Annotated in this window: 110 protein-coding genes, 1 rRNA gene, 4 pseudogenes and 1 riboswitch (1 of these 116 only partly in view); of the genes and pseudogenes, 54 read left to right on the top strand and 61 right to left on the bottom strand. The window is 72.9% G+C overall.

Annotated elements, in window-relative coordinates:
* Positions 1–820 carry the end of an ATP-binding protein gene (locus ACZ597_RS09265; RefSeq protein WP_471327092.1) on the top strand. 1,322 nt of this gene lie to the left of the window's left edge, so only the last 820 of its 2,142 coding nucleotides appear in the window; its start codon lies off the left edge, out of view; it ends in the stop codon at positions 818–820.
* A 145-nt stretch (positions 821–965) separates the two neighbouring features.
* Here the strand turns inward: ACZ597_RS09265 and ACZ597_RS09260 are convergent, their stop codons facing one another.
* Positions 966–1,151, bottom strand: a complete 186-nt coding sequence (locus ACZ597_RS09260) for a DUF5999 family protein (protein WP_125815414.1) — start codon at positions 1,149–1,151, stop codon at positions 966–968.
* A 155-nt stretch (positions 1,152–1,306) separates the two neighbouring features.
* Between ACZ597_RS09260 and ACZ597_RS09255 the strand changes: the two genes are divergently transcribed.
* Positions 1,307–1,726 (top strand): SRPBCC family protein, encoded by a 420-nt coding sequence (locus ACZ597_RS09255; protein ID WP_471327089.1) that lies wholly within the window; start codon positions 1,307–1,309, stop codon positions 1,724–1,726.
* Positions 1,727–1,755: 29 nt separating this feature from the next.
* Here the strand turns inward: ACZ597_RS09255 and ACZ597_RS09250 are convergent, their stop codons facing one another.
* Positions 1,756–2,985, bottom strand: a complete 1,230-nt coding sequence (locus ACZ597_RS09250; RefSeq protein ID WP_471327086.1) for an acyl-CoA dehydrogenase family protein — start codon at positions 2,983–2,985, stop codon at positions 1,756–1,758.
* 176 nt (positions 2,986–3,161) lie between these two features.
* Between ACZ597_RS09250 and ACZ597_RS09245 the strand changes: the two genes are divergently transcribed.
* Positions 3,162–3,806: a TetR/AcrR family transcriptional regulator gene (locus ACZ597_RS09245; protein WP_471327083.1), complete on the top strand. Its 645-nt coding sequence runs from the start codon at positions 3,162–3,164 to the stop codon at positions 3,804–3,806.
* Between the two features lie 13 nt (positions 3,807–3,819).
* Here ACZ597_RS09245 and def read toward each other — a convergent pair whose 3' ends face one another.
* Positions 3,820–4,368, bottom strand: a complete 549-nt coding sequence (gene def, locus ACZ597_RS09240; RefSeq protein WP_471327080.1) for a peptide deformylase — start codon at positions 4,366–4,368, stop codon at positions 3,820–3,822.
* A 121-nt stretch (positions 4,369–4,489) separates the two neighbouring features.
* On the opposite strand from def, the gene ACZ597_RS09235 reads away from it, so the two are divergent.
* The 6 genes from ACZ597_RS09235 to ACZ597_RS09210 all read left to right on the top strand — a co-directional run bounded on the left by ACZ597_RS09235 (position 4,490) and on the right by ACZ597_RS09210 (position 9,739).
* Entirely contained in the window at positions 4,490–5,728 is a 1,239-nt protein-coding gene (locus ACZ597_RS09235) for a Mur ligase family protein (protein WP_385762991.1), read from the top strand.
* A 26-nt stretch (positions 5,729–5,754) separates the two neighbouring features.
* The gene (locus ACZ597_RS09230; RefSeq protein WP_471327077.1) at positions 5,755–6,483 is read left to right on the top strand and encodes a type 1 glutamine amidotransferase; all 729 of its coding nucleotides are present in this window, start codon (positions 5,755–5,757) and stop codon (positions 6,481–6,483) included.
* A gap of 209 nt (positions 6,484–6,692) precedes the next feature.
* On the top strand, positions 6,693–7,718 hold the full coding sequence (locus ACZ597_RS09225) for a 6-phosphofructokinase (RefSeq protein ID WP_471327074.1): 1,026 nt from the start codon (positions 6,693–6,695) through the stop codon (positions 7,716–7,718).
* A gap of 91 nt (positions 7,719–7,809) precedes the next feature.
* Positions 7,810–8,766 (top strand): cytochrome c oxidase assembly protein, encoded by a 957-nt coding sequence (locus tag ACZ597_RS09220; protein WP_471327071.1) that lies wholly within the window; start codon positions 7,810–7,812, stop codon positions 8,764–8,766.
* Between the two features lie 32 nt (positions 8,767–8,798).
* Positions 8,799–8,957 carry a hypothetical protein gene (locus ACZ597_RS09215; RefSeq protein WP_471327068.1) on the top strand — a complete coding sequence of 53 codons (159 nt, stop codon included), beginning with the start codon at positions 8,799–8,801 and terminating at the stop codon, positions 8,955–8,957.
* Positions 8,958–9,025: 68 nt separating this feature from the next.
* Entirely contained in the window at positions 9,026–9,739 is a 714-nt protein-coding gene (locus tag ACZ597_RS09210) for a lysophospholipid acyltransferase family protein (RefSeq protein WP_471327065.1), read from the top strand.
* Between the two features lie 37 nt (positions 9,740–9,776).
* Here ACZ597_RS09210 and ACZ597_RS09205 read toward each other — a convergent pair whose 3' ends face one another.
* The 8 genes from ACZ597_RS09205 to ACZ597_RS09170 all read right to left on the bottom strand — a co-directional run bounded on the left by ACZ597_RS09205 (position 9,777) and on the right by ACZ597_RS09170 (position 16,906).
* Entirely contained in the window at positions 9,777–11,441 is a 1,665-nt protein-coding gene (locus ACZ597_RS09205) for an alpha/beta hydrolase (protein WP_471327062.1), read from the bottom strand.
* Positions 11,442–11,613: 172 nt separating this feature from the next.
* Complete coding sequence (locus ACZ597_RS09200) at positions 11,614–12,411, bottom strand: urease accessory protein UreD (RefSeq protein ID WP_471327059.1); 798 nt, start codon at positions 12,409–12,411, stop codon at positions 11,614–11,616.
* The gene (ureG, locus tag ACZ597_RS09195) at positions 12,396–13,091 is read right to left on the bottom strand and encodes an urease accessory protein UreG (RefSeq protein WP_471327056.1); all 696 of its coding nucleotides are present in this window, start codon (positions 13,089–13,091) and stop codon (positions 12,396–12,398) included. Before ureG ends, ACZ597_RS09200 begins: the two co-directional genes overlap by 16 nt.
* 33 nt (positions 13,092–13,124) lie before the next feature.
* A complete protein-coding gene (locus tag ACZ597_RS09190; protein WP_471327053.1) occupies positions 13,125–13,799 on the bottom strand; it encodes an urease accessory protein UreF in 675 nt (224 codons plus the stop codon).
* A 13-nt stretch (positions 13,800–13,812) separates the two neighbouring features.
* Positions 13,813–15,534, bottom strand: a complete 1,722-nt coding sequence (locus tag ACZ597_RS09185) for an urease subunit alpha (protein WP_471327051.1) — start codon at positions 15,532–15,534, stop codon at positions 13,813–13,815.
* The gene (locus ACZ597_RS09180) at positions 15,527–15,838 is read right to left on the bottom strand and encodes an urease subunit beta (RefSeq protein ID WP_471327049.1); all 312 of its coding nucleotides are present in this window, start codon (positions 15,836–15,838) and stop codon (positions 15,527–15,529) included. The genes ACZ597_RS09185 and ACZ597_RS09180 overlap by 8 nt, the downstream gene beginning before the upstream one ends.
* Before the next feature lie 14 nt (positions 15,839–15,852).
* Entirely contained in the window at positions 15,853–16,155 is a 303-nt protein-coding gene (locus ACZ597_RS09175; protein ID WP_471327046.1) for an urease subunit gamma, read from the bottom strand.
* Between the two features lie 301 nt (positions 16,156–16,456).
* The gene (locus ACZ597_RS09170) at positions 16,457–16,906 is read right to left on the bottom strand and encodes an ATP-binding protein (RefSeq protein WP_471281287.1); all 450 of its coding nucleotides are present in this window, start codon (positions 16,904–16,906) and stop codon (positions 16,457–16,459) included.
* Positions 16,907–17,103: 197 nt separating this feature from the next.
* On the opposite strand from ACZ597_RS09170, the gene ACZ597_RS09165 reads away from it, so the two are divergent.
* Positions 17,104–17,988: a helix-turn-helix domain-containing protein gene (locus tag ACZ597_RS09165; protein WP_471327043.1), complete on the top strand. Its 885-nt coding sequence runs from the start codon at positions 17,104–17,106 to the stop codon at positions 17,986–17,988.
* Between the two features lie 12 nt (positions 17,989–18,000).
* Positions 18,001–18,222: a DUF397 domain-containing protein gene (locus ACZ597_RS09160; protein WP_405981808.1), complete on the top strand. Its 222-nt coding sequence runs from the start codon at positions 18,001–18,003 to the stop codon at positions 18,220–18,222.
* Between the two features lie 8 nt (positions 18,223–18,230).
* On the opposite strand, the gene ACZ597_RS09155 is transcribed toward ACZ597_RS09160, so the two are convergent.
* Complete coding sequence (locus ACZ597_RS09155; RefSeq protein WP_471327040.1) at positions 18,231–19,403, bottom strand: 8-amino-7-oxononanoate synthase; 1,173 nt, start codon at positions 19,401–19,403, stop codon at positions 18,231–18,233.
* A 179-nt stretch (positions 19,404–19,582) separates the two neighbouring features.
* On the opposite strand from ACZ597_RS09155, the gene bioB reads away from it, so the two are divergent.
* The 3 genes from bioB to bioD are packed head-to-tail and all read left to right on the top strand — an operon-like array spanning position 19,583 to position 22,860.
* Entirely contained in the window at positions 19,583–20,815 is a 1,233-nt protein-coding gene (gene bioB, locus ACZ597_RS09150; protein WP_471327037.1) for a biotin synthase BioB, read from the top strand.
* Positions 20,808–22,142, top strand: a complete 1,335-nt coding sequence (locus ACZ597_RS09145; RefSeq protein WP_471327034.1) for an adenosylmethionine--8-amino-7-oxononanoate transaminase — start codon at positions 20,808–20,810, stop codon at positions 22,140–22,142. The genes bioB and ACZ597_RS09145 overlap by 8 nt, the downstream gene beginning before the upstream one ends.
* Before the next feature lies 1 nt (position 22,143).
* A complete protein-coding gene (gene bioD, locus ACZ597_RS09140; RefSeq protein WP_471327031.1) occupies positions 22,144–22,860 on the top strand; it encodes a dethiobiotin synthase in 717 nt (238 codons plus the stop codon).
* Positions 22,861–22,918: 58 nt separating this feature from the next.
* Here the strand turns inward: bioD and ACZ597_RS09135 are convergent, their stop codons facing one another.
* Positions 22,919–23,515, bottom strand: a complete 597-nt coding sequence (locus tag ACZ597_RS09135) for a hypothetical protein (protein ID WP_471327028.1) — start codon at positions 23,513–23,515, stop codon at positions 22,919–22,921.
* A gap of 309 nt (positions 23,516–23,824) precedes the next feature.
* On the opposite strand from ACZ597_RS09135, the gene ACZ597_RS09130 reads away from it, so the two are divergent.
* The 3 genes from ACZ597_RS09130 (at position 23,825) to ACZ597_RS09120 (ending at position 27,041) form a co-directional block, all read left to right on the top strand.
* A complete protein-coding gene (locus ACZ597_RS09130) occupies positions 23,825–24,484 on the top strand; it encodes a class I SAM-dependent methyltransferase (protein ID WP_471327025.1) in 660 nt (219 codons plus the stop codon).
* Between the two features lie 131 nt (positions 24,485–24,615).
* Positions 24,616–26,019 (top strand): serine/threonine-protein kinase, encoded by a 1,404-nt coding sequence (locus tag ACZ597_RS09125; RefSeq protein WP_471327022.1) that lies wholly within the window; start codon positions 24,616–24,618, stop codon positions 26,017–26,019.
* The gene (locus tag ACZ597_RS09120; protein WP_471327020.1) at positions 26,016–27,041 is read left to right on the top strand and encodes a protein kinase domain-containing protein; all 1,026 of its coding nucleotides are present in this window, start codon (positions 26,016–26,018) and stop codon (positions 27,039–27,041) included. The genes ACZ597_RS09125 and ACZ597_RS09120 overlap by 4 nt, the downstream gene beginning before the upstream one ends.
* Here the strand turns inward: ACZ597_RS09120 and ACZ597_RS09115 are convergent.
* The 3 genes and pseudogenes from ACZ597_RS09115 to ACZ597_RS09105 form a co-directional block, all read right to left on the bottom strand.
* On the bottom strand, positions 27,038–28,195 hold the full coding sequence (locus tag ACZ597_RS09115; RefSeq protein ID WP_471327017.1) for an NHL repeat-containing protein: 1,158 nt from the start codon (positions 28,193–28,195) through the stop codon (positions 27,038–27,040). The two genes, ACZ597_RS09120 and ACZ597_RS09115, sit on opposite strands and share 4 nt — an antisense overlap.
* A gap of 10 nt (positions 28,196–28,205) precedes the next feature.
* Positions 28,206–29,270, bottom strand: a complete 1,065-nt coding sequence (locus tag ACZ597_RS09110; RefSeq protein ID WP_471327014.1) for a gluconolaconase — start codon at positions 29,268–29,270, stop codon at positions 28,206–28,208.
* 438 nt (positions 29,271–29,708) lie between these two features.
* Positions 29,709–29,842: pseudogene (locus ACZ597_RS09105) on the bottom strand (GNAT family N-acetyltransferase); the annotation flags it as partial.
* 268 nt (positions 29,843–30,110) lie between these two features.
* Here ACZ597_RS09105 and ACZ597_RS09100 point away from each other — a divergent pair.
* From ACZ597_RS09100 to ACZ597_RS09075, 6 genes and pseudogenes are all read left to right on the top strand, one after another.
* Positions 30,111–31,451 carry a hemolysin family protein gene (locus tag ACZ597_RS09100; RefSeq protein ID WP_471327011.1) on the top strand — a complete coding sequence of 447 codons (1,341 nt, stop codon included), beginning with the start codon at positions 30,111–30,113 and terminating at the stop codon, positions 31,449–31,451.
* Positions 31,448–32,467 (top strand): hemolysin family protein, encoded by a 1,020-nt coding sequence (locus tag ACZ597_RS09095; RefSeq protein WP_471327009.1) that lies wholly within the window; start codon positions 31,448–31,450, stop codon positions 32,465–32,467. Before ACZ597_RS09100 ends, ACZ597_RS09095 begins: the two co-directional genes overlap by 4 nt.
* A 55-nt stretch (positions 32,468–32,522) precedes the next feature.
* On the top strand, positions 32,523–33,305 hold the full coding sequence (locus ACZ597_RS09090) for an SGNH/GDSL hydrolase family protein (protein ID WP_471327006.1): 783 nt from the start codon (positions 32,523–32,525) through the stop codon (positions 33,303–33,305).
* Between the two features lie 71 nt (positions 33,306–33,376).
* Positions 33,377–34,810: an adenylosuccinate lyase gene (gene purB / locus ACZ597_RS09085; protein ID WP_471327004.1), complete on the top strand. Its 1,434-nt coding sequence runs from the start codon at positions 33,377–33,379 to the stop codon at positions 34,808–34,810.
* A pseudogene (locus tag ACZ597_RS09080) lies at positions 34,807–34,971 on the top strand (uracil-DNA glycosylase family protein); the annotation flags it as partial. The gene purB and the pseudogene ACZ597_RS09080, both read left to right, overlap by 4 nt.
* A gap of 391 nt (positions 34,972–35,362) precedes the next feature.
* Entirely contained in the window at positions 35,363–35,923 is a 561-nt protein-coding gene (locus tag ACZ597_RS09075; RefSeq protein ID WP_471327001.1) for a barstar family protein, read from the top strand.
* Between the two features lie 369 nt (positions 35,924–36,292).
* On the opposite strand, the gene ACZ597_RS09070 is transcribed toward ACZ597_RS09075, so the two are convergent.
* Positions 36,293–37,390: a tyrosine-type recombinase/integrase gene (locus ACZ597_RS09070; RefSeq protein ID WP_471326998.1), complete on the bottom strand. Its 1,098-nt coding sequence runs from the start codon at positions 37,388–37,390 to the stop codon at positions 36,293–36,295.
* A gap of 151 nt (positions 37,391–37,541) precedes the next feature.
* Between ACZ597_RS09070 and ACZ597_RS09065 the strand changes: the two are divergent.
* Positions 37,542–37,793 (top strand): annotated as a pseudogene (locus tag ACZ597_RS09065) (mismatch-specific DNA-glycosylase); the annotation flags it as partial.
* A gap of 203 nt (positions 37,794–37,996) precedes the next feature.
* Here the strand turns inward: ACZ597_RS09065 and ACZ597_RS09060 are convergent.
* Positions 37,997–38,287 carry a hypothetical protein gene (locus ACZ597_RS09060; protein WP_471326995.1) on the bottom strand — a complete coding sequence of 97 codons (291 nt, stop codon included), beginning with the start codon at positions 38,285–38,287 and terminating at the stop codon, positions 37,997–37,999.
* Positions 38,288–38,403: 116 nt separating this feature from the next.
* On the opposite strand from ACZ597_RS09060, the pseudogene ACZ597_RS09055 reads away from it, so the two are divergent.
* Positions 38,404–38,562, top strand: a pseudogene (locus ACZ597_RS09055) (mismatch-specific DNA-glycosylase); the annotation flags it as partial.
* Here ACZ597_RS09055 and ACZ597_RS09050 read toward each other — a convergent pair.
* From ACZ597_RS09050 to ACZ597_RS09040, 3 genes are read right to left on the bottom strand one after another with little or no spacing between them, the layout of a single operon-like run.
* Positions 38,562–38,999, bottom strand: a complete 438-nt coding sequence (locus tag ACZ597_RS09050; RefSeq protein ID WP_471326992.1) for a hypothetical protein — start codon at positions 38,997–38,999, stop codon at positions 38,562–38,564. The pseudogene ACZ597_RS09055 and the gene ACZ597_RS09050 sit on opposite strands and share 1 nt — an antisense overlap.
* Before the next feature lie 40 nt (positions 39,000–39,039).
* A complete protein-coding gene (locus tag ACZ597_RS09045; RefSeq protein ID WP_471326990.1) occupies positions 39,040–39,807 on the bottom strand; it encodes an ABC transporter permease in 768 nt (255 codons plus the stop codon).
* A gap of 5 nt (positions 39,808–39,812) precedes the next feature.
* A complete protein-coding gene (locus tag ACZ597_RS09040) occupies positions 39,813–40,727 on the bottom strand; it encodes an ATP-binding cassette domain-containing protein (protein WP_471326987.1) in 915 nt (304 codons plus the stop codon).
* Between the two features lie 108 nt (positions 40,728–40,835).
* Here ACZ597_RS09040 and ACZ597_RS09035 point away from each other — a divergent pair, with 108 nt between their 5' ends.
* The 3 genes from ACZ597_RS09035 to ACZ597_RS09025 all read left to right on the top strand — a co-directional run bounded on the left by ACZ597_RS09035 (position 40,836) and on the right by ACZ597_RS09025 (position 43,921).
* Positions 40,836–42,011 carry a sensor histidine kinase gene (locus ACZ597_RS09035; protein WP_471326985.1) on the top strand — a complete coding sequence of 392 codons (1,176 nt, stop codon included), beginning with the start codon at positions 40,836–40,838 and terminating at the stop codon, positions 42,009–42,011.
* A 4-nt stretch (positions 42,012–42,015) separates the two neighbouring features.
* Positions 42,016–42,666, top strand: a complete 651-nt coding sequence (locus ACZ597_RS09030; protein WP_471326982.1) for a response regulator transcription factor — start codon at positions 42,016–42,018, stop codon at positions 42,664–42,666.
* Positions 42,667–42,766: 100 nt separating this feature from the next.
* Positions 42,767–43,921, top strand: coding sequence for an ROK family transcriptional regulator (locus ACZ597_RS09025; RefSeq protein ID WP_471326979.1), 1,155 nt, complete (start codon positions 42,767–42,769; stop codon positions 43,919–43,921).
* A 171-nt stretch (positions 43,922–44,092) separates the two neighbouring features.
* On the opposite strand, the gene ACZ597_RS09020 is transcribed toward ACZ597_RS09025, so the two are convergent.
* The gene (locus ACZ597_RS09020; protein ID WP_471326976.1) at positions 44,093–44,845 is read right to left on the bottom strand and encodes a GntR family transcriptional regulator; all 753 of its coding nucleotides are present in this window, start codon (positions 44,843–44,845) and stop codon (positions 44,093–44,095) included.
* Positions 44,846–45,178: 333 nt separating this feature from the next.
* Here ACZ597_RS09020 and ACZ597_RS09015 point away from each other — a divergent pair, with 333 nt between their 5' ends.
* The 4 genes from ACZ597_RS09015 (at position 45,179) to ACZ597_RS09000 (ending at position 51,176) form a co-directional block, all read left to right on the top strand.
* Positions 45,179–46,126 (top strand): alpha/beta fold hydrolase, encoded by a 948-nt coding sequence (locus ACZ597_RS09015; RefSeq protein ID WP_471326974.1) that lies wholly within the window; start codon positions 45,179–45,181, stop codon positions 46,124–46,126.
* Between the two features lie 107 nt (positions 46,127–46,233).
* Complete coding sequence (locus ACZ597_RS09010; protein ID WP_471327949.1) at positions 46,234–47,823, top strand: alkaline phosphatase D family protein; 1,590 nt, start codon at positions 46,234–46,236, stop codon at positions 47,821–47,823.
* Positions 47,824–47,938: 115 nt separating this feature from the next.
* Positions 47,939–49,369, top strand: a complete 1,431-nt coding sequence (locus tag ACZ597_RS09005; protein WP_471326973.1) for a GNAT family N-acetyltransferase — start codon at positions 47,939–47,941, stop codon at positions 49,367–49,369.
* A gap of 97 nt (positions 49,370–49,466) precedes the next feature.
* Entirely contained in the window at positions 49,467–51,176 is a 1,710-nt protein-coding gene (locus tag ACZ597_RS09000; protein WP_471326970.1) for a DUF885 domain-containing protein, read from the top strand.
* 73 nt (positions 51,177–51,249) lie between these two features.
* Here ACZ597_RS09000 and ACZ597_RS08995 read toward each other — a convergent pair whose 3' ends face one another.
* On the bottom strand, positions 51,250–51,765 hold the full coding sequence (locus tag ACZ597_RS08995; protein ID WP_471326968.1) for a rhodanese-like domain-containing protein: 516 nt from the start codon (positions 51,763–51,765) through the stop codon (positions 51,250–51,252).
* 94 nt (positions 51,766–51,859) lie between these two features.
* Here ACZ597_RS08995 and ACZ597_RS08990 point away from each other — a divergent pair, with 94 nt between their 5' ends.
* On the top strand, positions 51,860–52,306 hold the full coding sequence (locus ACZ597_RS08990; protein WP_471326965.1) for an Lrp/AsnC family transcriptional regulator: 447 nt from the start codon (positions 51,860–51,862) through the stop codon (positions 52,304–52,306).
* A gap of 29 nt (positions 52,307–52,335) precedes the next feature.
* On the opposite strand, the gene ACZ597_RS08985 is transcribed toward ACZ597_RS08990, so the two are convergent.
* From ACZ597_RS08985 to ACZ597_RS08975, 3 genes are all read right to left on the bottom strand, one after another.
* Positions 52,336–55,347: an AAA family ATPase gene (locus ACZ597_RS08985; protein ID WP_471326964.1), complete on the bottom strand. Its 3,012-nt coding sequence runs from the start codon at positions 55,345–55,347 to the stop codon at positions 52,336–52,338.
* Positions 55,344–56,510 (bottom strand): exonuclease SbcCD subunit D, encoded by a 1,167-nt coding sequence (locus ACZ597_RS08980; protein WP_471326961.1) that lies wholly within the window; start codon positions 56,508–56,510, stop codon positions 55,344–55,346. Before ACZ597_RS08980 ends, ACZ597_RS08985 begins: the two co-directional genes overlap by 4 nt.
* 141 nt (positions 56,511–56,651) lie before the next feature.
* Positions 56,652–57,281, bottom strand: coding sequence for a YigZ family protein (locus ACZ597_RS08975; protein ID WP_471326958.1), 630 nt, complete (start codon positions 57,279–57,281; stop codon positions 56,652–56,654).
* 266 nt (positions 57,282–57,547) lie between these two features.
* Here ACZ597_RS08975 and ACZ597_RS08970 point away from each other — a divergent pair, with 266 nt between their 5' ends.
* Complete coding sequence (locus tag ACZ597_RS08970; protein ID WP_471326955.1) at positions 57,548–57,952, top strand: CoA-binding protein; 405 nt, start codon at positions 57,548–57,550, stop codon at positions 57,950–57,952.
* Positions 57,953–57,956: 4 nt separating this feature from the next.
* On the opposite strand, the gene ACZ597_RS08965 is transcribed toward ACZ597_RS08970, so the two are convergent.
* Entirely contained in the window at positions 57,957–58,574 is a 618-nt protein-coding gene (locus ACZ597_RS08965; RefSeq protein ID WP_471327948.1) for a helix-turn-helix domain-containing protein, read from the bottom strand.
* A 109-nt stretch (positions 58,575–58,683) separates the two neighbouring features.
* Here ACZ597_RS08965 and ACZ597_RS08960 point away from each other — a divergent pair, with 109 nt between their 5' ends.
* Positions 58,684–59,550, top strand: coding sequence for an EamA family transporter (locus ACZ597_RS08960; protein WP_471326952.1), 867 nt, complete (start codon positions 58,684–58,686; stop codon positions 59,548–59,550).
* Between the two features lie 13 nt (positions 59,551–59,563).
* Here ACZ597_RS08960 and ACZ597_RS08955 read toward each other — a convergent pair whose 3' ends face one another.
* The gene (locus ACZ597_RS08955; protein WP_471326949.1) at positions 59,564–60,310 is read right to left on the bottom strand and encodes an acyltransferase; all 747 of its coding nucleotides are present in this window, start codon (positions 60,308–60,310) and stop codon (positions 59,564–59,566) included.
* Between the two features lie 145 nt (positions 60,311–60,455).
* Here ACZ597_RS08955 and ACZ597_RS08950 point away from each other — a divergent pair, with 145 nt between their 5' ends.
* Complete coding sequence (locus ACZ597_RS08950) at positions 60,456–61,013, top strand: gamma carbonic anhydrase family protein (RefSeq protein ID WP_471326947.1); 558 nt, start codon at positions 60,456–60,458, stop codon at positions 61,011–61,013.
* A 28-nt stretch (positions 61,014–61,041) separates the two neighbouring features.
* Here the strand turns inward: ACZ597_RS08950 and ACZ597_RS08945 are convergent, their stop codons facing one another.
* Together ACZ597_RS08945 and ACZ597_RS08940 are read right to left on the bottom strand one after the other, a co-directional pair.
* Positions 61,042–61,710 (bottom strand): DedA family protein, encoded by a 669-nt coding sequence (locus tag ACZ597_RS08945; protein ID WP_471326944.1) that lies wholly within the window; start codon positions 61,708–61,710, stop codon positions 61,042–61,044.
* A gap of 253 nt (positions 61,711–61,963) precedes the next feature.
* Positions 61,964–62,416 carry a DUF4442 domain-containing protein gene (locus tag ACZ597_RS08940; protein ID WP_267036011.1) on the bottom strand — a complete coding sequence of 151 codons (453 nt, stop codon included), beginning with the start codon at positions 62,414–62,416 and terminating at the stop codon, positions 61,964–61,966.
* Between the two features lie 96 nt (positions 62,417–62,512).
* Here ACZ597_RS08940 and ACZ597_RS08935 point away from each other — a divergent pair, with 96 nt between their 5' ends.
* Both ACZ597_RS08935 and ACZ597_RS08930 read left to right on the top strand, forming a co-directional pair.
* Positions 62,513–63,556, top strand: coding sequence for a DUF8017 domain-containing protein (locus tag ACZ597_RS08935; protein WP_471326940.1), 1,044 nt, complete (start codon positions 62,513–62,515; stop codon positions 63,554–63,556).
* A 129-nt stretch (positions 63,557–63,685) separates the two neighbouring features.
* Positions 63,686–64,987, top strand: coding sequence for an MFS transporter (locus ACZ597_RS08930; protein WP_471326937.1), 1,302 nt, complete (start codon positions 63,686–63,688; stop codon positions 64,985–64,987).
* On the opposite strand, the gene ACZ597_RS08925 is transcribed toward ACZ597_RS08930, so the two are convergent.
* From ACZ597_RS08925 to tuf, 3 genes are all read right to left on the bottom strand, one after another.
* Positions 64,974–65,765, bottom strand: coding sequence for a spermidine synthase (locus ACZ597_RS08925; RefSeq protein ID WP_471327947.1), 792 nt, complete (start codon positions 65,763–65,765; stop codon positions 64,974–64,976). The genes ACZ597_RS08930 and ACZ597_RS08925 overlap by 14 nt on opposite strands.
* 67 nt (positions 65,766–65,832) lie before the next feature.
* Positions 65,833–66,675, bottom strand: a complete 843-nt coding sequence (locus ACZ597_RS08920; RefSeq protein ID WP_471326935.1) for a patatin-like phospholipase family protein — start codon at positions 66,673–66,675, stop codon at positions 65,833–65,835.
* Between the two features lie 88 nt (positions 66,676–66,763).
* Positions 66,764–67,945: an elongation factor Tu gene (tuf, locus tag ACZ597_RS08915; protein WP_471326932.1), complete on the bottom strand. Its 1,182-nt coding sequence runs from the start codon at positions 67,943–67,945 to the stop codon at positions 66,764–66,766.
* Between the two features lie 429 nt (positions 67,946–68,374).
* Between tuf and ACZ597_RS08910 the strand changes: the two genes are divergently transcribed.
* The 5 genes from ACZ597_RS08910 to lnt all read left to right on the top strand — a co-directional run bounded on the left by ACZ597_RS08910 (position 68,375) and on the right by lnt (position 72,490).
* Positions 68,375–69,091 carry a TVP38/TMEM64 family protein gene (locus ACZ597_RS08910; RefSeq protein WP_471326929.1) on the top strand — a complete coding sequence of 239 codons (717 nt, stop codon included), beginning with the start codon at positions 68,375–68,377 and terminating at the stop codon, positions 69,089–69,091.
* A gap of 48 nt (positions 69,092–69,139) precedes the next feature.
* A complete protein-coding gene (locus ACZ597_RS08905) occupies positions 69,140–70,018 on the top strand; it encodes an undecaprenyl-diphosphate phosphatase (protein WP_471326927.1) in 879 nt (292 codons plus the stop codon).
* A gap of 115 nt (positions 70,019–70,133) precedes the next feature.
* Positions 70,134–70,310: a hypothetical protein gene (locus ACZ597_RS08900; protein ID WP_362472667.1), complete on the top strand. Its 177-nt coding sequence runs from the start codon at positions 70,134–70,136 to the stop codon at positions 70,308–70,310.
* Positions 70,311–70,378: 68 nt separating this feature from the next.
* A complete protein-coding gene (locus ACZ597_RS08895; protein WP_471326924.1) occupies positions 70,379–70,840 on the top strand; it encodes a nuclear transport factor 2 family protein in 462 nt (153 codons plus the stop codon).
* Positions 70,841–70,945: 105 nt separating this feature from the next.
* Positions 70,946–72,490 (top strand): apolipoprotein N-acyltransferase, encoded by a 1,545-nt coding sequence (gene lnt, locus ACZ597_RS08890; RefSeq protein WP_471326921.1) that lies wholly within the window; start codon positions 70,946–70,948, stop codon positions 72,488–72,490.
* Here lnt and ACZ597_RS08885 read toward each other — a convergent pair.
* Positions 72,429–73,340, bottom strand: a complete 912-nt coding sequence (locus ACZ597_RS08885; protein WP_471326919.1) for a Gfo/Idh/MocA family protein — start codon at positions 73,338–73,340, stop codon at positions 72,429–72,431. The genes lnt and ACZ597_RS08885 overlap by 62 nt on opposite strands.
* Positions 73,341–73,424: 84 nt before the next feature.
* Between ACZ597_RS08885 and ACZ597_RS08880 the strand changes: the two genes are divergently transcribed.
* A complete protein-coding gene (locus ACZ597_RS08880; protein WP_471326916.1) occupies positions 73,425–73,946 on the top strand; it encodes a DinB family protein in 522 nt (173 codons plus the stop codon).
* Positions 73,947–74,054: 108 nt separating this feature from the next.
* Positions 74,055–74,603: a hypothetical protein gene (locus ACZ597_RS08875; RefSeq protein WP_471326913.1), complete on the top strand. Its 549-nt coding sequence runs from the start codon at positions 74,055–74,057 to the stop codon at positions 74,601–74,603.
* Positions 74,604–74,667: 64 nt separating this feature from the next.
* On the opposite strand, the gene ACZ597_RS08870 is transcribed toward ACZ597_RS08875, so the two are convergent.
* From ACZ597_RS08870 to ACZ597_RS08835, 8 genes are all read right to left on the bottom strand, one after another.
* Complete coding sequence (locus tag ACZ597_RS08870; RefSeq protein ID WP_471327946.1) at positions 74,668–75,153, bottom strand: hypothetical protein; 486 nt, start codon at positions 75,151–75,153, stop codon at positions 74,668–74,670.
* Positions 75,154–75,286: 133 nt separating this feature from the next.
* The gene (locus tag ACZ597_RS08865; protein ID WP_471327944.1) at positions 75,287–75,955 is read right to left on the bottom strand and encodes a uracil-DNA glycosylase; all 669 of its coding nucleotides are present in this window, start codon (positions 75,953–75,955) and stop codon (positions 75,287–75,289) included.
* Positions 75,956–76,079: 124 nt separating this feature from the next.
* Entirely contained in the window at positions 76,080–77,663 is a 1,584-nt protein-coding gene (locus ACZ597_RS08860; RefSeq protein ID WP_471326911.1) for an ABC transporter substrate-binding protein, read from the bottom strand.
* A gap of 152 nt (positions 77,664–77,815) precedes the next feature.
* Positions 77,816–78,577 carry an SDR family oxidoreductase gene (locus ACZ597_RS08855; protein WP_471326908.1) on the bottom strand — a complete coding sequence of 254 codons (762 nt, stop codon included), beginning with the start codon at positions 78,575–78,577 and terminating at the stop codon, positions 77,816–77,818.
* A gap of 34 nt (positions 78,578–78,611) precedes the next feature.
* Positions 78,612–79,373, bottom strand: a complete 762-nt coding sequence (gene fabG, locus ACZ597_RS08850; RefSeq protein WP_471326905.1) for a 3-oxoacyl-ACP reductase FabG — start codon at positions 79,371–79,373, stop codon at positions 78,612–78,614.
* Between the two features lie 136 nt (positions 79,374–79,509).
* Positions 79,510–79,893: a DUF3037 domain-containing protein gene (locus tag ACZ597_RS08845; protein WP_362472697.1), complete on the bottom strand. Its 384-nt coding sequence runs from the start codon at positions 79,891–79,893 to the stop codon at positions 79,510–79,512.
* Positions 79,890–80,735, bottom strand: coding sequence for a HipA family kinase (locus ACZ597_RS08840; protein WP_471326902.1), 846 nt, complete (start codon positions 80,733–80,735; stop codon positions 79,890–79,892). Before ACZ597_RS08840 ends, ACZ597_RS08845 begins: the two co-directional genes overlap by 4 nt.
* 18 nt (positions 80,736–80,753) lie before the next feature.
* Positions 80,754–81,368, bottom strand: a complete 615-nt coding sequence (locus ACZ597_RS08835; protein ID WP_471326899.1) for a cysteine hydrolase family protein — start codon at positions 81,366–81,368, stop codon at positions 80,754–80,756.
* Between the two features lie 76 nt (positions 81,369–81,444).
* Here ACZ597_RS08835 and ACZ597_RS08830 point away from each other — a divergent pair, with 76 nt between their 5' ends.
* On the top strand, positions 81,445–81,921 hold the full coding sequence (locus tag ACZ597_RS08830) for a pyridoxamine 5'-phosphate oxidase family protein (RefSeq protein ID WP_471326896.1): 477 nt from the start codon (positions 81,445–81,447) through the stop codon (positions 81,919–81,921).
* Positions 81,922–82,033: 112 nt separating this feature from the next.
* Here the strand turns inward: ACZ597_RS08830 and ACZ597_RS08825 are convergent, their stop codons facing one another.
* Positions 82,034–82,951 (bottom strand): LysR substrate-binding domain-containing protein, encoded by a 918-nt coding sequence (locus ACZ597_RS08825; RefSeq protein ID WP_471326893.1) that lies wholly within the window; start codon positions 82,949–82,951, stop codon positions 82,034–82,036.
* Between the two features lie 74 nt (positions 82,952–83,025).
* On the opposite strand from ACZ597_RS08825, the gene ACZ597_RS08820 reads away from it, so the two are divergent.
* The gene (locus ACZ597_RS08820) at positions 83,026–83,991 is read left to right on the top strand and encodes a DMT family transporter (RefSeq protein WP_471326890.1); all 966 of its coding nucleotides are present in this window, start codon (positions 83,026–83,028) and stop codon (positions 83,989–83,991) included.
* A 90-nt stretch (positions 83,992–84,081) separates the two neighbouring features.
* Here the strand turns inward: ACZ597_RS08820 and ACZ597_RS08815 are convergent, their stop codons facing one another.
* On the bottom strand, positions 84,082–85,413 hold the full coding sequence (locus tag ACZ597_RS08815; protein ID WP_471326888.1) for an aminotransferase class I/II-fold pyridoxal phosphate-dependent enzyme: 1,332 nt from the start codon (positions 85,411–85,413) through the stop codon (positions 84,082–84,084).
* Positions 85,414–85,450: 37 nt separating this feature from the next.
* On the opposite strand from ACZ597_RS08815, the gene ACZ597_RS08810 reads away from it, so the two are divergent.
* Positions 85,451–86,119: a pyridoxamine 5'-phosphate oxidase family protein gene (locus ACZ597_RS08810; RefSeq protein ID WP_471326886.1), complete on the top strand. Its 669-nt coding sequence runs from the start codon at positions 85,451–85,453 to the stop codon at positions 86,117–86,119.
* On the opposite strand, the gene ACZ597_RS08805 is transcribed toward ACZ597_RS08810, so the two are convergent.
* Together ACZ597_RS08805 and ACZ597_RS08800 are read right to left on the bottom strand one after the other, a co-directional pair.
* Positions 86,101–87,090: a DMT family transporter gene (locus ACZ597_RS08805; protein WP_471326884.1), complete on the bottom strand. Its 990-nt coding sequence runs from the start codon at positions 87,088–87,090 to the stop codon at positions 86,101–86,103. The two genes, ACZ597_RS08810 and ACZ597_RS08805, sit on opposite strands and share 19 nt — an antisense overlap.
* 237 nt (positions 87,091–87,327) lie before the next feature.
* Positions 87,328–88,290, bottom strand: a complete 963-nt coding sequence (locus ACZ597_RS08800; RefSeq protein WP_471326882.1) for an EamA family transporter — start codon at positions 88,288–88,290, stop codon at positions 87,328–87,330.
* A 170-nt stretch (positions 88,291–88,460) separates the two neighbouring features.
* Between ACZ597_RS08800 and ACZ597_RS08795 the strand changes: the two genes are divergently transcribed.
* Positions 88,461–88,889, top strand: coding sequence for a type II toxin-antitoxin system Rv0910 family toxin (locus ACZ597_RS08795; RefSeq protein WP_471326880.1), 429 nt, complete (start codon positions 88,461–88,463; stop codon positions 88,887–88,889).
* Positions 88,890–88,991: 102 nt separating this feature from the next.
* On the opposite strand, the gene ACZ597_RS08790 is transcribed toward ACZ597_RS08795, so the two are convergent.
* A complete protein-coding gene (locus ACZ597_RS08790) occupies positions 88,992–89,606 on the bottom strand; it encodes a PadR family transcriptional regulator (RefSeq protein ID WP_471326877.1) in 615 nt (204 codons plus the stop codon).
* A 197-nt stretch (positions 89,607–89,803) separates the two neighbouring features.
* Between ACZ597_RS08790 and ACZ597_RS08785 the strand changes: the two genes are divergently transcribed.
* Together ACZ597_RS08785 and ACZ597_RS08780 are read left to right on the top strand one after the other, a co-directional pair.
* A complete protein-coding gene (locus ACZ597_RS08785; protein ID WP_471326874.1) occupies positions 89,804–90,601 on the top strand; it encodes a maleylpyruvate isomerase family mycothiol-dependent enzyme in 798 nt (265 codons plus the stop codon).
* 338 nt (positions 90,602–90,939) lie between these two features.
* On the top strand, positions 90,940–91,758 hold the full coding sequence (locus tag ACZ597_RS08780; protein WP_471326872.1) for a PhzF family phenazine biosynthesis protein: 819 nt from the start codon (positions 90,940–90,942) through the stop codon (positions 91,756–91,758).
* Between the two features lie 3 nt (positions 91,759–91,761).
* On the opposite strand, the gene ACZ597_RS08775 is transcribed toward ACZ597_RS08780, so the two are convergent.
* Together ACZ597_RS08775 and ACZ597_RS08770 are read right to left on the bottom strand one after the other, a co-directional pair.
* A complete protein-coding gene (locus ACZ597_RS08775; protein WP_471326869.1) occupies positions 91,762–92,559 on the bottom strand; it encodes a CPBP family intramembrane glutamic endopeptidase in 798 nt (265 codons plus the stop codon).
* 134 nt (positions 92,560–92,693) lie between these two features.
* Entirely contained in the window at positions 92,694–94,229 is a 1,536-nt protein-coding gene (locus ACZ597_RS08770; protein WP_471326866.1) for a glutamate-cysteine ligase family protein, read from the bottom strand.
* 522 nt (positions 94,230–94,751) lie between these two features.
* On the opposite strand from ACZ597_RS08770, the gene ACZ597_RS08765 reads away from it, so the two are divergent.
* Positions 94,752–95,372, top strand: coding sequence for a hypothetical protein (locus ACZ597_RS08765; protein WP_471326864.1), 621 nt, complete (start codon positions 94,752–94,754; stop codon positions 95,370–95,372).
* Between the two features lie 260 nt (positions 95,373–95,632).
* Positions 95,633–95,821: a DUF5999 family protein gene (locus ACZ597_RS08760; RefSeq protein WP_007262885.1), complete on the top strand. Its 189-nt coding sequence runs from the start codon at positions 95,633–95,635 to the stop codon at positions 95,819–95,821.
* Between the two features lie 130 nt (positions 95,822–95,951).
* On the opposite strand, the gene gcvP is transcribed toward ACZ597_RS08760, so the two are convergent.
* A complete protein-coding gene (gene gcvP, locus ACZ597_RS08755) occupies positions 95,952–98,837 on the bottom strand; it encodes an aminomethyl-transferring glycine dehydrogenase (protein ID WP_471326861.1) in 2,886 nt (961 codons plus the stop codon).
* Positions 98,838–99,033: 196 nt separating this feature from the next.
* Positions 99,034–99,132: riboswitch (glycine riboswitch) on the bottom strand.
* Between the two features lie 123 nt (positions 99,133–99,255).
* Here gcvP and ACZ597_RS08750 point away from each other — a divergent pair.
* On the top strand, positions 99,256–99,612 hold the full coding sequence (locus ACZ597_RS08750) for a PRC-barrel domain-containing protein (RefSeq protein WP_471326858.1): 357 nt from the start codon (positions 99,256–99,258) through the stop codon (positions 99,610–99,612).
* Here the strand turns inward: ACZ597_RS08750 and ACZ597_RS08745 are convergent.
* The 11 genes from ACZ597_RS08745 to rrf all read right to left on the bottom strand — a co-directional run bounded on the left by ACZ597_RS08745 (position 99,609) and on the right by rrf (position 109,971).
* The gene (locus ACZ597_RS08745) at positions 99,609–101,003 is read right to left on the bottom strand and encodes a DNA polymerase IV (protein ID WP_471326855.1); all 1,395 of its coding nucleotides are present in this window, start codon (positions 101,001–101,003) and stop codon (positions 99,609–99,611) included. The genes ACZ597_RS08750 and ACZ597_RS08745 overlap by 4 nt on opposite strands.
* A gap of 88 nt (positions 101,004–101,091) precedes the next feature.
* On the bottom strand, positions 101,092–101,730 hold the full coding sequence (locus tag ACZ597_RS08740; RefSeq protein WP_471326853.1) for a MerR family transcriptional regulator: 639 nt from the start codon (positions 101,728–101,730) through the stop codon (positions 101,092–101,094).
* 184 nt (positions 101,731–101,914) lie between these two features.
* Positions 101,915–102,388 (bottom strand): bifunctional nuclease family protein, encoded by a 474-nt coding sequence (locus ACZ597_RS08735; protein ID WP_007262890.1) that lies wholly within the window; start codon positions 102,386–102,388, stop codon positions 101,915–101,917.
* A gap of 63 nt (positions 102,389–102,451) precedes the next feature.
* Positions 102,452–103,216: a transcriptional regulator FtsR gene (gene ftsR, locus ACZ597_RS08730; RefSeq protein WP_471326850.1), complete on the bottom strand. Its 765-nt coding sequence runs from the start codon at positions 103,214–103,216 to the stop codon at positions 102,452–102,454.
* A gap of 70 nt (positions 103,217–103,286) precedes the next feature.
* Positions 103,287–104,180, bottom strand: coding sequence for an FHA domain-containing protein (locus ACZ597_RS08725; protein WP_471326848.1), 894 nt, complete (start codon positions 104,178–104,180; stop codon positions 103,287–103,289).
* A 130-nt stretch (positions 104,181–104,310) separates the two neighbouring features.
* On the bottom strand, positions 104,311–105,174 hold the full coding sequence (locus ACZ597_RS08720) for a DUF881 domain-containing protein (protein WP_471326845.1): 864 nt from the start codon (positions 105,172–105,174) through the stop codon (positions 104,311–104,313).
* A gap of 5 nt (positions 105,175–105,179) precedes the next feature.
* Entirely contained in the window at positions 105,180–105,512 is a 333-nt protein-coding gene (locus ACZ597_RS08715; RefSeq protein WP_030010496.1) for a small basic family protein, read from the bottom strand.
* Entirely contained in the window at positions 105,509–106,414 is a 906-nt protein-coding gene (locus ACZ597_RS08710) for a DUF881 domain-containing protein (RefSeq protein ID WP_471326842.1), read from the bottom strand. Before ACZ597_RS08710 ends, ACZ597_RS08715 begins: the two co-directional genes overlap by 4 nt.
* Before the next feature lie 110 nt (positions 106,415–106,524).
* The gene (locus ACZ597_RS08705; protein WP_471326839.1) at positions 106,525–109,023 is read right to left on the bottom strand and encodes a sugar phosphate nucleotidyltransferase; all 2,499 of its coding nucleotides are present in this window, start codon (positions 109,021–109,023) and stop codon (positions 106,525–106,527) included.
* 101 nt (positions 109,024–109,124) lie between these two features.
* Positions 109,125–109,712, bottom strand: coding sequence for a CDP-alcohol phosphatidyltransferase family protein (locus tag ACZ597_RS08700; protein ID WP_471326837.1), 588 nt, complete (start codon positions 109,710–109,712; stop codon positions 109,125–109,127).
* A gap of 142 nt (positions 109,713–109,854) precedes the next feature.
* Positions 109,855–109,971: ribosomal RNA gene (gene rrf / locus ACZ597_RS08695) — 5S ribosomal RNA — on the bottom strand.
* Between the last annotated feature and the right edge of the window lie 138 nt (positions 109,972–110,109).

Here is a 110,109-nt window from a genome sequence, read left to right as displayed (position 1 = left end):
CGGGGCCCTGTGGTTCTTCTGGTTCTCGTGCGGGCACGTCCACGAGGGCCGGGCCTTCCTGGAGCGGGCCCTGCGCGGGGCCCCGGAGCCCGGGGCCGCCCGGGTCCAGGCGCAGTGGGCGCTCGGGCTGACGATGCTGCTCCAGGGGGACATGGACGGGGCCCGGGCGATGGGCGCCGAGTGCGTCCGGGCGGCGTCCCTGCTCGCCGACCCGGAGCGGCGGCTGCGCGCCGCCTACCTGCGGGGGGTTTCGGTCCTGATGCCGGGCGACCCGGTGGAGGCGCTCGCGCTGGCGGGGCCCCCGGCGCGGGCGGCGCACGGGGGGCGGGCCGACGGGCCGGGCCGGCTGCTGTGCCGGCTGGTCACGGCGTACGCCCTGTGCGACCTCGGGCGCTTCGAGGAGGCCGCCGAGGAGGCCCACGGGCTGCGCGAGGCGTGCGCGGAGCTGGGCGAGCGCTGGCTGCGGGCGTACGCGGACTACGTGCTGGCCGTCGCGGCGCTGGGGCTCGGCCAGTACGGCGAGGCCTCCCGGCACGTACGGGCCATGCTGTCCGGGAAGCGGCTGCTCGGCGACCGCTTCGGCATCGCGCTGGGCCTGGACCTGCTCGCGGCGGCGGTGGCGGCCCTCGGCGACGGGGAGCTGGCGGCGCGGCTGCTCGGCACCGGGCACGCCTGGTGGCGCACGGTGGGCCGGCCCCAGATGGGCTCGCCCTCGCTGACGGCCCTGCGGGACCAGGGCGAGCGTCAGGCCAGGGCGGCGATCGGCGACGCGGCGTACGAGACCGCGTTCAGGGGTGGTGCGGCGGCACCCACCGGCTAGGTCGCACAGCCGGTGGGCCGCTTGATGCCTGGGCTCCCGTCAGTACGGGAGGGGTCTGCCCGACGGCGTGCGCAGGTCCAGGTCTCGGGGGGCGGGCTTGGGGACGGGCTTGCGGATCAGCTGCTGACGCATGCTGCCTCCTCGCTCAGACCAGCGCCGGGCGACGGGGTTCCACCGTCCGGCCTTCGGGGAGCAGTTCACCGGTGTCGTCGAAGATGACCACCCCGTTGCAGAGCAGGCTCCAGCCCTGTTCGGGATGGGAGGCCACGACGCGCGCGGCCTCGTGGTCGGCGCTGTCGGCGGGCGGGCAGGGGGGCTGGTGGGAGCACATGGCGCACCTCCTCGCAGTGTGGGGCGGGAGGGCCGGTGGTCACCCGGCCGAACCCACGATCCACGGTGGCGGTGAGTATTGCTGATCGCCGCCCTCCGACGGAAGCCGTATTCGACGTCCAGTTCAGGGTGTGTATGCCCGCTTACCATGCGCTCATGCCCGTTATCCGGATCATTCGCCGCACGCCCCTCCCGCCCGCCGAGGTGTGGAGGCGGCTGACGGACTGGGAACGCCATGGGGCGCAGGTGCCGCTGACCCGGACGATCATCGAGACGGAGCCGCCGACGCGCGCCGGAACGCGCTTCACGGCGCGCACGGGAGTGGGAAGCGTCACGTTGGACGACGCCATGGAGGTCGTCGTCTGGGAGCCCCCGAACCTGGTCCGGCTGGAGAAGCGAGGCAGGACGGTGACGGGCTGGGCGGAGATCGAGCTCCACCCGGCCCCCGCCGGGGGCACGGAGGTCCACTGGCGCGAGGACCTGCGCCTGCGCCCCCTCCCCCGGGCCCTGGACCCGCTGGTGGCCCGCGCGGGCCACCAGCTCTTCAGCCGGGCCCTGGACCGCCTCCTGGCCTGAGGCGCGCCCCCGGCCCCGTAAAGCCGCGGCTAGCGGATCGGCATGCCGGACAGGGTGCGGGCGATCACCAGGCGCTGGATCTCGCTCGTCCCCTCGAAGATCGTGTAGATGGCCGCGTCCCGGTGCATCCGCTCCACCGGGTACTCCCGGGTGAAGCCGTTGCCGCCGAGGATCTGGACCGCCTGGGCGGTGACCTTCTTCGCCACCTCGCTCGCGTAGAGCTTCGACATCGAGCCCTCCGCCGAGGTGAACGGCTTGCCCGCGACCGCCATCCAGGACGCCCGCCACACCAGCAGCCGGGCCGCGTCGATCTGCGTGCGCATGTCCGCGAGCTGGAAGGCCACCCCCTGGTTGTCGATGATCGGGCGGCCGAACTGGGTACGGGTCTTCGCGTAGTCGAGGGCGACCTCGTAGGCCGCGCGCGCCGTGCCCACGGCCATGGCCCCGACGGCCGGCCGGGAGGCCTCGAAGGTGGCCATCGCGGCGTTCTTCACCCTCTCGCCACCGCCCGCCGCCGCCCGCTCGCGGGCCCGGGCGAGCCGCTCGTCGAGCTTCTCCTTGCCGCCGAGCAGGCAGGAGCCGGGGATCCGGACGTCCTCCAGGACCACCTCGGCGGTGTGCGAGGCGCGGATGCCGTGCTTCTTGAACTTCTGGCCCTGGGACAGGCCGGGGGTGTTCGGCGGCACGATGAAGGAGGCGTGCCCCTTGGAGCCGAGCTCCGGGTCGACCACGGCGACGACGATGTGGACGTTGGCGATGCCGCCGTTGGTGGCCCAGGTCTTGGTGCCGCCCAGCACCCACTCGTCCTTGGCCTGGTCGTAGACGGCCCGGGTGCGCATCGCGCCGACGTCGGAGCCGGCGTCCGGCTCGGAGGAGCAGAAGGCGGCGACCTTGACGTCGTCCGGGGTCCCGTACATCTGCGGGATCCAGGTGCCGATCTGCTCCTCGGTGCCGTTGGCGACGACCCCGATGGCCGCGAGGCCGGTGCCGACGATGGACAGGGCGATGCCGGCGTCGCCCCAGAAGAGCTCTTCCATGGCCATGGGGATGCCGAGGCCGGTCGGGTCGAAGAACTGCTGGGCGTAGAAGTCCAGCGAGTAGATGCCGACCTTGGCCGCCTCCTGGATGACGGGCCACGGAGTCTCTTCCCGCTCGTCCCATTCGGCGGCCGCGGGCCTGATCACGTCGGCGGCGAAGCCGTGGATCCAGTCCCGGACCTGCTTCTGGTCGTCGTTGAGCTCCATGGTGAACTCCGCCATGTCCCCTCCAGCTGTCTCACACGGTTACCGTTACTGCCGGTAACCCTCACCGTGGCCACAGTCTGTTACCGGCTGGTAAGCACTGTCAAGCGCCGCCGATTCGGTGACGGGGGTACGAGGGGTGTTACGTTGCGTGGGCGTCACGCACATCGCAAGGGCGGGGAGAGAAGCACGTCATGGAGACCAGTCAGCAGCCGGGTGAGCCGGGAACGGGAGAACGCCGCCGGCGCGAGCTGCTCGAAGCGGCGGACCGCGTCGTACTCAGGGACGGCCCCAAGGCCTCCATGAACGCCATCGCGGCGGAGGCCGGCATCACCAAGCCGATCCTCTACCGGCACTTCGGCGACAAGGCGGGCCTCTACCAGGCACTCGCCGTCCGGCACACCGACGCCCTGCTCGACTCCCTGCGCGCCGCGCTCGACGCCCCGGCCGAACGCCGCAAGCGGGTGGAATCCACCCTGGACACCTATCTCGCCGCCATCGAGGCCCGCCCGCAGGTCTACCGGTTCCTGATGCACCCCGCCGAGGACTCGCAGAGCAGCGAGCGCGGCTTCGACGTCGGCCTGCACTCCGCCCCGCTGCTGCGCCGGCTCGGCGAGGAGCTGGCGCAGGTGGTCGGGGAACGGGTCGACCTCGGCCCCGGCGGCGAACAGCTCGCCCGGATCTGGGGCCACGGCATCGTCGGCATGATGCACGCGGCCGGCGACTGGTGGCTCGGCGAGCGCCCCTGCGAGCGGGCCGCGCTGGTGGCGGGCCTCACCGACCTGCTCTGGGGCCGCCTGGCCACCGCCGGCAACCGCGCGGACGGCCCCGGCTTCTGACCCGCGCCGCCGTTCAGACCCGGCTGCCGCCCCACGGGGCCTTGGCGATCGCCCGGCGCAGCCGGCGGGCGCGCAGGCCGGTCACCCGGTCCGCGTAGACCGTGCCGTCGAGGTGGTCGCACTCGTGCTGGAGGCACCGCGCGAAGAACCCGGTCCCCTCCACGCGCACCGGGGAGCCGTCGGAGGCGACCCCCTCGACGACCGCCCGGTCGAAGCGGACGGTGCCCGCCTCCAGGCCGGGCAGTGACAGACAGCCCTCGGGGCCGCGGAACTCGTCCCCGTCCGCCTCGACCAGCCGGGGATTGACGACGTGTCCCACATGGCGGACGTCCTCGTCGTCGGGGCAGTCGTAGACGAAGACCCGCAGCCCGGTCCCGACCTGGTTCGCGGCCAGCCCGACGCCCTGGGCGGCGTACATCGTCGCGAACATGTCCTCGATGAGCCGGTCGAGTTCGGGCCCGAAGTCGGTGACCTCGGCGCAGGGAGAGTGCAGCACCGGTTCGCCCAGCAGGGTCATCGGGCGTACGGAACCGGTGGTACCGGGGAGGGGACGCTGTCGCATGGCGGTAAGGGTACGACGGGCGAATATATGAGGAGATCCGCGGCGACCTGGGGCGCCGCGGTCAAGGCCGCGGCCGGTACTGGATAGGCTGGGGCGACCGACGCTAGGAGGACAAGGGACGATGGCAGGCAACACGGAGCCGCTTTCGCCGCGGGCCAAGCTGGCCGTGACGGCGGGCAAGGCCGCGGCGGCGGTGTCGCGGGCCGCGGGACGCGGAAGCGGATCGGTGATCGGAGGCAAGGTCGCACTCAGGCTGGACCCCGATCTTCTCGGCGCGCTGGCGCAGCATCTCGATGTCGTCCTCGTCTCCGCGACGAACGGCAAGACCACGACGACCCGCCTGATCGCGGAGGCCCTGCGGGCCAGCGGTCCGGTCGTGTCCAACGCGCTGGGCGCGAACATGCCGGCCGGCATCACCTCGGCGCTCGCCGGCGGCTCGGACGCCAAGTACGGCGTCATCGAGGTGGACGAGAAGTACCTGGCCGGGGTGGCCCGGGACGTCACCCCCAAGGTGATCGCCCTGCTGAACCTCTCCCGCGACCAGCTGGACCGCGCGGCCGAGACCCGCATGCTCGCCGAGAAGTGGCGCGAGGGCCTCCAGGGCTCCAAGGCGGTCGTGGTCGCGAACTGCGACGACCCCCTGATCGTGTGGTCGGCGTCCTCGTCGCAGAACGTGGTCTGGGTCGCGGCCGGCCAGGAGTGGAAGGACGACGCCTGGTCGTGCCCCTCCTGCGGCGGCGTCATGCAGCGCCCGGGCGACGACTGGTTCTGCGGCGAGTGCGGCTTCCGCCGCCCGGCCCCGAGCTGGGTGCTCTCCGGCGACCACGTGCTCGACCCGCACGGCAGCGCCTGGCCGATCCACCTCCAGCTGCCCGGCCGCGCGAACAAGGCCAACGCCGCCACCTCGGCCGCCGTGGCCGCCGTGTTCGGCGTGCCCCCGCAGGTCGCTCTGGAGCGCATGTACCAGGTGCAGGCCGTGGCCGGCCGCTATGACGTGGTGAGCTTCATGAACCGTGAGCTGCGGCTGCTGCTCGCGAAGAACCCCGCGGGCTGGCTCGAAACGTTTTCGCTGATCGACGGGCCGCCGGCGCCGGTGATCCTCGCGGTCAACGCCCGCGGCGCGGACGGCACCGACACCTCCTGGCTGTGGGACGTGGACTACCCGCGCCTCGCCGGGCACCCGATCTTCGTGATCGGCGACCGCAAGCTCGACCTCGCGGTCCGGCTGGAGGTCGCGGGCCTGGACTTCCGGGTCTGCGAGACCCTCGACGAGGCCGTCCAGCTGGCGCCTCCCGGGCAGATCGAGCTGATCGCCAACTACACGGCGTTCCAGGACGTGCGCCGCCGCGTCGGCAACTAGTAACCGGACCTTCGAAGGACAAGAGCATGAGCGACAACAGCCTGCGTCTGGTGTGGGTCTACCCCGACCTGCTCAGCACGTACGGAGACCAGGGCAACTGCCTCGTCGTGGAGCGCCGGGCGCGCCAGCGCGGCCTCGACGTGCAGCGCGTGGACGTGCGCAGCGACCAGCCCATCCCGACCTCGGGCGACATCTACCTGATCGGCGGCGGCGAGGACCGGCCCCAGCGGCTGGCCGCCGAGCGGCTGCTGCGTGACGGCGGTCTGGAGCGCGCGGTCTCGAACGGGGCGATCGTCTTCTCCGTCTGCGCCGGTTACCAGATCCTCGGCAACGAGTTCGTCAACGACATGGGCGAGCGGCAGCAGGGCCTGGGCCTGCTGGACGTGGTGACCGTGCGCGGCGAGGGCGAGCGGTGCGTCGGCGACGTCATCGCCGACATCGACCCGCGCCTCGGCCTGCCGCAGCTGACGGGCTTCGAGAACCACCAGGGCGTCACGCACCTCGGCCCGACGGCCCGGCCGTTCGCCCGGGTGACGATGGGCCGCGGCAACGGCACCGGCGACGGCACCGAGGGCGCGTTCAACGACACCGTCTTCGGCACGTACATGCACGGCCCCGTCATGGCGCGCAACCCGCTCATCGCGGACCACCTGCTGAAGCTGGCCCTCGACGTGAACGCGCTGCCGGCCATAGACGACCGCTGGTACGACGCGCTGCGCGCGGAGCGCATGGCGGCGGCCACGCAGACCGCGTAGGGGCGCTGCCGCCCCTGCCGCACGGCCACCGGCCCGGATTCCCCCTCGGGGAGTCCGGGCCGGTGTGCATTCGTACGATCTTCTGTTTGTTCCGACCATCCTGTGGAGGATGGTTCAGTCCAGCGGGAATCCGCTTGTAGGGTGACGGGTAGTTCCAACCGGACGACGTGGTCCGGTCGTCGGCCCACGTTGCAAAGGTTCTTCCTGCCATGCGCATTGGTGTGCTCACTTCCGGCGGCGACTGCCCCGGCCTCAATGCCGTCATCCGCTCCGTCGTGCACCGCGCCGTCGTCGACCACGGCGACGAGGTCATCGGCTTCCACGACGGCTGGCGCGGCCTCCTGGAGTGCGACTACCGCAAGCTCGACCTGGACTCCGTCGCCGGCATCCTGGCCCGCGGCGGCACCATCCTCGGCTCCTCCCGGGTCCAGCCCGCGCACCTGCGCGACGGCGTGGAGCGGGCCCGCGGGCACGTCGCGGACCTCGGCCTGGACGCCATCATCCCGATCGGCGGCGAGGGCACCCTGAAGGCGGCCAACCTGCTCGCCCAGGGCGGCCTGCCGATCGTCGGCGTGCCGAAGACCATCGACAACGACATCGCCTCCACCGACGTCACCTTCGGCTTCGACACCGCCGTCGGGGTCGCCACCGACGCCCTGGACCGGCTGAAGACCACCGCCGAGTCCCACCAGCGCGTGATGGTCGTGGAGGTCATGGGCCGCCACACCGGCTGGATCGCCCTGCACTCGGGCATGGCGGCCGGCGCGCACGCCATCGTCGTCCCGGAGCGCCCCTTCGACATCGAGGAGCTGACGGCGATCGTCGGCGAGCGCTTCTCGGCGGGCAAGCGGTTCGCGATCGTCGTGGTCGCCGAGGGCGCCAAGCCCCTGCCCGGCACGATGGAGTACCAGGCGGGCGGCAAGGACCAGTACGGCCACGAGCGCTTCGCGGGCATCGGCAACATCCTGGCCGTCGAACTGGAGCGGCGCCTGGGCAAGGAGGCCCGTCCGGTCATCCTGGGCCACGTCCAGCGCGGCGGCACGCCCACCGCGTACGACCGGGTCCTGGCCACCCGCTTCGGCTGGCACGCGGTGGAGGCGGCGCACCGGGGCGAGTTCGGCATGCTGACGGCCCTGCGCGGCACGGACATCGTGATGGTCCCCCTCGCGGAGGCCACCTCGACCCTGAAGACGGTCCCGAAGGACCGCTACGACGAGGCCCAGACCGTTCTGTGATGTTTCCCCCCTTCTGAGACCGCCCCCGGACGCGATCGCGTCCGGGGGCGGCACTACTGTGGTGGAGCGCCACAGTCAAGGGAGTGAAGGCATGGATCACAGCGGTCACGGCATGGGCATGGACATGGACCTGCCGCCGTTCACCCTCGGGCGCGGGCTGGAGTTCTCCTTCGACGCCTTCTTCCTCTTCGGCTCGCTGCTGGGGCTCGCCCTGTACGGGTGGGGCGTGCTGCGGCTGCGCCGGCGCGGGGACTCCTGGCCGGTGGGCCGGGCCGTCGCCTTCGTCACCGGTGTGCTGACGGTGATGCTGGTGATGTGCACCAAGCTGAACGACTACGGCATGATCATGTTCAGCGTGCACATGGTCCAGCACATGGTGATCAGCATGGTCACCCCGATCCTGCTGCTGCTCGGGGCGCCGGTGACGCTGGCCCTGCGGGCCCTGCCGCCGGCGGCGCGCGGCCACAAGGGGCCGCGCGAGCTGCTCCTGATGCTGCTGCACAGCCGGTACATGCGGATCGTCACCCACCCGGCCTTCACGATCCCGATGTTCATCGCGAGCCTCTACGCGCTGTACTTCACCCCGATCTTCGACTTCCTGATGGAGAGCAAGCCCGGCCACATCGGCATGATGGTCCACTTCCTCGCCGTCGGCCTGATCTTCTTCTGGCCGATCATGGGCGTGGACCCGGGCCCGCACCGCCCCGGCTACGTGATGCGGATGCTGGAGCTGTTCGCGGGCATGCCCTTCCACGCCTTCTTCGGCATCGCGCTGATGATGGCGAGCGAGCCGATGATCAAGACGTACGCGAACCCGCCGGCCTCCCTGGAGATCGACCCGCTGCTCGACCAGCAGTGGGGCGGCGGCATCGCATGGGCGTTCAGCGAGATCCCCTCGGTGCTGGTGCTGATCGCTCTGATCTACCAGTGGTACCACTCGGAGCAGCGGGTGGCGCGGCGCTCGGACCGGGCCGCCGACCGGGACGGCGACAAGGAGCTCGCCGCCTACAACGCGTATCTCGCCTCGCTCCAGCAGCGCGGCCAGTAGCGCGGAGCCCGCATCAGGCGCCACCATGGGGCATGACCGGATCCGTTAAGGCGATGGCCGTCACGACCTTCGCCGCTCTGGTGGCCGTCTCCACATATTCGGTGGCGCTCGGCAGCAACGGCTGGCTGTGGTTCGGCTGGGTAGTGCTGGGGCTGCTGACGATGGGGATGGCGGCTTCGCGCAGCGCCTGACCCTCCCGGCCCCGCGTTGACTGTCCGTAGGATGGCCGTGACATAGGGGCATCGACGGGAGCGGCCTGGTGTTCTACCACTTGCTCAAGCACGTACTGCTCGGTCCGCTGCTGCGGCTGCTGTTCCGGCCGCGGATCGAGGGGCTGGAGAACATCCCCGCGGCGGGCGCCGCGATCGTCGCGGGCAACCACCTGTCCTTCTCGGACCACTTCCTGATGCCCGCGATCCTCACGCGCCGGATCACCTTCCTCGCCAAGGCCGAGTACTTCACCGGGCCCGGCCTCAAGGGCCGGCTGACCGCCGCCTTCTTCCGCAGCGCCGGGCAGATCCCGGTGGACCGCTCCGGCAAGGACGCCGGGCAGGCGGCCCTGCGCGAGGGCCTCGGGGTGCTGGCCGAGGGCGAGCTGCTCGGCATCTACCCCGAGGGCACCCGCTCCCACGACGGGCGGCTCTACAAGGGCAAGGTCGGGGTGGCGGCCATGGCCCTGGGCGCGGGGGTGCCGGTGGTGCCCTGCGCGATGCTCGGCACCTTCGAGATCCAGCCGCCCGGCCAGAAGCTCCCGAAGATCCGGCGGGTCACGATCCGCTTCGGGGCGCCGCTGGAGTTCTCCCGGTACGCCGGCATGGAGGGCGAGCGGGCCGTGCTGCGCGCGGTCACGGACGAGATCATGTACGCGATCCTGGGCCTCTCCGGCCAGGAGTACGTGGACCGGTACGCGGCCGAGGTCAAGGCCGAAGAGGAGGAGAAGAAGCGGAAGAAGGCCCGGCGCCTGTCGCGCTGAGCCTTCTCCCGTTCTCTTTGCGGGGTACTACCGGGTCCTAGCGGACGGCCGGGAGCTCCTCGTTCTGCGGCAGCGCGGCGGCCGGGGCCTCCGCGAGGGACTTCGCCGCGGCCGGGGCCGGCGGCACCGGGGCGGCGTGCGGGCCGCACTTCACGTCCTGGGCGTCGACCTTGCCGGTGAGCAGGTAGGCGTCCACGCGGGTGTTGATGCAGGGGTTTATCAGGCTGGTGACGCCGTGCGAGCCGGCGTTCTGCTCGGTGATCAGGCGCGAGCCCGCCAGGCGGCGGTGCAGCTCGACGGCGCCCTGGTAGGGGGTGGCCGCGTCACGCTCGGACTGGACGATCAGGACCGGGGCGATGCCGCGCTTGGCACCGACCTCGATCGGGGTGCTCTGCTTGGACTTCCAGGTCGCGCAGGGCAGGTTCATCCACGCGTTCGACCAGGTCAGGAACGGGTACTTCTTGTGCAGCTCGGTGTTGTCCCGGTCCCACTTGGCCCAGCTGGTGGGCCACTTGGCGTCGGCGCACTCCACCGCGGTGTACACGGCGTTGGAGTTCTCCGAAGCGGCGTTGCCCTTGGTGTCGGACATGTCCGGGGCGATGGCCTCGATCAGCGGCTTCTCGTCACCGGCGGCCCAGGCGCTGAACGCCTGCGCGACCGGGACCCACGAGGAGTCGTAGTACGGGGCGCCCTGGAAGAAGCCGATCAGCTCGGCCGGGCCGACCACGCCGCCGAGCGGGTTGGCCTTGGCCTTGCCGCGCAGCTCCTGGTACTTGGCCTCGACCTTGGCGCGGGTGTCGCCGAGGTGGAAGACCGCGTCGTTCTTGGCGACCCAGTCCTGCCAGTCGTTCCAGCGCATCTGGAAGGCGACGTCCTGCTCCAGGTTGGCCTGGTACCAGATGTTGTCCTGGGCCGGGTTGACGACGCTGTCGACGATCATGCGGCGCACGTGGGACGGGAAGAGGGTCGCGTAGACCCCGCCCAGGTAGGTGCCGTAGGAGACGCCGAGGTAGTTCAGCTTCTGCTCGCCGAGGGCGGCCCGGATGACGTCCAGGTCGCGCGCGGTGTTCGGCGTGGTCATGTGCGGCAGCATCTCGCCGCTGCGCTCCTTGCAGCCGTCCGCGTACTCGGCGGCGAGCTTGCGCTGGGCGCGCTTGTCGGCCTCGTTGGAGGGGACCGGGTCGGCCTTGGGGGCCTTCACGAACTCCTGCGGGTCGATGCAGGAGATGGGCGCGGAGTGGCCGACGCCGCGGGGGTCGAAGCCCACGAAGTCGTACGCCTTGGAGGTGTTGACCCACAGCGGGCTCTTGGTGGTGACCCGGCGCGGGAAGCGCATGCCGGAACCGCCCGGGCCGCCCGGGTTGTAGACGAGGGCGCCCTGGCGCTCCTCCTTGGTGCCGGTGCTGACGGCGCGGTCGACGGCGAGCTCGATGGTCTTGCCGAAGGGCTTGGTGTAGTCGAGCGGAACCTTGACCCAGCCGCACTGGATCGGCTTCTCGAAGCCCCAGTCGGCAGGACAGTCCTTCCAGTCGATGCCGGCGCGCGCGGCGCGGGCGGCGGCGATCTGGACGCCGATCGCCTCGGCACCGCCGTTGTCCCGGCCGGCCGGAGCGGCCGAGGCCGGCGGCGCGAGCAGCAGGCCCGCTGCCAGCGCGCCGGTGATGAGGGTGGCGGCGCTCCCCAGCGTCGCGTTGCGTATCACGTGGTTGATCCCCCTGGTGATGTGCCGCCCGGAGCGGCGGGTTTGGGTCAGGTGGATCCTTTCGTCTGACCGGTACCCGGCAACAGAGCACGGTCGAGTTCTTTGCCAACCCGATAACCGGAAACGTGTGTACCGCTGAGCGGTGTCCCATTGCCCCGCTTCTGTCCCCCCGTCACCAGCCGTACGTGCGCAGCGCCGCGTCGAGCACCTCGCGCAGCCGCAGCGCGTCCGGCGCGAGGGCCGTGACGAGTACGGCGGGTCCGGCCAGCGGGGTGGCCGCCGCGAACTCCCCCAGCACGGCGGCCGGCGGCGGGTCCTGCTCGAAGCGCGGGTCGACCACGAGGAGCTGGCCGAGGGCGCGGTGGCCGGCCGTGACGGCCGGTCCGTCCCAGCCGCCCGGTGCGCCGGGGCCGCAGGACAGCTCCTGGTCCAGCAGGGGCCGGCCGTCCCGGGTGACCGTGAGCCGGCTGCGCAGCAGGCCGGGGGCCTCGGCGCTGCGTCCCAGCACCTGTTCCTCGCGCAGCAGGAGGCGGGCGGTGGGGGCCAGTTCGGCGCGGGTGGTGGCGCGCAGGTCGCTGCCGCGCACGGAGACGAGCGGCTCCGGCAGCCAGCGCACCGCCGCCCGGTCGGCGAGCTCCAGCCGTACGTCGTACCGCGCGGGCGCTGCGGTGCGGCCGGGCAGGGCCAGGGTGGCGGCCGCCGAGCGCAGGGCCAGGCGGGCGCCGGGTCCCGCCTCGGCCTCCACCGCGAGGCGGTCGCCGCCGAGGGGGGCGCTCATCGCGCCGACCAGCATCACTCCCGCCTCGGCGCCCTCGCCCCGGGTGCGGCGCAGGGCGAGCGGCCCCTCCCCGGCCAGCAGCGGCAGGACGGTGCCGCCGCGGCCGTCGGCGGCGGCGCGGATGCGGGCGGTGGCACGGACGGAGGCCGGGTGGGGAGCAGCGGGGGCTGCGCTGGTCACCGTACGGCCCACGCGGCGATCCGGCCGCGCACCCAGTCGGCCACCGGGGCGACGCCGTCGGCGCCGCGCAGGGACTGGAAGGCGACGGGCAGGTCGCCGCGCTGGGCGGCGGCGTCGCGGGCCATGCGGTCCAGGTCGGAGCCGACGTGCGGGGCGAGGTCGGTCTTGTTGACGACGAGGAGGTCGGAGGTGGTGACGCCGGGGCCGCCCTTGCGGGGGATGTCGTCGCCCCCGGCCACGTCGATGACGAAGATCTGGGCGTCGACCAGGCCGCGGGAGAAGGTGGCGGTCAGGTTGTCGCCGCCGGATTCTACGAGGATCAGGTCGAGGGGGGCGCTGTCCCGGAAGGCCTCCTCCAGTTCCTCCACCGCCTCCAGGTTGGCGGAGATGTCGTCGCGGATGGCGGTGTGCGGGCAGGCGCCGGTCTCCACGGCGCTGATCCGCTCGGGGGGCAGCACCGCTTCGCGCAGCAGGAACTCGGCGTCCTCGCGGGTGTAGATGTCGTTGGTGACGACGGCCATGGACAGTTCGGCGCGCAGGGCGCGGCAGAGGGCGGCGACGGTGGCGGTCTTGCCGGAGCCGACGGGGCCGCCGAGGCCCACGCGCAGGGCGCGGCGGGTGCCGTCGGCGCGCAGCGGGGCGGCGCCGTGGGTGTGGCGGTGGGGGTACGTGGTGTCGTGGTCGAGGTGCACGGCGGGTCTCCTTGGGGAAGGTGGTCGGGGCACTCAGGAGGCGAAGAGGCGTACCGCCCAGTCGGCATGCACCTCGGCCGCGATCTCCAGCAGTGGTGAGGAGGCCGCGGGCAGGGCGTCCGCGCCCTCGGTGCGGGCGAGCAGGGCCGCCTCGGCCGCCCGGGCGGCGACGGCGTCGAGCTCGGGGGTGAGGCGGGCGAGTACGCCGCTCGCCTCGAAGGGGTCGAGGCCGAGCAGCCGTACCGTCGCCGTGGCCGGCCCGCTGACGCTCTCGTACGCCGCCACGTGCGCGGCGTCCAGGGCCCCGAGCCCGGCGGCCCGGGCGGCGAGGCCCAGCACCACGGGCTGGTGGGCCCCGCGCGGGAAGGCGGCCGCCAGTGCGTCGAGTTCGGCGGCGGGCCAGGTGGCGCGGGCGGCCCGCAGCAGCTGCCGGCCGAGCCGCCGCGCGGCGGCGCGCAGCGCGGGCGAGGGGGTGCGGGCGTCGGCGGCGGCGTCGAGTTCCGCCGGGTCGAGCCCGAGGGCGGCGGCCGCGGCGAGCCCGGCGGCGGTGAGCCCGGCGGTGTGCAGGCGTCCCCGGCAGAACTGGGCCAGGGTGGCGGCGTCGTGGATGCGGCCGGCCTTGCAGGCGGCTTCCGCCCCGCCGGAGTGGGCGTGCCCGCCGGCGGGGAAGCGGCCGTCCGCGAGTACGAGCAGCGCGGCGAGGCTCATCGGCGGTCGCCCATCAGAAGAGGAAGTATCTCTGCGCCATGGGCAGTTCGGCCGCGGGTGCCGGCTCCACCGCCTCGCCGTCGATGGTGACGGTGAAGGTGTCGGGGTCGACCTCCACCCTCGGCATGGCGTCGTTGTTGCGCATGTCCGACTTGCCGAGCTTGCGGGTGTTCTCGATGGCCGTGAACTTCTTGCCGAGGCCGAGGCGTTCGGGGAGGCCGTCGTCGAGGGCGGACTGCGAGGTGAAGTTGAGGGAGTTGAGGGCGGGAGCGCGTCCGATGGCGCCGTACATGGGCCGGGGCAGGATCGGCTGCGGGGTGGGGATGGAGGCGTTGGCGTCGCCCATCTGCGCGTACGCGATCTGGCCGCCCTTGACGACCAGTTCTGGCTTGACCCCGAAGAAGGCGGGGGTCCACAGCACCAGGTCGGCGAGCTTGCCGACCTCGACGGAGCCGATCTCCCTGGCCAGGCCCTGGGCCACGGCCGGGTTGATCGTGTACTTGGCGACGTAGCGGCGGGCGCGCTGGTTGTCGGCCGGGCCGTCGCCGGGCAGGAAGCCGCGCCGCTGCTTCATCACGTGGGCGGTCTGCCAGGTGCGCAGCACGACCTCGCCGACGCGGCCCATGGCCTGGGAGTCGGAGGAGATGATGGAGATGGCCCCGAGGTCGTGGAGGACGTCCTCGGCGGCGATGGTGGAGGGCCGGATCCGGGACTCGGCGAAGGCGAGGTCCTCGGGGACGGCCGGGTTGAGGTGGTGGCAGACCATCAGCATGTCGAGGTGTTCCTCGACGGTGTTGAGGGTGTGCGGGCGGGTGGGGTTGGTTGAGCTGGGCAGGACGTTGGGCTCGGAGACCACGGTGATGATGTCGGGTGCGTGGCCGCCGCCCGCGCCCTCGGTGTGGTACGAGTGGATGGTCCGCCCGGCGATGGCCGCGAGGGTGTCGGCGACGAAGCCGGCCTCGTTGAGGGTGTCGGTGTGGATGGCGACCTGGGCGCCGGTCTCGTCGGCGACGCTCAGGCAGGCGTCGATGGCGGCGGGGGTGGCTCCCCAGTCCTCGTGGATCTTGAATCCGAGTGCTCCGCCGCGCAGCTGGGAGAGCATGCCCTCGCGGGACGTCGTGTTGCCCTTGCCGAGCAGGCCGATGTTGACGGGGTAGGCCTCCAGGGCGGCGAACATCCGGGCCAGGTGCCAGGGTCCGGGGGTGACGGTGGTGGCCTTGGAGCCCTCGGCGGGGCCGGTGCCGCCGCCGACGAGGGTGGTGATGCCGGAGGCGAGGGCCTCGTCGACGACGGTCGGGGAGATGAAGTGCACGTGGGCGTCGATGGCGCCGGCGGTGACGATCTTCCCGTTGCCCGCGATGATCTCGGTCTCGGGGCCGATGACGAGTGCGGGGTCGACGCCGTCCATGGTGTCGGGGTTGCCGGCCTTGCCGATGCCGCAGATGCGCCCGCCCGCGATGCCGATGTCGGCCTTGACGATGCCCCAGTGGTCGAGGACGACCACGCCGGTGATGACGGTGTCGGGGGCGCCCTCGGCGCGGGTGGTGCGGGCCTGTCCCATGGACTCGCGGATGACCTTGCCGCCGCCGAAGACCGCCTCGTCGCCGGAGTTGCCGGGGCCGCCGCTGAGGTCCCGTTCGATCTCGACGAAGAGGGCGGTGTCGGCGAGCCGGATCCGGTCACCGGCGGTCGGCCCGAACAGGTCGGTGTAGGCCTGGCGGGAGAGTTCAGCCATCGAGCGGCCCTCCGGTCTCGCCGCGCAGTCCGGGCACGGTGCGCAGTCCGCCGATCGGTACGAGTTCCACGGCGACGGGGATGCCCGGCTCGAAGCGGACGGCGGTGCCGGCGGCGATGTTCAGGCGCAGGCCGTGCGCGGCCCGCCGGTCGAAGTCGAGGCCGGGGTTGGCCTCGGCGAAGTGGTAGTGGGAGCCGACCTGTACGGGCCGGTCGGCGGCGTTGAGGACGGTGAGGCGGGTGACGGGGCGGCCTTGGTTGAGGCGCACCGGCCCGTCCCCGTGGACGATCTCGCCGGGGATCATGCTGCGGTTCCCCCTCAGACGATCGGGTCGTGGACGGTGACCAGCTTGGTTCCGTCGGGGAAGGTCGCCTCGACCTGGACGTCGTGGATCATCTCGGGGATGCCCTCCATGACCTCCGCCCGGGTGAGCACGGTGCGGCCGGACGCCATCAGCTCGGCGACGGTCCGCCCGTCCCGGGCGCCTTCGAGGAGGTGCGAGGTGATGAGGGCGACCGCCTCGGGGTGGTTGAGGAGCACCCCGCGCGTCCTGCGCTTCTCGGCCACGTCCGCGGCCACGTGGATCAGGAGTCTCTCTTGTTCATGTGGTGTCAATTGCACCTGTATCACCAAGCTTCCGGGACATGTTCTTCGTCGCGCCGGAGCGACCGTACCGGCCGTCAACACTTTGTTGACCTGCGCTTATCCGTGCCAAGCGTCTCTTGCCCAACGCAGGGCGAGCCTTTCCGCCCCCATCACCGGCGCTTTACCGGGCCGTGGGTGATCATTGGCGGAGGGGCGAGGAACATACCGTAGGGCGCGTATTTTTCCGCCGAGTTAACCCACGTTTCGGGAAGGCACTCGGTTCGGGTCCGCCCCGGTCCCGGCGGGGCGGTTCGTATACGGCTCGCGGGCAGCGGGCTCAACAGCCCCTGAGGGTGCGCGCGGAGGCGTCGGCGGGCCAGGGCAGGGCGATCCACACCGTCTTGCCGCCGTCCTCGGTGGGGCTGACCGAGAGCCGGCCGCCGGCCTCGGCCGCCAGCCAGCGGATGATGACCATCCCGCGGCCGTTGTCCTGCTGGACGGCGGCGGGGAGCCGCTTGGGCCAGCGCGGATGGCTGTCGGTCACCCCGACGCGCAGCCATTCCTCGCGTTCGAGGCGGACGTCGACGGTGAAGGTGGGCGACTGGCCGAAGGTGTGCTGCACCGAGTTGGTCGCGAGTTCCGAGACGATCAGCCGGACGGTGTCGGCGGTGCCCGCGTCCTCGGGCAGTCCCCAGTCGCTCAGTACCTGCGCCACGTAGCGGCGGGCGGCGGCCACCGACACCGGATCGCTCGGCAGAGTGACGGATGCTTCCAGCTGATCTGCCATGGCGACGTCCCTTTCCCACCGGGACGGAGCCGCCCCGGATCTACGCTGAGCGCCAGAGTGCCACCCATCGTGCCGCCGTTTCCGCCGTTCCCCCAAGATATGCATATATCTGTCGCTCAATGCGGTGAACTCTGCTACGGAAGAGCGTATTTGGACGGCAGACTGGTGCGAGGTGTGCCGGTGGAAGGAGTGCGGGTATGCAGCACGGTCCCGCGGTACGTCGGCGCAAACTCGGCGAGGAGCTGCGCGCGCTGCGCGACCGCTCCGGACTCACCAGCGGCGAGGTGGCCCGCATCGTCGGCTGGCACCAGTCGAAGGTCAGCCGGATCGAGACGGGCCGCAGCGGTGTGAAGACGGAGGACATCCGGCTGCTGCTGGACGCCTACGGGGACGTGGTGAGCGCCCAGCAGCGCGCCCTGCTGGAGGCCCTCGGGGCCTCGGCGGCCGGTCCGGCGGCGAGCGGGGACGCGGCGCGCGGGCGGCAGTGGTGGCACGACTACCGGGGTCTGCTCCCGCAGGAGTACCGGGACTTCATCAGCCTGGAGGCCGGGGCCCGGGCGGCGCGGACCGTCGAGCTGTCGGTGGTGCCGGGCCTGCTCCAGACCCCGGACTACGCGCGGGCCGTGACCCGCGCCGCGCTGGGCGGGCTGCCGGAGCCGAAGGTGGACGCGCTGGTCGACGTACGGCTGGCCCGGCAGGCGGTGCTGCGGTCCGATCCGCCGCTGGAGCTGAGCGCCGTGCTGGACGAGGCGGTCCTGCGCCGGCAGATCGGCGGGCGGGGGGTCATGGAGGAGCAGCTGAGGCATCTGGTGGAGGTGGCGCGGCTGCCCCAAGTGCGGCTCCAGGTGCTGCCGTTCACCGTGGGGGGTCATCTCGGCCTGACCGGACCGTTCGTAATTTTCTCATTTCCGAACATCGCCGATCTGGATGTGGTGGTGCTCGACCATTTGACGAGTAGCCTCTATCTGGAGCGGAAGGAAGACCTAGAGGCGTACAGCGCCGCGTTCCGCACCATCCAGGCGCACGCCCTCCCGCCCCGTGACTCGTCGGATCTCATCAGCTCTATCGCTGACGACGCGTAAGGAGGCACCCCCGTGTCCGCAACCCCCTTATCCACCAGCGGACTTCTGAACAGCGCGCGGTGGCGGCGGAGCAGCCGCAGCACCGGAATGAACAACTGCGTGGAAGCGGCCGCCCTGACCGGCGGCCTGCTGGCCGTCCGCGACTCCAAGCGGACGGACGGCCCGGCCGTGCTCTTCACCGGGCCGGCCTGGGACGGCTTCCTCGCCTCGGTAAGGGCGGACGTGCGCGTGTGACGTGACGCCTAGCGGTCCGTGGCTCCGGCCGGAGCGGTCCGCAGGACCGTGGCGACGGCCCGGCTGATCTCGTCCCCCGTGAGATCCGCCCGAGCCGTCAGCCGCAGCCGGGAGATGCCGTCCGGCACCGACGGCGGACGGAAGCACCCCACGGACAGACCTGCCTCGCGGCAGTCGGCGGCCCAGCGCAGTGCCGCCGGAGCCGACGGGGCCCGAACCGACACCACGGCCGCGTCCGGCCGGGCCGCGGTCAGGCCGGACGCGGTGAGCCGCCCGTACAGCTCGGCGGCCACCTCCCGGACCCGGGCCGCGCGCTCCGGTTCCCGGCCCAGCAGGCGCAGGCCCGCCAGTGCCGCCCCGGCGGCGGCCGGGGCCAGCCCGGTGTCGAAGATGAAGGCACGGGCCGTGTTGACCAGGTGCCGGATGACCTTGGCCGGCCCCAGCACCGCGCCGCCCTGGCTGCCCAGCGACTTCGAGAGGGTCATCGTGGCGACCACCCCCGGCGCGCCCGCGAGCCCGGCGGCGTGCAGCGCGCCGCGGCCGCCCTCGCCCAGCACCCCCAGCCCGTGCGCGTCGTCCACGACCAGCGCGGCACCCTCGGCCCGGCAGGCGGCGTGGTAGTCGGCGAGCGGGGCGGCGTCCCCGTCGACGGAGAACACCGAGTCCGTCACCAGCAGGGCGCGCCCCTCGTGCCCGGCGAGGGTCTTGCGGGCGGTCTCCGCATCGCCGTGCGGGGTGACCGCGACCTCGGCGCGTGAGAGCCGGCAGCCGTCGACGATCGAGGCGTGGTTCCCGGCGTCGGAGACCACGAGCGTGCCCCGTCCGCTGAGCGCGGTCACCGCGGCCAGGTTCGCGGCATATCCGGACGAAAGCACCAGAGCCGCCTCGAAGCCCGCGAACGCCGCGAGCTCCCGCTCCAGTTCGGCGTGGAGTTCGGTCGAGCCCGTGACCAGGCGCGACCCGGTGGCGCCGGCGCCCCAGCGCTCGGCCGCCTCGCAGGCGCCGCGGACGGTCTCCGGGTGCCGGGACAGGCCCAGGTAGTCGTTGCTCGCCAGGTCCAGCAGGGGCGAGGAGGCGGGCCTCGGACGCAGGGTCCGCACCAGCCCCGCCTGCTCGCGGACGCGCTCCGCGCCGTCGATCCAGGCGAAGACGTCCTCGGGATGCGGGGTGTGCTGGGTCATCGGCGGTCCTCGCGTCGCGTCTCGCGATGTGTCTCGCGTTTTGTCGGCAGTCGACAGATCTGCTCGACCCTATCCGCCGTGACCCGCGCGACTGGTGTGGCGATCCACACACTCCCTTCCGGCCATGTTGTCCGTTCTCTCCTTGGCCGGGAGTGGTCGCGTGGGACAGGATCGGGCGCATGGACCTGCTGAACACCCTGGTGGAAAAGGGACTGCGGCGCGAGCTGCCGACCCGCGAGGAGGCGCTCGCCGTACTGGCGACCTCCGACGACGAACTGCTCGACGTGGTGACCGCTGCCGGCAAGGTGCGCCGTCAGTGGTTCGGGCGCCGCGTCAAGCTGAACTACCTGGTCAACCTGAAGTCGGGGCTCTGTCCCGAGGACTGCTCGTACTGCTCCCAGCGCCTGGGGTCGAAGGCCGAGATCCTCAAGTACACGTGGCTGAAGCCCGAGGAGGCCTCCCAGGCCGCCGCGGCCGGCGTCGCCGGCGGCGCCAAGCGGGTCTGCCTCGTGGCCAGCGGACGCGGTCCGACCGACCGCGACGTGGCCCGCGTCGGCGAGACGATCGCCGCCATCAAGGAGCAGAACGAGGGCGTCGAGGTCTGCGCCTGTCTGGGCCTGCTCGCCGAGGGCCAGGCCGAGAAGCTCCGCGAGGCGGGTGCGGATGCCTACAACCACAACCTCAACACGTCCGAGGCCACGTACGGCCAGATCACCAAGACGCACACCTACGCGGACCGGGTCGACACGGTACAGAAGGCGCACGCGGCGGGCCTGTCGGCCTGCTCCGGCCTGATCGCCGGCATGGGCGAGAGCGACGAGGACCTGGTCGACGTCGTCTACTCGCTGCGCGAGCTGGACTCCGACTCCGTCCCGGTCAACTTCCTGATCCCCTTCGAGGGCACCCCGCTGGCCAAGGAGTGGAACCTCACCCCGCAGCGCTGCCTGCGGATCCTCGCCATGGTCCGCTTCGTCTGCCCCGACGTGGAGGTCCGGATCGCCGGCGGCCGCGAGGTGCACCTGCGCTCGATGCAGCCGCTCGCGCTGCACATCGCCAACTCCATCTTCCTCGGCGACTACCTCACCAGTGAGGGCCAGGCCGGCCAGGCCGACCTCGACATGATCGCGGACGCCGGTTTCGAGGTGGAGGGCGCCGGTACGACCACCCTGCCCGCGCACCGCGCCGACGTCGCGGCCGCCGCCCCCGCGGGCGGCATGTGCGGGTCCTCGGCCGGCGGCTGCGGGCCGGCGGACGGCGCACAGGCCCCCGGCTGCGGCTCGGCCTGCGGCGGCTGCTCCGGACACGCCGAGGAAGCGCCGGTGCCCGCCCAGGCGGAGGCCGGAGAGGTGCGCCCGGACCTGGTGGCGGTACGCCGCCGCGGCGCGGGGACGGACATCGCCCCCAATGCGTGACCAGTTCCCGCTGCACGACCCGCTCGACCCCTCGTCGGACACGGCGGACCTGCTCGCCCTGGACCGGCAGCACGTCTGGCACCCGTACGGCCCGATGCCCGGGCGGCAGGAGACCCTGGTGGTCTCCTCCGCCTCGGGGGTCCGGCTGCGGCTCGCCTCCCCGGCCCAGGGGCGGGAGGAGCTGGTCGACGGCATGTCCTCCTGGTGGTCGGCGATCCACGGCTACAACCACCCGGTGCTGAACGAGGCCGCGACCTCGCAGCTGGGCCGGATGTCACACGTGATGTTCGGCGGGCTCACCCACGAGCCCGCCGTCCGGCTGGCCGCCCGGCTGGTGGAGATCACCCCCGCCGGTCTGGAGCACGTCTTCCTCTCCGACTCCGGGTCGGTGTCCGTCGAGGTCGCCGTCAAGATGTGCCTCCAGTACTGGCGTTCGCTGGGCCGCACCGGCAAGACCCGGCTGCTGACCTGGCGCGGCGGCTACCACGGCGACACCTGGCAGCCGATGGCCGTGTGCGACCCCGACGGCGGCATGCACGAGCTGTGGCAGGGCCACCTGCCCCGGCAGCTCTTCGCCGACGCCCCGCCCGGGGACTTCGACACCCCCGTGGACCCGGCGTACACGGACCACCTGCGCTCGCTGGTCGCCGCGCACGCCGACGAGCTGGCCGCGGTGATCGTGGAGCCGGTCGTACAGGGCGCGGGCGGCATGCGCTTCCACCACCCGGGCTACCTGCGGGTGCTGCGCGAGCTGTGCGACGAGTACGGGGTCCTGCTGATCCTGGACGAGATCGCGACGGGCTTCGGCCGCACGGGCGCGCTGTTCGCCGCCGACCACGCGGGCATCACCCCGGACGTGATGTGCCTGGGCAAGTCCCTGACCGGCGGCTACCTCACCCTCGCGGCCACCCTCTGCACCGAACGGGTCGCCGACGGGATCTCGCAGGGCGAGGTGCCCGTCCTGGCGCACGGGCCGACCTTCATGGGCAACCCGCTCGCCACGGCCGTGGCCCTGGCCTCCGTCGACCTGCTGCTCGGCCAGGACTGGGCCGGCGAGGTCAAGCGGATCGAGGCGGGCCTGCGCGAGGGCCTCGCCGGGGCCGGCGCCCTGCCCGGGGTCAAGGACGTACGCGTACTCGGGGCCATCGGCGTGATCCAGCTCGACCACCCGGTCGACGTGTGGGCGGCCACCCGGGCGGCGGTCCGCGAGGGCGTCTGGCTGCGCCCGTTCCGCGACCTGATCTACACCATGCCCCCGTTCGTCACCGGCGACGCCGATGTGGCCCGGATCTGCCGCGCGGCCGTCGCTGCGGCGCAGGAAGGCTGAGATGTCCGTAGTCGTCGTGTCCGGTACCGGCACGGAGATCGGCAAGACGGTGGTCACCGCGGCCATCGCGACCGCCGCCCTGGCCGCCGGGCGTTCGGTCGCGGTGCTCAAGCCCGCCCAGACCGGGGTCGGCCCGGACGAGCCCGGGGACACCGCCGAGGTCGTGCGGCTCGCCGGCCCGGCCGTGACCGCGCTGGAACTGGCCCGCTACCCCGAGCCCCTGGCCCCGGACACCGCCGCGCGGCGCTCCGGGCTGGCGACGCTGACCCCGGAGCGGATCGCGGAGGCGGCCGCACGGCTCGACGCCGAGCACGACCTGGTGCTCGTGGAGGGCGCGGGCGGGCTGCTCGTGCGCTTCGACGAGGAGGGCCACACCCTGGCGGACGCGGCGCGGCTGATGGCGGCGCCGGTGCTGGTGGTTGCCCCCGCGGGGCTGGGCACGCTGAACACCACCGATCTGACGGCGGAGGCCCTCGCGGCCCGGTCCGTCAGCGCGCTCGGGGTGGTGGTCGGCAGCTGGCCGGCCGCGCCCGACCTGGCCTCCCGGTGCAACCTCGCCGACCTCCCGAAGTCCGGGATCCCGCTGCTGGGGGCCGTGCCGGAGGGGGCCGGCGGGCTGGAGCCCGCCGCCTTCCGCGCGGCCGCGCCGGGGTGGCTGGGGGCCCCGCTGGACGGCACCTGGTCGGCGGAGTCCTTCCTCGCCGAGTGGCCCGCCTGATGTGACGCTGCGCCGGGGAGCCGGTGGCGGGGGCGGTGCCGGGGGGGCGGTGGCCGCGTCAGTGGCCCCCCGCCGGCTCCTTGCAGCCGCCCTCCAGGTACACGCCGTGCGCCTCGACGCGGGCCGGGGCCGGGGCCGGGGAGGCGGCCGCGCTGGTGCCCGCCGCCGCCCGCCCCGATACGCAGGGGCCGGTGCCGGGCAGCATCAGCGCGAAGCCGGGTCCCTGGGCGGCGTTCCCCTCGTACACGTCACCGCTGCCGACGGGGTAGCCCAGGCCGCGCAGCAGCGCGGTCAGTTCGGCGGGGTTCGCCGCCGGTGCGGCGGCCAGCTCCGCCCTGATCCGGGCTGCGTGGGCCTCCCCCCGGCAGCGGGCGGCCGGGCTCAGCTCCACCTGCTGCCGGTACGCGTGGTTCTCGGCGTACTTGCGCGACTCGGGATCCGTCGGCGTGCCCCCGGTGGCGGCGGCCGTCGGCGAAGCCGAGGCGGTGGCGCAGCGCGCGGCCACCTCCGCGCCGAACGCGGCGTTCGGGTCGGCTGCGGGCGCCCCGGCCGACGGTGCCGGCGCCGGGGCGGACTCGCAGCCGGCGAGCAGGAACGCCGCGGCGGCGAGCAGCGCGGCGGCCGCGCCCCGTACAGGGGCCTCACGGGATGTCAAGGTTGCGCTCTCCTCCTGTGCGCGGCCCCAAGTGCGGTGGCCGGAGTGCCGATTATGGCCTCCGCCGCACGGGCGGAGGCGGTTTCGGGGCGGGCCCCGGTGGGGAACAGCCCCGCTGGGGCCTGTCCGGCGGATCAGGGTCGGAAAGGCCGCGGTGTCCCGTGCGCGGCGAGGTGCCGTGCCCGGGGGCACCTACTCCCAGCGGTAGCCGGGGGAACACCGCGACCCCGGCCGTGATCCGCCGGACAGGCCCTGGGCACGCGCAGCCGTGTCGTCCGTCCGCCGCCCGTCCGCGCCCGGAGGCCCGTCATGCCCAGCCCCGTCCCCGATCCGGTCCACCACCCGTACTTCGCCCGGTTCTACGCCCGCGCCAGCACCGCCGCCGAAACCCACGCCGGTATCGGCGCCCTGCGCCGGGAACTCCTGGCGGGGGTGTCCGGGCGGGTCGTCGAGATCGGCGCGGGCAACGGCCTGAACTTCGCGTACTACCCGGCAGCCGTCTCCGAGGTCGTCGCCATCGAGCCGGAGCGCACCCTGCGCCGGCTCGCGGCGCAGGCCGCACTGCGCGCCGACGTCCCGGTGGACCTCGTACCGGGTGTCGCCGAGGCGCTGCCGGTCAAGAGCGAGGCCTTCGACGTCGCGGTCGCCTCGCTGGTGCTGTGCACCGTGCGCAACCTGCCGCGCGCCCTCGCCGAACTGCACCGGGTGCTCCGGCCCGGCGCCGAGCTGCGGTTCCTGGAGCACGGGCTGGCTCCCGGCCCGGGGATGGCCGGCGTCCAGCGGGCGCTCGACCGGACGGTGTGGCCCCGCCTGTTCGGCGGCTGCCACACCGCGCGCGACCCGCTCGCGGCGATCGAGGCGGCCGGCTTCCGGATCGCCTCGCACCGCTCCTTCCGCCTGCCCGAGCGCGGTCCGGCACTGCCCACCTCGTACTGCGTCATCGGTTCGGCCCGCCGTCTGGACGACTGAACCGCCGGGGCGTTCCCGTACCCCTTCCGGCGGACTGGCAGTCAGCCGCGCCCGGCAGGCACCACAATCGAGCCGGGTCGCGCGGTCCGGGGCGGCCCGGGGGCGTGTCAGGAGCGGAGCGGAGGGCGAGCGTGGCGCACGAGGCGCAGCCGGGACGGCTGGTCAACGACCGTTACCGGCTGGTCCGGATCCTCGGGTCCGGGGGAATGGGCCGGGTGTGGGAGGCACACGACGTGCAGCTCGACACCGAGGTGGCGGTGAAGGAGCTGGTGCTGCCCCCGGGCCTGTCGGGCGCGGCCGCGTCGGACGTCCTGAAGCGGGCCCTGCGCGAGGCCCGCAACACGGCCAGACTGCGCCACCACCCGAACGTCGTGACGGTCCACGACGTCGTCCTCGTGGGCGGGGCGCCGTGGATCGTCATGGAGCTCGTCAGCGGCGCGACGCTGCAGGAACGGCTGCGGGTGGGCGGCCGGATGCCGGTGGAGGACGTGGCGGAGGTGGCCTCGGCGCTGCTGAATGCCCTCGGAGCTGCGCACGGGGAGGGCATCGTCCACCGCGACATCAAACCGGCCAACGTGATGCTGGCCGACGACGGCCGGATCCTCCTCGCCGACTTCGGGATCGCCCTCAACGAGGCCGAGGACGGCCTGACCAGAACGGGCATGATCATCGGTTCGATGGCGTACCTTGCGCCCGAGCGCGCTCGGGGCGAGAAGGGCGGTGCCCCGAGTGATCTGTTCTCCCTGGGGACGACGCTGTACGAGGCCGTCGAGGGCGTGTCGCCGTTCCGCAGGGAGAACCAGGTCGGCTCGCAGTACGCCGTCGTGAACGACTCGGCCCCGCCCCCGCGGCACGCGGGCCGCCTGGCGCCGCTGATCACGGGGCTGTTGGAGAAGGACCCGGACGCGCGCCTGACGGCGGCGCGGGCGTTGGAACTGCTCGCGCCGCCGTCTCCGGAGCCGGCCCCGTCCGAGCCGCCCGCCCCCGAGGCGTCGTCGGGGGAGCCCGCCGCGCCTGCGCTTTCGTTCCTCCCGGGCCGTCGGGCCGCCGCGGAGCCCGTAGCCCGGCGGGCCGGGTCGGCGCCCCCCGGACACGCGGACGGCCCGACCCGGCGGGCGGCGGCGCCACCGACGCCGCCGCGCAACACCGCGCGCCGCGCGGCCCTCTCCGCCGTCGCGGCCCTCGTGGTCATCGGGACCGTGTTCGCCGGCTACCGGTGGACGCAGAGCCAGTACTACGTGGGCGCCAACGACGGGCACGTCGCGGTGTACCGGGGCATCAGCCAGAAGCTGGCCTCCATGGACCTGTCGGAGGTGGAGACCGATCATCCCGAGATCGAGCTGCAGTACCTGCCGTCGTACCGTCGCCGGCAGGTCGAGTCGACGATCGTGGCGACCAGCCTGGAGGACGCCCGGGCCCGCGCGGCCGAACTCGCCCTCCAGGCCTCCGCCTGCGCGAAGAACGCCGGACAGAACGGGGAGGACTCCGTCCTCTCGGAGGAGGAGCAGGCCCTCACGGCCCAATGCGGCACGTGAGCGCCCCGGCTCGCGCGGGTCGGCGAGGGCGGGATGGACACCGTCCACCTCTCCCGCTGAAGACGATCCGCCGCGAGTACGCGAACGGCCCCGGCTTCCGCGGCCGCTTCGAGCAGGAGGTGCGGTCGGCGCAGCAGGCGCGCGGCTACCACCTCGTAGCCGTGGTGGACCACGACACGAAGGGCGAGCAGCCCTGGCCCGCCACCGCCTACGTGCCGGGCCTGCCGCTGGACGAGGCCCTGGACGCCCACGGTCCGCTGCCGCTGACCGCCGCCCTCCAGGTCGTGGCGTGCGCGGCGCGGGCCCTGGAGGCGGTCCACGCCGCGGGGATCGTCCACCGGGACCTGAAGCCGGGGAACATCATGCCGGCGGCGGACGGGCCGTGGGTGATCGACTTCGGGATCGCGCGGGACGCCCCGGTTCATGTCGCCCGAGCAGGGCACGGGCGGGGACATCACCCCGGCCAGCGACGTGTTCGTCCTGGGCCTGATCGCCGCCGTGGGGCGACCGGGCGCCACCCGTACGGCGAGGGCGGGGCGCTGACCGTGGCGAAGCAGATCGCCAACACGGCCGTACGTCCGCCGGACCTCTCGGGGTACCCGGACCGGCTGCGGCCGCTGCTGGAGGGCGCGCTCGCGGCGGATCCCGCCGAACGCCCCGCTCCGGGAGGGCTGGTGGAGCTGTGCGAGCGGCTGGCCGGGCGCGCCGCCGGCGAGGTCGAGGGCTGGCTGCCCGAACCCTGGGCCGGCGCGGTCGCGGCGCGGCGGGCGGAGCTCGACCGCGTCCCGGAGGCGGGTCCGGCGCCCGGGTACGCCCCGACGTACGTACCCACGCAGGCGGGCGGGACGTCGCCGCACACCGCGCCGCCGCAGGTCCCGCCGGCCCCGCCCGCCGCTCCCCCGCTGCCGTCCGCCCCGTACGGGAACCGGACGCGGCTGCTCGGCGCGGCGGCCGCGGCGGCCGCGGCGGTGGAGCTCGGTCGTCACGGTCGACCTTTACACCCCGAAGGTGGTGCCCCCTAGGGCGCGACCTTGCCGATGCCTCCCGGGGCCTGCGCGGCGCGCCGGTCGATCTGCCACAGCTGGCCCTCGCGGTTGCTGACGTAGATCCAGCCGCCCTCCAGGGCGAGCCCCTCGCAGGTCCCCAGGCCGGAGGCCACCACCCGGTGCGCGCCGTCGGCGAGGGTGATCTCGTGGAGGAGGCCGTTGGCGTGGTCGATGGTGTAGGCCCTGCCGGCGCCGTCCAGTTCCACGCGGATGGTCCGCGCCCCGGCGGGGAGGGTGGCCACGACGCGCGGGGCGCCGCCGGCCAGGGGGATCTCGTACAGCTTGGCGCCGTTGTCCTTCTGTCCGACGTACGCGCTGCCCCTGCCGTCCAGGGCCACTCCGGCGATGCCCTGACCCAGGCCGGTGGCGATCGTGGTCTTGCGCCCGCCCGGCAGGTCGACCGCGATCAGCTGGCCGTCGGTCCAGTTGGTGACGTAGGCCCTGTTCGCCGCCGCGTCGAGCGCCACACCGTAGGCCCCCGGCACGTCGGCGATCTTGCGGGAGGTGCCGTCGGACAGGTTCACCGCGAGCAGGCGCCCGCCGGCCCAGTCCGTGGTGTAGGCGGTGCCCTGCCCGTCGGTCCCCACGTCGCCGACGTCGCCGAGGGCGCTCGCGGCCACGCGCTGGGCGCCGGTGTCGGCCTTCACCGCGGACAGCCTCAGGCCGCCCCGGTCGGCGACGTACACCGTGCCGCCCGCCGGGTCGACCGCGACGCCTTCGGAGGTGCCCAGCCCCGTCGCGACGAGGGTGTGGCTGCGCCTGTGGGCGATGAGCTTCGACAGGTCCTCCAGCTTGGGCATGTCCTCGTCGCTGATGCTCACCTTCGGCGGCCCGAACGCCTTCGTGGTGGACGAGGCCATGCCGGAGGCCGCTGCGGGGTCCTCGGTGACCTGGCGCTGTGCGGCGGCCGCGGCGCGGGTGCTCTGGAAGAGCGGCCCGAGGAAGCCCATGACGTCGAACGCCCCGTGTGCGGTCTGGCGTACGAGCCACGGGTCCCGCTCGCTCTCCAGCCGGCGCACCTCTTCCGAGACGCTCCCCGCCCCCGGGGTGTCGTTGCCGAGCTTCTGGCCGGCCTGGTCGGCGGAACCGGCCTGGTCCCCGCCGTTGTCGAAGATGTTCTTGAAGGACATGGTCTCTCCCCTAGAGCGGCTGCGGCTGCGTCTGGTAGTCGAGTACTTCCGGCTGGAACACCCGGTGTTCCCCGGCACGGACCGCGACCCTTTCGGCCGTCCCCTTCTGCATGAACCGCTTCCCCTCGTCGGCCAGGTCGAAGCGGCTGGAGTCGAGGGCGGCCTCGCCGAGCTTCCACGCGAGGACCTTGGAGTGCCTCGGCTCGGCGCCCTGCTTGGCCGTTTCCTTGACCTCGACCGGCTCGGGGTAGTGCAGGGCGACCCAGCCGCCGAAGGTGACGGGGAACTCGTAGTCGAACTGGCGGACCTCGCGCCGGGTCGTGGCCATCACGTCCGCCCGGCTGCTGATCTGGAAGCTCATCGTCGACACGTGCTTCCACTCGGTGGTCAGCGAACCGCTGACGGAGCCGGTGATCCCGAGCGCCAGCTCGCCCCACAGCTCCCCGGTGCCGGTGGCGGAGCTGGTGGCGGTGGTGTTGCTCGTCGCCTCCGTCTGCGTCTCGGTGTTGACGCCCTGGTTGTCCTTGCTGTTGAGCAGGGTGGTCTTCTGGTACTGCTTCATCTCCATGCTCTTCGCCAGCTGCTGCTGGAGCGATGCGATGGACTTGGCCCCGAAGGTGAGCTTCACCTCCCCCTGGAGCGACCAGCTGATCGTGTTCGAGATCGTGAACTCGACGGTGTCCGTCACGGTGATCACGATCGGGTCGGTGCCGTTGACGTACGTCTGCTTGGACACCATGTCGGGCGGCGGCTGCTGGATGTCGGCGCGCTCCTCGATGACGGGTACGCCGACGTTCATGAAGGCGCGCCAGCCGCGCTCCTGCGCCGTCTGCTCGTCCGCGGGGAACGTGCCGTAGCGCTCCTTGTTCAGGGAGAACCCGATCGGATCGAGCGGCTCGCCCCCTCCCTGGCGGTTGCGCCTGAAGACGCCGCGGCGCAGGTTGCGCTCCAGGATGCCGGCGGCCCTGGCGGCGATGTCGAGCTCCTGCTGGTTCTTCGTGGTCAGCGGGTGCCGCATGAACACGTCGTTGATGTAGGCCGTGCCCACGTCGTTCCTGGCGCTGCCTTGCCCCATACCCGTTTCCCCTCCCTGGGTTGATGATCGGTTACGCTACGCAACCGATCGAAGGGTGGACAGCGTGCAGAAGTCGCCACCCGGCGACAACCGGACAGAAGCCGCTGACCAGGCACTTGATCATGTCGGGGGCGGGGCGCGCGCCGGGGCCGGGCAGCCGTCCCGGGTGCGTCTTTGCATGATCCACTGAGGCCGGAGATCCCGGACGCGCCGCAGCGGCGGTCGTTCCGGGCGGGTGCGCCGCGTGTCCGGATCCATGAGCCCGGGGCTGCCTCGCCGTAGCCGGAGCGCCGCTTGCGGCCCGAATTGGCCCCCGGCCGCGCGTTCGGGGGGTTGCGGCCGGAGCCGGGGCCGGGGCCGGACGGGGCGTTCACTCCTCCGGCGGTCCGGGCTGCGCCGGATCAGCCCGTGAACGGCTTGACCCGGCGGGTCCAGATCGTCGGCGCGCCTGCCGCCCAGCGCCGCGAACCGCTCCTCGGGGCCGCCGGCAGCGCGGAGCCGATCCCCTGCCGGCGGTGGCCCGGGTGCACGGCGAGCCGGTACAGGTGGCAGCCCCAGCGCCAGCCGTCGAAGCAGCACGGCGGGCAGGGTCGGGGGCCGAGGCGGAGGTGATGTGAAGATCGTTCCTCCCGGGATCCCACGCCCCGCGCCCGCTCGCCCAAAAGGATGAGCCATTGCCTTTGCCTTTCCTTTACCATGTGCTCAACGGTTTTCCCCGATCCACGACGAAAGGTGTGAGCGTCCGCCCATGGGCGAGCCTCCCAGTCCCCGACATCCCGGTACGCGACATCGCGCGGCCCCCTCCCTCCTGACCGATCATGGGACGGAGGTGAACGACCGATGACCGAGGTAGTCCTGCTCATCGTGGCGCTGCTGCTCTGTCTCGCCTGCGGAGTGTTCGTCGCGGCCGAGTTCTCGCTGACGACCATCGAGCGCAGCGAGCTCGAACGGGCCGTCGAGCGGGGCGAGCGCGGGGCGGACAGCGCCCTGGCAGCGGTCCGCAGCCTCACCTTCCAGCTGTCCGGCGCCCAGCTCGGCATCACCGTGACCGGCCTGGTCATCGGAATGATCTCCAAGCCCTCGATCGCGGCCCTGCTCACGGGCCCGTTCCAGGACGTGGGCCTGTCGGCCGGCGCCGCGTCCTCCACCGCCCTGGTCCTCGGCACCGTCCTCTCGACGGTGGTCCTGATGGTCGTCGGCGAACTGGTCCCCAAGAACTGGGCGATCTCCTCGCCGCTGGCGATCGCCAAGCGCGTGGCGACCATGCAGCGGGTCTTCTCCCGAGCGTTCAAACCGCTGATCAGCCACTTGAACACCACCGCCAACCACATGGTCCGGCGCTTGGGCATGGAGCCCGCGGAGGAGCTGGCCTCCGCCCGCAGCCCGCAGGAGCTGGTGGCCCTGGCGCGGCACTCCGCCAAGGCGGGCGCGCTGGAGAAGGACACCGCCGAGCTGTTCGTGCGCACCCTGAACCTCGCCGACCTGATCGCGGAGAACGTGATGACCCCGCGCGTCCAGGTCACGGCCCTCGACGTGCACACCACCGCCGAGGACGTGGCCAACGCGACGATGGCCACCGGGCTGTCGCGCTTCCCCGTCTACCGGGGCAGCCTCGACACCGTGGTCGGCATCGTCCACATCAAGGACGTACTGGCCCTGCCCGCCACCGAGCGGCACCGCCACCCGGTGTCGCGGCTGCTGCGCGAGCCGCTCCTCGTACCGGAGTCGCTGACCGTGGACCGCCTGCTGGACCGGCTGTCCGGCAAGCAGACCATGGCCGTGGTGATCGACGAGTACGGGGGCACGGCCGGAGTGGCCACCCTGGAGGACATCGTCGAGGAGGTCGTCGGCGAGGTGCGTGACGAGCACGACCCGCACGAGACCCCCGACCTGGCCCCGGCCGGCACGGACGAGGCCGGCCGCACCCTGTACTCGGCCGACGGCGCCGCCCGTACCGATCAGCTCCGGCGGATCGGTCTGCGGGTGCCCGAGGGCCCGTACGAGACCCTTGCCGGGCTGATAGCCACCGAGCTGGGCCGGATCCCGGCCGTCGGCGACAGCCTGGAGCTGGACGGCTGGCGCCTGGACGTGGTCGACGCCAGTGGTCGCCGGGCCGCCCGCGTGCTCCTGCACGAGCCGGCCGGACCCGTCGGCGACGAGACCGCGGAGGAGACCCGATGACCGCGATCCAGCTGCTGATCGGCCTGGCGACGCTGGTCGTCAACGCCTTCTTCGTCGGGGCGGAGTTCGCGCTGATCTCGGTCCGGCGCAGCCAGATCGAGCCGTACGCCGAGCAGGGCGACCGCCGGGCCCGCGCGGTGCTGTGGGGCCTGGAGCACGTGTCGGCCCTGATGGCGGCGGCGCAGCTCGGCATCACCCTGTGCACCCTGGTGCTGGGCGTGGTCGCCGAGCCGGCCATCGCGCACCTGCTGAGCCCGCTGCTCGACGCGGTGGGGGTGCCGTCCGGGGTGACGCACGCGATCTCCTTCGTGGTCGCGCTGGGGCTGGCCACCTACCTGCACATGCTGTTCGGCGAGATGGTGCCGAAGAACGTGGCCCTGGCCGAGCCGGTGCGCACCGCGCTGGCGCTGGGGCCGCCGCTGGTCGCCCTGACCCGGGGGCTGAAGCCGGTGATCTTCGCGGTGAACACCTTCGCCAACGCCCTGCTGCGGCTGCTGCGGGTGGACGTGAAGGACGAGGTCGCGGCGACGTTCTCGGACGACGAGCTGGCCCGGATGGTCAAGGACTCCAGTGACGCGGGGCTCATCGACGACCGGGCGAGCGAGCGGCTGCACGACGCCCTCGAACTGGGCCGGCGCCCCGTCACCGACGTGGTGCTGCCCGTGCACCGGGTCGTCACGGCCGAGCAGGGCATCACCGCGGCCGCCCTGGAGGCCCTGTCCGCCGAGTCGGGGTACTCCCGCTTCCCGGTGGTCGACGCCCGGCAGCGGATCCTGGGGTACCTGCACGTCAAGGACGCCCTGGACGTGGTGGAGCGGGACGAGCCCTTCCCGCAGTCCGCGCTGCGCCCGATCGCGCAGGTGCGGGCGGACACCCCGCTGGACGACGTGCTGACCGCCATGCGGCGCAGCCGTACGCACCTGGCGGCGGTGCTCGGGACGGACGGGGCCCTCGCCGGACTGGTGACGATGGAGGACGTGCTGCGCGAGCTGTTCGGCCGTCCCGCCTCCGCCTGAGGCCGGGACGGGCGCCTGGGAAGAACGGCCTACCGCGCGGTAGCATCGCTCCGCCATGGAGATGAATGCGTCGTACACCAGTTTCGTCGCGGTCGGCGACTCCTTCACCGAGGGGATGTCCGACCTGCTGCCGGACGGCTCCTACCGGGGCTGGGCCGACCTGCTGGCCACCCGGCTCGCCGCCCGCGAGCCGGGCTTCCGCTACGCGAACCTGGCGGTGCGCGGCAAGCTGATCGGCCAGATCGCCGAGGACCAGGTCCCGGCCGCCGCCGCGATGGGCGCGGACGTGGTGACCCTGGTGGGCGGGCTCAATGACGCACTGCGTCCCAAGGTGGACATGGGCCGGGTCCGGGCGCACCTGGAGGACGCGGTGGAACTCCTCGCGCCGTCCTGCAAGCACCTGGTGCTGATGCGCTCGCCCGGCCGCGACGGGCCGGTGATGGAACGCTTCCGGCCTCGTATGGAGGAGCTCTTCGGCATCCTCGAAGAGCTCGCCGCGCGGCACGGGGCGCTGCTGGTGGACCTGTACGGGGCGCCCGCGCTCGGGGACCCGCGACTGTGGGACGTCGACCGGCTGCACCTGGCTCCGGAGGGCCACCGCAGGGTGGCCGAGGCCGTCTGGCAGACTCTGGGGCTGCCCGCCGAGGAGGACTGGCGGGCGCCGCTGCCCGCCGCGGCCGCGCCGGGCTGGCCCGTGCGCCGGGCCGAGGACCTGCGTTTCGCCCGGCGGCACCTGCTCCCCTGGATCGGGCGGAGGCTGTCGGGCCGCTCCTCGGGGGACGGCCGCCCCGCGAAGCGGCCGGAGCTGCTGCCGTACGGGACCCCGCCGCTCTCGTAGCAACCCACAATCCCGAGGGCTGCCCCTACCTGCGTAAACGCACAGCCGCGGCCCAAGTAGAATCCCTACACGTGACTGCCAAGCCCCGCATCCCCAATGTCCTGGCCGGCCGCTACGCCTCCGCGGAGCTCGCCGTCCTGTGGTCCCCCGAGTACAAGGTCACGCTGGAGCGGCGGCTGTGGCTCGCCGTGCTGCGCGCCCAGAAGGACCTCGGCATCGAGGTCCCCGACGCCGCCCTCGCCGATTACGAGCGCGTCCTGGAGACCGTCGACCTCGCCTCCATCGCCGAGCGCGAGAAGGTCACCCGGCACGACGTGAAGGCCCGGATCGAGGAGTTCAACGCCCTCGCCGGCCACGAGCACGTCCACAAGGGCATGACCTCCCGCGACCTCACCGAGAACGTCGAGCAGCTCCAGATCCGGCTCTCGCTGGAGCTGGTGCGCGACCGCACGGTCGCCGTCCTGGCCCGCCTCGGCAAGCTCGCCGGTGAGCACGCCGAGCTGGTCATGGCCGGCCGCTCCCACAACGTGGCCGCGCAGGCGACCACGCTGGGCAAGCGCTTCGCGACCGCCGCCGACGAGCTGCTCGTCGCGTACGACCGCCTGGAGAACCTCCTCCAGCGCTACCCGCTGCGCGGGATCAAGGGCCCGGTCGGCACCGCCCAGGACATGCTCGACCTGCTGGGCGGCGACGCCGCCAAGCTGGCCGACCTGGAGCAGCGGATCGCCACCCACCTCGGCTTCGCCCAGGCGTTCACCTCGGTCGGCCAGGTCTACCCGCGCTCCCTGGACTACGACGTGGTCTCGGCCCTGGTACAGCTGGCGGCCGCCCCCTCCTCGATCGCGAAGACGATCCGCCTGATGGCCGGCCACGAGCTGGTCACCGAGGGCTTCAAGCCCGGCCAGGTCGGCTCCTCCGCGATGCCGCACAAGATGAACACCCGCTCCTGCGAGCGCGTGAACGGCCTCATGGTCATCCTGCGCGGCTACGCCTCGATGACGGCCGAGCTGGCCGGCGACCAGTGGAACGAGGGCGACGTCTCCTGCTCCGTCGTCCGCCGGGTGGCCCTGCCCGACGCGTTCTTCGCGTTCGACGGCCTGCTGGAGACCTTCCTGACGGTCCTCGACGAGTTCGGTGCCTTCCCGGCCGTCGTGGCCCGCGAGCTGGACCGCTACCTGCCCTTCCTCGCCACCACCAAGGTGCTGATGGGCGCGGTGCGCGCCGGTGTGGGCCGCGAGGCCGCGCACGAGGTCATCAAGGAGCACGCCGTGGCCTCCGCCCTGGCCATGCGTGAGCAGGGCGCCGAGCGCAACGAGCTGCTGGACAAGCTGGCGGCCGACGAGCGGATGCCGCTGGACCGTGCGCAGCTGGACGCCCTCATGGCCGACAAGCTCTCCTTCACGGGCGCCGCGGGTGACCAGGTCGCCGCCGTGGTCTCCCGTATCGAGGCCATCGCCAAGGAGCACCCGGAGGCCGCCGGTTACGCTCCGGGGTCGATCCTCTGACCCCCGACGAGCTCGAAGCCGCCCGCGGCCGCGTCCTCCCGGACGTGGTCGCGGGCGGTCTGCGTGTGCTCTTCTGCGGGATCAATCCGGGTCTCCTCTCCGCCGCGACGGGCCACCACTTCGCCCGCCCCGGCAACCGCTTCTGGCCGGTCCTGCTTCTCTGCACTTCACCCTCACGGGTGAACTGGGGTATGTGACTCGTCAAAGGGCCTCCGAGGTTGAGGGGGATGGGGGCCGGTCGCAAGGGCCGGGCAAGGCCCGATAGCGCCGGTAAGATCAGCGCCCACATGGGGGTGCGATGCGAACATCAGGCCGGGGTGGCGAGGCGCGGAAGTATGCTCTGACCGCCGACGAGGACGACGCCGACTTCTGGGGCTTTGCTCACGAGGCAGAGGGGCTGTTCACGCCGCTGCGGGAAGAGGGGACGCGTCGGGTCCAACTCTCGGGGTGCGCCCCGCAGGGCGGTTTGCTGAGGAGCCTCGGCCATATCGGCGGTCGTCGCGCCGTAGCGGGGAACGCCAGGCTCGATGTGCTCGACGCGACGGCGTCACCATGGGGTCGTACTTCGTAAACGACGCCACTGTCGTCGCTGGCCAGCCCTCCGCCCACGGAGCCGGCCTCGTCGACCTCACCGTGACACTGTGGTGCGATCAAGCACTGCCCGGAGCGGAACGGGTGTGGGACCTGATCCGCACCGGTCGCCTGAATCGCACCGCCATGTGGAACGAACTCGATCCCAGGGACAGGCGAGCCTGGCTGTCGGTCGCGTTGTGGTCTCGGGAGTACCAGCGTCGAGGGAACCCCGACGCGTCGGCAGGCCAGGTGTTCAGCTTGGACGGTCGGCATGTCGTCGATCTGGACAGCTTCTACTGCGCGCTCGGTGAAGCCATCAACGGACCCGGCGGATACTTCGGGTGGAACCTTGATGCTCTGGTCGACTGCCTGAGAGGTGGCTGGGGTGCCGCCTCGCCCTTCACTCTGCAATGGCAGCACTCGGCTTTGGCCAGGGCCCAGTTGGCGGACCGTCGCCCTACTGGCGATGGCGTGGGTACCTTGTTCGACCTCGTGCTGGAAGTCCTCGAAGAGCAGGGCGTCCAGGTCGTCCTCCAGTGACTGGTCCCCGTGGTGCGGCGCGACCCCACCTCCTCGGCAGTGACCTGTCCTTGGCCCAGTGGGCTGGCGTCCCACCGCTCCTGCCAGGTCTGCCCAGGGAAGGTGAGGAGGTATTCGAGCAGCGTGCGGGTAGATCGCGTCCAGCCCTGACGGGTCGCGCGCGGTGTGTCCGGCCAGATCACGGCTGAGCCAGCCACGCTCGACAAGAGGGTCACGGAGGCTGTGCCGAACTCGCCATGAGGCCTGGGAGGGGTGGCCGCGACAGCCGCCTCCGGCTTGATCCGACCCTGAACAAAGCGGCTGGGGAACTCCAGGCCGTCCAGGACAGGGCCGTGGCGGCGACTGAGACCGGTGGTGCGAAGCTGCGTGTCAGGCACCGAACACCGCCGCGATGTCGTCCGCGTTGTAGCCGGTGGGGTAGCTGCGTTCGACCCGCGGGGCGTTGTAGTGCTCAGTGAGCTTGTCGAAGATCTCCTCGATGCGAACCGCCAGATAGCGACTGGTGGTCTGGATGTTGGCGTGCCGCAGGACGGCCTGGACCTCGGGCAGGGTGAGCTTGCCACCATTTGCCATGCGATTGGCGGCCGTGTGCCGCAGATCGTGCAGCGTCCAGTTGGTGCCCAGGGCCTCATTCGCACGCTGAATGATCCGACGCATCGCCCAGTAGGACATCGGCCGGTCCGCGCCGCGGCGAGTCCGCCACAGCGGCTCGTCCGCCGGCGGGGTGCCGATCTCGTCGAGGTAGCGGGCCAGGCGTACGAACGCCTGCGGCGAAGCCGGGACGGGCTGACGCTCCCGGGTGCCCTTGGAGATCACGTAGATCTTCTGACCCGCCCAGTCGAGGTCGCCGATGCCGACGCCGAGCAGTTCCTCGGCGCGCGCTCCGCTGGAGACGTAGAACTCCAGCAGTGCTCGGTCGCGCTCGCAGCCCATGCGCTCGAACAACTCGTCCCAGAGGTGGTCAGGGATCGACCTGGGCGGCCGGTCGGCGACCTTCTGCCGCAGCCGGGCCCTGCCGAGCACAGGCTTGGGCTCCAGCGGGCTGAGGTGGGCCAGCGCCCGCCGCCGCTGCGGCGAGACCGGCACAGGGTTGGCGACTGGCCCATTGCCCTGGTGGGCGTGGAACTCGTAGAAGCCGCTCACGACCGATAGAGCGTGGTTGATCGTCCGAGGCGCGTATCCGGCCCGCAGGACCGGCTTGCCGGTGCGCAGGTTCACCGAGCCCGGGGCGGCGGCTCCGGCGGACTTCCGTCGACGCTGCGGGTTCGGCGCCGTACGCAGCCACCCGGTCAGCGCAGCCGTCTCGGCCTCCGTCGCCTTCTCCCAGGCGACACCGAGCAGCCACAACAGCCGGAACCAGCGCAGCAGCCCGTACCCGTAGCTGCGTACAGTCAGCGGACTGCTGTCGTTCAACGCCAGGTCGCGCAGATAGGCGGTGACCGGCTCGATCTCGTCGTCGTAACCCATTGACGACGACGTACGGAGGATGGATCCCCCGCGCCGGGAGCACCGCCCCGACGCGGGGAAGGTCCGCCCGCCCCTCCATCAGTTCATGCCGTAGATCCACTTCGCTCTCCTCGTTGGTCTCGGGGACTGTCACCGAGACCAACGAGCGAAGATGGTGCAGATAACAGTGCACCTGTCGGGTTTCACCCCCCACAGGCTCGCCCCCGAGGAGCAGGAAGAGCTGTTGTCCTACCGGCTGGGCATCACCAACGTCGTCGCCCGGGCCACCGCCCGCGCCGACGAGCTGAGCGCCGAGGAATTCCGCGAGGGCGGCCGGATCCTGACGGCGAAGGTGGAACGGCTGCGCCCCCAGTGGCTGGCCGTGGTCGGCGTCACCGCCTACCGCACTGCCTTCGCAAGCCGTAGCAACTCGCATGTGACGCATACCGTCGGCCTAGCCGCCTGACCAGGACCGCAGCAACAAAATGCCCCCACCTGGACGGTGAGGGCATCCCGCCGGCCGCTAGCGCCCAGCGGGACGGACACGGACGGGAACGTTCAACCGCTCTACCGTCCGCGCCACCGACTCAAGGCGCGTGAGGACTTCGGCGCCGCTGGTGCCCCGTTCTAGCCGTTCGTGCAGCTGGCGCTGGGTGCCAGTACGCCAGCCAGCCCAGCGCAGAGGTTGCCGTTGTTGGAGAGGTTGGCCAAGCCGTTCTGATTTTGCATGTTGCTCTTCCAGTTCCAGTTCCATTCGCCCGGAGCTTGGTTGCTGGAACCACTAGCGGACGCTACGGACGACCCGGCAGCGCCGGGAAAGGGCAAACCGTCGTCTGCGCTGGCCGGTACGGCAAGGGCCCCGAGAAGGGCAGCAGTACCGAGGGAGAGGGCGGCAAGTACGCGCTTGGTGTTGTTCATGCGCTGCCAACGATCTTGCGCCGTTCGGGTAACGGCCGGTACACAGTCCCGCCCTGTGCTGGCCCGAGCCGGCGGTGTAAGGGTCTCCATCACCGTCAGCGCCGAGCCAGGCACCGTTCGGTGAGCGGAAGGCAGTGATCGGTCCCCAGGAGCGCTCCATCGGGGCCACCCTTATCTGGGCCCTGCCCAACCCGAGCGGTCTGAACGCCCACTGGACCGCCGAATCCATGGCCGAGGAGTACGCCCGCCTGCGCCTGGCCGCGACCTCCGCACCCTACGGCGGGTCGACCACGGTGACCCCTGCCATCAGCATGAGGGGGAACTCCTTGTCCCATTGGGCCACGCAGACCACCAGCCACCGCTCCCCGACCCGCCACAGGTGTACGTGGTCGGTGGTGTTGCACAGCTCGCTCCACGGCTCCGGTATCTCCTCCCCGTCGAACGACCGGTCCATCAGCGATGCCAGGGCGAAGACCTGCGGCGGTCCCCACCGGTCGGTGACGGCCTGGGTGAGCGCCGCGTACTCGGCGCTGATCTGTTCCTCGGCCTCCTCCCAGCCGGAGCCGTCGTCGTCCCAGGAATCCCGGGTCCGGCCGAGCTGGACCAGGTGGTAACCCAGGCCGGCGCTCTGTACGCCGGACACCGCCGGCCCGGACGGGAACTCCCGCCCCCGCAGCCGGTCGATCGTGTCGAGATGGTCTGCCGTGGTCATGCCGCCAGTATCGGGCGGACCACTGACAACTGGCCCGGCGTCACGCGTCGCGGCGCCGTACTGCCAGCCAGCCCGCGCCCAGGGCGGCGAGGGCCCACAGAGCGGCCACCGCGAGCCCGCTCCAGGGCCCGAGCGACCCGTCCGCGTGCGCCCGCATCACCATCTGGCCCGCCCGGTCGGGCATGAACTGCATGGCCCCGCCGACGACCTGGCCCACCACGAAGGGCACGATCAGCAGGAAGGGTATGAGCAGGCTCATCACGAGGGTTCCGCTGCGCACCAGGGCGGTCAGGCCGGCCGACAGCAGGGCGATCAGGGTCAGGTAGACACCGCTGCCGAAGACGGCGCGCACCGTCCCGGGGTCGCCGAGGGAGAGGGCGTACTCCCCCATCGACGCCTGCCCGGCCAGGAAGGTGACGAGGCCGGTGATCTGCCCGACCACGAAGGCGAGTCCGGCCACGGCGGCGGTCTTGGACAGGTACAGCCGGGTCCGGTTGGGCACGGCAGTGAGCGAGACCCTCAGGGCTCCAGGCCGGAACTCGCCGGCGAAGGCTGTCGCGCCGAAGGCTATGGCCGCTATCTGACCGAAGTTGATTCCGAAGAAGGCCCCCAGCAGGCGGTCCTCGCCCAGGGCGCCGGGCTCCGACGTGCCTATCGCGGCGGCGGTGAGTGCCGTGATTCCGGCGGTGGCCGCGAAGACGGCGATCAGCGATCCGAGGACGGCGCGGGAGGACCGTATCTTGATCCATTCCGAGTGCAGGACGGGGACGGGGGGCAGGGCGGCGGCGGTCACGGAAGTGGCTCCCATCGGATTCAGGCGGCGGTGGCGGAGAAGGGGGTGCGGTCGGCGGTGAGGTCGAGGTAGGCCTGCTCCAGTGAGGCCCGCTCGTCGGAGAGTTCCAGTACGGCGATGCCTTCCCGGGCGGCGAGGGCCCCGATCCGCTCGGCCTGTACGCCGTCGACGGTCCAGCGCCCGTTCTCGGCGGCGGACATGCGCAGGCCCTCACGGACCAGGGCGGCTTCCAGCCGGTCCGGGTCCGAGGTCCGCAGCCGGACCCTGGGCGTGCTGCGGGCGTCGATGAACTCCTGTAGCGGGGTGTCGGCGAGCAGCCGACCCTGTCCGAGGACGACGAGGTGGTCGACGAACGAGGCGGACTCGGCCATGAGGTGGCTGGAGACGAAGACGGTGCGCCCCTCGGCGGCGAGGCCGCGCATCAGCTCGCGGATCCAGATGATCCCCTCCGGGTCGAGGCCGTTGGTCGGCTCGTCCAGCAGCAGGACACCGGGGTCTCCCAGCAGGGCTGCGGCTATGCCCAGGCGCTGGCGCATACCGAGCGAGAAGGTGCCGATCCGGCGCCGGGCGACCGCCGCGATGCCGGCCTGTTCGAGGACCGCGTCCACCCGGGTGGCCGGGATGCCGTTGCTCACGGCGAGTGCGAGGAGGTGGTCCCGGGCCCTTCGTCCGGCGTGGGGCGCCTGTGGGTCGAGCAGGGCGCCCACCTCGCGCAGCGGGCTCCGCAGGTCGGTGAACCGGCGGCCGCCGATGGTGGCGCTGCCGGCGGTGGGCCGGTCCAGTCCCAGGATGAGGCGCATGGTGGTGGACTTGCCGGCCCCGTTGGGCCCCAGGAATCCGGTGACCCTGCCCGGCAGGACGTCGAGGTTGAGGTGGTCCACGACCCGGTGGGTGCCGTGGTCCTTGGTCAGTTCGCGGATCTCGATGCGGTTCATGGCTCAAGATTCGCCGTCCGGCCCGGTCCCTTCCCTCCCCCATGCGAGGGTGCCGTCTCCCCCACGTGGGGGAGACGGCACCGGCCCGTGCCCTGCCACGATGGGGGCATGATCCGACTTCTCCGCGCCCCGTTCCGGCCGGTGACGTACTCGCGCTGGCTGCACTTGTGCGTCCCGGTGCTGCTGCTGGCCCTATGGATGTTCATCAACCCCCGCGCGCCCTGGATGCCCCTGCTGATCGTCATACCGTTCGGGTTCGTGCCGTGGGTGCGGCTGGCCGAGGGGCTCCAGGCACAGTTCCTGCTCACTCCGCAGGACCGGGGCGGTGGGGACAGCCCCATCGGCAGCGCCCCGTCGGCGCTGTGGGCGGACCGGTGGCGGACCGTGCTGTGGCTGGAGATACGCCTCGTCGTCGCCGGGGCGGCGATGTTCGCCACCGTGTGGCTGCCCGCCCAGGCCATCGAGCTGATCACGATCGCGCTCGGGCACCCGCTGGGTTCAGACCTCTCGCTGCCGGTCATCCCGTCGCGCTGGGCCGCGGCCCTCCTCGCGCCGGTGCCGCTCATCCTGCTCGTCCTGATCGTGGTCCTGCTCGGCGAGCTGATCACCACCATCGCGCGGCGCCTGCTGGGGCCGTCCGCCGCCGAACGGCTGACCGCGCTGGAGGCTCGTACGGAGCAGCTGTTGGAGCGGACCCGGATCGCGCGCGAGCTGCACGACTCCATCGGGCACGCCCTGACGGTGGCGGTGGTCCAGGCGGGCGCGGCACGGGCCGCGGGGAACCCCGAGTTCACCGACCGCGCGCTGAGCGCGATCGAGGAGACCGGCCGGGCCGCTCTGGAGGATCTGGAACGGGTCCTGCTGGTGCTGCGGGAGTCCGCGCAACCGCCCTCGCAGCGGCCGACCCTGATGGAGGCGGACCGGCTGCTGGAGTCGGCCCGCGCCTCGGGGGCGGAGGTCGACGCACAACTGACCGGCCCGCTGGAGAAGTTGCCCGGGCCGGTCACCCGCGAGGGGTACCGGATCCTGCAGGAGGCACTCACCAACGTGCTGCGCCACTGCGGCGCCGTGCCGATCCGGGTGCGGATCGACACGGCCCCGGGCCGACTGGAACTGGAGGTGACCAACCCGCTGCCGGAGCGGCCCGCCGTCACGACGGGCGGCGGGAGCGGGCTGCGGGGCATGAGGGAGCGGGCGGCGCTGCTCGGCGGCGAGGCCGAAACCGGCCCCCACAAGGGTGGTTGGCGGGTGTGCGCGCGACTTCCGCTGGAGCGAATACCCTGACCGGATGCCGGTTACCGTACTGCTCGTCGACGACGAACCCCTGGTGCGCGCGGGTCTGCGCGCCGTCCTGGACGCCCAGCCCGACATCGAGGTGGTGGGTGAGGCCGCGGACGGGGCGTCCGTCATCCCCCTCGTGCGGCAGCTGCGGCCGGACGTGGTGGCGATGGACGTACGGATGCCGCTGCTCGACGGGATCGAGGCGACCAGGGCGGTGCTGCGGTCGGTGGACTCCCCGCCGAAGATCCTCGTGGTCACGACCTTCGAGAACGACGAGTACGTCTACCAGGCGCTGCGCGCCGGAGCCGACGGCTTCCTGTTGAAGCGGGCCCGCCCCTCGGAGATCGTGCACGCGGTGCGGCTCGTGGCCGAGGGCGAGACCCTGCTCTTCCCGTCGGCCGTGCGGGCTCTGGCCGCCGAGTACGGGAACCGGGAAGCCCGTGCGGTCCTGGAGCGGGCCGCGCTGACGGAGCGCGAGGAGGCCGTGCTGCGGCTCATGTCCCGGGGCCTGACCAACGTGGAGATCGCCCGCGAGCTGATCGTCGGCACGGAGACCGTGAAGTCTCATGTCAGCGCGATCCTGGGGAAGCTGGGGGCCCGCGACCGCACGCAGGCGGTGATCACGGCGTACGAGTCCGGCTTCGTCGCGCCGGCCTGAGGCGGGGGCGGGCTCCGGCCGGCGGGGGGCCGCTTCTCGCCGCCGCGCCGGGGGCGCAGTACGATCCGCCTGACAGGGTCGTTAGCTGGGAGGACACACGTTGGGGCAGCTGACCGGCGGGGATCCCTCTCTGCTCCGGCGCATCAATTCGGCCGTGGTGCTTCGCGCACTGCGGGCGGCCGGATCGCCCACCCTCACCGACCTCACCCGGGTGACCGGGCTCTCCCGGCCGACCGTCGAGGGGGTCGTGGAGGGGCTGATCGGCACCGGCCTGGTGGTCGAGGCGGTGGCCGAGGAGGGCGCACGCCGCCAGGGCCGGCCGGCGAGGCGGTTCCGCTTCCGCGCCGAGGCGGGGCACCTGCTCGGCATCGAGATCGGCTCGCACCGGATCGCGGTGCTGCTGTCCGGGCTCGACGGCCGGGTCATCGGGGCCGGGACCAAGGACGTCTCGGAGACGGCCTCGGCCGACGAGCGCCTGGAGCGCGTCAGGGCGGCCGTCGCCGATCTGCTGCGCCGGGCCGGGATCCCCCGTGACTCGCTGCGCGCGGTCGGTGTCGGCAGCCCCGGCATCGTCGAGGCCGACGGGACCGTCCGCCTGGGCACCGCCCTGCCGGGCTGGACGGGACTGCCCCTCGGCGAGCGGCTGCGGCGCTCGTTCCGCTGCCCGGTCCAGGTGGAGAACGACGCGAACGCGGCGGCGCTCGCCGAGCACTGGAAGGGCGCGGCGCGCGACACCGACGACATGGTGTTCGTGATGGCCGGGCTCAGCCCGGGCGCCGGGTCCCTGATCGGCGGCAGGCTGCACCGGGGCTTCGGCGGGGCGGCGGGCGAAATCGGCGCGCTGCACCTGCTGGGCCGGGAGGCCACCCCGGAGCGGCTGCTGTCGACGACGGGCGAACCCCTCCACCCCCTGGACGAGCCGGCGGTCGCCGAGGTGTTCGCGATGGCCAAGCGGGGCGACGAGCGCGCGGTGGCCGCGGTGGACCGTTTCCTCCAGCGGCTCGTGCACGACGTCGCGGCCCTGGTGCTGGCGATGGACCCCGAGCTCGTGGTCGTGGGCGGCTGGGCGGCCGGGCTGGACGGGGTCCTGGAGCCCCTGCGCCGGGAGCTGGAGCGGTACTGCCTGCGCCCGCCGCGGGTGGCGCTGTCCCTGCTCGGCGAGGCGGCCGTGGCGACGGGTGCCCTGCGCCTGGCCCTGGACCACGTGGAGGAAGAGCTCTTCGCGGTGGAGCGGACGGTCACCGCCCGCCGCTGACGCGGGGGCGGCGGCGCCCGGGGCACGGAAAGCCCGGACACGGAAAGCGCCGGACACGGAAAGCGCCGGACACGGAAGACCCCGGACACGGGAGAACCCCGGACACGGGAGAACCCCGGACACGCGAGAACCCCGGGGCCGCGGGGCTGCCGGGGTTCGTGTGCGGCGGGGTCAGGAGGCCGCGCGGGTCTCCGTGATCTCCACGCCCGAGTCGCCGAAGGTGAGGCGGCAGGTGTCGGCGCGGTACGTGGCCACCGAGACGGCGGCGGTGCCGGCGCCGGTGAAGTAGCGGGTGGTCACGACGAGCACGGGCGCGCCGGGCAGCCGGTCCAGCTCCTTGGCGTCGTCGGCCCGGGCGGATCCCAGCTCGACCGAGCGGTCCTGGCCCTCCAGGGAGAGCCGCTGGAGCTCCCGCATGACGGCGCGGGCCCGGGCGGGGCCGGTGGGCGCGTCGATGGCGGAGAGCCCGGGCACCGAGGCGGCGGGCACGTACAGCAGCTCGGCAGCGACGGCCTGGCCCTGCGTGACGCGGGTCCGGCGCACGGTGTGCACGGCTTCGCCGGCGGCGGTTCCGAGGAGCCCGAGGACGGCGGTGGCGGGGACGGCCTCGACGGCGTCCACGGCCTCCCAGCCGTCGGCGCCCTCGCCGGGCCAGCCCTGCTGCGCGCTACCGACGGCGACGCCCACGCGCGGCGGGGCCACGGTGGTGCCGACGCCGCGGCGGCGCTGGAGGCGGCCTTCGAGTTCGAGCTGTTCCAGGGCCTGTCGCAGGGTGGCGCGGGCGACTCCGAAGCGTGCGGCGAGCTCACGCTCGTTCGGCAGGACCTCGCCGACCGCGAAGTCCTGGTCCAGCGCGTCGCTGAGCACGGTCTTCAGGTGCCAGTACTTCGGCTCCGGCACCGATTCGAGCTGCGTCGTCCCCACCCTGACTCCTCCTGCAATCGCCGCTGTCACCGTGTCGGCATCGCCGTGTTCCAGCGGCGTTTCCGCGCCGCAGTTCCGCGCCCTTGTTTATTAAAGGTTCCTGCACTATCCGCGACGATAGGACGGCGCACCCCCTTGGTCAAGACCAATCCTGGCCGCTTTGCCGGGCAGATCGGGCATATGTAGCAACCCGTTCACGGGATGTTCTCGCCCGGCACCCGCGCGTCGCGAGGACCTCACAAAGGCTTGTAGTCGGACGCTACTCGACGGTAATCATGGAGGCAGTCGTTACTGACGGCCTGTCTCATATGCGTCCACCCGACGAGGAGCAGCATGACCGCCACGGTCTCCTTCACGATCGATTCGCCGCTGGGCCCCCGCACCGCCACCGTCGCCTACGAGCGCAAGGGCGCCGGCGAACCGCTTCTCCTGCTGCACGGCATCGGCCACCACCTCCAGGCCTGGCATCCGGTGACGGGCGTCCTGGCCGCCGATCACGACGTCATCGCGATCGACCTGCCCGGTTTCGGCGCCTCGGAGCCCCTGCCCGCGGGCGTCCCGTACGACCTCTCCACCATCACCCCGGCCCTCGGCGCGCTCTGCGCGGCGCTCGGCGTCGAGCGCCCGCACGTCGCGGGCAACTCCCTGGGCGGGCTGCTCGCCCTGGACATGGGGCGCACCGGGCTCGCCCGCTCGGTCACCGCCCTCTCCCCGGCCGGGTTCTGGTCGGAGCCCGAGCGGCGCTACGCCTTCACCACGCTGCGCGCGATGCGCGCCGGGGCCAGGGCGCTGCCCCTGCCGGCCCTGGACCGGCTCTCGCGCAGCGGCCCCGGCCGCGCCGCCCTCACCGGCTCCATCTACGCCCGCCCCGCCCACCGCACCCCGGAGGCGGTGGTCGCCGAGACCCTCGCCCTGCGGGAGGCCACCGGCTTCGAGGAGACGCTGGCGGCGGGCGGATCCGTACGCTTCACGGCCGACGTGCCCGGGATCCCCGTCACGATCGCCTGGGGCACCCGCGACCGGCTGCTGCTCCGCCGCCAGGGCGTCCGGGCGAAGCACACCGTCCCCGGGGCCCGGCTGGTCCGGCTCCCGGGCTGCGGCCACGTGCCCATGAACGACGACCCCGCCCTGGTGGCGCGCGTCATCCTGGACACGGCGACGGCAGCGAAGGCGACCGGCCCGGCGGATCGAACGGACGCGACGCGGGCGACGCAGACGACGCACGGCGACGCAGGCGACGGATCCGGCGAAGGCAACGGCGCCCCGGCCATGACCGGCTGACGGCTGTTCATCCACGGTTCGCGCGGGCGACGCGGTCGGTCCCGTGTGCGAAGGCACACTGGTCCGGCCCGCCCCCGCCGGCCCCTGGAGACGCACCCATGGCACCGATGCCGCACACCCGCCGGACCCTGCTCGGCGGTTCCCTGGCCGTCCCGCTGGGCCTGGCCCTGTCCACCGCGCTCGCCTCGCCCGCCCTGGCCTCCCCCCGGCGGGCCCCCGCCTTCGTCCGCTCCGGCCGCCCGGCCGCGCTGTGGGGGACCCAGTCGGGAGAGGTCACCTCCCACTCGGCCGCCATCTGGACCCGCTCCGACCGTCCCGCCCGGATGTACGTGGAGACCTCCCCTAGCGAGTCGTTCCGCTACGGCGTCCGCCGCCACGGCGGCCCCTTCCTCGGCCCCGCCACCGACCACACGGCCACCGCGACCCTGCGCGACCTGCCGCCAGGCCAGCGCATCCACTACCGGGTCGTGCTCACCGACCCCGACGACCCCCGCCGCTCCGGCGAGCCGGTGCGCGGCAGCTTCCGCACCACGCCCGTCTCCCGCCGCCACGACGTGCGCTTCCTGTGGTCCGGGGACCTGGCGGGCCAGGGCTGGGGCATCAACCCCGAGCTGGGCGGGTACCGCGTCTTCGACGAGATGCGGCTGCGCGACCCCGACTTCTTCCTCTTCAGCGGGGACACCATCTACGCGGACGGGCCGATCAAGGCCGCCGTGCCGCTGCCCGACGGCCGCGTCTGGCACAACGTCACGACCGAGGAGAAGTCCAAGGTCGCGGAGACGCTGGACGAGTTCCGCGGGAACTTCCGCTACAACCTGCTGGACCGCAACCTGCGCGACTTCTACGCGCAGGTCCCCGTGGTCGCCCAGTGGGACGACCACGAGGTGCGCAACAACTGGTACCCCGGGCAGCTGCTCGACGACCCCCGCTACGTCGTCAAGGACGTCGACACCCTCGCCGCCCGCGCCCGCCAGGCCTTCGGCGAGTACTTCCCCGTCACGGACCTGCGGGGCGGGCGCGCCGAGGGGCGGATGTACCGGGTGCTGCGGCACGGCCCGCTGCTGGACGTGTTCGTGCTGGACATGCGCACCCACCGCGACGCCAACTCCCCCGGCCGCCAGACCGAGGACCGGGCCGGCATCCTCGGCGCCGAGCAGCTGGCCTGGCTGAAGCGGGAGCTCTCGCGCTCCCGGGCCACCTGGAAGGTGATCGCCGCGGACATGCCGCTGGGCATCGTCGTCCCCGACGGGGCGGTGGACTTCGAGGCGGTGGCCCAGGGCGACCCGGGGGCCCCGCTGGGGCGCGAACTCCAGATCGCGGAGCTCCTGCGGCACATCAAGCACCAGCACATCACGGGCACCCTCTGGCTCACGGCCGACGTCCACTACACCGCCGCCAACCACTACGCGCCCGAGCGGGCGGCCTTCTCCGACTTCGCGCCGTTCTGGGAGTTCGTGTCGGGGCCGATCGGTGCGGGCGGCTTCCCGGCGGGCCGGCTCGACGCGACCTTCGGCCCGAAGGCGGAGTTCGTGCAGTCGGCGCCGGTCGCCAACATGTCCCCGGCCGAGAACCCCCCGTACTACGGCGAGGTGGAGATCGACGGCGGCAGCGGGGAACTCACCGTCCGGTTGCGCCGCCAGGGAGGCGGCGTACTCTTCACCAAGGTCCTCCAGCCGGGCCGCGTCGGGCAGTCGTGACCGCCGCCAGCCGAAATCCCCTGGAAAGCCAGACGAAACCGGCCAGATCGACACTTAACCAGTCGGTCACAGATCGTTCGTGATCACGCAACACCCCTGGGCCAGAGTGGTGTGCATGACTGACCGTAACCCCGTCTCCGCCGCCCAGCGTCCCCACCGCCACCACTGGCGCCGGGACCTCGTCGAACTCGCCGCCCTCTTCTGCGCCGTCGCGGTCGCCGACGGCATCGCCAACCTCGTCGCGCACGGCCCGGACGGCCCGGTCCTGCTGGTCGCTTCGGCCGTCGCGCTCCTGGTCACGGCGGCCTTCCACACCTGGTGGGCGCGCCGGCACAGCCATGCGCCGCCCCCGGCGGCCGCGGCCGCCTCCGATCCGGCGGCCTCGACCACGGGGACGGCTGCGGAGCCCGCCAACCCCGCGCTCTGGCGGATGCGGACGACCGTGCGCGACGAGCCCGGCAGCCTCGCCGCGCTGTGCACCGCGCTCGCCCGCCTGGGCGTCGACATCCTGACCCTGCAGACGCACCCCCTCCCCGAGGGCGGCACGGTCGACGAGTTCCTGCTGCGCTCCCCGCGCGAGCTGTCGGCCGCCGACCTGACCCGCGCCGTCGCCCGAGCCGGCGGCCGCGGCACCTGGATCGAGCGCGCCGACGCCCACGACCTGGTGGACGCCCCCACCCGGGTCCTGGGCCTGGCCACCCGTACCGCCCTGGACGCCGCCGAACTCCCGCTCGCGCTGCGCCAGCTGCTCGGCCGCTGCACCATCCAGTCGATCCCCGCCACCACCCTCTCGGGCCGCCCCAACGCGGGCGCCGACGCCCCCGTCGAGGGCGTCCTGGAGTCCACGGTGATGCGGCTGCGCGACCCCTCGGGCGGCGCCATCACCGTGGAGCGGCCCTACCTGCCGTTCACGCCGACCGAGTTCGCCCGCGCCCGCGCCCTCGTCGAGCTCGACGCGCGCCTGGGGCACCGGATGCCCCGGAACCAGGACGTGCTGACCCTGCCCGAGGGCAACGAGATCACCGTACGCCGCGCGGACGGCTCCGACCTGGCGGCCGCCCGCTCCATGCACGAGCGGTGCAGCGAGCGCACCCTCGGCCTGCGCTACCACGGCCCGGTCGCCGACGCCGACCGCTACCTCGGCCACCTGTTGAGCCCCCGCTTCGGCCGCACCCTCGCCGCCACCACCGCCTCCGGCAGGCTCGTCGCCCTCGGCCACCTGCTGTGGGACGGCGACGAGACCGAGGTGGCCCTGCTCATCGAGGACGACTGGCAGCGCCGCGGCATCGGTTCGCAGCTGCTGCGCCGCCTCATCGCGATGGCCGTCGAGGCCGGGTGCGACAGCGTGTACGCCGTCACCCAGGCCTCCAACACCGGGATGGTCGCGGCCATGCGCGGCCTCGGCCTCCCCCTCGACTACCAGATCGAGGAGGGCACCCTGGTGGTCACCGCCCGCCTCGACGCGACCCCGGTCGTCTCGCGCCTGCCGTACGAAGTCCCGCGCGCGCAGGCCCCGTACGGCACCCGGCAGCACCCCGGGCGCTGACCGCAGGTCCTGCGCCTCCGGCCGCTCAGCCGATCCGTCAGGAGGCTGAGCGGCTATGGTGATGACGAGGGGGCCTCCCGCGTACGAAGATGGCCGCATGTCAGACACCCTCCACACCGACAGCGCAGCGCGTCTGCCCCGCCAGGTCGCCGACGCCTACGTCGACGAACTCATCGCCCTCGACCCGATCCAGGGCACCTATCTCGGCGTCGCCGCCAGCTCCGGCCTGCTGCCGGACTACTCCCCCGCGGGCCGCGCCGCCGTCGGCGGGCTGCTGCGCACCACCCTCGCCCGGCTGGACGCCGCCGAGCTGCTGCCCGGCGCCGGCACGGACGCCGAGCGCCGCTGCGCCCGGCTGCTGCGCGAGCGGCTGAACGCCGAACTCGCGGTGCACGAGGCCGACGAGGACCTGCGGGCCGTCAGCAACATCCACTCCCCCGCGCACGCCGTCCGCGAGGTGTTCACCCTCACCCCCGCCGACACGGACGAGGACTGGGCGGCGATCGCCGAACGGCTGCGCGCCGTTCCGGCCTGCTTCGCCGGCTACCGCGAGAGCCTCGCGCTCGGCCTGGAGCGCGGGCTGCTCGGCAGCCCCCGTCCCGCCGCCACCTTCGTCGAGCAGCTCACCACCTGGGCCGGCCAGGACGGCGACGGCTCCCGCGACTTCTTCGGCGAGTTCGCCTCCGCCGGACCGGAGTCCCTGCGCGCCGAGCTGGACGCCGCGGCGGGCGCGGCGACCGCCGCCGTGGCCGAACTGCGCGACTGGATGCGCGACGTGTACGCGCCGGCCGTCGCGGACGCGCCGGACCCGGTGGGCCGCGAGCGCTACGCCCGCTGGTCGCGCTACTTCAACGGCACGGACCTCGACCTGGACGAAGCGTACGCCTACGGCTGGTCCGAGTACCACCGGCTGCTCGCCGAGATGAAGTCCGAGGCGGCCAAGATCCTGCCGGGCGAGCCGAACCCGTGGGACGCCCTGCGCCACCTGGACGAGCACGGCACCCACGTCGAGGGCGTCGACGAGGTCCGCGACTGGCTGCAGGGCCTGATGGACGAGGCCATCGAGAACCTCGACGGCACGCACTTCGAACTCGCCGAGCGGGTCAAGCGGGTCGAGTCGATGATCGCTCCGCCCGGCGGCGCCGCGGCCCCGTACTACACCAACCCCTCCGAGGACTTCTCCCGTCCGGGCCGCACCTGGCTGCCGACGATGGGCCAGACCCGCTTCCCGGTGTACGACCTGGTCTCCACCTGGTACCACGAGGGCGTTCCGGGCCACCACCTCCAGCTCGCGCAGTGGACGCACGTCGCGGACCAGCTCTCCCGCTACCAGGCGACCGTGGGGCTCGTCAGCGCCAACGCCGAGGGCTGGGCGCTGTACGCGGAGCGGCTGATGGACGAGCTCGGCTACCTCAAGGACGCCGAGCAGCGGCTGGGCTACCTGGACTGCCAGATGATGCGCGCCACGCGCGTGATCGTGGACATCGGCATGCACCTGGGGCTGGAGATCCCGGCGGACTCGCCGTTCCACCCGGGCGAGCGCTGGACGGTGGACCTGGCGCAGGAGTTCTTCGGCCTGCACAGCGGCCGGCCGGCGGACTTCGTCGAGAGCGAGCTCACCCGCTACCTGTCCATGCCCGGGCAGGCCGTCGGTTACAAGCTGGGCGAGCGCGCCTGGCTGCTGGGGCGTGACAACGCCCGTGCCGCGCACGGTGATTCCTTCGACCTGAAGAAGTGGCACATGGCGGCCCTGTCCCAGGGTTCGCTGGGTCTGGACGACCTGCTGGACGAGCTGTCGCGGCTCTGACCGCGCCCCCGAGTACGCCGGCGGACCGCCCGCTCCCTCCGGGGTGCGGGCGGCCCGTCGCCGTCGGCGCGGCTCAGCAGCCGCAGTCGTCCGAGTCGGTGGGGGCCGTCAGCGGGTCGGCCTCGGCGCGCTGCCGGCCGCCCTGCCAGGTCTCGACCTCGAAGCCCTCACGGATCCAGTACTCGATGCCGCCGAGCATCTCCTTCACCTGGAAGCCGAGTTCGGCCAGGGCGAGGGCGGAGCGGGTGCCCCCGTTGCAGCCCGGGCCCCAGCAGTAGGTCACCACGGGGACGTCCTTGTCGAGGAGCCTCTCGGCCTGCTCGGGGATCAGCGCGGTGGGCAGGTGGATCGCGCCGGGCACGTGGGCCTGGTCCCAGGAGGGCGTGGAGCGGGAGTCGATCAGCTGGAAGCCGAGGTCGGCGCCCTGCTCGCGGTGGGCCTTGAAAGCGGCGGCGACGTCCGACACGTCCGCGTGGAAGGCCAGGCTCGCGGCGAAGTACGCGGCCGCGGCGGCCGGGCTCGCCGGGGGGACCCGGAGCACGGGGTTGGCGGCGGCGGGGGTGCTGTTCTGGTTCTGCGTCGTCGTCATGGCTCAAAATCTACGATCCGACGATCAAGGCGAGAAGTGGATTTCCCCGGCCTTTCTCTTGTTTCCCCGGGGAATCCCCTGCTAGACCTCCAGCATGACCGGCTATTCCCCCGACGCCACCGACTGGCGGATCCTCGCGGCCCTCCAGCAGGACGGCCGCGCCAGCTTCACCGAGCTCGCCCGAGCCGTGTCCATGTCCGCGAGCGCCGTCACCGAGCGGGTCCGCCGGCTGGAGGAGGCCGGGATCATCACCGGCTACACGGCGGTGGTCGACCGCGAGAAGCTGGGCAAGACGATCCTGGCGCTGGTGCGGCTGCGCTATCCGCACGGCAACTACAAGCCGTTCCACGACTTCCTGGAGGCGACCTCCGAGATCCTGGAGGCCCACCACGTGACCGGGGACGACTGCTTCGTGCTCAAGGTCGCCGCCCGCTCGATGGCCCACCTGGAGGAGGTCACGGGCCGGATCGCCGGGCTGGGCCCGGTGACCACCAGCGTCGTGTACTCGTCCCCGCTCGCCCGGCGCCCGGTCAGCCCCTGACGCCGCCCGGACGGTGGCCGCGGCCGGACTCAGTCCGTCACGCCCGCCGTGCGGTGGCGCACCACGGAGCCGCCGCGCTGCTTGACGATCTCCAGCTGCGCCTGGACCCGGGTGCGCAGGTCGCCGACGTGGCTGACGATGCCGACGCTGCGGTCCCGTTCGCGCAACGAGTCCAGTACGTCGAGCACCTCGTCCAGGGCCTGATCGTCGAGGCTGCCGAAGCCCTCGTCGATGAAGAGGGTGTCCAGGCGCATGCCGCCCGCCTCGTCGGTGACCACGTCGGCCAGTCCCAGGGCCAGTGCGAGGGAGGCGAAGAAGGTCTCGCCGCCCGAGAGGGTGGCGGTGTCCCGCTCGCTGCCCGTCCAGGCGTCCACCACGTGCAGTCCGAGGCCGGAGCGCCCGCGCCCGCCGGCCCGCGCGTCGGAGTGGACCAGCGTGTAGCGGCCGCCGGACATGCGCAGGAGCCGTGCGGTCGCGGCGGCGGCGACCTGTTCCAGCCGCGCGGCGAGGACGTACGCCTCCAGCCGCATCTTGCGCTCGTTGTCGGCGGAGGTACCCGCGGTGAGCCCGGCCAGCCGGGCCACCCGCTCGTACGCCTCGCGCAGCGGGCCCAGGGCGCGCAGTTCCTGCTCCGCCTGGCGCGAGAGCCGGTCCAGCTCGGCGCACCGCACCCGCCCGGCGTCGACCGCCGAGGCGGCGGAGCGCAGCCGTGCGGCGGCCCGCTCCTCGGCGGCCGCGGCGGCGGCCGGATCGGCCGGGGGCAGGGCGGCGGCCGCGGCGGTGTCCCGCTCGGCGTGCCGGTCGGCCAGCATGGCCTCCTCGGCCTGCCAGGCGTCGAGGCGGTGCTGGAGGGCGGTGCGCTCGTACTCGGGGAGCACGGCGTCGGCGGCCTGCTCGGTGGTGTCGAACCCGGCCTTGAAGGCGGCGTCGGCGAGCTGGTCGTCGGCCTCCTTCAGCCGGGCGGCGGTGGTCTCGGCCCGGCGCAGCGCGGTGGCGGCCGTGGTGACCATCCGGATCCGGTCCTCCAGGGTGCGGGCGCGGGCGGCGACGCTGGGCGAGTCGGCGCGGACGAGGACCAGTTCGGCTTCGAGGGAGGCCTGCTCCTGGTCGAGGGCCTCGCGCCGGGAGGCCCGGGCGGCGGCGCGGCGTTCGGCTTCGAGCCGGTCGGAGCCGCGCGCCTCGTGCTCCCGCTCGGCCCGGGCGAGCCGCTCGCGGGCGGTGTGCAGCGCGGCGGCGTCCGCGTGGGCGGCGGCGTGGCGGGCGCTCAGGTCGGCGGTGAGGGCGAGGAGTTCGGCGGTGGTGGCGTCCCCGGCGGCGGAGGCGGCCTCGGCCTCGGCCTCCCGGACGGCGGCGAGCCGGCGCTCGACGGCGGCCCTGCGCTCCTCGGCCTGCTCGAAGCGGGCGTGGGCGGCGTCCTCGGCGGCACTGTCGACGTGCCCGGGGGCGGGGCGGGCCGGGTCGGGGTGCTCGGCGGACCCGCACACCGTGCAGGGCTCGCCGGCGGTCAGGGCGGCGGCCAGTTCGGCGGCGATGCCGCGCAGCCGGGCCTCCTTCAGCTCCAGCCAGGTCTCCCGGGCGGCGGACGACTCCTCGCGCGCCCGCAGCAGTTCGCCCGCGGCGGCTCCGGCGTCGGCGGCGAGGGAGTCGCGGCGCCGGGCGGCGGTGAGCTGCATCCGGGCGGGCTCCAGCCGCCCCGCCAGCTGCTCGGCGAGGGTGAGGGCCTGCTGCGCGGAGTCGACCCGCTCCTGGAGGGCGGCCCGGGTGGCCTCCCAGCGGGCGAGCCACTCGGCGGACTCCTGGTACCGCTCGTCGGCGTCCCGGGACTCCCGCTCCAGCGTGGCGCGCTCGCGGCCGATCTCGGCGCTGCGCTGCTCCGCGCGTTGGGCGGCCCCGGCCGCACCGAGGTCCTCGCGCAGGCGCTGTTCGACGGCGGCGAGCTGCTCGGTGCCGGCTCCGGCGAGGGCGGGGGGCAGCTCCGCCCGGGCCAGGGTCTCGGCGTGCGCGGCGGTGAGGTGGGCGGCGGCCGCGGCCCCGCGCAGTTCCAGGGCGGGGGCCACGAGAGCGCCCCGGCGGGCCCGGTCCAGCAGGGCCCGTACCCGCTCGCGCTCGGGCGCGGCCTGCGCCAGCAGGTCCGCCCGGCGGGCGGTCTCGGCGTGGCGGTGCTGGAGCCGGTCGAGTTCCCGCGCCTCCTCGGCGTCGCGCCGGGCGGCGGCGTGCCGTCCCTCGACGGCGGCGAGCGCGTACTCGGCGACGGTGAGCCGCTCCCGGGCGGAGCAGCGGGCGACGGCGGCCCAGGCGCGGACGGCCTCGGCGAGTCCGGGATCCCCGGGCTGGTGGCCGGGCAGCGGCCAGGCCCGCAGGTCGGCGCTGTGCCCGGCGGCCTGCGCGAGGCGCTGGGCGGCGGCGAGCACCTTCTCGTCGCCGGCCCTCACCTTGGCCTCGGCGGCACGGCGGCGCTCGGCGAGGAGCGTCTCGACGGCGGCGAAGCGGCGGGTGTCGAAGAGCCGGCCGAGGAGCCGGCCGCGGGCTTCGGCGCCGGCGCGCAGGAACTGGGCGAACTCCCCCTGGGGCAGCAGGACGACCTGGCAGAACTGCTCCCGGCTCATGCCGAGGAGCTGCTCGACCTCCTCGCCGATCTCCTGGTGGGAGCGGCTGAGGGCGGTCCAGCCGTCGCCGGTGTGCTCGCGGAGCCAGGACTGGGCCTTGTCCTTGGTGGTGCCGGTGCCGCGCTTCTTGGGGCGGTCCTGTTCGGGGCGCCGGGTGATCTCCAGCCGGCGTCCGCCCGCGGTGAGTTCGAGGGTGACCTCGGTGGGGGTGTCGGGGGCGGCGTGGTCGCTGCGGAGGGAGGTGCCGGGGGCCTGGCGGGAGCCGGGGACGGATCCGTAGAGGGCGTAGCAGACGGCGTCGAGGACGGAGGTCTTGCCGGCGCCGGTGGGTCCGTGCAGCAGGAAGATGCCGGCGGAGGAGAGGGCGTCGAAGTCGATCGTCTGGGGTTCGGCGAAGGGGCCGAAGGCGGTGACCTGGAGCCTGTGCAGCCTCATCGGCCGGCCTCCTGACGGCCGTCCTCGGCCCGTACTGCCTCGAAGGCGCCGCGCAGCACGGCCCGCTCGGCCTCGTCGGCGCTGCCGCCGCCGCGTACGTGGGCGACGAAGTCCTCGGCGATCTCCTGGTCGCTGCGGCCCTTGAGCCGCTGGGCGTAGGAGGCGGCGCCGTCCTCCTCGCGGCCCTCGGGGTCGAAGGCGAGGCTGAGGGTGTGCGGGAAGCGGGCGGCGAGGCGGGCCATGGGGTCCTCGGGGCGGGCGGGGTCGGTGAGGGTGGCCTCGATCCAGGAGTCCTCGCACGCGGTGTGCGCGGGGTCGTCGAGGAGGTCCTCCAGCCGTCCGCGCAGCCGGGCGAGGGGGCGGGGCACGGGGGTGTCGATCCGCTCGGCGGTGATTTCCCCGGCCGGGCCGAGGTCGACCAGCCACATGGTCTTGCGGTGGGTCGCCTCGGAGAAGGAGTAGGCGAGCGGGGAACCGGAATAGCGGACCCGTTCGTTGATCGTCTGGCAGCCGTGGAGGTGGCCGAGGGCGGCGTAGTCGACCCCGTCGAAGACGGCGGCGGGTACGGCCTCGACCCCTCCGACGGCGATGTCGCGTTCGCTGTCGCTGGCCTGCCCGCCGGTGACGAAGGCGTGGGCGAGGACCACGGAGCGGGTGCCGGGGGCCCGGCCTGCCAGGTCGGCCCGGATCCGGTCCATGGCCGCGCCCAGTACCGCCTCGTGGCTGACCTTCTCGGCGGCGAAGGTGTCCTTGACCAGCGCCGGTTCCAGGTACGGCAGCCCGTAGAGGGCCACGTCACCGTGTACGTCGGCCAGCACCACGGGGTCGGCACAGCCGGCGGGGTCCGTCCTGAGGTGGATCCCGGCCCGGCCGATCAGCCCGGCGCCGACACCGAGGCGGCGGGCGGAGTCGTGGTTCCCGGAGATCATCACCGTCGGGACGCCGAGGTCGGCGAGCCGGTGCAGGGCCCGGTCGTAGAGCTCGACGGCGGGCAGCGGCGGCACGGCCCGGTCGTACACGTCCCCGGCGACGAGGACGGCGTCGACCTCGTGTTCCCGGACGGTTTCGACGAGGTGGTCGACGAAGGCTGCCTGGGCTCCGAGCATGTTCACGCGGTGGAAGGACCGGCCGAGGTGCCAGTCGGAGGTGTGCAGGAACTTCACTCGACCGCTCCGACCCGCACGCTTGCTCTCCTCTGGCTCCGCACCGACCATCCAGGCTAACCGGTAGCCGGGCGCGCCCAGGCCCGACCGGGAATTCCGCCCGGTCCCCGGTGCGGTCCGGCTGCCCGGAGGGTGCGGGGCTCAGCCGTCGCCGTAGGCCTCGCCGCCGAGTTCGAAGCCGGCGGTCCCGGCGGTGACGTCGGCGAGCCAGGCCCGGAAGGCCTCGACGTCCGCCTCGGGGAGGCCGATCTCGATGGAGACGTCCTCCCCGTAGCGCACGTCGAGCACGGCGCGGCCGGTGGAGCGCAGGTCGTTCTGGGTCTTGCCGGCCCGCTGGTGGTCGACGGTGACGGTGGCCAGCCGGTACCGGTGGCGGGTGATGGTCCCGAGCGCGTCGAGCGCCTCGCCGACGACGCCGCCGTAGGCGCGGATCAGCCCGCCGGCGCCGAGCTTCACGCCGCCGTAGTACCGGGTGACGACGGCGACGGCGTACCGGATGTCACGCCGGGTCAGCATCTGCAGCATGGGCACCCCGGCGGTCCCGCCGGGCTCGCCGTCGTCGCTGGCCTTCTGGACGGAGGCGTCGGCGCCGATCACGTAGGCGTAGCAGTTGTGCGTGGCGGTGGGGTGTTCCTTGCGGACGCGCGCGATGAACTCCTGCGCCTCCTGCTCGGTCGCGGCGGGCGCGAGCGAACACAGGAACCGCGAACGGTTGATCTCCGCCTCGTGCATCCCCTCACGGGCCACGGTCACGTACTGGTCTGCCTTCACCGCTCCACCCTAGTCCGTGGCCGGAACCGGTCCGGCCGCCTCCCGCCCGGGGCCCCGTACCCGGGGTGCGATGCGCTGACCGGGGCCGACGTCCTCGCGCCAGTGCCTCGGGGCGGTCTCCGGGACGATGTCGAGGCACGAGGCGGCGATGAGGGACGAGACCGGATCGGATCGAAGGGGAATCGGACGGGTGCCCGCGCCGTTGATGCTGCCGAACGATCCGGCGGAACGGTCCCGTCGGACGACCCCGGCAGGAGGCGGCGCACGTGTACGGCGACCAGGCGACCATCCGCAGGATCCTCACCGAGCTCGGTGACACCTGGGCCGTGGTGGGCCTTTCCAACAACGAGCACCGGGCCGCCTACGGGGTGGCGAAGGTGCTCCAGCGGTACGGGAAGCGCGTGGTGCCGGTGCATCCGAAGGCGGAGACGGTGCACGGCGAGCCGGGGTACCCGTCGCTGGAGGCGATCCCGTTCAAGGTCGACGTGGTGGACGTCTTCGTGAACAGCGCCCTGGCCGGCCGGGTCGCCGACGAGGCGGTCGCGGCCGGCGCCGAGGCCGTCTGGTTCCAGCTCGACGTGGTCGACGAGGCCGCCTTCGCGCGGACCCGTGAGGCGGGGGTGGCGATGGTGATGGACCGCTGCCCCGCCATCGAGATTCCGGCCCTGTAGCCCCCTAGGCCGACCCCGGTCCGCCGGACGGGCCCTGGCGGTTGCCGGTGCCCTGGACCGGGGGGATCGAGACCGCCATGGTCATCACCATGGGGACCGTGCCCTCGTTGCGGTAGGCGTGCGCGCGGTCCGCCTCGAAGGAGACGGCGCCGCCGGCCGGGACCACGTATCGGTCGTCGGCGAGGTCGAGGGTCAGTTCCCCGGCCGTGACGTGCAGCATCTCGAAGGTCCCGGCCGGGTGCGGGTCGGAGGCCGTGCCGTCGCCTGCCTCCAGGCGGTAGGTCCACATCTCCACCGGCCCGCGCCGGTCGTCGCCGAGCAGCATGTGCGCTTCGCTGCCCTCCCCGCTGGACCACATCCGTACCCCCTGCCCCGGCAGCACCACACGGGCCTGCGGCCCCCGGTCGTGGTCGAGCAGGGTGGTGATGCTGACCCCGAGGGCGTCGGCGAGTTTGACCGTTGTGCCCACGCTGGGGTTCGTACGGGCCTGCTCGATCTGGATGATCATGCCGCGGCTGACCCCCGCGCGGGCGGCCAGCGCGTCGAGCGTGAAGCCGCGTTCGCCGCGCCACCGCTTGAGGTTGCGGGCGAGCGCCTGGGTGAGCTGTTCGAGGTCCGACACCATTCCGTCCAATATTTTGGATGACACAGTCCAACAGACTGAACTAACCTGCGGTGTATTCGATGCTGCACTCCACCGTTCACCGCACTGTACTGCGAGGCCCCCTGCCATGACCGCCATCTTCGCCCTGGCCACAGCCGTCCTGTGGGGCCTCGCCGACTTCGGCGGAGGGCTGCTGACCCGGCGGATGCCGGCGCTCACCGTGCTGGTGGTCTCGCAGCTCACCGCGGTCGTCGTGCTGGGCGCGGTCGTGGTCGGCACCGGGGCCTGGAGCGAGGCGGGGCCGCAGCTGTGGTTCGCGGTGGCCGCGGGCCTGGTCGGACCGGCCGCGATGCTCGCCTTCTACAAGGCCCTGGCCCTCGGCCCGATGGGCGTGGTCTCCCCGCTGGGCTCCGTCGGCGTGGTCGTGCCGGTCGGGGTCGGGCTGGCCGTGGGCGAGCGCCCGGGCCCCGGCCAGTTCGCGGGCATCGCCGTGGCCGTCGTCGGCATCGTCCTGGCCGGCGGTCCCGAGCTGCGCGGCGCCCCCGTGCAGCGGCGGGCGGTGGCGCTGACCCTCGTCGCGGCCTTCGGGTTCGGCGCGGTCATGGCCCTGATCTCCGAGGCATCCACCACCGTGACCGGGCTGTTCCTCGCCCTGTTCGTCCAGCGCGTCACGAACGTCACCGTCGGCGGCGTCGCCCTGCTCGCGCAGACCCGGCGCGGCGTCCCGGCACTGCCGGAGGGCACCGGCCCGCGCCTGCTGTGGAGCATGCTGCCCGCCCTCGCCTTCGTCGGCCTCGCCGATGTCGCGGCCAACGGCACCTACGCCCTCGCCGCCCAGAACGGCCCCGTCACGGTGGCCGCCGTGATCTCCTCGCTCTACCCGGTGGTGACCGCGTTCGCCGCCTTCGTCGTGCTCAAGGAGCGGCTGCGCAGCGTCCAGGCGGCCGGCGCCGGCCTGGCCCTGGCGGGCACGGTCCTGCTCGCCGCCGGCTGACCCGCCCCGGGGCTCAGGACTGCTCGGCCTCCGCCAGCAGGGCCAGCCCACGCAGCTGCTCGGGCGTCATCCCGTCGGGGATCGGCACCGGCGCGGGCGTGCGCAGCGGCGGCTGCCAGCCGGTCTCCGGCTCCCAGCGCCGCACGATCCTGGCCGGGGCCCCGGCCACCACGGCGTGGTCGGGCACCTCACCGCGTACGACGGCCCCCGCGGCCACCACGACGTTGCGGCCCAGCTTCGCGCCGGGCAGGATCACCGCCCCCGTGCCCAGCCAGCAGCCCGGCCCGATCTCCACCGGGGCGCTGCGGGGCCACTGCCGTCCGACGGGCTCGTGCGGGTCGTCGTAGCTGTGGTTGGTGGAGGTGATGTACACGCCCGGCCCGCAGAAGGTGTCGTTGCCGATGGTGATTCGGGCGTCGGCGATCACGTGGCTGCCGCGGCCGAGGACCACCCCGTCGCCCAGCACCAGTACCGGTTCCGCGCCGAGGTCGAGGTCCGGCATCATCCCGGCCGTCAGGGTGACCTGCTCGGCGATGATGCAGTGCCCGCCGAGCCGGATCCAGCGCTCGCCGAAGACGGTGCCCTGGGGGAAGGCGAGCCGGGTGCCCTCGCCGATCGCGCCGAAGCGCAGCCGGCCCGGGTGCTCGGCGGTGACCGCCCCGGCCCGCTGCATCCAGCGCCAGCCGGCGTGCACCGCGCGACTGGCGATCCGGCGGCGCAGGGCCGCCACGGATGAGAACGTGTTCTGGTTCTTCGGCACCCGGCCACGGTAGTGCGCCCCGCGCCGGACGTCGGGACCCGGATCCTGTGATCTTCACCCCATCGCGGGGCGGCGGCGTCCCGTGCCCTACCGTGCAGTTGGCGCGGCATCCGGAAGCAGCCGGAATCACACGAGGGAAGTGGCCATGACGTATCAGCCGAACCAGGCGCACCAAGGGGCTCTCATCGCGGGCGTCGGCGACCGCAAGCCGTCGGTGGACCCGACGGCCTTCACCGCCCCGACCTCCGTCGTCGTCGGCGACGTCACGCTCGCCGCCGGCGCGAGCATCTGGTACTCGGCGGTGCTGCGCGGCGACTGCGGCCCGATCACGCTGGGCGCGGACAGCAACGTGCAGGACAACTGCACGGTCCACGTGGACCCCGGCTTCCCGGTGTCCATCGGCGAGCGCGTCTCCATCGGGCACAACGCGGTCGTGCACGGCTGCACGGTGGAGGACGACTGCCTGATCGGGATGGGCGCGACCGTGCTGAACGGCGCCGTGATCGGCGCGGGTTCACTCGTGGCCGCACAGGCCCTGGTGCCGCAGGGCATGGTGGTCCCGCCCGGCTCCCTGGTCGCGGGCGTCCCGGCCAAGGTGCGGCGGGAGCTCACCGAGGAGGAGCGCGAGGGGATCAGGGTGAACGCCGCGATGTACACGGAGCTGGCGGAGCAGCACCGTGCCTCGGTGGCTCCCCGAGCCTGATTCCCACCCGACCCGCCGGGCCCCGGGGTCAGTCCGAGGCGCCCGCCGGGGCGGTGGCCGGCTCCGGCGACGGCGCGGCCGCGCGGGCCTCGGCGGCCGCCTTCTTCATCCGGCTGCGCAGCACGAGCGTCACGGTGAGCCCGATCAGCAGGGCCACGACCAGGGCCAGCCAGGAGAACCGCTTCAGCCACGGCTCGGCGACGATGCCGACGGAGTAGATGACGGCGGTGGTGCCGCCGGCCCAGAGGATGCCGCCGAGGACGTTGGCCACGAGGAAGCGCCAGTACGGCATCTGCAGTACGCCGGCCAGCGGGCCGGCGAAGATGCGCAGGAGGGCGACGAAGCGCCCGAAGAAGACGGCCCACATGCCCCAGCGGTCGAAGGAGCGCTCGGCCATGGCCACCTGGTCGGGCCCGAAGTGCTTGGGGAACCGCCTGCCGAGCTTCTCCAGCAGCGGCTTGCCTCCGCGGCGGCCGATCGCGTATCCGATGGAGTCGCCGATGATCGCGCCGGCGATCGCGCACAGGCCGAGGACCACCGGGTCGATCTGCCCGTGCTGCGAGGCCAGCAGGGCCGAGCTGACGAGGATGATCTCGCCCGGGAGCGGGATGCCCAGGCTCTCCAGTCCGATGACCAGTCCCACCAGGAGATAGACACTGATCGCCGGGATCTCCTCCAGCCATTCCTGGATGTGCACCCGTAGGTCCTCCCTCGTCGTCACCGGCGCGCCCCCGAGACACGCCGAACGGGCAGCCTATCCGCTCCCCGCCACGCCCTCCGTCCACAGCGGACGTTCTCGGGACGAACGACCGGCGAACACCTCAGGTTCCGGCGCCGCCCCCGAACCGCCGCCGGACAGCACGGCGGGAGCGGCCCGCGCCGGACCGCTCCCGCCCCCACTCTGCCGCTCCCGCGCCCCGTTCGCGGCGTGACGCGCCGCGCGGGGTGTCCTACGCGTTCGGGCGCAGGGTCCAGACCACGGTCATCTCGCCGGTGACGGCCTCGTCCTCGCGCTGGATGGCGATGGTGACGGGGAACTCGGGGCGGCCGCCCGCGTCGAGTTCGGCCACGACGTCGGCGGCCGGGCGGCCGAGGGTCGCGGTGGCGGTGACGACGCCCTTGGCGAGCTTCTTGTAGCCGATCTCGGCCCTGACGGCCAGCGGCACGGCGCGCGAGAGCTGGTCGCCGAAGGCGGCCAGGACGATGGCGCCGCTCGCGGACTCGGCCAGCGTGAACATGGCGCCGGCGTGCGGGCCGCCGACGTGGTTGTGGAAGTCGGGCTGGTCCGGCAGGCGGACGACGGCGCGCTCCGGGGTGGTCTCCAGGAACTCGAGGTTCAGGGTGCGGGCCATCGGCACCGTCTGGGCGAGCAGTTCGCCCACGTTCATCTGTTCTGCGCTCATGGCACGCGATGTTACCCACGAGTAGATGGAGTTGGCCAGAGTCGAACGGGGGGCGGACGTGGCTCCTGTCCGCGGCTCCCACTATGGTTACCGGCCATGTGGCCAGGACAGCAGCAGCCGCCCGGGGGCGAGCAGAACCCCCAGGGCGCGCATCAGAACCCGTACCAGCAGCAGCCGGGACAGCCGAACCCGTACCAGCAGCAGCCCCAGCCGGGATTCGGTGAGCAGCAGCCCGGTTACGGATACCCGCAGGCGGGCTACCAGACCCCGCCCCCGGTCCAGCCGTGGGGCAACGCCCCCCAGCAGCAGCCCCCCGCGCAGTCGTCCGGCGGGAGCCCCTTCTCCACCCGGACCGTCGCCATCGTCGCGGCCTCCGCGGTCGTGGTGACGGCGGCCGCCACCGCCGCCTTCGTGCTGACCCGGGACGACAAGGGCTCCAACGAGGCCGACAACAAGCCGGCCGCCTCCACCGCCGCCTCCGCGCCCGTCGCCCCGGTCGCGCCCCCGGCCCCGAGCGGCGACAACCCGCGCGCGGGCGGCGACGTCAAGCCGGTGATCCCCGGCTGGAAGGTGGTCATCAACCCGAAGCACGGCACCGCCTTCGACGTCCCGCCGGAGTGGAACGTGCTGGGCTCCGGCATGATCGCCGGCTTCGAGGACGCCGAGAAGAAGGACGGTTCCCCCCTCGTCACGTTCTCCGCACCCGCCTACCTCAAGGAGGACTGGTGCAAGGTGGACTCCAACAAGGACGGACGCGAGGAGAGCACCTCCCTGGCCGGCACCGGCACCAAGGGCGGCCAGGGCGCCAAGGACACCGCCCAGGCGGCGCACAGCGAGGCGGGCACCTGGGTGTTCGCCGCGTACTCGCAGAAGCTGCCCAAGGAGATGGTCAAGTTCACCGAGACCAAGGAGTACACCACCCTCTCCGGTCTCAAGGGGCACGTGGCGACGGCGACCGTGAGCGGCGTCCCCAAGGAGAACAAGTGCTCCTCGGACGGCAAGAGCATCGCCTTCAGCTTCAAGAACTCCAAGGGTGACTTCGCCAGCTGGGTCCTCTACGGAGCCGCCGGCGTCCCCGGCGAGGTCGACCAGGCGACCTACGAGAAGATCCTCAGCTCGGTCCGCCTCAGCGGCGGCTGATCCAGAGGCCCTCCGCTCCGGCACGACCCCGGCGCCCCGGGGCCCGCAGCCCGTACGAAACCCAGGCCGATCATCCGCTTTCCCTTATTTCGTTTGGATGATCGGCCCGGGGCAGGGGATAGTCCCGGGGTGACCCCCCGCACCGTCCTCCGGACCTCCCGCCGCCTGCCCGCCTGGGCCGGACGCAACTACAGCCTCCTGACGGGCGCCGCGGTCGTCACCAACCTGGGCAGTCACGGCGCGCTCATCGCCGCCTCCTTCGCCGTGCTCGAAGCGGGCGGCAGCAGTGCGGACGTCGGCCTCGTCGCCGCCGCCCGCACGCTGCCCCTCGTCCTCTTCCTCCTCGTCGGCGGGGCACTCGCCGACCGGCTGCCGCGGCACCGCGTGATGGTCGCGGCCAACGCCCTCAACTGCGTCTCGCAGGCTGCCTTCGCCGCGCTCGTGCTCACCGGCGAACCGCAGCTGTGGCAGATGATGCTGCTCACCGCGCTCTGCGGCACCGGCACCGCCTTCTTCAACCCGGCCGCCGAGGGCATGCTCCTGTCCAGCGTCTCCGGCGAGCACGCCAACCGCGCCTTCGCTCTCTTCCGCATGGCCATGAGCGGCGCCGCCCTCGGCGGCGCGGCCCTCGGCGGCGCTCTGATCGCCGCGGTCGGTCCCGGCTGGGTACTGGCCGTGGACGCGGCCGCCTTCGCCGTCGCGGGCTCCCTGCGCGCCTTCCTCGACGTCGGCCGCACCTCCGAGCGGCCCCCGGGCGGGGGCCTGCTGACGGACCTGCGCGAGGGCTGGGTGGAGTTCCGGACCCGGCCCTGGCTGTGGAGCATCGTGCTCCAGTTCTCCGTGGTCGTCGCCGTCGTGGGGGCGGCGGAGGCGGTGTACGGGCCCCTCGTCGCCCGCGACCATCTGGGCGGCCCCGGGCCGTGGGGCATGGCCCTGGCCTTCTTCGGCGCGGGCACCATCGCCGGAGCGGTCCTGATGATGGTGTGGAAGCCGCGCCGCCTGCTGCTGGTCGGCACCCTGTGCGTGTTCCCGCTGGCGCTGCCGTCGGCCGGGCTCGCGGTGCCGCTGCCGGTCTGGGGGCTGTGCACGGTGATGTTCTTCAGCGGCGCCGCGATCGAGGTGTTCGGCGTGAGCTGGATGACCACGATGCACCAGGAGATACCCGAGGACAAGTTCTCCCGGGTCTCCGCCTACGACTGGCTCGGCTCGGTCTCCATGCTCCCGCTCGCCACGGCCCTGGCCGGTCCGGCCGAGACCGCCTTCGGCCGGTCCCAGGCGCTGTGGGGCTGCGCGGGGCTGGTGGTCGCCGCCACCGCCCTGGTCCTGTTCGTTCCGGAGGTGCGCCGGATCACCCGGAAGCCCCCGCCCGTGAAGGGCTCCGCCCCCGCCCCGGCGGAGGCGGCCGCCCCGGCCGGGGTCACCCCAGGCTGAAGGCCCCCTCCGGCGGGGCCGGCGAGGAGACCGCGTCCGCGTCGGCGACCGGACGCGCCCCGCGCATGAACCGGGCGAGCCCCTCCCCCGACTCCACCCGGGCGGGGAAGGCGTCTGCGGCGCACCGCCGGGCCAGCGCGGCCAGCGGCAGCGGGGCGTCCGAGGCCAGCAGGACCGCGTTGCCGAAGCGCCGCCCGCGCAGCACCCCCGGCTCGGCGACGAGCGCGAGTTCCGCGAACGCGGTCGCGAAGTTGGCCAGCTGGGCCTTGAGAAAGCCGAACGGCGCCCCGTCGGCCAGGTTCGCCGCGTACAGCCCGCCGGGCCTCAGCACGCGCGCCGCCTGCCGCGCGTACTCCACCGAGGTCAGCTGGGCCGGCACCCGCGAGCCCCCGAACACGTCGGCGACCAGCACGTCCGCGCTCGCCGCCGGGGCGGCCTCCAACCAGGCCCGCGCGTCGGCGGCGTGCACCGTGACCCGCGCGCCGGCGGCCAGCGGCAGGTGCCGCTCCACCAGTTCCACGAGGGCGGCGTCGAACTCGACCACGCTCTGCCGGGACCCCGGGCGGACGGCCGCGGCGTAGCGCGGCAGGGTGAGCGCGCCGCCGCCCAGGTGCAGCAGGTCCAGGGCGGCCCCCGGCTCCGCCGCGCAGTCCAGTACGTGCGCGAGGCGGCGTACGTACTCGAACTCCAGGTGCTCGGGCTCGTCGAGGTCGACGTAGGACTGGGGCGCCCCGTCCACGGTGAGCAGCCAGGCCCGCTCCCGGTCCACGTCCGGCATCAGCTTGGCGGTGCCCTGGCCCACTTCCCGGATCACCGGGATCTGTTCGTCGCTCACCCCACCATTGTCAGGCCGCCCAGACGGCCGCCGCGTCGGCCGCGTGCCCGGCGGCCTGCGCGAGCCCGGCCCGGGCGGCGGGGTCCCGCCGGGCGGGGTCCAGGACGTTGCGCCCGAAGGCCTTGCGGGCCTGCGGGGACGGGGTGATCAGCAGTACCCGGGCGCCGGCCGACCGCAGCCGGGCCGCCTGGGAGGCGGGTGAGGGCACCAGGGCGGATCCGAGCGCGATCGGCGCGAGGATCACCACGCGCGCGTACCCGGCCGCGAGGTCGGCGTTGGTCGCCGAGCGGACCCCGCCGTCGATGAAGCGGCGCCCGCCGACCGTCACCGGGGGCCAGACGCCCGGTACGGCGCAGCTCGCGGCGACGGCGTCGACGAGCCCGGCCCCGCTCGCCCGGTCGAAGTCGGCCGGGGCCCCGCTGAGCGCGTCGACGGCGGTGACGACGAGCCGCCGTTCGGGCCACTCGTGCGACACGAGCCGCGCCGCCAGCACCTCGCGCCGCGCCGCCTCCGCTCCGGTCTCCGCGGCCAGGGCGAAGGCGCCGACGCGGCGGCGGTACGCGGCGGCGTCCCGGGAGCGCACCATGGCGAGGGCGTAGCGGGCGAAGACCCCGGCGCCGAGCCGGGCCGGGCGCTCCCCGGACGGGTCGCCGAGCTGGCGCTCGTACAGCTCGCGGGCGGTGAGGCCCGCGGTGAGCTGGGCGCCGACGACGGAGCCGGCCGAGGTGCCGACGACCAGGTCGGCGGTGGTGAGGTCCACGCCGGCCCGGGCGAGCCCGTACAGGATCCCGGACTCCCAGCCGACGCCGGTGAGGCCTCCGCCGCCGAGCACCAGTGCCGTTTCGCCGCCCATGTGGGCCCCCTCTTCCCTCGCGTCCGCGCACGCCGTGGTGACGGCAGTCTCGCTCAGCGGGACCGCCGTCACCACGCCGGGGTGGGACTCAGCCGAGGACGGCCGTCACCGTCCCCGCGCCGACCGTGCGGCCGCCCTCGCGGATGGCGAAGCCGAGCCCCGCCTCCAGGGGCACGTCCCGGCCCAGCTCGACGGTCATCGCGACCGTCTCCCCGGGCCGGGCCACCGCCGCCTCTCCCAGGTCCACGTCCCCGACCACGTCGGCGGTCCGGACGTAGAACTGCGGCCGGTAGCCGGTCGAGACGGGCGTCGTGCGCCCGCCCTCGCGCGCCGAGAGCACGTACACCTGCGCGGTGAAGCGCCGGCTCGGCGCCACGCTCCCGGGCGCCGCGACGACGTGCCCGCGGCGCACCCCGTCGCGGTGGACCCCGCGCAGCAGCAGCGCGACGTTGTCGCCCGCCTCCGCGGACTCCATCGGCTTGCCGAAGGTCTCCAGGCCGGTGACCACGGTCTCGACGGGCTCGCCGTCGCCCCCGAGGACGCTGACCCGGTCGCCGACCCGGACGGTGCCGCGTTCGACGGCGCCGGTGACGACGGTGCCCCGGCCCGTGATGGTCAGGACGTTCTCGACCGGCAGCAGGAACGGCGCGTCGGTGTACCGCACCGGCATCGGCACGTACGTGTCCACCGCGTCGAGCAGTGCCTCGATCGCGCCGGTCCATTGCGGGTCGCCCTCCAGCGCGCCGAGCCCGGAGACCCGTACGACCGGCGTGGAGTCGCCGCCGTAGCCGTGCGCGGAGAGCAGGTCGCGGACCTCCAGCTCGACCAGGTCGGTCAGCTCGGGGTCGCCGGCGTCGGCCTTGTTGAGGGCCACCACGATGTGGTTGACGCCGACCTGGCGGGCGAGCAGGACGTGCTCGGCGGTCTGGGGCATGACCCCGTCGAGGGCGGAGACGACGAGGATCGCCCCGTCTAGCTGGGCCGCGCCCGTGACCATGTTCTTGATGTAGTCGGCGTGGCCGGGCATGTCGACGTGGGCGTAGTGCCGGGTGTCGGTCTCGTACTCGACGTGCGTGAGGTTGATGGTGATGCCGCGGCGGGCCTCCTCGGGGGCCCGGTCGATGCGGTCGAACGGTACGAAGGAGGCGCCGCCTCGCTCGGCGAGGACCTTGGTGATGGCGGCGGTGAGGGTGGTCTTGCCGTGGTCGACGTGGCCCATGGTGCCGATGTTGAGGTGCGGCTTGGTGCGGGCGAAGGCCGTCTTGGCCATGATCTCTTCCCGTGGCTCGAAGCTCGATCGGGACCCCTGGGTTCAGCCGACCCTCCCCCTGTGGGGTCCGCCGGACGATCCGGGAAGGGTCAGCTTCGTGCGCCGTCGAAAGCGGCGGGTGCCGCTGCGGCGAACGCCTCTGCGAGGGCGACGGCCGGGGAGGCGGGAACGGCAGCCTTCGGCGCGTCCGCGACTGCGGACGGCGCTGCGGGGAAGGCGTACCGGGACATGCCCCAGATCCTGCCGGAGGGCCGGGGCGGCGTCGAACGATTTATCCGCGCCGCGGGCCGGAGGTCTCCTGGAAGAAGCCCGGACGGGGCCCGGACGGGGCCCGGACGGGCCCGGATGAGGTCTGGATGAGGTCTGGATGAGGTCTGGATGAGGTCTGGATTACGGCGGGGCGCCATATGTGTCGGTTAGTCTCCCCGGATGTCCCTCCTCCTCGCGCCGATGGCCCGGCTGGCGCTGCTCGTCGTGCTGCTGGTCGCGGCCGGGGTCTGCGTACTGCTCTACGAGCCCCAGCGGCTGCTGTCGCAGGGCTGGCCGCCCGGACTGCCGGTGGGTACGGGGGTGCTGCTGTTCGCGGGTGCGTACGGGGTGTGCACCGCCGCGTTCGTGCCCCGGCCGCTGCTCAACCTCGCCGCCGGGGCGGTGTTCGGATCCCAGTTCGGGCTGGTGGCGGCCGTCGGCGGCACCGTGGTCGGCGCGGGGCTCGCCTTCGGGCTGGGCCGGGCCATGGGGCAGGAGGCGTTGCGTCCGTATCTGCGCGGGCGCTGGCTGGAGGCGGCCGACAGCCAGCTGAGCCGGCACGGCTTCCGCTCGATGCTCGCGGTCCGGATCTTTCCCGGGGTGCCCTTCGCCGCGGCCAACTACCTCGCCGCCGTCTCCCGCTGCGGCTGGCTCCCCTTCCTCCTCGCGACGGCGCTCGGGACGGTGCCCAACACCGCCGCGTACGTGATCGCCGGCGCCAGCGCCTCCTCCCCCGGATCGCCCGCGTTCCTGGTCTCGTTCGGCTTCATCGCCGTCTCCGGGGCGGTCGCGGCGACGGTCGCCTGGCGCAAGCGGCACCGGCTGGCGCCCGCCGCCGCGGCCGAGCCCTCCCCCGGGCACCCCCCAGTGGTCACGGCGGCTCCCCACGGGCCCTAGCATCGGACCCGAACTGCCCGACGATCACAAGGACGAGCGCACCCCGACATGAGCTGGTTCGAATCCCTAATCCTCGGTCTCGTCCAAGGGCTCACGGAGTTCCTCCCGATCTCCTCCAGTGCCCACCTGCGGCTGACCGCGGCTTTCGCCGGCTGGCACGATCCGGGTGCGGCCTTCACGGCCATCACCCAGATCGGCACCGAGGCCGCCGTGCTGATCTATTTCCGCAAGGACATCGGGCGGATCATCTCCACCTGGTTCCGCTCCCTGTTCACCAAGGCGCTGCGCTCCGAGCAGGACGCCAAGATGGGCTGGCTGGTCATCGTCGGCTCGATCCCGATCGGCGTCCTCGGCGTGGCGTTCAAGGACCAGATCACCGGCCCGGCCCGTGACCTGCGGCTGACCGCGACCACCCTGATCGTGATGGGCCTCGTCCTCGGCTTCGCCGACTGGCTGGCCTCGCGCGACGAGGAGGGCGGCCGGCACCGCGTGGTCAAGCAGCGCAAGACGCTCCGCGAACTGGGCGTCAAGGACGGCCTGGTCTTCGGTCTGTGCCAGGCGATGGCGCTCGTCCCCGGTGTCTCCCGGTCCGGCGCGACGATCTCCGGCGGTCTGCTGCTGGGCTTCACCCGCGAGGCGGCGGCCCGGTACTCCTTCCTCCTGGCCATCCCGGCCGTGCTGGCCTCCGGCGCGTTCGAGATCAAGGACGTGGTCGAGAACCCCGGACACATCTTCTGGGGACCGACGGTCTTCGCCACGGTGCTCGCCTTCTTCGTCGGCTACGCGGTCATCGCATGGTTCATGAAGTTCATCTCCACCAAGAGCTTCATGCCGTTCGTGGTCTACCGGATCCTGCTCGGCATCGCGCTGTTCGTACTCATCGGCATGGGCGTGCTCAGCCCGCACGCGGGCGAGTCGGGCTCCTAGCCCCCCTCCGGCCCATGGCCTGAACTCGACGCGGGGGCCGCCCGGGAACGTTCCCGGGCGGCCCCCGCGTCGTTGTCCCCGCAGAGACCTGAAGGCGAGCAGCAGGGGGTGTCCCATGGGCCGGGTGGTACTTGAGCGTTTTCCGGCGGGAAGTCCGCGGGGGAGCTGGCCCGCGGAGGAGTACGCGGCGCAGCGGATGCGCGAGGGCGTGCCGGCGGAGGTGGTGATGGACCTGGCCACCGACGCGTTCCTGGTCGTGATCCGGCAACGGGAGGCGCATTCCGGTCACTGATCGGCGCCGTGCGGATCAATGGCCGCACGCCCCTTGGCCTCGTCGCCCCGCAGCCCCACACTGACCCGATGACGCAGCGTGTGGACTTGGCGACCGTGATGGACCGTCTCGCCATCGACGAGGTGGTGTCGGGGTACGCGGCGGCCGTCGACGACGGGGACTGGGCCGCCTACCGGGCCCTGTTCACGCCTGCCGGACGGGCCGACTACAGCTCGGCGGGCGGGGTCGAGGGCCCGGCCGCGGAGGTCGCCGACTGGCTGGCGGAGACCATGGGGCTCTTCCCGGTGCGCCAGCACCTGATCGTCAACCGGCTGATCCGGCTGGAGGACCGGGACGGCTCCCCCGGGGACTCGGCGCGGGTACGGGCGGACTTCCTGAACCCGATGCGGCTGGCCGGCCCCGACGACCCGGCCACGGCCCCGAACTTCGTCGCGGCCGGGCGCTACGCCTTCACCCTCGCCCGCACCGCGGACGGCTGGCGGCTCACGGGGGTCACGGTCCACGAGAAGTGGCGCCACACGTCGGCCTGAGCCACCCCCTGAGCCACCCCCTGGGCCCTGGGCGGGCCCCCGCCCGGGTCCTGCCCCGGCCGCGCCCGGCCGGGGGCGGTCCCACACTGGAAGCGGAGGCGCGTCATGCTGCTCGCGAAGCGGACCCGGTGGCGGCGTGCGGCGGCCGCGGTGGCCGCCGGGGCGCTGCCCTGCCTCGCCTTCCCGGCGCCGGGGCTGTGGTGGGCGGCGTACGTCGCCCTCGTGCCCTGGATGCTCCTGCTGCGTTCCGCACCCACCGGGCGGCGCGCAGCGCTGGAGGGCTGGCTGGGCGGTGCGGGCTTCATCGTGGCGGTGCACCACTGGCTGCTGCCCAGCCTGCACGTGTTCCTGGTCCCCCTCGCCGTGCTGCTGGGGCTGCTCTGGATCCCCTGGGCGCTGCTGGTGCGGGAGTCGTTCGGCGGGGCGCCGGGCCCGGGTCGGGCGGCGGCCGGGCTGGTCCTCGTACCGGCGGGGTGGCTGCTGTCGGAGCTGGCCCGGTCCTGGCAGGGGCTGGGCGGGCCCTGGGGGCTGCTCGGGGCGAGTCAGTGGGAGGTGCCGCCGGCGCTGCGGCTGGCCTCGCTGGGCGGGGTGTGGCTGGTGAGCCTGCTGGTGGTGGCGCTGAACTGTGCGGTGGTACTGCTGGTGGCGGTGCCGGGGGCGCGGGTTCCGGCGGTGGCCTCGGTGGCGGGGTGTGCGGTGCTGACCGGGGTGGTGTGGCTGTGGCTGCCGCGTCCCGAGGTGTCGGGCGGGCTGCGCGTGGCCGTCGTGCAGCCGGGCCTGGTGGGCGGGGCGGACGGCGCGGAGCGGCGGTTCGACACCGGGGAGCGCCTCACGAGGGGTCTGGCGGGGACGCACCCCGACCTGGTGGTGTGGGGCGAGAGCAGTGTCGGGGCGGATCTGGCGGCGCGGCCCGACCTGTCCCGGAGGCTGGCGGCCCTGTCGGCGGAGCTCGGCGCCCCGCTGCTGGTCAACGTGGACGCCCGGCGTTCGGACCGGCCCGGGATCTACAAGAGTTCGGTGCTGGTCGGGCCGGAGGGCCCCACCGGTGACCGGTACGACAAGATGCGGCTGGTCCCCTTCGGGGAGTACGTTCCGGCCCGCTCGGTGCTGGGCTGGGCCACCTCGGTCGGCAAGGCGGCGGGCGAGGACCGGATGCGCGGCGCGGCCCCGGTGGTGATGCCCCTGCCCGGCGGGGCGCGGCTGGGCCCGCTGGTGTGCTTCGAGTCGGCCTTTCCCGACATGAGCCGGCACCTGGTCCGCGAGGGGGCCGGGGTGCTGGTCGCGCAGTCGGCGACCTCGACCTTCCAGGAGAGCTGGGCACCGGCCCAGCACGCCTCCCTGGCGGCCCTGCGCGCAGCCGAGACCGGCCGCCCGGTGGTGCATGCGACCCTGACCGGCGTCAGTACGGTGTACGGGCCCTCGGGCGGCCGGACCGGGCCCGCGCTGCCCACCTCGGCCAGTACGGCGGCCGTGTACGAGGTGCCGCTCGCCCGGGGCACGACCCCCTTCGTCCGCTTCGGGAACTGGCCCGCGGGCGCCTCCCTGGCCGCGCTGGTGCTGTACTGCGCGACCCGGGGCGTACGGGCGGTCAGGCCGGGGAGGCCTGCTCCAGAGCCGTCAGCACCACCCGCTCGCACAGCTCGTGGGTGAGCAGGGCGTCCCGGGCGCTGAGCACCTTGCCGCTCTCCACGGCCTCCAGGAAGGTGTCCACGGCCTGCTCGATGCCGCGCTGTCGGGCCACGGACACCCAGTCCCCGCGCCGGCGCACGGTGGGCTGGCCCCGGTGGTCGACGACCTCGGCGAGGTTGACGACCTGGCGCTTGGAGTCCTGGCCGGACACCTCCAGGACCTCCTCGGCGGACCCGGACCGCCGGTTCATGATCCCCAGGGCGGTGAACCCGTCGCCCGACATCTGGAGCACCACCTGGGACATCAGCCCCTCGCGCACCACGGCCCGGACGTCGATGTGGTCGGCCTCGCCTGGAAGCAGGAAGCGCAGGGTGTCGACGACGTGGATGAAGTCGTCCAGGACCAGGGTGCGGGGGTCCTCGGGCAGCCCGACCCGGTTCTTCTGCATGACGATCAGGTCGCGCGGGTGGTCGGCGCACAGCGTGTAGCCGGGCGCGTGGCGGCGGTTGAAGCCGACGAAGAGACCGGCCCCGAGCTCCTCCGCGCGTTCCACCAGGCGCCGCGAGTCGGCCAGCTCGTAGGCCAGCGGCTTGTCCACGTAGGTCGCCACGCCCGCTTCCAGCAGCCGCTCCACGATCACCGGGTGGGTGTCCGTCGGGGCGTGCACGAAGGCGGCGTCGAGGCCTTCGGCGAGCAGGGAGTCCAGCGTGGTGTGGCGGCGCTGCGGCGGTACGCGGTGGATGTCTCCGATCCGTTCGAGGGTGGCCGGGGTACGGGTCTGCAGGTGCAGCTCGATCCCGGGGCGGGTGGTGAGGACGGGCAGGTACGCCTTCTGCGCGATGTCGCCGAGTCCGATGACGCCGACCTTCACCGGGAGCCTCCTGGTATGTGCCGTATGGGACAGCGGCAGCTTAATCCCTGGTGGGAGGGGGCGCGTTCGTCCAGGATGTGGACCATGACCTCCAACGGATCGCACCGCCCCGAACCCTCCACCACCGCCGGCGAGCGGGAGATGCTGGACGGCTGGCTCGACTACCACCGTTCCACCCTCGCCTGGAAGTGCGAGGGCCTCTCCGAGGAGCAGCTGCGCCTCGCCCCGCTCGCTCCCTCCGCACTGAGCCTGATGGGCCTGGTGCGGCACATGGCGGAGGTGGAGCGGTACTGGTTCCGGGAGATCAGCCTCGGCGCGGACCTGCCCGACCTGTACAGCACCCGGGAAAACCGGGACGGCGACTTCGAGTTCACCGACGGGGACACCTGGGCCTCGGCCGAGCAGGTCTGGCGGACCGAGGTCGAGCTGGCCCGGGAGGCGGCCGCGGACCGCTCCCTGGACGCGGTGTCCGACGCCGAGAGCCACCACCGCGGGGAGGTCTTCAGCCTGCGCTGGGTCTACACCCACATGATCGAGGAGTACGCCCGCCACAACGGGCACGCGGACCTGCTGCGCGAGCACATCGACGGCGTCACCGGCGAGTAGCCGGGCCCGGTCCGGTGTCGGCCGGACATCCCCTACGCGTCACCCGTGCGGGGTGAATATCGGCTCAGGGTTTTCGCAACGGGGTGCTCGCACAGCAGAGTTGCGCGGGTGCATCCAACCCGAACCTCGACGAAGCTGCTCCTCGGAGCCGTCTGTGCCGTCTCGGCCGTCTCCGGCTGCGTGAACGTCAACCCCGCGCGGACGGGCCCGGAGGCGGCCCGCGCCGCCGGGCTGCCGCCCCGGCACGAGCCGCGCGGCGGGCCGGGGGCGCTGCCCGTGGTCGTCCAGGCGCCCGCCCTGGAGGCGCTGAAGGCGGTGCCCCGCGAGGGGGTGCGCCCGTCGGCCCCGACGGCCGCGGGCCGGGGTGCGGCGCGCACGGTGCCCGGGCCGCGTGCCGAGGGCGGCGGGGCCGCACAGGCCGCCCCCGGGGTCCCCGACATCCCGGTGCCGGCGGAGCCGGCCGGGCACGGCGAGGGGGGCCCGCAGGGCCGTGCGCACGCCAAGGGGCCGCAGGCGCAGCTGCCGCCCGGGCTGGCGCGGGAGCTGCCGGTGCGGCCTGCGGACGTGTGCGCGCTGGGCCGCCGGCACGGGAACTGGGACCCGGACGGCCCGGAGGCCCGGATCTGCGCGGGCGTCGAGGGCGCCGAGGGCGGCTGAAGCCCGTACGGAACCCGTAGGGAACCCGTACGGTCCCCGGGGCGCGCAGGGGCGGCGTGGCTCCCTACGACTGCTCGGGGAACGGGCGGGGCCCCGGGCCCGCCTCCGCCGCCAGCCGGCGCTCCAGGCGGGCGATGGCGGCCCGCACGCCGTTCCCGTACCCGTCGTCGGACAGCGCTCCGGTGGCCGCCCGGGCTCGCGCGAGGTGGACCCGGGCCTCTTCGGGCCGGCGCAGCTTGGCGTAGTCGGCGGCGAGGCTGAGGTGCAGCGACGGGTAGAACACCCGCACGGCCGGGTGCGGCTCGCCCCGCCCGGGGAGCGCCTCCCCGAGCCGCTCGCCGAGGCAGTCGGCGGCGGTCAGCGCCCGCAGGTCCCAGGCCAGCTCGTCGGCGGGGTCGTCCTGGGCGTCGGCCAGGTAGTGCGCGAGGGTGCAGCGGTGGAGGGAGTCGCCCTCCTCGCCGATCTCGGACCAGATCTCACCGAGCCGGTTGCGGGCCTCCTCGCGGTCCCCGGCGTGCAGCAGGATGACGGCCTGGCCGATCCTGGTCATGACGGCGTCCTCCGACGCCTCCTGCTGCTTCTCCGTCAACGGGACCTCCGGCTCGCTCCGCCGGACCTGTCCGGTCCGATCATCAAGAAGCTAGCCGGAGGCACCGGCTCTGGCGCCGAGGCGCGGTGTGGTGTCAGCCCAGGTCCGGGATCCGCCAGTCGATCGGCTCATGGCCCTGCGCGGCGACGGCCTCGTTGATCTGCGTGAAGGGCCGGGAGCCGAAGAACTTCTTCGCCGACAGCGGCGAGGGGTGGGCGCCCTTGACGATCACGTGCCGCTCCTCGTCGATGAGCGGGATCTTCTTCTGGGCGTATGCGCCCCAGAGCACGAAGACGACCGGGTCGGGGCGGTCGGACACGGCGCGGATGACCGCGTCGGTGAACTTCTCCCAGCCCTTGCCCTTGTGGGAGTTGGGCTCGGCCTCGCGGACGGTGAGGACGGCGTTGAGCAGCAGGACGCCCTGCTCGGCCCACGGCATCAGGTACCCGTTGTCCGGGACCGGCAGGCCGAGCTCCTCCTTCATCTCCTTGTAGATGTTGCGCAGCGAGGGCGGGGTCTTGACCCCGGGCTGCACGGAGAAGCACAGGCCGTGTCCCTGGCCGGCGCCGTGGTAGGGGTCCTGGCCGAGGACCAGGACCTTCACCTTGTCGAACGGCGTGGCCTCCAGGGCCGCGAAGACCTGCTCGCGGGGCGGGTAGACCGGCCCGTTCGCCCGCTCCTTCTCGACGAACTCGGTGAGTTCCTTGAAGTAGGGCTGGTCCAGCTCCCCGCCGAGGACGGGGAGCCAGGACTCGGGCAGCATCTGGGTCACGTCGACAACCTCCGGTACAAGTTCGTGCAACTGATCCGAACCTACCGGGGACCACTGACAACGCCACCACCCGGGCGTCCCGCCGGAACCACCGGGGCCGGCGGGACCGCCGCGATCACCAGCTGGTCTTGCGGTACAGCTCCCACATCTGCATGGCGGTCTGCGGGTCCAGGGCCCGCTCGGCGCCTGCGATGTCCTCGCGCGCGCCGACGTACAGCTTGCCCTGCCACAGCGGCAGCAGCCGGACGTCCTGGGCGAAGATCTGCTGGGCCGCCTCGAACTCCCTGACGCCCGCGGACCGGTCGCCCTCGCGGCGGGACTTGGGCAGCAGCTCGTTCAGGATCTGCGTGGGCTCGTACGGGGTGCCGACCGCGTTCTCCTTGCCGACGAACGGCGCGATGAAGTTGTCGGGGTCCGGGAAGTCGGGGAACCAGCCTCGCCCGAAGACGGGGTACTGGCCCTTCTGGTAGCCCTCCTGGAAGGTCTTCCACGGCTGGCCGCGCAGGTTGATCTTGAAGAGGTCGCTCTCGTCGAGCTGGCGCTTGATCTCGGTGAACTCGTCGGCGGTGGAGGCCCCGTAGCGGTCGGTGGTGTACCAGAAGGTCAGCTCCACCTTCTGGGTGATCCCGGCGGTCGTGAGGATCTTCTTGGCCTTGGCGACGTCGGGGTTGCCGTACATGTCGTAGAAGGGCGTCTTGTGGCCCACGACGCCCTTGGGGACCATCGAGTAGAGCGGCTCGGCGGTGCCCTGGTAGACCTTGGAGACGATGGCGCCGCGGTCGATGACCTGGGCGATCGCCTGGCGCACGGCCTGCTTGTTGACCTGCGGGTCGTTCGGGTTGAAGACCAGGTAGCGGATCTCGGCGCCGACGTTCTCCACGACCTGCACGCCCTGGGCGTGCGAGGCGGGGGTCTGGAGGTCCTTGATCTCCGCGGCGGAGAGGCCTCGGTAGGTGGCGTCGATCTCCTTGCCCTTGAGGGCCGCGATCATCTTCTTCGAGTCGGAGAAGTAGCGGATCGTCACGCCGTCGTTGTGGCGGTTGGCGAAGCCGGTGTAGTTCTCGTTGCGGCCGAGGACCGCCTCGCCGCCCTCCGTGTACGAGGTGAGGACGTAGGGGCCGGAGCCGATGACCTTGCCGTCGTCGCGGACCTTGTTGGCCGGGTACTCCTTCGGCGCGACCAGGGAGGCCGCCGGGGAGCCCAGCACGTACGGGAAGGTCGCGTCGGGGGTCTTCAGGTGGAAGACGACCGTGAGCGCGTCCGGCGCCTCGATCTTGTCGAGGCTGTTGAAGAGACCGGCGGGACCGGACATGTGGTTGATCGTCTTGATCCGGTCGAGGGAGTGCTTGACCGCCTTGGCGTCCAGCACCTCGCCGTCGGAGAACTTCAGGCCCTTGCGCAGGGTGCAGCGGTAGGCGGTGTTCGCCGAGTCGGTGAACTCGCAGTTCTGGGCCGCGTCGGGCTGGGGCTTGGTACTGCCCGTGGGGAAGGCCAGCAGGGTCTGGTAGACGTTGCGGTAGAGCTCCCAGGAGCCGTCCCAGGCCGCCGCCGGGTCGAGGGTGCTGGGCGCGCTCATCGTGCCTACGGTGATGCGCTTCGCGGCGGCGTCACCGTCGTCCGAGAACAGGCCGCATCCTGCGAGCAGGGATATGGACGCAACGGCCGCAGCGATCTGCAGGCATCTGGTCCGGTTGAACACGTGCACGCTCCTCGATCAGCCAGGGGTGCGGCAGACCCTACCGCAGTGCCTCACAAATCCAATGGGTAGGTTTCGTGAGGCACTTGACCGATTTCGGCCCGATTCGATACGCATTTGCCTCCCATCTGGAGGCAAATGCGTCCGGTTATCGGTCAGTGCACACCGGCATTGAGGAACATTCCCCCGTCGACGACGAGAGTTTGTCCGGTGATCCATTCCGCTTGTGCAGATGTCAGGAATGCGGCGGCTCCGCCGATGTCCTCCGGGACCCCGAGCCGGCCGAGCGGGTAGGCCGCCGCGGCCTCCTGCTCCCGGCCCTCGTAGAGCGCCTGCGCGAACCTGGTCTTGACCACCGCCGGGGCGATCGCGTTGACCCGCACCGCCGGTGCCATCTCGTGCGCCAGCTGGAGGGTCAGGTTGATCATCGCGGCCTTGCTCATCCCGTACGCCCCGATGAAGGGCGAGGCGGAGACCCCGGCGATGGAGGCGATGTTCACGATCGCCCCGCCGTGGTCCTTCTGCCAGGCGTGCCAGGTCCGCTGGGCGAAGCCCAGGGCCGAGATCACGTTCGTCTCGAAGACCTTGCGCGCCACCCCGAGGTCCAGGTCCGCGATCGGCCCGAAGACCGGATTGGTGCCCGCGTTGTTGACCAGGAAGTCGACGCGGCCGAAGACCTCCATCGCCCGCTCCACGGCGAGGGCCTGGTGGTCCTCGTCGTGCGCCTTCCCGGCCACCCCGATCACCCGGTCCGCGCCGAGCCGCTCCACGGCCTCCTTGAGCGCGTCCTCGTTGCGCCCGGTGATCACGACCCGGTCGCCCCGGGCGACCAGCGCCTCGGCGATCCCGTAGCCGATGCCCCGGCTCGCCCCGGTGACCAGGGCGACCTTGCCGCTGTCGATGCCGCTGTCCGTCATGTCGTACGCCCGCCTCTCGCCTCTCGTGGGACCGTCAGTTGAGCGGGCCGCCGGCCACGTACAGGACCTGGCCGGAGACGAAGCCGGCGTCCTCGCCCGTGAAGAAGGCGATGGCGTTGGCGATGTCGTCCGGACGGCCCACGCGCTGCACCGGGATCTGGGAGGCGGCGGCCAGCTGGAACTCCTCGAAGCCCATGCCGACACGGGCGGCGGTCTGCGCGGTCATCTCGGTCACGATGAAGCCCGGCGCTACGGCGTTGGCGGTGATGCCGAACTTGCCGAGCTCGATCGCCAGGGTCTTGGTGAAGCCCTGCAGGCCTGCCTTGGCGGCGGCGTAGTTGGCCTGGCCCCGGTTGCCGAGCGCCGAGCTGCTGGAGAGGTTCACGACGCGGCCGAACTTGGCCTCCACCATGTGCTTCTGACAGGCCCTCGCCATCAGGAACGCGCCGCGCAGGTGCACGTTCATGACGGTGTCCCAGTCGGTGTCGCTCATCTTGAAGAGCAGGTTGTCGCGGAGCACGCCCGCGTTGTTGACGAGGACCGTCGGGGCGCCGAGGGTGCTCGCGACCCGCTCGACGGCCGCCTCCACCTGGGCGGCGTCGGAGACGTCGCAGCCGACCGCGAGGGCCTTGCCGCCGGCCGCGGTGATCGCCTCGACGGTGTCCTTGCAGGCCGCCTCGTCGAGGTCGAGCACGGCGACCGCCCGGCCCTCGGCGGCCAGCCGGATCGCGGTGGCCGCGCCGATGCCCCGGGCCGCCCCGGTCACGATGGCGACGCGCTGCTCGGTGGTGGACATGCTGTTCTCCTCGCCCTTGAGAAACGGCCGCCCGGAGGTGAGCAACCGCTTAGTAGCCTCAGCTGAGGAGACGCTAGGAGCCCTGGCACCCCGTGTCAACGGCTCCCGGCGGCAGCGGCGCGGACCCGCCCGGAAATCAGCGGACCAGCAGCTCCAGCAGGCGTTCCACCTCGGCGGCGGGATCGGCGGTCAGGCCGGTGTGCACCGGTCCCGGCTGCACCACCGTGCTGCGGGGGGCGATCAGCCAGCGGAACCTGCGCCCCGCGTCGTCGCCCGCCGCCTGTCCGGCCTCCTCGCCGCCCGCGCACAGCCCCTCGACCCCGCGCAGCGCGGCCCGCACCCCGGCCACGTCGGCCCCGGGGTCGAGCGCGAGGAGCTTCGCCTCGTCGAGGTGGGTGCGCGCGGCGACGTAGGAGTGCGCCCGGCAGTAGACGATGACTCCGGCGTTGAAGCACTCGCCGCGCTCCATCCGGGGCACCACGCGCACCAGCGCGTATTCGAACACGTCCCGCTTGGTCACTCGTCGCCGCTCTTCTGCTTGTTCTTGTCCGACTGGGGAGGGAGGCGCTCGGCGAGCCAGCCCGGCGGACCGGACCGCTGCCTGGCCTCGGCCTCCATGGTGATCCTCTCGTGGATCGTGGCGGCGCGCGGCAGCAGTGCCTGCACATAGGCGCGGCGCACCGCGTCGGTGGAGTCGAAGCCCGGCTCGTCGACGAGCCACTCGTCGGGGACGTCGGCGGTGACCTCGGTGAGCAGCTCCTCGGTGACCCGCGGGGCCAGCTCGGCGGCGGCCGCCGCGATGTCCGGGCCGACGGGGGCCAGGACGTGGTCCGAGGCGTTGTAGGGCTTGGCCGCGGCGGCCTGGGCGGTGGGCCAGTTGTGGTGCCAGATCATCGTGGCGCCGTGGTCGATGAGCCACAGGTCCCCGTGCCAGACCAGCATGTTCGGATTGCGCCAGGACCGGTCGACGTTGTTGACCAGCGCGTCGAACCAGACGACGCGCCCCGCCTCGACCGGGTCGGTCCGGTACGCGAGGGGGTCGAAGCCGATCGAGCCGGGCAGGTAGTCCATGCCGAGGTTGAGCCCGCCGCTCGCCTTGAGCAGCTCCTGGACCTCCTGGTCGGGCTCGGCGAGCCCGATGACGGGGTCGAGCTGCATCTGCACCAGCCGCGGGACCCTCAGCCCCAGCCGCTGGGCGAGGCGCCCGCAGACCACTTCGGCGACCAGGGTCTTGCGGCCCTGGCCGGCTCCGGTGAATTTCATGACGTAGGTACCGAGATCGTCGGCCTCGACGATCCCCGGGAGCGAGCCGCCCTCACGCAAGGGCGTGACGTAGCGGGTCGCGATCACTTCGGACAGCATCCGCCCAGGTTACGGGCGTCAGCGCGGCGGAGCCCACTCATTGAGGAGGGCTTCGGCCGTGGTGACGGCGGCCACCAGCGCGAGGGAGTTGCGGATCACCTCGGCGGTGCAGGAGGCGGGCACCCCGGCGATGGCGTCGGACGGGACCACGACCTCGTAGCCGAGGTTGACGGCGTCGAAGACGGTGTTCGGGATCGCGATGTTCGAGGAGACCCCGGTGACGACGAGGGTGCGGACCCCGAGGTTGCGCAGCAGGGCGTCCAGGTCGGTGCCGGCCATCGGCGAGAGCCCGTGCAGCCGGCGGACCACGAGGTCGCGCCCGTCCACGGTGATGGGGGCGGCGACCCGCACCGCGGGGCTGCCGGCCAGCTGCCGTACGGGCAGCTTCCCGGCGGCCCGGAAGAGCCGTGCGTTGGTGTTGGCCCCGAGCCCGTCGGGCCGCCGCTCGGCGACCGCGTGCACCACCTGCACGCCGGCCCCGCGCGCGGCTTCGACGAGCGCGGCCACCCGGTCCAGCATCCCGGAGGCGCGGGCCTCCTTCGCCAGCTCGGGCAGGGCGCTCTCCTCGCCCACCACACCGTTCTGGCACTCCACGGTGAGCAGCGCGGTGGTGGCTGGATCGAGTTCCGGCATGACTCCCCCTGGCGCGGCGACGGATGAGCACGCATGATTCCTGACACACAGTCAGATGTGAAGGGGTGCGGGACGGATGGACGAGGACACGGGCGCGCGGACGGCGCAGCGGCGGGGCCGGCGGATCATGATGAGCGACAAGGAGGTGGACGCGTTCCTGCGGGAGCGGCGCACCTGCCGGGTGGCCACGGTCTCCCCGGACGGGCGCCCGCACGTCGGCGCCCTGTGGTTCGCCTGGGACGGCACCTCGCTGTGGCTGTACTCGATCACCCGCAGCCGCCGCTGGGCCGACCTGCGGGCCGACCCGCGGATCTCGGTCGTGGTGGACGCCGGCGAGGAGTACGGGGAACTGCGCGGGGTCGAGCTGTCCGGCCGCGCCGCCTTCGTGGGCGAGGCGCCGCGCACCGGCGAGCCCTGCCCGGAGCTGCTGGAGCCGGAACGGATCTTCCCGGTCAAGAACTTCGGGATCGAGGAGATGCCGCACGACGGCCGGCACGCCTGGATCCGGCTCACGCCGGAATCGGTGGTGTCCTGGGACTTCCGCAAGATCTGACCTCTTGACGCGCCGCTCGCGCGACCCGGCCCTGGCGGGCCTCCCCGACTTCGCGCCGCTGCGCCGGACTCCGTCCGGCGGGCGCGGGCCCCCGGACAACGCCGGCCCGGCACTACCCGAAGGGCGCGCCCTGGACTTCCGCGGCCGCCTCGGTCAGGGCCGCGACGGCCGCCCTGATGGAGGGCCGGCGGCCCGCGTCCGTCCGCCAGACGACGTACACGTGGCGGCGGACCGTGTCGCTCACCGGCAGCAGCCGCACCCCGGGCGGCACCGGCCCGCGGCCCAGCCGGGGCGTCACGCACACGCCCAGTCCGGCCTCCACGAAGGCCAGCTGGGTGTGGTGCTCCTCGGCGATGTGCGCGATGCGCGGCTCGACCCCGATGCCGCGCAGGGTGAACACCAGCCACTCGTGGCAGAACTGCCCCTCGTTCCACGAGATCCAGTCGTCGTCGGCGAAGTCGCCGAGGGAGATCTGGGCGCGGCCGGCCAGCGGGTGGCCCGCCGGGACCGCGATGTCGGCGGCGTCGTCCAGGAGGTGGGCGCGGGACAGCTCGGCCGGCACCGGCATCCGCTTGTTGTGCCAGTCGATGGCCAGGGCCATGTCCAGGTCGCCGCGCACGACGGCCGCCATGCTCTCCTCGGGCTCCCGCTCCCGTACCAGGGCCCGCAGTTCGGGATGGCCGGCCCGCAGGGCGGTGAGGGCGCGGGGAAGCAGCCCCCGCATGGCGGTGGGGAAGGCCCCGATCCGCAACTCCCCCACCGCGCAGCCCCGCTGGGCCTCCACATCGGCCTGCGCGAGCTCCACCTGGGAGATGATCCGTGCGGCGTGGTCGGCGAGCAGCCGTCCGGCGTCCGTGAGCCGGACCCCGCGTCCGTTCTTGGCGAGCAGCGGCTGGCCGACCTCCCGCTCCAGCTTGGCCATCTGCTGGGAGACCGCGGACGTGGTCACATGGAGGCCGCCCGCCGCACCGCTGACCGAGCCGTGGCGTGCGAGGGCGTCGAGGGTGCGCAGGCGCTCCAGGTTCAACATGTAAGCGATGCTACGCCTTCCACCGAAGGAACTCTCGCTTGTTCTACGAGGTCGGGCGCAGCAGAGTGAACCACATGAGCGCACCGACCACCTCCCGCCCCACCGTCCACTCCCCCGTACGGCAGCCGACCCGCCGCGGCACCGGCGGTGCCGCCCGCCTGGACTGGCGCCTGCGGTTCGGCCTCCTCTCGGTGGTGTGGGGGTTCAGCTTCCTCCTGATCAAGGTGGGCACCGAGGCGTTCGCACCCTTCCAGGTCGCCCTCGGCCGGGTGTTCTTCGGGGCGCTCGCCCTGCTGGCGGTGCTGCTGGTGCGCCGGGAGCCGCTCCCGCGCGGCCCGCGCACCTGGGGCCACCTCACGGTGGCGGCGCTCCTGCTGAACACCGTCCCGTTCTCGCTCTTCGCCTACGCCGAGCAGAGCATCCCCTCCAGCCTGGCGGGCATCTGCAACGCCACCTCCCCCCTGTGGGGCATGGCGCTCTCGCTGGTGGCGCTGTCCGAGGACCGCCCCACGCGCCGCCGCTTCGCGGGGCTGGGCCTCGGCTTCCTGGGCGTCCTGACGGTGCTCGGCGCCTGGCAGGGCTTCGCGGGCATCGACGCCAAGGGCACCGCGCTGGCCCTGCTGGCCGCGCTCTCCTACCCGATCGGCTGGATCTACGTCCGCCGCACCCTGGCCGGCACCCCCGGCTCCCCGGTGGCGCTCACCGGGGCCCAGCTCATGGCCTCCACCGCCCAGCTGGCCGCCGTCAGCGCGCTCTTCACCTCGGCTCCGGCCGGCTTCCCGCTGTGGCCGACGCTCTCGGTGGTCGCGCTGGGCGCCCTGGGCACGGGGATGGCGCTGCAGATGCAGTACGGGCTGGTGTCGGAGATCGGGCCGACCACCGCGCAGATGGTCACGTACTTCATCCCGGTCATCGCCACCACCGCCGGCGTCCTGGTCCTGGGCGAGCAGCTGCACTGGAACACCCCGGTCGGCGCGGCGATCGTGCTGGCGGGCGCGGCCCTGACCCAGGCCCGGTCCGCGCCGCGCAGGACCGCCTGACGGGCCCGGCCGCCCGGCACCGTCCCGTGCCCCGCCCCCACCGCACTCCGCGGCGGGGGCGGGTGCGTTCGCGCGGGGGCGGGGCCCGTCTCAGTCGAAGCGCCACCCGGCGGCCGGGCGGACCGCCGCGGCCACCGCGTCGGCCAGCCCCCCGACCTCCGCCGGGTCCAGCCCGGAGACGGTGATCCGCACCCCGGGGCCCGCCTGGACGCGGTAGCCGGCCCCGGGGCGGACCGCCCAGCCGGCTGCCAGCAGCCGGGTGACCACCGCCGTCTCGTCGGCGACCGGCACCCACACGTTCATCCCGCTCCGGCCGTGCGCCCGTACCCCCCGCTCCGCGAGCGCGGCGACCAGGCCGTCCCGCCGCAGCCCGTACGAGCGCGCGACGGCCCGCCGGTCCACGGCGCCGGAGGTCCACAGCTCGACCACCGCGTACTGGAGCAGCCGGCTCACCCACCCCGGCCCCAGCCGCTGCCGCCCCCGGACCCGGTCCATCGTCACCGCGTCGCCGGTGAGCACCGCGAGGCGCAGGTCCGGGCCGTACGCCTTCGCCGTCGAGCGGATCAGCGCCCAGTGCCGGGTCACCCCGCCGAGCGTGCACAGCGGCAGGTCCACGATCCCGTGGCCGTGGTCGTCCTCGATGAGCAGCGCATCCGGACGGCCGGCCAGCAGCTCCCTGAGCTCCGCCGCCCGGGCCGCGGAGACGGCGGCGCCGGTCGGGTTCTGCGCGCGGGCCGTCACCACCAGGGCCCGCGCCCCCTCCGCCAGCGCCCGGGCCACCGCCTCCGGCACCGGCCCGTCGTCGTCGACGGCCACCGGGACCACCCGCAGGCCGAGCGCGGGGGCCAGGTCCAGCACGCTCCCCCAGCCCGGGTCCTCGACGGCCACCGCGTCCCCCGCCCGCAGGTGCGCGGCGAGCACGCGCTCGATGCCGTCCAGCGCCCCCGAGGTCACCGCCAGGGCCCCGGCCGGGACCCCGTCGGCCTCGAAGCCGGCGCGGGCGAGCCGGGCGAGGCCGGGGAGCACCGGGTCCTGGCCGTACAGGGTCGGGGCTTCGGCGTACCGCCGGGCGGCGGCGGCCAGCGCCCCGTCCAGCGGGGGCAGCAGCGACAGGTCCGGGTTGCCCTGCGCGACGTCGCGCACGCCCTCGGGCACCGGCATCCGCAGCACGTCGCGCGGCGCGGTCGCGGGGCGGGCCCGCACCCGGCTGCCGCGCCGCCCGTCGGTCTCGATGACCCCGCGTTCGCGCAGGGTCCGGTAGGCGGCGGCCACGGTGTTGGGGTTCACCCCCAGCGCGGCCGCGAGCTCCCGCATCGGAGGGAGCAGCGCCCCCGGGGCAAGGGCGCCGGATCCGACGCCCGTTTCGACACTGGCCGCGATTTCCGATGCGCGACGCCCACTGATCAGATACTCTCCTAGCACAAACGACATTATGCACTAGTGCAATGGAGTACGCACCATGAGCGCCGCCACCGTCGCCGACTACGAGCCCACCGACCGCACCGTCCCGAGCCGCGCCCGCCAGCGGGCGCGCTACGACCGCGAGACGGTGCACTCGATACTCGACCAGGCCTACCTGTGCCACCTCGGGTTCGTCCGCGACGGCGCGCCGGTGGTCCTCCCCACGCTGTACGGCCGGGTGGGCGAGACCCTCTACGTGCACGGCTCCACCGGCTCGCGCCCGCTGCTGGCCGCCGGGAAGGCCGACCCGGGCCTCGCGGTCTGCCTCACGGTGACGCACGTCGACGGCCTGGTGCTGGCCAAGTCCGCCTTCCACCACTCGATGAACTACCGCTCGGTGGTCGTGCACGGCACCGCCTACCAGGTGACGGACGAGGAGGAGTGCCGGACCGCCCTGGACGCCCTGGTCGACCAGGTCGTCCCCGGCCGCTCGACCGACTCCCGGCCCGCCAACGCCAAGGAGCTGGCGGCCACGGCGGTGATCCGGCTCGACCTGAACGAGGTGTCCGCGAAGGTCCGCACGGGCGGTCCGAACGACGACGCCGAGGACCTGGACCTGCCCCACTGGTCGGGCGTGGTCCCGGTGGCACCGGCGTACGGGACCCCCGTCCCGGCCGCCGGCCTGGCCCCCGGCATCGCCGTCCCGGGTTACATCAGCGCGCTCTGAGGCTCATGGGCGGGCCGGTCCTGCGGCCCGCCGCCGGCCCCGCGGCGCAACCCGCCCGCGGGCCGGCGCGCCTCGGCCGCGATCAGCGCCCCCACGGCCGCCAGCAGCAGTACGGTGCCCAGCACCACCGCGCCGGTCAGCCGCTCCCCGAGCACCGCGACGGCGATCACCGCCGCGCTGACCGGCTCGATCAGCATGACCACCGACACCGTCGCGGCGCGCACCGCGGCCGCCCCGGTGAAGTACAGCGCGTACGCGAGCGCCGTCGGCACCACGGCCACGTACACCAGCAGCCAGAGCACCCGCGCCGGCTCGGCGGTGTGCGGCAGCAGCCCCTCCACCGCCGCCAGCGGCAGCAGGCACACCGCGCCCACCGCCACCGACCACGCGGTGGTGACCAGCGGGTCCCCGCCGGCCCCGCGCCGCCCGAGCCACCGCGCCCGCAGCGTCATCGCCGCGTACCCGGCGGCCGACAGCAGCGCCCAGCCGACCCCGAGCGGCCGCACCTCACCGCCCCCGGAGCCCAGTACCAGTACGGCCAGCCCCGCCAGGGCACCGCCGACGGCGGTCACTCCGCCCCGGCCCAGCCGCTCGCCCATCCAGTACCGGCCGCCGAGCGCGATCAGCACGGGCCCCGCCCCGAGGGTGACCACGGTGCCGACGGCCAGGCCGGTCTCCCGCACGGCCCCGAAGTAGGCGGCCTGGAACAGGGTGAACATCAGCCCGGTGGCGATCAGCGAAGCCGCCGAAGGCCGCGCGGGCCGCGCCGCCCGCGCGGGGCGGCGGCGTACGGCGAGCACCCCGAGCAGCACCGCCAGCCCGCCGGCGCAGCGCCAGAAGGACAGGGCGAGCGGACCGAGGTCACTGGCCAGGAAGAGGAGGGAGGCGGCCGCCCCGGCGGTGCCCCAGGCGGCTCCGGCGACGACGAGGTACAGCAGGCTGCGCCCGGCGGCGGGCGAGTGGTTCGACACGTGTTTCTCCGCGCATGCGTGAAGGACGAGGACAGGAGGTCATCGCTTCGCGGGCAGCGCGTACCGGCCCGGGAACTCCCCGGGCGGGTCTTCCGTTCTGGTGGCAGCCGCCCGCGCTAGGCGGCGGGAGGCGGAAGAACGGCGGAAAGCACGGTCGAAGGCATGGTCAGCACCCTACGCGGCATCCACCGCGCGGACCACCCCGGACCGGAATCCGCCCTCCGCCCCTTCCGGCCCTCAGGCGCTGGTCGGCTCCCGGTCCTGCACGGGCAGCGGCGCCTCCTGCGCAACAACGGGCGCGGGCCGCGAGGACTGCGCGATGAAAGCGCCCCCGAGCACCAGCGCGCCGCCCAGCACCTGCGGGCCGGAGAGCTGCTCCCCGAGCAGCACCCAGGCCAGCACGGTCGCGACGACCGCTTCGAGGCAGGCCACCACGCCCGCGACCTGCGGCGAGAGCTTGCGCACCGAGACCACGCCGGTCAGGTACGCGAACACGGTGGCGACGAGCACCACCCAGCCCAGCAGCGCCAGTGCCGGGACCCGGAGGTCGCCCATGGCGGCGTTCCCGGCCAGCACCTGCCAGTCCATCTGCCAGGGGCGGGCGATCACGGTCATCACCAGGGCGCCGACGATCATGCCGTGCGCGATCACGCCCAGCGGGTCCGGCGCGTCCTCCGCGTCGGCGCCCTGGTCCGCGAAGACGAAGTAGAAGGCCTGGCAGCAGGCGGCCGCGAGGCCGAGGAGCACCCCGAACAGGTCCAGGCTCAGCCCGGCCCAGATCTCGACCACGCAGGCCAGCCCCACGACGGCCACCGCCGCCCCGGCCGCGGCCGCGCGGGTCACCGGCTTGCGCTGCACGAAGCGGATGTAGCCGAGCAGCAGGGCGGGGCCCAGGTACTCCAGCAGCAGGGCCACGCCCACGGGGATCCGCGACAGGGAGGCGAAGTAGAAGGCCTGCACGCCCGCGACTGCGACCAGTCCGAAGCCGGCCAGCAGCAGGGGCTTGCGGCGCACCAGGGACCGGTGCCGCCAGGCCAGCGGGGACAGCACCAGGGCCGCCCCGGCCACCCTGAGCCACACCATGTGCAGCGGGTCGAGACCCGCCTCGATCAGCGGCTTCGCCGCGACACCCGAACCGCCGAACGCGCATGCCGAGACGAGGGCGAGGCCCAGTCCGGCGTTCTTACCTGACGCTTGCATCGGCCCATCATGGCAGGGCCGGACAGGAGCGTCATCCGCGAGACACCTGTTGAGACACACCCGAGATCATCCGGCCGGGACCCCCCGTATCTGACAGGTCGTCAGTCTTGTATGTTCCGCCCGCCGGGGCTACCTTCCGCCGCACGTACCCGACGAGAAGGGGTGGACGCATGGCTGAAGTCACCGCGGAATCACGCATCGAGGCGCCCGCCGCGAAGCTCTGGGCCCAGCTGACGGACTGGGACGCGTACGGGCAGTGGAGCATGACCCACACGAACTTCCCGAAGGGCGGTCCCGAGACCCTCGCGGTCGGATCCACCTTCAGCGAGAACATGAAGATGATGGGATTCCCCGCCGAGGTCCTGTGGACGATCTCGGAACTGGAGGAGCAGCGCGTCTTCGCCATCACCGGCAAGGGCCCGATGGGCGTCGCGGTGCTCACCCGCTACACGCTGACCGCCGACGGCGGCGCGACGAAGGTACGCATCGACGGGGAGTTCACGGGCGCCGCCGTCTCGCTGATGGCGGGCAAGCTCAAGGACTCCGCGACGGCCGCGCTGAACGAGTCCCTGCGCAAACTGGCCGGCCTGGTCGCCTGACCCCGGCCCGGACGCACGACGAGGCGCGCCCCGCGAGCGGACTCGCGGGGCGCGCCTGCGCGTGCCCGGCCGGTACGCGTCCCGGCGGGCACGCGTCCTGCCTCAGTGTTCGTCGGCCAGGATCAGGTACAGCTTCTTGCGGGCGTCGTTGACGACCGTGAGGGCCTTCTCCCGCTGCTCGGGCGAGCCGGTCTTGAAGACCTGCCCGAAGGCCTCCATCAGACCGCCGGCGGCGGCACGGACCTCGTGCATCGCCTCGAAGTCGAAGCCGCGCCCGGCGTCCGCCCAGGGGGCGTCCGGGCCCGACTCGGCCTCGGTGCGGCCGGCGTCGGTGAGCGTGAACAGCTTCTTGCCGCCCTCGCTCGCGCTGGTGATCAGCCCCTCGTCCTCCAACAGCTGCAAGGTCGGGTAGACCGAGCCGGGGCTGGGCTTCCAGGCCCCGCCGCTGCGCTCGCCGATCTCCTGGATCATCTCGTAGCCGTGCATCGGCCGGTCGGCGAGCAGCGCCAGGATCGAGGCGCGCACGTCGCCCCGCCTGGCCCGCCCGCGCGGTCCGCCGCGTCCGCCCCGCCCGCCGAAGGGCCCGCCCCCGAAGGGCGGCCCGAACGGACCGAAAGCGGCGCGCAGCCCCCTGAACTCCTCCCGACGGTCCGGCCCGCAGTGGCCGTGGCCCCGTCCGTGGTCGTGTCCGTGGTCGTGCTGTCCGTGTGAACGCATCACTGCGCTCCTTTCGCCATCCCCGCCATGTCCGTCATGACAGTCGTCGTTTCGACTCCTTCACTATCACTGATCCATCGCGATGCGTCAACGATATATCGGAAACTGTCGCCGACAGCCGTCCTGCCCGCGGCTGACCAGCGGCGACCGAAAAAAGTCACTGCCCGATCACCGGAGCACGGTGATAGACATCCGGCGTGGAAAAGAATCTTGAGTTCTCTGACCTGCTGCGACTGATCGACGAACGGTCGACCGCCTTCCGCGACACGGTCGCCGCCGCGCCCAGCCTCGACGCACAGGTGCCGACCTGCCCCGAGTGGACGCTGTCCGATCTGGTGAAGCACCTGGGTGGGGGAGACCGCTTCTGGGCCGCCATCGTCGGCGCGGGGCCCGCCGACGGCCCCCCGGCCGAGGCCGTCGCCGCGCGCGCCGCCCTGGAAGTGCCGCAGGAGCGTGAGGCCCTGCTGGCCTGGCTGGCCGCGTCGACGCAGCTTCTGCTGACCGCCCTGCGCGAGGCAGGACCGGAGAGCGGTTGCTGGGCCTGGTGGAGTGACCTGCAGACGCCGCGGACCGCCGGCGGAGTCGCCCGGCACCGGGTCCAGGAGAGCGCGGTGCACACCTACGACGCCCAGCTCGCCGCGGGCGCCGCGCAGCCGCTGCCGACCGAGGTCGCCCTCGACGGTGTGGAGGAGTTCCTGTTCACCTGCGTCGCATCGCCCAGCGCCTGGCCGCACAAGCCCGCGACCTTCGACTTCCACGCCGCCGAGGGCCGCTCCTGGCGCCTCACGGTCGACGGCGACGGCGCCCGCTCCGCCCGCGTCCCCGCGCCCACTGCCGCGACCGGCGAGGACTCGGACGCGGCCGGCGTCTCCGTCCACGGTACGGCCAGCGAGTTGATCATCTACTTGTACGACCGCATCCCGGCCGAATCCCTGCGCGTTGACGGAGACGCGGGGCTGCTCGACCTGCTCCGCGCCTGGGAGCCGGAGCATTAGGACGTAACGGAGGCGGTCGGCCGCGCCTGGAGCCGTGGGAAACGGTCCTTCGCCCAAGCCGACCGCCAGCCTGGCCCGAGCTCGAACTCACGGCCTCCGCACGATCGGACACGAGTACGTCGGCAGCCGGGCAACCGCCGACCGGCTCGCTCTCCGTCATCCAGCGGCCAGGCGGTTCCGCGTCGAGACCGACCCCCGGTCGTTCGGCGATGCAGCGCGGATCCCGCATGCGAGCTGCCGGGATCGTTGATCAAGCGCCTCGTTCGGTGAGAGTGACCAGGCCAGTCACCCGGAATTGGCCTTTGTCCGCGTTCGGGGAACCCCCCTACGGTCGGCCCATGCGCATCCGAATCGTCGACGCCTTCACCGACCGCCCCTTCCACGGGAACCCCGCCGGAGTCCTGCTCCTCGACGGCGGCTTCCCCCCGGACGCCTGGCTCCGGCAGGTCGCCGCCGAGGTCAACCTCTCCGAGACGGCCTTTGCCCACCCCCTGCCGCCCGGGGGCGACGCCGACTGGGCGCTGCGCTGGTTCACCCCGGCCGCGGAGGTGGACATGTGCGGCCACGCGACCCTCGCGACCGCGCACGTCATCGCCAACGCCGGGCTCGCCCCGGGCCCGATCCGCTTCGGCGCGCGCTGCGGGATCCTCACCGCCGAGGTCGCCGAGGACGGCACGGTCACGATGGACTTCCCGACCTCGTCCCTGACCCCGCTGGAGCCGGTCCCCGAGGTGGACCGCGCGCTGGGCGCCGAGTCCAAGTCGGTCCACGACACCGCGGACCACATCGGCGACCTGCTGGTGGAGCTGGCCGACGAGCGGACCGTCCGGGAGCTCACGCCCGACCACGCGGCCCTGCGCGCCTACGCGCGCCGCGGGGTCATCGTCACCGCGCCGGCCGAGGACCCCTCCCGCGGCTACGACTTCGTCTCGCGCGGCTTCTTCCCCGCCGTCGGCGTCGACGAGGACCCGGTGACGGGCAGCGCCCACACCGCCCTCGCCCCGTTCTGGGCGGCGCGCCTGGGCCGCACCGACCTGACCGGCCTCCAGGGCGGGACGCGCAAGGGCCTGGTCCGGGTCCGGCTCGCGGGCGACCGCACGCTCCTCACGGGCCGCGCCGTCACCGTCATCGACGGCGAACTGCTCACCGCCCCGTAACCGCTACGGCGTCGGCAGCCAGCCGACCTTGCCCGCGAGCAGGGCGTACCCGCCGAAGGCCACGATGTCGAGCAGGGCGTGCGCGACGACCAGGGGGCCGACCCGGCCCCAGCGCCGGTAGGCGAGCACGAAGACGACGCCCATCACCACGTTGCCGATGAACCCGCCGATGCCCTGGTAGAGGTGGTACGAGCCGCGCAGCAGGGAGCTGGCGAGCAGCGCGGCCGTCGGCGACCAGCCCAGCTGACCGAGCCGGCGCAGCAGGTACGCCAGCACGATGACCTCCTCCACCACGGAGTTCTGCACCGCGGAGAGGATCAGCACCGGGAACTTCCACCACACGTCGGGCAGGGCCTCCGGCACCACCGTCAGGTTGAAGCCGGTGGCCCGGGCCGCCAGGTAGAAGGCCAGCCCGGCGCTGCCGATGCCGGCGGCCACGAGTGCGCCCCGGGCCAGGTCCGGGCCGGGCCGGGTGCGGTCGAAGCCCAGGGCCCTGAGCCCGGGCGCGCCCTCGCGGGTCAGCAGGTGCGCGACGAGCAGGACGGGGACCAGGGCCGTCGCGATCCCGAAGAGCTGCCAGGCCAGGTCCAGCCAGGGCCGCCCGGGCGCGTAGGAGCCGTTGAGCGTGGCGGCCTGGTCCTTGAGCCCGCCCGGCTTGGTGAGCGATCCGATGAAGCTGATCAGCGCCGAGACCCCGCTCGCGCCCAGCGACAACGCGAGCACGAGCAGGGTCTCGGTGCGCAGGACCCGGCGCCCGTCCTCGCGCAGTTCCACGACCACCGGCTCCGGCTCGACCCGCACGCCTGACTCCCGTCCCGTTCCGACCACCACCCCATACTGCCCCCTCGGCGGCGGGAGCGGATCAGCGGGAAGGCATCGGGGCAGGGATCGGGGGCAGGGACCGGGGGCAGGGACCGGCGGAGCGGGCCGGCCCGTCAGCGGCGCACCGCCCGCGTGGCGTCCACCTCCTGTTCCTCCAGGCCCACGGGCCAGGTGTGCACGGGGTCGCCCTTGTGCATGAGCTCGCTGTAGCGCCGGGTGGTGGCCGCCAGGGCGGCGTCGCGTTCCAGTCCGCCCGCGACCGCGCGGTGGTACGTGTCCACCTGCCAGGTGGCCCCGTTCACCCGGCGCCGGCACCGCTCCTCGATGATCCCGAGGTAGTGGTCCCGGTCGGCGGGTTCGATGCCCCAGGCGTCCAGCCCGGCCGCGGCCATCGGCAGCAGCTCGTCCAGCACCAGCCGCACCGCGGGCACGCTCACCAGCCCCCCGGCCCTGCCCTTGCGCGGCCAGCGGATGCGCGCGTCGATCCCGTACCGGCAGGCCGCGTCGAAGTTGGCCTCCGCCTCCGCGAAGGACATCCGGGTCCACACGGGGCGCTGCTCGTCCGCGAGGGTGCGTACGAGTCCGTAGTAGAAGGCGGCGTTGGCGACGACGTCGGCCACGGTGGGGCCGGCGGGCAGGACCCGGTTCTCCACCCTCAGGTGCGGCACCCCGTCGGCGACCCCGTAGACGGGCCGGTTCCACCGGTAGACCGTGCCGTTGTGCAGCACCAGCTCCTGCAGGCTCGGCACCCCGCCCTCGGCGAGCACCCGCAGCGGCTCCTCCTCGTCGCATATGGGCAGCAGCGAGGGGAAGAAGCGGACGTTCTCGGCGAACAGCTCGTACGCCGAGTCCACCCACCGCTCGCCGAACCAGGTCCGCGGCCGCACCCCCTGCGCCTGGAGTTCGGGCGGCCGGGTGTCGGTGGCCTGCGTGAACAGCGGCGGTCGCGACTCGCGCCACAGCTCGCGGCCGAACAGGAACGGCGAGTTGGCCCCCACCGCTATCTGCACGGCGGTCACCGCCTGCGCCGCGTTCCACACGTCGGAGAACCGGGCCGGGGTGACCTGGAGGTGCAGCTGCACGGAGGTGCAGGCGGCTTCGGGCACGATGGAGCCGGTGCTCCAGGTCAGCCGCTCCACCCCGTCGATGTCGAGCCGGAAGTCCTCTCCGCGCATCATCAGGATCTGCTCGTTGAGCAGGGAGTAGCGGTCCACCGCCGACAGGTTGGCCAGGGCCAGGTCCGCGCGGGAGATGGTGGGCAGGATCCCGATCATCACCACGCCCGCGTCGATCTCCGCGGCCTGCCGGTGGGCGTAGTGCAGTCCGGCGCTGAGTTCTTCGGCGAGCTGGTCGAACACCCTCCCGTCGAGCCGGTGCGGAAGGACGTTCACCTCCAGGTTGAACATTCCGAGTTCGGTCTGGAAATCGGGGCTCGCAATCCGCTCCAGCACCTGCGCATTCACCATGCGCGGCAATCCGTCGGCACCCGCGAGATTCAGCTCGATCTCCAGCCCCATCATGTTCTTGGGACGATCGAACCTCTTCTCCGCCAGAAGCCGCTCCAGCCCCTCCAGGCACTCGTGAAGCTTCCTCCGATACCGATGCCGATCGGACAGGTCGAATCCGCCTGCCACGACCTTCTCCCCCATCGAAGCGTCCCTCCTCGAGTGGGCCAGGCCCGGTGCACCCGGGCGCACGTCACGGTCGATGATGCCCAGGCACCGTGATCCATAACGCCGGCGGGGGCCCTGGCGGGGGAGCGCGCGCCGGTATGGCCGGATGGCCGCTCCGGCACATTCGCCTGGCAACCCGCGGGACGCAATTTCTGGGGGCACCTCCCGGTTGTGGCGAGGGGACTTGGCCTTTTCCGATTCCTGATTACCGAAGGTTTCCAGCCGAGCACCCTTGGGGTAACCTCCGAGGTCAGCGCGGCATGTCCGCGTGCAACCGGCATGAATACCATGACAGCGGGACCGGAAGACGCCTTGCCGACAATAGGCGGGACGGCTAGCCGAAACACTGCGTGAACACATGTCGTATAAACTCCGCAAACGAGGCAGAGAGTTGGCGCGCGGCCATTGCCCCAAAGCCCACCTCTGACCCCAGAATGCGACAGCGCCGTCCGCACTTTCCCCCGCACCACAGGTCTCCCAAGTGAGAGGCGACCCACCATGCCGCTGCATGTTCCCCCGGCTCCCGCGCCCGCCCTGCGCAGCGTCCTCGCGGCACTCGGTTCTCCCACCGCCGTCCACGAGGCGCACACCCCCGCCCTACGCTCGTTCCAGGGCCCGCTGACCGCCGAACTCCCGCTTCCGGTACACGTGCTCGACCGGCTGGGCGTGTCCGGCCACACGGCCGACGGCCGCCCGCCCCGCACCCGCCTCACCGGCTGGCGGTTCCTGATCCGCAGCGGGGACCGCTTCGTCGCGGCCGCCGACACCCGGCTGACCCCGGACGGCTGGACCTTCTCCCACTTCTTCGAGGGCCCCTACGTCGCCGCGACCGAACGCGCCCTGCGCCAGGCGGAGTCGCTCGGCAAGAGCTACCAGCCGAGGCTGCTGTCCGTACCTGAGCTGTACATGCTGACCCTGTGGCTGCACGGGGCGGTCGGCGCCGACGCCGCCGCCGGCCTCCCCGCCGCCGCCGACCTGCTGGTGCCACTGGCTCCGGCCCCTCCGGGGATCGCCCCCTTCCGGCCGCATCCGGTCTCGGAGCTGCTGCCCGTGCTGACCCACCGGCTGACCCCGGCCGCCCCACCCGCCCCGCCCACCCTCGCGGCCCCGGCGGCTTGACCCGGGTGACCCATTCGGCCTAGTCCGCTCGGGTCAATGCGAACCACCCGAAATGACAGGGGAGTTGGCATGAACCGCCCGCACGGGTGATGCGTCCTCATTCCAAGAGGACAGCTGCCGGGAAATACCTGCGAAGCAGCCGTCCTGGGGGAACACTGAGGACATCCTCCCCGCAGGTGCGGGGACGACCCAGGGGGACGGCCATGAATCACGCATCGAGCCGTAGCGAACAGACCACACCGCAGCGAAAGAACCCATCCATGTGCCAGCACCAGCCCGCCTGCCCGTCATCAGAATCCGCCGACCGGGAGGCCGCGCGCCCGGTGGCCAACCACCCGGAACAGGGCTGGAGCCTGCTGTGCAACGGCGTCCTGCTCTTCGAGGACACCGGTGAGCTGCTGCCGGACGGACAGATCATCGCCCCGCACCGCCCGCTCGCGGCGGCGTAGCCGACGCCGCGCGGGACACCGCACGGCAACGGCGCACGAACGCGGAAGGGGCCGGTCCAGGAGCTCGAAGCTCCGGGACCGGCCCCTTCACCGTGTCACCGGCCCGTCAGCGGCTTACCGCCGACGCGGCTCAGTTGTCGTACTCGTCCAGCGGCGGGCAGGAGCAGACCAGGTTCCGGTCGCCGAAGGCGCCGTCGATCCGGCGCACCGGCGGCCAGTACTTCTCGGCGGCGGAGACCCCGCCCGGGAAGACGGCCTCGTCGCGGCTGTACGGGTGGTTCCACTCGCCGCCCAGCGCCGCGGCGGTGTGCGGGGCGTTGGCGAGCGGGTTGTCGTCCACCGGCCACTCGCCGCCGGCGACCCGCTCGATCTCGGCGCGGATGGCGATCATCGCGTCGCAGAAGCGGTCGATCTCGAAGAGGTCCTCGGACTCGGTCGGCTCGATCATCAGCGTGCCGGCCACCGGGAAGGACATGGTCGGCGCGTGGAAGCCGTAGTCGATCAGGCGCTTGGCGATGTCGTCGACGCTCACGCCCGTGGCCTTCGACAGCGGACGCAGGTCGATGATGCACTCGTGCGCGACCAGGTTGCCCGGACCGGTGTAGAGGACCGGGTAGTGGGGCTCCAGGCGCTTGGCGATGTAGTTGGCGCCGAGGACCGCCACCTGGGTGGCGCGCTTGAGGCCCTCGCCACCCATCAGGCGGACGTACGACCAGGAGATCGGCAGGATGCCCGCCGAGCCCCACGGCGCGGCGGAGATCGGACCGACGCCCGTCTCCGGGCCGGCGGTCGGCTGGAGCGGGTGGTTCGGCAGGTACGGGGCCAGGTGCGCCCGGACACCGACCGGGCCGACGCCCGGGCCGCCGCCGCCGTGCGGGATGCAGAAGGTCTTGTGCAGGTTCAGGTGCGAGACGTCGCCGCCGAAGTGGCCCGGCTTGGCCAGACCCACCAGGGCGTTCAGGTTGGCGCCGTCCACGTACACCTGGCCGCCGGCCTCGTGCACCTGGGCGCAGATGTCGGCGACGTGCTCCTCGAAGACGCCGTGCGTCGACGGGTAGGTGATCATGAGGACGGAGAGCTCGTCGCGGTACTGCTCGATCTTGGCGCGCAGGTCGTCCGCGTCCACCTCGCCGTCGTCGGCGGTCTTGACGACGACGACCTTCATGCCGGCCATCACGGCGCTCGCGGCGTTGGTGCCGTGCGCGGAGGACGGGATGAGACAGATGGTGCGCTGCTCGTCGCCGTTCGCGCGGTGGTAGGCGCGGACGGCCAGCAGACCGGCGAGCTCGCCCTGGGAGCCGGCGTTCGGCTGGATGGAGACCTTGTCGTAGCCGGTCACCTCGCAGAGACGTTCCTCCAGCTCGTTGATGAGCGTGAGGTACCCCTCGGCCTGCTCGACCGGGGCGAACGGGTGCAGCTGGCCGAACTCGGGCCAGGTCACCGGCTCCATCTCGGTGGTCGCGTTGAGCTTCATGGTGCAGGAGCCCAGCGGGATCATGCCGCGGTCCAGCGCGTAGTCCTTGTCCGAGAGCTTGCGCAGGTAGCGCAGCATCGCGGTCTCGGAACGGTGCTGGTGGAAGACCGGGTGGGTCAGGTACGCGTCCGAGCGCAGCAGGCCCTCGGGCAGCGCGTCGGCGGTGGCCGCGTCCAGGGCCTCGATGTCGGCGGTGACGCCGAAGGCGGCCCAGACCGCTTCGAGGTCGGCGCGCGTGGTGGTCTCGTCGCAGGAGGCCGAGACGTGGTCGGCGTCGGCGCGGTACAGGTTGACCCCGCCCTCACGGGCGGCGGCGACGACCTCGGCGGCCTTGCCGGGGACCTTGGCCGTGACGGTGTCGAAGAAGGAGCCGTGCACCAGCTCGACCCCGCCGGCCGTCAGGCCCGCGGCGAGGATGGCCGCGTAGCGGTGGGTGCGGCCGGCGATCGTCTTCAGGCCGTCCGGGCCGTGGTAGACGGCGTACATGCCGGCCATGACGGCGAGCAGCACCTGCGCGGTGCAGATGTTGCTGGTGGCCTTCTCGCGGCGGATGTGCTGCTCGCGGGTCTGCAGGGCCAGGCGGTACGCCTTGTTGCCGTCCGCGTCCACGGAGACGCCGACGAGGCGGCCGGGCAGCGAGCGGGCGTGCTTGGCCTGGACGGCCATGTAGCCGGCGTGCGGGCCGCCGAAGCCCATCGGGACGCCGAAGCGCTGGGTGGTGCCGACGGCGATGTCCGCGCCCAGCTCGCCCGGGGAGGTCAGCAGGGTCAGCGCGAGCAGGTCGGCGGAGACGGTGACGATCGCGCCGAGCTCGTGCGCCTGGTCGATGACCGGCTTGATCTCGCGGACCGCGCCGGAGGCGCCCGGGTACTGGAGCAGCACGCCGAAGACGCCGCGCTCGGCGATCTCGGCGGGGATGCCCTCGGACAGGTCCGCGACGACGACCTCGACGCCCGTGGGCTCGGCGCGGGTCTCGATCACGGCGATGGTCTGCGGCAGCGCGTCGGCGTCGACGAGGAAGACCCCGCCCTTGACCTTGCCCACGCGGCGGGCCAGCGACATGGCCTCGGCCGCCGCGGTGCCCTCGTCCAGCAGGGAGGCGCCGGAGGTGGGCAGGCCGGTCAGGTCGGCCACGAGGGTCTGGAAGTTCAGCAGCGCCTCCAGGCGGCCCTGCGAGATCTCCGGCTGGTACGGGGTGTACGCCGTGTACCAGGCCGGGTTCTCCATGACGTTGCGCAGGATCACCGGCGGGGTGAAGGTCCCGTAGTAGCCGAGACCGATCATCGGGGAGAGCACCTGGTTGCGGTCGGCGAGCGAGCGCAGCTCGGCCAGCACCTCGGCTTCGGTGCGCGCCTCGGGCAGGTTCAGCGCCTCGGCGGTCTTGATCACATCCGGTACCGCGGCGGCGGTCAGCTCGTCCAGGGAGCCGTAGCCCACCTGGGCGAGCATCTTGGCCTGCGCTTCGGCGTCCGGGCCGATGTGACGCTGCTCGAAGGGGATGCCCCGCTCGAGCTGGGAGAGCGGAATGCGGTTGGCGGTCATAACGGAGGCCTCCTGGTCGTATGACCTGCGAGGGGCACCACGGCGCGGGCACCCGGACGGCCTCCCCCTCTGTCATCTCAACCTGAGAGCTTCACCGGAGCCGCGGGGTTCGCCCGAGAGCTCCGGCTTTCACCGTCGGTGAGGGGAGGTACCGGCACTGCGGGCCCGGTCCCTGCCCCTGCTTTCCAGAGTGGCCTCGTCACGTGCGGTACGTATGCCTGAGAGATTCCGGGGAGGATTTGCTCCTTCGGCGCCTCCGTCGAACTCACTCGGAGGACTCTCCCGCACAGGGTCAACAGCCGTCACCCAGCCTACCAGCGAGGATCTCGACCCTCCCTCGAGTGGCCCCCACTTCAAATATGCACTTCTGTAGTCATTACGGATGAGCTGTGCATCACTGCGACCGTACGGAGGGACCGTGCAGACCGACATCGATCCCCGCAGCCTGATCGGCCGCAAGGCGTTCGACCGCAACGGCACCAAGATCGGCACCGTGGACGAGGTCTACCTCGACGACGCCACGGGCGTGCCGGAGTGGGCCGCCGTCCGGACGGGCCTCTTCGGCCGCGACGCCTTCGTCCCCCTGGAGCCCAGCGAAGTGGTGGACGACGCCCTGCGCGTGCCCTTCGAACGCTCCCTGATCAAGGACGCCCCCGACTTCGGGGTCGGCCGCCACCTCTCCCCCGAGCAGGAGCTCCAGCTCTACCACCACTACGGCCTGGACGTGGCCCTCCCCTCCGACTTCCAGCGCCCCCGCCCCCAGGACAGCCCCTAGGCGTCCCCCTCCCCCACCAGGGGCAGCGGATCGGACGCCTCCAGGTCGGGGTCGTCCAGCAGGAACGTGCGGACCCGGCCCGGGGGCGATCCGGGGCGCTCGAACCGTACGGTCACCCGCCCGACCCCGCTGCCCTGCACCCACCCCGGCCCGTACACCGCGTGGCGTACGTCGCTGCCCGCCGCCCAGTGCCGCACGGGAGCGGCCCCGGCGCCCTCCAGGACCGCCGCGGCCCCCTCCGGGTGCCCGCCCTCCGGGGCGGGCCCGGCGGCCCCCTCCTCGCCTCCCAGCGCTTCGGCCCCCGCCTCCTCGGCGGTGGCCAGCGCGTGGGCGAACAGGTCCTCCTGCGTGTAGTCCGCGAGCCCCGTCACCCCCACCCCGAGCAGCCGCACCCCGCCGGTGGTGTCCACGCCCTCCAGCAGCCGCGCGGCCGCCTCCCGCACCACGGCCGGGTCGTCGGTGGGCCCCCGGAGCGTCTCGGAGCGCGTCAGGGTCGAGAAGTCGTACCGGCGCACCTTCAGGACGATGGTCCGCCCCGAGTGCCCCGAGGCGCGCAGCCGCCCCACGCAGCGGTCGGCGAGCCGCTGCACCTCGTACCGGATCCGGACCCGGTCGTGCAGGTCCACGTCGAAGGTGTCCTCCACGGACACGGACTTCGCGTCCCGCTCGGCGACCACCGGCCGGTCGTCCAGCCCCAGCGCCATGCGGTGGAGCCCCACGCCGTGCGCCCGGCCCACCATCCGCACCAGCTCGTCCTCACCCGCCTCGGCCAGTTCCCCCACGGTGGTGATCCCGGCCCGGCGCAGGTGCTCCCCGGTGGCCGGCCCCACCCCGGGCAGGGTGCGCACCGACATGGGCGCGAGGAGCGCGCGCTCGGTCCCCGGCTCGATCAGCAGGAGCCCGTCGGGCTTGGCCTCCTCCGAGGCGATCTTGGCCAGCATCTTGGACCCGGCCAGGCCCACCGAGCCGCTGAGCCCCGTGCGGGCGGTGATGTCGGCCCGCAGCCGCTCCCCCGTGGCGCGGGCGCTCGCCGAGTCGAAGGCCGCGCCGCCCGCCTCCAGGTCCACGAAGGCCTCGTCCAGGCTGAGCGGCTCCACGAGCGGCGACAGCTCCCGCAGCAGGCCCATGACCAGCTCGCTGACCTCGCGGTAGACGGTGAAGCGGGGGATCAGGTAGGCGCCGTTCGGGCAGAGGCGGCGGGCCTGCGCGGTCGGCATCGCCGAATGCACCCCGAACCGCCTGGCCTCGTAGGAGGCGGTGGCCACGACCCCGCGCGGCCCGAGGCCTCCGACGATCACGGCCTTCCCGCGCAGGCTGGGCTTGGCCGCCTGCTCCACGGAGGCGTAGAAGGCGTCCATGTCCAGGTGCAGGATGGTCGGCGCGGCTCTCACAGCACCGATGCTGCCCTACGCCACTGACAACGCGGTGATCAACGGGCCGCGGCCCGGGGCGGGGACGGGAGCGGACGGCGTCCGGGAGTCAGACGGCCCGGTTCCGGCGGGCCGCGAGCTCGTCGGCCGGGTTGTGGCCGACCAGGGTCTCCCCGGTGTCCACCCGTTCCCCGTGCAGCTGCGACAGCGCGTTCTCGACGTCGCGCCAGACGACGCCCACCGCGATGCCGAAGACGCCCTGCCCGCCCTGGAGCAGGCTCACGACCTGGTCCGGCGAGGTGCACTCGTACACGGTCGCGCCGTCGCTCATCAGCGTCATGCGCTCCAGGTCGGAGAAGCCCCGGCCCCGCAGGTGCTGCACGGCGGTGCGGATGTTCTGCAGCGCCACCCCGGTGTCCAGGAAGCGCTTGACGATCTTCAGGACGACCACGTCGCGGAAGCTGTACAGCCGCTGCGTGCCCGACCCGTACGCCGGCCGCACGCTCGGCTCCACGAGTCCGGTGCGCGCCCAGTAGTCGAGCTGCCGGTACGTGATCCCCGCGGCGGCGCACGCCGTCGGTCCGCGGTAGCCGACCTCCTCGGACGCCGGGCCTTCGCCCACCGGTCCGACCGGCGCGGCCGCCGGCTGACGGTGCGCGGAACCCGCCGCGCCGCCGTGCACCGGATACGGCCCACCGTCGCTCCGCGCGGGGGTGCCCCCGGTCGTACCGCCGCCCGTGATCCTCACGCCGACCCTCCGTCCTTGACCTGCCACCTTGAAGGTAGGCAGTGACCAGGGGTGCGTCAACGATCGCCACACTCGGCACGCCGAGTGATAATCACCCTGAGAGTGGTTTCCCGTACCCCGCTGCGGGGAAAGGCTACTCGAATGGGCCGACAGTTCCCGGTGGACGGCACGGCCGCCGGCGCGGCTACTGGGGGCCCGTGCCGAAGTCCTCGGGAGAGATCTGGTCGAGGAACTCGCGGAACTTCTCCACCTCGTCCTCCTGCTCGTCGGGAATCGCGATTCCGGCGTCGTCCAGCACGCCGTCGCTGCCGTAGATCGGCGTTCCCGTGCGCAGGGCCAGCGCTATGGCGTCCGACGGCCGCGCGCTCACCTCGACCCCGCTGGCGAAGACCAGCTCCGCGTAGAAGACGCCCTCCCGCAGATCCGTGATCCGGACCTCGGTGAGCTCCTCGCCGACCGCCTCCAGCACGTCCTTGAAAAGGTCGTGCGTCAGCGGCCGGGCAGGGGCCATGCCCTGCTGCGCGAAGGCAATGGCGGTCGCCTCCCCAGGACCGATCCAGATGGGGAGGTACCGGTCGCCTCCCACTTCACGCAGGAGCACGATCGGTTGGTTGGAGGGCATTTCCACCCGGACACCCACAACGTCGAGCTCGTTCACACAGCAACCCTAGGACCTGCCCGGCAGGTTTGGGTAGTCGGGGCCCCACCGGGACCCGTCCGGTCAGTGCGGACGCAGTCCGAGAGCGGTCTGCACCAAGGCCTCGTGGAGCCTTACGGAGAGCCCTGCGAGCTCCCTCATCGTGGCTTCGGCGTGCGCCCTGGTCTGCGGATTGCGGTGCCTGCGCAGCGGGGCGACGAGCTGCTCCACCAGACCGGCCTCCCGGTCCGCCGCCGCCTTCATTCCCCGCAGGTGGCGCGGTTCGAGACCGAACCGGCCGAGATCGGCGATCAGCCGGGCCACGCCGACCGTCCCCGCGTCGAACCCGCCGCCGGGCACCTCGGAGACGAGCCCGTACGACTCCCACTCGCCGAGCTGCGCCTCGTCCACCTCGGCGGCGGCCATCAGCTCGGCCCGGCCCACCCGGGCCGCCGGCGGCGGCTCCCCGCCCGCCTCCGCGTACCCGGCGCAGGGCTGGGCGCCGTCAACGGACTCCCCGTGCGCGGCGGGCGCGGGGATGCGGATCTGCTCACCGCGGTCGAGCGCGTCGAGCTGCTCCCGGATGACCTTCAGCGGGAGGTAGTGGTCACGCTGCAGGCGCAGGATGCGCGCGAGCCGCTCCACGTCCTCCGTGCTGAACTTGCGGTATCCGGAAGGCGTGCGCCGGGGCTCGACCAGGCCCTCCGCCTCCAGGAAGCGGATCTTCGAGATCGTGACTTCGGGGAACTCGTCCCGCAGCGTGGTCAGCACCGTGCCGATGCTGACCAGCTGCCCGGCCGAGCCGGCGGTGCCGTTCTTCGCGGCACCGCCCGTCGGGGTACGCAGCATGGAACCTTCCCTGGGGTCCCCCCGGAGGGTGTCCGGGGGTGGGGTTCCCCCCGGACGGTGTCCGAGGGGGTCAGACGCCCCGCAGGCTCGCGTAGAAGACCAGCCGGTACTTGCCGATCTGCACCTCGTCACCGTTGTGCAGGGCGACGGACTCGATCGGCTCGCGGTTCACGTACGTGCCGTTGAGGCTGCCCACGTCGGCGACGGTGAAGCCGCCCTCCGGGCTCCGGCGGAATTCGACATGCAGGCGGGACACGGTGATGTCGTCCAGGAAGATGTCGCTCTGCGGGTGCCGGCCCGCAGTGGTCAGTTCGCCGTCCAGCAGGAACCGGCTGCCCGAGTTGGGCCCGCGCCGCACGATCAGCAGGGCGGAACCGGGCGGGAGCGCCTCCACCGCGGCCTGGGCCTCGGGAGAGAGCGAGGACGACACGTGCTGGCCCGACCCCTCGGCCTCGTAGGCCTCCAGGCCCGAGATCGAGATGGTGGAGGTGGTCTCCGAAGCGCGCTCCGGCGTCAGACCCGGCCGCAGCGGCGCCCCGCAGTTGGAGCAGAAACGGCTCGCCGCATCGCTGCGGTGGCCGCACCTGCCGCACGTCTGCTCGGCCGACATGGACGGCTCCTCGCGCCGCGGCTGCCCCGCGGAGGCACTGGTGGCATACGGGTCAGAGGCAAACCCTCCACCCACACTAGAGGTTGATGGTTCACCGAAACCTATGCGTCCGGAACCAGCGGGGTCAACGGACGACGCGCCGCGCCCGCCCGAATGGTCCCCCGGGCCGGCCACCTCGTCGCGGAAGAGCGGCCTGTCGCCCTGCCCTTCCCCTTCCGGCTGCCCCGCGCGGTGCCGCGTCGCACCGCTTTCCTCGTTCTTCTTCTTGCCGAACAACTTCTCAAACAACTTCACGGGCGATTCCCCTTGACCGAAACAGACCCGCCCGTGGGGCAGGACGAACTCTGCATGCACACACCTGCCGACCCGGACATTCTGACAACGTCCGTAACCACCAGACAGTTTCCACCACGCACGGCGACTTCCGTGCGTCGACCCCCCGCAGGCGTCGGCCCGCGTGAGCCTGTCCACACTTCACTACGCATCACGGCGATGACGACCGAGCGTAGTCAGGCTGCTTCGCAGCCCGCAAGGCATCCACAACGATCTTCGCCGACCGTGTGACGGCGACCGTGGCCTGTTCCTTCTCCATCGTCTGCACCACACCTCCCGGGATGTTCAGCGCGGGCTCCAGATCCTGCGGTTTGCCGATCACCTTGAACTCGTAGGGCTGTGTGATCTTCTTACCGTCGATCCCGACCCCGCCGCCCTCGTCGGAGAAGTACGAGCCCGCCACGACGCGCACCCCGTTGATCTGGATCGCCTCCGCCCCGGCGGCCCGCAGCTCCTGGAGGGTGTCCAGCAACTGGTCGGACCTCACCTGGCCCTTGTTGTCGGTGATCCGCAGCGTGATCCCCGGGCCCTGTGCGGCAACCGTACCGGCCAGGATGCCCAGTTGGCGCTCCTTCTCAACCGTCTGCCGACGGGCCTCTTCCGCCTGGTTGGAACTGCTCTGCAGCTCCTTGCGCTGGTCGTCCAGCCGCTGCTTCTCGTCCTCCAGGCGCTGGGTCCGCCCGTCCAGCTCGTCGAGGATCCGTACGAGGTCCTCCTGACGGGCACCGCGCAGCGGGGCGCTGGAGTCGCTGTTGGACCGGACCTGGATCGCGAGCCCGAGGCCCAGGACGAACAGCAGCAGCGCGACGATCAGTTGGGCCCGGCTGAACCGGGGCGGCCACAGCCCCGCGGCCAGGCGCTGGCGCCCGGTCTCCTGCGGCACGGCCGGCACGGCCGGCACCGGGGGCTCCTCGGGCCGCGACGGCTCGGGGGCGGGCTGCGACGGGGGCTGCGACCGGGACTGGGACTGGCCGGGGACGTCGGGCTCCCCGGGAGGGGTGTTCTCCGTGCTCATCGGCCTCACGCCCGGAAGACGTGCCGGCGGATGGCCGCGGCGTTGGAAAAGATCCGGATGCCGAGCACGACGACCACACCCGTCGACAGCTGCGAGCCGACGCCCAGCTTGTCGCCGAGGAAGACGATCAGCGCGGCCACGACCACGTTCGACAGGAACGACACCACGAAGACCTTGTCGACGAAGATCCCGTCCAGCATCGCGCGCAGACCGCCGAACACCGCGTCGAGCGCGGCGACCACGGCGATCGGCAGATAAGGCTCCACCACGGCCGGCACCTCGGGCCGGACCAGAAGCCCGGCCACCACTCCGGCCAAGAGGCCCAGTACCGCGATCACGATGCACCCTTCTTCGGCTCTGCTGCTGTGGCTGTGCGGACGGTCAGGCTCGACGCCGCCGGCAGCCGTACCTCGTCCATCGGGGTCAGGCTGTAGCGGATCCCGTAGCTCTCCTGGAGGACGTGCAGGTACTGGCCGTCCACGGAGTCCTGGAACGCGGTCCCGAGCCGCTTCTTGTCGCCCACCGCGAGGACCTCGTAGGGCGGCACCAACGGCTTGTTGTCGACCAGTATCGCGTCACCCGCGGCCCTGATCGCCGACAGCGCCGTCAGCCGCTGCCCGTTGATCGACACGGCCTCGGCACCCGACTGCCACAGCCCGTTGACGATCCGCTGCATGTCCCGGTCGCGCACCCGGCCGGTGTTCGAGAACCCGGCGCTCTCGCGCGGGCCGCCACCGCCGCCCGACGAGGCGCCCTTGGCATCGTCCACCACCAGCTTGACGCCGGGACCGTGCACCTCGGTTGCACCCGCGAGCAGTTCCACCAGCCGGCCACGCTCCCCGACCTGCTGTTTCAGCGCCGCGCGCTGCCGGTCGGCGACCTCGGTCCGCAGCCGTTCGGTGTCCCGCTCCAGAGCGTCCGCGTGGTCGTTCGCCCGCTGTACCCGGTCGATCAGCTCCTGGCGCTCCTTGGCCAGTACCGGCGCCGCTATCCGCGCCTGCGCGGCTCCGAGCGTGACCACCATCGCGGCCAGCACCAGCCCCGCGGCGAGCGCCAGCTTGGCCTTGAGGGTACGGGGCAGCCCCGCCGTACCGTCCGCCTCGCGCCGGGCCGAGGCTTCCGCATAGCCCTCGTCGAGGCTGTGGTCCATCACGTGGGTCAGCAGCGACATGGACGCGTCCGGGCGCGCGGGCGGCGTGGCCGAACTCCGGTTGTTGGGCGGCTGCGACATGCCGCACATCGTTGCATGTCGCCCCCGCCAACACCCAATGCGCCCGTCCGGCGGGCCGGGCCGGGGCGCTCCCCGCACCCGGCCCGCCGGAGCCGCTGCGCCCGGGGGACGCGCGCCGGTCAGTGCTGTCCGGCACCGTCCACGACCGCACCCCACTCGTCGAGGAGCGCCTGCGCGGAGGCGTCGTCGGGACCCTCGGCCCACAGGTGCGTGACCGCCTCCGCCGGGTCCGGCAGGACCAGCGCCCACCGCCCGTCGGCCTCGACCACGCGCACCCCGTCGGTGGTGTCCACCTGCCGGTCGCCGGCCGCCTCCACGACCCGCCGCATGACGAGCCCCTTCGCCGCCCACGGCGTGGGCACGTCCCGCTTGAGCACGTGGGCGCGCGGGATGCGGGCGTCGATCTGGCTCAGGGTGAGCTGCGTCCGCGCCACCAGCCCGATCAGCTGCACGAAGGCCGCCGACCCGTCGAAGACGCTGCTGAACTCCGGGACGATGAACCCGCCCCGGCCGTCCCCGCCGAAGATCGTGGTCTCCTCACGGCCGACCCGGGTCAGGTCGTCGGGTGAGGTCGTCGTCCACTCCACCTGCGTCCCGTGGTACGCCGCCACCTGCTCGGCGACCCGCGTCGTGGTCACCGGCAGGGCCACCTTGCCGCTGCGCTTCTCGGCGGCGACCAGGTCGAGGAGCACGAGCAGCGCCCGGTCGTCCTCGATGATCCGGCCCCGCTCGTCCACCAGGGAGATCCGCTCGCCCACCGGGTCGAACCGCACCCCGAAGGCCGCCCGCGCCGACGCCACGATCTCCCCGAGCCGCACCAGCCCGGCCCGCCGCGACTCCCGGGTCTCGGTCGGCCGGGACTCGTCGAGGCCGGGGTTGATCGTCAGCGCGTCGACGCCGAGCCGGCCGAGGAGGCTCGGCAGCACGAGGCCGGCGCTGCCGTTCGAGGCGTCCACGACCACCTTGAGCCCGGAATCGGCGATCCCGGTGGTGTCCACCCGTCGGAGCAGCGAGCCCGTGTACGAGTCGAACACGCTCGACGGGAACTGCAGGTCGCCGATCTCCCCGGGGAACGCGCGCCGGTACTCCTGACGTGCGTACACCCGGTCGAGCTTGCGCTGCTGCGCCTGCGAGAGGTCCGCTCCCCGTTCGTCGAGGAACATGATGTCCACCGAGTCGGGCACGCCGGGCGAGGTTCTGATCATGATCCCGCCGGCGGCACCACGGGCCGTCTGCTGACGAGCCACCGGCAGCGGTACGTTCTCCAGGTCGCGCACGTCGATGGCGCTGGCCTGGAGGGCGGAGATCACCGCTCGCTTGAGCGCGCGGGCGCCGCGGGAGTGGTCTCGGGCCGTGGTGACGATCGCGCCCTTCTTCAGCATCGTCGCGTAGGCGCCCGCCAGCTTGACCACCAGCTCGGGGGTGATCTCCACGTTCAGGATCCCGGAGACGCCCCGGGCCCCGAACAGGTGTGCCTGGCCGCGGGACTCCCAGATGACCGAGGTGTTGACGAAGGCGCCGGCCTCGATCGTCTTGAACGGGTAGACGCGCACGTTGCCCTGGACAATGGATTCCTCACCCACCAGGCACTCGTCGCCGATGACGGCCCCGTCCTCGATCCGGGCGGCCCGCATGATGTCGGTGTTCTTGCCGATGACGCAGCCGCGCAGGTTGCAGTGCGGGCCGATGTAGACGTTGTCGTGGACGACGGCCTTGTGGAGGAAGGCCCCGCTCTTCACGACCACGTTCGACCCGACGACCGTGTGCTCGCGGAGCTCCACCCCGGCCTCGATCTTGGCGTAGTCCCCGACGTACAGCGGTCCGCGCAGCACGGCGTCCGGGCTGACCTCGGCCCCTTCGGCGACCCAGACCCCGGGCGAGATCTCGAAGCCGTCCATGTCGACCTGGACCTTGCCCTCGAGGACGTCGGCCTGGGCCTTCACGTAGCTCTCGTGGGTGCCCACGTCCTCCCAGTAGCCCTCGGCGACGTAGCCGAAGATCGGCCGGCCTTCCTTCATCAGCTGCGGGAAGACGTCACCGGACCAGTCGACCGAGACGTCCGGGTCGACGTAGTCGAAGATCTCCGGCTCCATCACGTAGATGCCGGTGTTGATGGTGTCCGAGAACACCTGCCCCCAGGTCGGCTTCTCGAGGAAGCGCTCGACCTTGCCTTCCTCGTCCACGATGGTGATGCCGAATTCCAGGGGGTTCGGCACCCGGGTCAGGCACACCGTGACCAGTGCGCCCTTCTCCTTGTGGAAATTGATCAGGTCGGTGAGGTCGAAGTCGGTCAGCGCGTCGCCGGAGATGACGAGGAACGTGTCGTCCTTCAGGGCTTCCTCGGCGTTCTTCACGCTGCCGGCGGTCCCGAGGGGCTTCTCCTCGTTGGCGTAGGTGAGCTCCATCCCGAGCTCCTCGCCGTCACCGAAGTAGTTCTTGACCAGTGAAGCCAGGAACTGCACCGTGACCACGGTCTCGCTGAGCCCATGTCGCTTGAGCAGCCTCAGCACGTGCTCCATGATCGGCCGGTTCACCACCGGCAGGAGCGGCTTGGGCATGCTTGAGGTCATGGGGCGAAGCCGCGTACCTTCGCCACCGGCCATCACGACGGCCTTCATGTCGGAAGAGTCCTCCTAGAGAGATGACGGTCCAGCCGACCTCACCCCTCCCGGACGGATACTCCGCAACTCCTCCGCGTCAGTACCTGCGCCGAGCGAGCTCAATCGGCCGTGGTAGCCCTGACCAGGCGGCGGACTTGCACCACGTAAAGGATTCCTGCCCACCAATAGAGCGTTGTACCCCATCCCGCGAACGCCCATCCGAAAACGGACGCCATCCAGGCCAACCAGCCGTCCCCGTCGCTGAGCAGCAGGAGGGGGAAGGCGTACATGAGGTTGAAGGTCGCGGCCTTGCCGAGGAAGTTGACCTGCGGGGGCGGATAGCCGTGACGGCGCAGGATCCACACCATGACCAGCAGCATTCCCTCACGGGCGAGGAGGGCCGCCGTGAGCCACAGCGGGAGAATCTCCCGCCAGGTGAGGCCGAAGAGCGTGGTCAGGACGTAGAGGCGGTCGGCGGCGGGGTCCAGCAGCCGGCCCAGTTTGCTGATCTGATTCCAGCGGCGCGCGAGTTTTCCGTCGAGGTAGTCACTGATCCCGCTGAGCATCAGGACGGCCAGCGCCCACCCGTCGTAGCCCTTGAGGATGAGCCAGAGGAACAGCGGTACGCCGACGAGACGAGCCATGCTCAGGATGTTCGGAATGGTGAAAATTCGGTCGGTCTGAACCCGAGTCTCCTGGACCTCCACCCGGGGGCCTCCACTGTGACGCTAGAAATGGTCGAATCGATGCCCCCTGACCCTACAGGAGTCCCCGACGGGGGCCGCCGGCCCGGGCCCCGAACGCAGAAAAGCCCCGCACCAGAAGGTGCGGGGCTTTCCCACAATGATTGTTCGGCGGCGTCCTACTCTCCCACAGGGTCCCCCCTGCAGTACCATCGGCGCTGAAAGGCTTAGCTTCCGGGTTCGGAATGTAACCGGGCGTTTCCCTAACGCTATGACCACCGAAACACTATGAAGTTGGAACTCAAGCCGACAAGGCGAGTTCGTTACTTCAGAACTAACACAGTGGACGCGAGCAACTGAGGACAAGCCCTCGGCCTATTAGTACCAGTCAGCTCCACCCGTTACCGGGCTTCCACATCTG

The sequence above is a fragment of the Streptomyces sp. NPDC040718 genome (genome assembly GCF_055593565.1).
Note: the sequence above shows the minus strand (reverse complement) of the source record. Positions and strands in the feature narration are given on the sequence as shown.

Coding starts and splice junctions, on each gene's coding strand:
- ACZ597_RS09090 (WP_471327006.1), top strand. CDS start 32,523: ATGGAGATGAATGCGTCGTACACCAGTTTCGTCGCGGTCGGCGACTCC.
- ACZ597_RS08795 (WP_471326880.1), top strand. CDS start 88,461: ATGGCTGAAGTCACCGCGGAATCACGCATCGAGGCGCCCGCCGCGAAG.
- ACZ597_RS09230 (WP_471327077.1), top strand. CDS start 5,755: ATGAGCGACAACAGCCTGCGTCTGGTGTGGGTCTACCCCGACCTGCTC.
- ACZ597_RS08940 (WP_267036011.1), bottom strand. CDS start 62,416: ATGAGCGCAGAACAGATGAACGTGGGCGAACTGCTCGCCCAGACGGTG.
- ACZ597_RS09060 (WP_471326995.1), bottom strand. CDS start 38,287: ATGAACAACACCAAGCGCGTACTTGCCGCCCTCTCCCTCGGTACTGCT.
- ACZ597_RS09165 (WP_471327043.1), top strand. CDS start 17,104: ATGCAGCACGGTCCCGCGGTACGTCGGCGCAAACTCGGCGAGGAGCTG.
- ACZ597_RS09075 (WP_471327001.1), top strand. CDS start 35,363: ATGGGGTCGTACTTCGTAAACGACGCCACTGTCGTCGCTGGCCAGCCC.
- ACZ597_RS09095 (WP_471327009.1), top strand. CDS start 31,448: ATGACCGCGATCCAGCTGCTGATCGGCCTGGCGACGCTGGTCGTCAAC.
- bioB (WP_471327037.1), top strand. CDS start 19,583: ATGGACCTGCTGAACACCCTGGTGGAAAAGGGACTGCGGCGCGAGCTG.
- ACZ597_RS08920 (WP_471326935.1), bottom strand. CDS start 66,675: ATGGGCGGCGAAACGGCACTGGTGCTCGGCGGCGGAGGCCTCACCGGC.
- ACZ597_RS08835 (WP_471326899.1), bottom strand. CDS start 81,368: ATGCCGGAACTCGATCCAGCCACCACCGCGCTGCTCACCGTGGAGTGC.
- ACZ597_RS08865 (WP_471327944.1), bottom strand. CDS start 75,955: ATGCTGCCCGAGTCCTGGCTCCCCGTCCTCGGCGGGGAGCTGGACCAG.
- ACZ597_RS09260 (WP_125815414.1), bottom strand. CDS start 1,151: ATGTGCTCCCACCAGCCCCCCTGCCCGCCCGCCGACAGCGCCGACCAC.
- ACZ597_RS09250 (WP_471327086.1), bottom strand. CDS start 2,985: ATGGCGGAGTTCACCATGGAGCTCAACGACGACCAGAAGCAGGTCCGG.
- ACZ597_RS08910 (WP_471326929.1), top strand. CDS start 68,375: ATGTCCCTCCTCCTCGCGCCGATGGCCCGGCTGGCGCTGCTCGTCGTG.
- ACZ597_RS09015 (WP_471326974.1), top strand. CDS start 45,179: ATGACCGCCACGGTCTCCTTCACGATCGATTCGCCGCTGGGCCCCCGC.
- fabG (WP_471326905.1), bottom strand. CDS start 79,373: ATGTCCACCACCGAGCAGCGCGTCGCCATCGTGACCGGGGCGGCCCGG.
- ACZ597_RS09070 (WP_471326998.1), bottom strand. CDS start 37,390: ATGGGTTACGACGACGAGATCGAGCCGGTCACCGCCTATCTGCGCGAC.
- ACZ597_RS08770 (WP_471326866.1), bottom strand. CDS start 94,229: ATGGGGGAGAAGGTCGTGGCAGGCGGATTCGACCTGTCCGATCGGCAT.
- ACZ597_RS08905 (WP_471326927.1), top strand. CDS start 69,140: ATGAGCTGGTTCGAATCCCTAATCCTCGGTCTCGTCCAAGGGCTCACG.
- ACZ597_RS09220 (WP_471327071.1), top strand. CDS start 7,810: ATGGATCACAGCGGTCACGGCATGGGCATGGACATGGACCTGCCGCCG.
- ACZ597_RS08830 (WP_471326896.1), top strand. CDS start 81,445: ATGGACGAGGACACGGGCGCGCGGACGGCGCAGCGGCGGGGCCGGCGG.
- lnt (WP_471326921.1), top strand. CDS start 70,946: ATGCTGCTCGCGAAGCGGACCCGGTGGCGGCGTGCGGCGGCCGCGGTG.
- ACZ597_RS08720 (WP_471326845.1), bottom strand. CDS start 105,174: ATGAGCACGGAGAACACCCCTCCCGGGGAGCCCGACGTCCCCGGCCAG.
- ACZ597_RS09035 (WP_471326985.1), top strand. CDS start 40,836: ATGATCCGACTTCTCCGCGCCCCGTTCCGGCCGGTGACGTACTCGCGC.
- ACZ597_RS08935 (WP_471326940.1), top strand. CDS start 62,513: ATGTGGCCAGGACAGCAGCAGCCGCCCGGGGGCGAGCAGAACCCCCAG.
- ACZ597_RS08710 (WP_471326842.1), bottom strand. CDS start 106,414: ATGTGCGGCATGTCGCAGCCGCCCAACAACCGGAGTTCGGCCACGCCG.
- ACZ597_RS09155 (WP_471327040.1), bottom strand. CDS start 19,403: ATGACCCAGCACACCCCGCATCCCGAGGACGTCTTCGCCTGGATCGAC.
- def (WP_471327080.1), bottom strand. CDS start 4,368: ATGCGACAGCGTCCCCTCCCCGGTACCACCGGTTCCGTACGCCCGATG.
- ACZ597_RS09225 (WP_471327074.1), top strand. CDS start 6,693: ATGCGCATTGGTGTGCTCACTTCCGGCGGCGACTGCCCCGGCCTCAAT.
- gcvP (WP_471326861.1), bottom strand. CDS start 98,837: ATGACCGCCAACCGCATTCCGCTCTCCCAGCTCGAGCGGGGCATCCCC.
- ACZ597_RS09255 (WP_471327089.1), top strand. CDS start 1,307: ATGCCCGTTATCCGGATCATTCGCCGCACGCCCCTCCCGCCCGCCGAG.
- ACZ597_RS09005 (WP_471326973.1), top strand. CDS start 47,939: ATGACTGACCGTAACCCCGTCTCCGCCGCCCAGCGTCCCCACCGCCAC.
- ACZ597_RS09040 (WP_471326987.1), bottom strand. CDS start 40,727: ATGAACCGCATCGAGATCCGCGAACTGACCAAGGACCACGGCACCCAC.
- ACZ597_RS08760 (WP_007262885.1), top strand. CDS start 95,633: ATGTGCCAGCACCAGCCCGCCTGCCCGTCATCAGAATCCGCCGACCGG.
- ACZ597_RS09180 (WP_471327049.1), bottom strand. CDS start 15,838: ATGATCCCCGGCGAGATCGTCCACGGGGACGGGCCGGTGCGCCTCAAC.
- ACZ597_RS09000 (WP_471326970.1), top strand. CDS start 49,467: ATGTCAGACACCCTCCACACCGACAGCGCAGCGCGTCTGCCCCGCCAG.
- ACZ597_RS09190 (WP_471327053.1), bottom strand. CDS start 13,799: ATGAGCCTCGCCGCGCTGCTCGTACTCGCGGACGGCCGCTTCCCCGCC.
- ACZ597_RS08810 (WP_471326886.1), top strand. CDS start 85,451: ATGAGCGCCGCCACCGTCGCCGACTACGAGCCCACCGACCGCACCGTC.
- ACZ597_RS08895 (WP_471326924.1), top strand. CDS start 70,379: ATGACGCAGCGTGTGGACTTGGCGACCGTGATGGACCGTCTCGCCATC.
- ACZ597_RS08995 (WP_471326968.1), bottom strand. CDS start 51,765: ATGACGACGACGCAGAACCAGAACAGCACCCCCGCCGCCGCCAACCCC.
- ACZ597_RS08800 (WP_471326882.1), bottom strand. CDS start 88,290: ATGCAAGCGTCAGGTAAGAACGCCGGACTGGGCCTCGCCCTCGTCTCG.
- ACZ597_RS09245 (WP_471327083.1), top strand. CDS start 3,162: ATGGAGACCAGTCAGCAGCCGGGTGAGCCGGGAACGGGAGAACGCCGC.
- ACZ597_RS09145 (WP_471327034.1), top strand. CDS start 20,808: ATGCGTGACCAGTTCCCGCTGCACGACCCGCTCGACCCCTCGTCGGAC.
- ACZ597_RS09115 (WP_471327017.1), bottom strand. CDS start 28,195: ATGTCCTTCAAGAACATCTTCGACAACGGCGGGGACCAGGCCGGTTCC.
- ACZ597_RS08960 (WP_471326952.1), top strand. CDS start 58,684: ATGACCGCCATCTTCGCCCTGGCCACAGCCGTCCTGTGGGGCCTCGCC.
- ACZ597_RS08765 (WP_471326864.1), top strand. CDS start 94,752: ATGCCGCTGCATGTTCCCCCGGCTCCCGCGCCCGCCCTGCGCAGCGTC.
- ACZ597_RS09130 (WP_471327025.1), top strand. CDS start 23,825: ATGCCCAGCCCCGTCCCCGATCCGGTCCACCACCCGTACTTCGCCCGG.
- ACZ597_RS08820 (WP_471326890.1), top strand. CDS start 83,026: ATGAGCGCACCGACCACCTCCCGCCCCACCGTCCACTCCCCCGTACGG.
- ACZ597_RS09185 (WP_471327051.1), bottom strand. CDS start 15,534: ATGGCTGAACTCTCCCGCCAGGCCTACACCGACCTGTTCGGGCCGACC.
- ACZ597_RS08985 (WP_471326964.1), bottom strand. CDS start 55,347: ATGAGGCTGCACAGGCTCCAGGTCACCGCCTTCGGCCCCTTCGCCGAA.
- ACZ597_RS08705 (WP_471326839.1), bottom strand. CDS start 109,023: ATGAAGGCCGTCGTGATGGCCGGTGGCGAAGGTACGCGGCTTCGCCCC.
- ACZ597_RS08855 (WP_471326908.1), bottom strand. CDS start 78,577: ATGACGGACAGCGGCATCGACAGCGGCAAGGTCGCCCTGGTCACCGGG.
- ACZ597_RS08950 (WP_471326947.1), top strand. CDS start 60,456: ATGACGTATCAGCCGAACCAGGCGCACCAAGGGGCTCTCATCGCGGGC.
- ACZ597_RS08870 (WP_471327946.1), bottom strand. CDS start 75,153: ATGACCAGGATCGGCCAGGCCGTCATCCTGCTGCACGCCGGGGACCGC.
- bioD (WP_471327031.1), top strand. CDS start 22,144: ATGTCCGTAGTCGTCGTGTCCGGTACCGGCACGGAGATCGGCAAGACG.
- ACZ597_RS09050 (WP_471326992.1), bottom strand. CDS start 38,999: ATGACCACGGCAGACCATCTCGACACGATCGACCGGCTGCGGGGGCGG.
- ACZ597_RS09100 (WP_471327011.1), top strand. CDS start 30,111: ATGACCGAGGTAGTCCTGCTCATCGTGGCGCTGCTGCTCTGTCTCGCC.
- ACZ597_RS09235 (WP_385762991.1), top strand. CDS start 4,490: ATGGCAGGCAACACGGAGCCGCTTTCGCCGCGGGCCAAGCTGGCCGTG.
- ACZ597_RS08825 (WP_471326893.1), bottom strand. CDS start 82,951: ATGTTGAACCTGGAGCGCCTGCGCACCCTCGACGCCCTCGCACGCCAC.
- ACZ597_RS09030 (WP_471326982.1), top strand. CDS start 42,016: ATGCCGGTTACCGTACTGCTCGTCGACGACGAACCCCTGGTGCGCGCG.
- ACZ597_RS09170 (WP_471281287.1), bottom strand. CDS start 16,906: ATGGCAGATCAGCTGGAAGCATCCGTCACTCTGCCGAGCGATCCGGTG.
- ACZ597_RS08790 (WP_471326877.1), bottom strand. CDS start 89,606: ATGCGTTCACACGGACAGCACGACCACGGACACGACCACGGACGGGGC.
- ACZ597_RS08840 (WP_471326902.1), bottom strand. CDS start 80,735: ATGCTGTCCGAAGTGATCGCGACCCGCTACGTCACGCCCTTGCGTGAG.
- ACZ597_RS08780 (WP_471326872.1), top strand. CDS start 90,940: ATGCGCATCCGAATCGTCGACGCCTTCACCGACCGCCCCTTCCACGGG.
- ACZ597_RS08900 (WP_362472667.1), top strand. CDS start 70,134: ATGGGCCGGGTGGTACTTGAGCGTTTTCCGGCGGGAAGTCCGCGGGGG.
- ACZ597_RS08990 (WP_471326965.1), top strand. CDS start 51,860: ATGACCGGCTATTCCCCCGACGCCACCGACTGGCGGATCCTCGCGGCC.
- ACZ597_RS09010 (WP_471327949.1), top strand. CDS start 46,234: ATGCCGCACACCCGCCGGACCCTGCTCGGCGGTTCCCTGGCCGTCCCG.
- ACZ597_RS09110 (WP_471327014.1), bottom strand. CDS start 29,270: ATGGGGCAAGGCAGCGCCAGGAACGACGTGGGCACGGCCTACATCAAC.
- tuf (WP_471326932.1), bottom strand. CDS start 67,945: ATGGCCAAGACGGCCTTCGCCCGCACCAAGCCGCACCTCAACATCGGC.
- ACZ597_RS09045 (WP_471326990.1), bottom strand. CDS start 39,807: ATGGGAGCCACTTCCGTGACCGCCGCCGCCCTGCCCCCCGTCCCCGTC.
- ftsR (WP_471326850.1), bottom strand. CDS start 103,216: ATGCTGCGTACCCCGACGGGCGGTGCCGCGAAGAACGGCACCGCCGGC.
- ACZ597_RS08925 (WP_471327947.1), bottom strand. CDS start 65,765: ATGCCGGACGTGGACCGGGAGCGGGCCTGGCTGCTCACCGTGGACGGG.
- ACZ597_RS08880 (WP_471326916.1), top strand. CDS start 73,425: ATGACCTCCAACGGATCGCACCGCCCCGAACCCTCCACCACCGCCGGC.
- ACZ597_RS09215 (WP_471327068.1), top strand. CDS start 8,799: ATGACCGGATCCGTTAAGGCGATGGCCGTCACGACCTTCGCCGCTCTG.